This is a genomic window from Mesorhizobium sp. B2-3-6 (assembly GCF_006442305.1).
Taxonomy (GTDB): Bacteria; Pseudomonadota; Alphaproteobacteria; order Rhizobiales; family Rhizobiaceae; genus Mesorhizobium.
This window is the reverse complement of record NZ_VFVW01000007.1, coordinates 222,875-331,267: the sequence shown is the minus strand read 5'-3', so window position 1 is coordinate 331,267 and position 108,393 is coordinate 222,875. Positions and strand designations below refer to the sequence as shown.

Below are 108,393 nucleotides of genomic sequence, written 5' to 3'. Positions count from 1 at the left end.
CGGCCGCACCAGCAGGCCGAGCTCGTGGCAATGCGCGTCGATGCGTTTGCCGACATCCTTGTCGAGCTGCAGCGGGTCCTTGCTTTCGCGGTCGGCGACACATTCGACGCAGCCCATCAATCCCAGCCCGCGCACCTCGCCGACCAACGGCAATTCTTCCAGCGTCTTCAGCTGCGCCTGGAAATAGGGCGCGACCGCTTGCGTATGGGCAAGTACGCCCTGTTCCAGAAGGTCGAGATTCCTGAGCGCCACTGCGCAGCCGACCGGATGGGAGGTGTAGGTCAGGCCATGGCCGAACATCGCGTCGGGATGGTTCGACCGGCGCAGTTCCTCCAGCAGCCGTTCCGATATGATGACGCCGCCGAGCGGGAAATAGCCTGACGTCACACCCTTGGCGAAGGTGATCATGTCGGGATCGATGCCGAACACATCGCCGGAGGCGAAGACATGGCCCAGCCGTCCAAAGCCCGTCACCACCTCGTCGGAGACATAGAGGATGTCGTTGTCGCGGCAGATCTCGCGAATGCGCTTGAGATAGCCGTCCGGCGGCACGATAACGCCGCCGGAGGCCTGCACCGGCTCGCCGACGAAAGCGCCGATCCTGTCGGCGCCGACACGCGCGACGGTGTCGCGGAACTGACCGACGAGGAAGTCGGTGAAATCAGCTATGCTCATGCCCTGCGGACGACGGAACGGATCGGGCGAGGACAGCTTGATCACCAGCTCGTCGGCGCCGTCCATCCAGTCGCGGTCACGCGGGCGGCCATTGAGCGAGGCCGACAGATAGGTCGAGCCGTGATAGGCGCCGCCGCGCGACAGGATCAGCTTCTTCTCCGGCCGGCCCCGCACATTGTTGTAGAACTGCATGAAGCGCAGCGCCGTCTCCACCGCCGAGGAGCCGCCTGTGGTGTAGAAGACGTGGCTGAGATCGCCAGGCGCATGACCTGCTATGCGACCGGCAAGTTCCGCCGACGGCGCGTTCATCGTGTACCAGGGCGTATTGTAGGACAGTGCCATCGCCTGGTCGTACATCACCCTGGCGAGCTCCTCGCGCCGATGGCCGACATTGACGCACCACATGCCGGCCGGCCCGTCGATCAACCGCTTGCCGGTGCCGTCGGTGATGTAGATGCCGTCGCCTTCGCCGATCAGCGCGCGCGCTTCCGCGCCGACCGAACCGGCATACGGCCAGGGCTGGACGAGATGGCGCCTGGCCAACTCGACGGCATCGGCGGCTCCAGCTTCGGCCATTTCGCTCGCCTTCAGGTCCCTCGCAGCCGCCATTGTCATCTCCACATCATTCGTCGAATTCAGGATTTCGAAATTTGGCCGGCAGTGCCGGAAATTTCCGGCATAATCCGCACCATTTTGAATGTCTGTTCAATCAATATCTCAGAAATAGCGCTTGATTTCAATCCGCGGATGCGGGCATGATGAAAGAAAGCCGGCAAGCTCGGAGCGCGATCAGCAAAACTGGTCACCGGTTTTGCGTTCGATCGCGCTCCAAAACAAAATTGGGAACAAACAGCCGGCGCCAGTCCAATGGGATACCGCATGGCGGGACGCTCCAGGCCAGCAACCGAGACCACAGCCGGAGCCCTGCCCCCCGGAGCCTGGCAATGACGGCGGCGGCGGAAGGGTCGCCCCCGTTGCGCATGACGCGGGCCAGACGAAATGCCCTTCTGCAATCCGAACCCGTGCAGGGCTTTGCCCTGATCAGCCCGACCTTTCTCTACGCGCTCATCCTCCTGGTCCTGCCGATCCTGGTGGTCATCGCCCACTCCTTCTGGACGCAGAACTATCTGACCATCGACCGCACCTTCACGCTGGAAAACTACCGCGTCGCCCTGACCGAGCCGATCTATCGCGATCTGTTGTGGCGCTCGCTGTATATCTCGCTGACGGTCAGCTTCTTCACCGTCGTCCTGGCTTATCCGATCGCCTATTTCATTTCCTTCCACGGCGGCCGCCACAAGAGCCTGTGGCTGTTCCTCATCACCATCCCGTTCTGGACCAGCTATCTCCTGCGCGTGATGTCGTGGAAGGTCATTCTCGGCTATAACGGCGTCTTGAACTCCGGGCTGATCGGCCTCGGCATCATCAACGAGCCGTCGACGGCGCTGCTCTACAATTCGAGCGCCGTCATCATCACGCTGACCCACGCCTGGGCGGCCTTCGCCATCCTGCCGATCTTCGTCTCGCTGGAGAAGATCGACCGGACCCTGGTGGAGGCGGCTACGGATCTCGGCGATGGTCCCTTTCGTTCGTTCCTTCGCGTGACTTTGCCGCTGTCGGCGCCAGGCATCATCTCGGCGGCGCTGATCGTGATGATCCCGACGGTCGGCGACTATGTCACCCCCAAGCTCGTCGGCGGCAAGGACGGCGTCATGATCGCCAACGCCATCCAGGCGCAGTTCGGCAAGGCCTCGAACTGGCCGCTGGGCGCCGCCCTTTCCGTCACCACCATGCTGGTCGTGACGTTGATGGCCGGCGCCACGGTGCTGGTCATCCGTGCCGCCCAGAGGCTTGCGCGATGAGCGCGGCGCGACGTCTGCTGCCGGGCGGCTGGCTGTCGGCCTACGCCTTCCTTTATGTCGGCTTCCTTTATCTGCCCGTGATCTTCCTGCCGATCTTTTCGATCAACACTGCGGCCACACCGAAATTCCCGCTGACCGGCTACACCCTCAAATGGTACGAGGACCTGCCCAACACGCCGGCGCTGCTCGACGCCACCTGGAACAGCCTGATCGTCGGCGTCTCGGCGTCCGTCCTTTCGACGGTTCTCGGCATCCTCGCTGCCCGCTCGATCACCCGCTACCGCTATCCCGGCCGGCGGGCCATCAACGGTCTGATCATGGCGCCGCTCGTGCTGCCGGAAGTCATCGTCGCCATCTCGATGCTGCTGGTGATGCTGCAGCTCGGCTTGAGCCTCTCTCTGTTTACCGTCGTGCTCGGCCATGTCCTGGTCTGCATCCCCTATTCGATGACGGTGCTGACCTCCGGCTTCGAGGGTTTCGATCGCAGCCTCGAGGAGGCCTCGGCCGACCTCGGCGAGAGCGCCTTCGGCACCTTCCGGCGGGTGACGCTGCCGATGGTGGCGCCGGCAATCATCTCCAGCCTGCTGGTCTGCTTCACCATTTCGCTGGACGAGTTCATCATCGCCTTCTTCCTGACCGGTACCGAGGCGACGCTGCCGATCTATATCTGGGGCCAGTTGCGCTTCGCGGCGAAACTGCCGGGCGTGCTCGCGCTCGGCACGCTGCTGCTGGTCGCCTCCTTCCTGCTGATGACCGTCGCCGAAATCCTGCGCCGCCGCGCCGCCAGACGCACCCAGAACGAGGGAGGGCTTTATGCCTGAGCAGGCCCCATCCGCACGAACCCTGTCCGAACGGACGATGATCGAGATCAACGGCGTCACCCGCAGCTACGGCGCCTTCAAGGCGCTCGACGATGCGTCCTTGACCATTCGCGAGGGCGAATTCTTCTCGCTGCTCGGCCCGTCCGGCTGCGGCAAGACCACGCTGTTGCGCATGATCGCCGGCTTCGACAACCCGACGAGCGGTTCGATTTCGGTCGGCGGCCAGCCGATGGAAGGCATGGCGCCCAATCGCCGACCGACCAACATGGTGTTCCAGAGCTATGCGATCTTCCCGCATCTCAATGTCGAGCAGAACGTCGCCTATGGCCTGAAGCGGCTGAAATTGCAGGGCGGCGAGGAGAAGCGCCGCGTCGAGGAGGCCTTGGCGCAGGTGTCGCTAACCGGTCTCGGCAAGCGGCTCGCCACCGAACTGTCCGGCGGCCAGCGGCAACGCGTCGCGCTCGCCCGCGCGCTGGTGATGCGGCCCAAGGTGCTGCTGCTCGACGAGCCGCTGTCGGCGCTCGACAAGAAGCTGCGCGAGCAGATGCAGGTCGAACTGCGCCGCCTGCAGCAGGCTGTCGGCATCACCTTTGTGCTGGTCACCCACGACCAGTATGAGGCGCTGGCCATGTCCGACCGCATCGCCGTGATGTTCGGCGGCAGGATCGCGCAGGTCGCCTCGCCCAAGGAGATCTACCAGCGGCCGGTCAACCGCCAGGTCGCCGACTTCCTCGGCGGCATGAATTTCGTCAAGGCCGAGATCGTCGAGGAGAACGGCGCCTCGCTGGTCGTCGACACGCTGGGCTTCGGCCGTGTGAAGACCGACAAGCCGAAGGCCTTCGTGCGCAATGGCGGCGGCGCCACGCTCGGCATCCGCCCGGAGCGCCTGCGCGTCCTGTGGGACAATGCGACGGCCAAGTTCGAGGTTGCCGGAAAGGTGGTCGAACGCCACTATTTTGGCGAGATCACCCATTTGATCGTCGAGATCCCCGGCCTGGAAAAGCCGCTGTCGGTAACCGAGACCAACGATTTCGGCGCCGACGATATTCCGGTCGGCACTTCGATTCGCCTCGCCTACGATCCCGAAGCCCTGGTGGCGGTGGCGGATTGACGGTCCGCGATGATCTTTCGCGCCGCTATGCGACCGGCAACGATCGCCCCTTCGACATAGCCGGGAAATGACGGCGACAGCTCCGACGATGCGAAATGAACAGGCGGCGCGCCGGCCAGGAGCACAGGTTCGGCATCGGTCGCCGCGACGTCGACGATGAGGTCGCTGTAGCCGCCGCCGCTCCAGCGGTCATGCGTCCAGTCGCGCTGGCTGAAACCCGCGATTTCGGCCGCGTCGGGACCGAGGGCTTCCACCAGTTTCCCGGTCACTTCGGCGCGCAGTGCCGTCTCGCCAAGCTCACCCCAGCGCAAGGCGAGCGGGCCGCCGACGAAGACGACCAGCGCCGCGTGGCCTTCATCCGGACTGGCATCGCAAGCGAACAGCCCCGGCGGGTCGCGCCACATCACCATGCCGCTCAAGCCGCGGCGGCGCCAGAAGGCAGCGGGGTAGCGCACTAGCACCTTGATCACGGCGCCGCTTTCCCAAACGCCGAGCGCCTTCGCCAGGGATTCGGGCAGGGCGGGTGCGAAGCCCAGTTTCGCCGCCATGACCGGCGGCACCGCGACAAGTGCCGCCCGCGCTTCAATGACACCCGCCGCCGAGACGATGCGAACGGCTTGCGGTCCATGCTCGATGCATGAAACGGCCGCGTTGAGCCACAGCCGGTCGCCGAGATCGCTGGCCAGGTCCTCGGCCACCGACTGCATCGTCTCGCGCAGGAAATACTGGAGCTCCGGCACCTCATTGGTGATGCGCCGATCGTTGTCGATCAGGTGCCAGAGCGGCAGTTTCTCCAGCGTCAGGCACCACAGGCCTTCGATCATCGAGCGGAAGGCTGCCTTGGCGGCATCGGCATCGTCTTGCCGGTCGAGCCAGGCGGCAACGGTCAGCCCGGCAATCGAGGGATCGTCCGGCGCGATCGCGTTCATCCGATCGCGGATCGCCATCGAACCAGAATAGGTTCGCTTCGCCTCGGCGGCGGAGATTGGCGGCTGGGCGATAAACGCGCCGTCGACATGGGTTTCGACAAGCGTCTTGCCGCGCGCGTCGACAAGCGCCATCAGCTCCGGCATGTCCTCGCACAGGAACTGCCCGCCACTGTCGATGCGCTCGCCGGAACCGATCTCCATCGACTCGACGCGCCCGCCGACACGGTCGCGCGCTTCGAGCAGCACGAAATCGACGCCGGCCTTTTTCAGCTCGAGCGCGGCCGACAGCCCGGTGAAGCCGGCGCCGATGATGACGACATCGGCTCTTGCGGATCCGCTGTTCAATAGCCGGCCTTGATCTTCTCGAACTCGGCGACCATGCGCTGCTTCAGTGCCGGCGGCACCGGCTGCTGGAACAGCGTCTTGTCGAGGAATTTGTCGAGATTGTCGAAGCCGCGGTCGGCCAGCACCTGGTGATCGACCGCGGCCATGCCGGCACCGTTGCCATGGCCGTAGCCGAAGGTCTTGACCATATAGTCCGACACCCCCGGCGCATTGACCGCGCTGAGGAAATCATAGGCCTGGTCGAGCTTGCCCGGCGCGTCCTTCATCAGCACATAGCCGCACACCCAGGTCGAGATGCCTTCCTTGCTGTCGCGGTTCATGGCGATCGGCAGGCCTTGCCCCTTCAGCGTCACATAGGTCTCGTTCCAGCCCCAGACGAGATCGACCTCATTGCCGATGAAGGCCTGGTTGAGATCGGTGTCGTCGGTCCAATAGAAACGGATGTTCTTGTGCACGTCGCGAAGGAAGGCGGACGCCTCCTGGAACTGAGCATCGGTCATCCTGGTCCAGTCTTTCAGCCCGATGACCAGGCTCGCCAGCGCATAGGCGTCGTCGACATTGTCGCCGATGGTGACGCGGCCCTTGAACTTCGGGTCGGCGAAGATCCTGAGCGATTGCGCCTGCTCCGGCGTCACCTTGTCGGTGCGGTAGAGAAGCGAGGTGTTGCCCCAGTCGAATGGCATGAACCACGCTTTGCCGTCGTCGGTGGTGGCGAGATCCTTCATCGCCATGATGCCGGGATTGAGGTCTTTCCAGTCTGCTATCCTCGACGTGTCGAGCGGCTGCAGCAAGCCCGCCTCGCGCCACTTGACCACGCTTTGCGAACAGGGATGCGCGATGTCGGCCTTGAAGCCGGCCCGCATCTTCTCGAAGGCCTCGTCCTCGTCGCCGAAGAAGGCGAAGGTCGGCTCGGCGCCGTATTTGGCGGCATAGGCAGGGTGCAGCAGCGGGTCCTCATAGCCGGACCAGTCGAACACGACGAGGTCGCCGCCACCTTCCGCCCAGGCATAGACGGCGCCGGCGCCGATCACGCAGGCGGCGGCAAGGGCAAGGCTGCGTAGCACTGGCTTCATGGTGCGAATTCCCCCGTCGCGAAAGGCTGCCGCGAGGTTATGAGAATTCGCCTCTCTTGGCGAGCCCACCCACCATCTCCGCAGGCGGGCGGGCGGCCGAACCGGCTCAATATCCGGCTTTGATCTTCTCGAATTCGGCGATCATCTTGAGCTTGAGCTGCGAGGGCACCGGCGACTGGAACAGCGTCTTGTCGACGAATTTCTGCACATCGTCATAGCCTTTTTCCTTCAGCACGGCCTGATCGACGCCGGCCATGCCCTTGGCGTTGGCCTGGCCATAGCCCCAGTCCTTGACCAGCACCTTGGCGGTTTCGGGATCGTTGACGGCGTTCAGATAATCATATGCCTTGTCGACATTGCCGGGCGCATCCTTGAACAGCACATAGCCGCAGACCCAGGTCGAAATGCCTTCGTCCGTGTCCTTCTTGGCCTTGATCGGCACGCCGGCGGCGACCGATTGCACGGTGGCGTCGTTCCATGCCCAGGCAAGATCGACCTCGCCGCCGCTCAAAAGCTGCACCACGTCCGTTGTGTCGGTCCAGTAGGAGCGCACGTTCTTATGCACCTGGCGCAGGAAATCCGACGCCTGCTTGAACTGGTCGTCGGTCATCTTGGTCCAGTCCTTGACGCCGATGGCGAGGCTCGCCAGCGCATAGGCGTCGTCGACATTGTCGCCGATCGAAACCCGGCCCTTGAACTTCGGATCGGCGAACGCCTTCAGCGACTGCACGTCCTTGGCGTCGACCTTTTCGGAATTATAGGTGAGCTGGGTGTTGCCCCAGTCCCAGGGCATGAACCAGGCCTTGCCATCGGCGGTCGTGGCGAGATCCTTCATCGCCATGATTCCGGGATTGAGATCTTTCCAGCCTGTTATCTTCGATGTGTCGAGCGGCCGCAGCAGGCCGGCCTCGCGCCATTTCACCACGCTCTGCGAGCAGGGATGGCCGAGATCGGCCTTGAAACCCGAGCGCACTTTTTCGAACGCCTCGTCCTCGTCGCCAAAGAAGGCGAAGGTCGGCGAATCGCCGTTCTTCTCGACATATTTCGGATGGAAGCTCGGATCCTCATAGCCGGACCAGTCGAACACGACCAGGTCTTTGTCGGCGGCAACCGCCAGGGCTGCGGCCGAGGCCGCCAGCACGCCGGTCAATGCCAGGGTCAATGTCAGGCGTCGGGCCAATGTCAGCCGCTGGATTGATGTCTTCATTGCTGTTCCATCCTCTTTTATTTTATCGATTGCTTCATGCCTTGCGACGGGTGGCGGCTGCTCCCTGGTAATGTTTAGGGAATGCGGCCGACAGGAATTCGTTGGCTGCCTGCAAGGCGCTCTCGCGGGTAGTGTCTTCGGTGCCCATCATCAAGCGCAGCCACAGTCCCTCCAGCATCGCGCTGAGCGCCAGCGCCATGACCTGCGGCTCATAGGCATAGCCGCCGCTTTGCTTGAGCGTCGCGCAAAGCTCGATGAAGATGTTCTGGTAAACGGCATCGCGGGCGCTGCTCAGCGCCTGATAGGTCGGCCGCGACTTGGCCTCGCCCCAGAAGGCGCACCAAGCCGCCAGCTTGCGCTTGTTGCAGATCGAACGGTCGAAATCGGCCGCGACCAGGGTCCGCAACTGGTCGGCGGGATCGTTCCCCGCTTTCTCCAAGGCATTGCGCCAATGCGCCGAGTACTCGTCATACATATGCTGCAAGGTCGCGATCAGCAGTTTTTCCTTGCTCTCGAAATGGAAATTGACGATGCCGCGCGACAGGCCCGCGCCATCGGCGACGTCGGCCATCGTCGTCTCCGAATAGCCGCGCTTGGCCAACGAATCGATCGTCGCCTCGATCAGCTGAAGCTGCCTGACCTCCTTGGAAGCCTTACGCCCGCGTTTCTCGGGTTCGCTCGATGCCTCGGCGGACTGCTCTTGGCGTGCTGCAATTTTCATGGGTGCGGTCATGCTCCACATCGCCGGCTAGCCGACCATCTTCGGTTTTTGCCCGCGAAGATGAGTGGGACGGTGCTCGCCACTGTCAAGCACCTTCTGCATGGCCTCCCAGGTTCGTATGTTCTTGTCGACATAGGCGGCGCCCACTGCCGCCGCGACCGTCGGATAGAGCGGCCCCTTCAGCCTTTCCAGTTCGCCCCGCGCCACCTCGCGGTACCAGGGATTCCGGTCGCGAACCGCGATCTCGGCAAAGCCCGCCTGGCGCATCGCCTGTGCGTAGCGCGCCGGCGAGGCCATCGCGAAGGACAGCCCTTCGGCGGCGACATAGGCCTTCATCTCCGGTGATGGTTCGCCGTCATGCGAGATCATCCAGTTTGATGCCGCAAAGGCGCCGCCGGCCTTGAGCACGCGGAATATCTCCGCAAACAGCGTATCCTTGTCGGCGACATGCAGCAGCGCATCCTTGGAGAAGACGACGTCGAACGACTGATCCTCGAAAGGCAACCGCCCAGGCGGCGCCTGGATGAAGCTGGCGCGGTCGGCAAGCCCGCGGGAGGCTGCCCGGCGCCTGGCCGTTTCGATCACCGGCCGCTCGACATCGAAGCCGGTGACGTGCGCGGCGCCATGCCGTTCGACCAGATGCAGCGTGATGCCTCCGGACCCGCAGCCGATGTCGAGCACGGTCTTGCCTGCGAGCGAAAGTCCCTCGAGCACGCGGTCGACTTCGTCGGGCCCGCCCGGCGACAGGTAGCCGTCGCCCCACAGCGCCTCGAGGAAGCGGATGGCGGCTCCGTCATACTCCGGCTCGGCCTCGGCCGTTTCGATCATCAACCCTCGATCCCCAATCGACGAATGTCCGTCTCGAACGCCTGCAAAGCCTAGCCCATGTCTGGGAAAACGCAACATCATTTGTTGAACATTCATTCAATATGGCTGGACAAAACGACGACTACCGTGCCAAATTTCGCGCATTGAGGGGACGGATTACGCCAAAATGAACAGCGGATCGCATGGAAAGACTGGGCCAAAATGAAAGCTTGGGGTGCGATCGTCATCGGCGGCGGACACAACGGACTGGTCAACGCCTGCTATCTCCAGCGCGCCGGGCTCGACGTGCTGGTGGTGGAGAAGAATCCCTGGGTCGGCGGCGCCGCCACCAGCCGGGAATTGACGTCGGGCTTCCTCTATTCCAACTGTTCCTATGTCTGTTCGCTGTTTCGCCCTGAAATCATGCGCGACCTCGAACTGCCGCGCTTCGGCCTGCAGGTTATCTCCTATGAGGGCGGCGCGGTGTTCACCAGGGATGGCGATTATCTCGCCAATTACCGGGACCATGATGCACACCGGCGCGAATTTGCGCGCTTCTCGAAACGCGATGCCGAAGCCTACGACCGTTATGCGCGCGACGTGACGCGCCAGTGCCGTTTCATCCAGCCGCTGTTGATGCGCACCGCGCCCGACCCGACCAGTCTGCGGCCGCGGGATCTGGGCGAGCTCCTTTATCTGGGCAAGAAATTCGCGGGCCTGTCGGCGGAGGAAATGGCGCTGACGCTGCGCTTCTGGACCATGTCGATCTCAGACTTCCTCGATGAATATTTCGAGACCGATGTCATCAAGGCCAATTTCGCTTTGTCCGGCATCATCGGCACGGCGCTCGGTCCGATGTCGCCCGGCACGGCTTATGTGCTGCTGCACCACTATATGGGCGAGGTCGACGGCTCGGTCGGCGCCTGGGGCTATGCGCGCGGCGGCATGGGCGCGGTGACAAAAGCGCTGGCGGCATCCTTCAAGGCGTCGGGTGGAACCATTCGCACCGGCGCCGAGGTCGACCATGTTCTGGTGAGCCGCGGCAAGGCCAAGGGTGTGGTGCTGGCTGGCGGTGAGGAGATCCGTGGCAAGCTCGTCGTCTCCAACGCCGACGTGAAACGAACCTTCCTGAAACTGGTCGAGGAAAAGGAACTGCCCGAGATTTTCCTGCGCCGGGTCAGGAACTTCAAGATCCGAGGTTCGTCCGGCAAGGTCAACATCGCGCTGGACTCGATGCCCGAATTCCCAGCTCTGCCGAAGGATTCGCCGGTTTATCGCGGCGACATGCATTTCACCGATTCGATGGAGCGGATGGAGCGCGCCTATGACGACTGGAAGGCCGGGCGCTGGTCGGCCGACCCCTTCCTCGACATGGTCATCCCGACGACGCTCGACCCGACGATGGCGCCGCCGGGAAAACACTTCATGAGCTGCTTCGTGCAATACGCGCCGCCCAAGGTGAACGGCCATGAATGGACCGACGCCGATCGCGACGGATTCGCCGAAAGCGTGATTGCGCAGATTGCCGACTACTCGCCCGGCTTTCGCGACCGCATCGTCCACATGGAGGTGCGCACGCCGCGCGAAATCGAGGCCGAGGTCGGGCTCGCCGAAGGCAACATCTTCCAGGGCGAACTGACCTTCGACCAGCTTCTGTTCAACCGCCCGGTGCCGGGCTACGCGCAATACCGCTCGCCGGTCGGCGGGCTTTACATGTGCGGCTCCTCGACCCATCCCGGCGGCGGCGTCATGGGCGCGCCCGGGCGCAATGCCGCGGCCGAGATCCTGCGCGATCTCGCCAAATCGATCTCACATATGAGCCCGGCCCATGACGTCATATGATGCAATCGTCATTGGCGGCGGCCATAATGGCCTCGTCACTGCTGTCACGCTGGCGAAGGCAGGGCGCAAGGTGCTGCTGCTGGAAGCTGGGAACGATCTCGGCGGCGCCGCGCGCACGGAGGAATTCGCGCCGGGTTTTCATGTCTCATCGATCGCCCATCTGCTGAACAGGCTGCACCCCGACGTGGTGAAGACGCTGGAGCTGGAGAAGCATGGCTTGCGGATCACCCCAGACGACTTCGCGCCGTCGGTTGCGCTGTCGATGGACGGCCCCTCGCTGGTCCTGCACGGCGCCTATGGCGAAATGCTGACCGGTGCAAGTTCGTCGGAGCAATCGGCGTGGAAGCAGTTGCGCGCGCAACTGCTGCGCTACGCCGGCGTCCTGGAACCCTTCCTCTCGCGTCGTCCGCCCGATCTGGCCGGCATGTGGCTGCTGGAGACGGCGGCGCTCGGCCAGACCGCTCTGGCGCTGAAAAGGCTCGGCAAGGAAGACATGCGCGATTTCCTGCGCGTGCTCTTGATGAACGTCGCCGACCTGCTCGACGAGCAGCTTGCCGACATCAGGCTGAAAGGGCTGCTTGCCTTCGACGCGACGCTCGGCAGCCATCTCGGTCCGCGCTCGCCCACCTCGCTGCTCGGCCTCTATTACCGGCTGGCCGGCGAGGTCGGCGGTGCGGCCGGCGCGCAGATAGTGCCGAAGGGCGGCATGGGCGCGGTGATCGCCGCCATCCGCGCCTCGGCCGAAAAGGCCGGCGTGAACGTCCGCACATCGGCGCCTGTCGCAAGGATCATTGTCGAGAAAGGCCGTGCCGTCGGTATCGCATTGGACAATGGCGAGGTGCTGCGCGCCAGGACGATCGTCTCCGCGACAAATCCGGCGACGACTTTGCTCGACCTTGTCGGTCCACGCGAACTCGACACCGGCTTCGTGCGCAAGGTGAACAACATCCGCATGAAAGGTGATGTCGCCAAGCTTCACCTGGCGCTCGACAGGCCGCCGCAATTCACAGGTGTCGATGCCGCCGGCCACAGGGGGCGACTGGTTATCGCCCCCTCGCCCGATCATGTCGAGCGCGCCTTCAATCCATCCAAATACGGCGCGTTCTCGCCCGAACCGGTGATGGAGATCACGCTGCCCAGCCTCGCCGATCCATCACTCGCGCCCGACGGCGCCTGCGTGCTGTCGGCGGTGGTGCAATACGCGCCCTATGCTCTGAAAGAGGGATGGGGCGCCGGCAAGGCGAAATTCCTGGAGGCAATCATGGCTCAGCTCGAAGCCTACGCGCCAGGCATCGGCAAGACGGTGCGCCACACCGAGCTCTTGACGCCCGCCGACATCGAAACGCGCTACCGCATGCCGGGCGGCCACTGGCACCACGGCGAGTTGCAGGCCGACCAGATGCTGATCTCGCGCCCGGTCTCGGGCTGGTCCGGCTATGACACACCGCTCGACGGGCTGTTTCTCGCCGGTGCCGGTTCACATCCCGGCGGCGGCGTCTCCGGCGCACCTGGATTGAACGCCGCTCGACGCATCATTGCGATGAAGGGGTAAGGCGATGTTTCAGTTGGCGGCAGTCGCGTTCTACGGCGAAGGATCGCCAGCATGAATCAGCAACCATCATCCGCCCGCATCGCCGCCCAATCCCACTTCCGCACGTTGCGTCTCGGCACGCCTTTCCAGCCGCGCATCGATGCTCTGGCCAAGACCCAGGATTGGTACAACTGGGCGGGCTACCGCGCCCCCCATTCGCTGTGGGACGAGGAGCTCGAATATTTCGCCATTCGCAGCCAGTCGGCGCTCTTCGACATCTCGCCGATGACCAAGTACCGCGTCGAGGGACCGGACGCCCAGGCCTTCCTCGACCGCGTCACGCTGCGCGACGTGACCAGGCTGAAGCCGGGCCGCGTCCATTATACCGCATGGTGCGACGACGAGGGCTTCGTCCTCGATGACGGCACGCTGTTCCGGCTCTCGCCGATGCGGTTCCGGCTGTGCTCGCAGGAGCGGCATTTGCCTTGGCTGCTCGACAGCGCCATTGGATTCGATGTGACGGTGGAGGAAGAGACCGAAGCCGTCGCGGGCCTGGCACTGCAAGGTCCGACCTCTTTCGCCGTGCTGCGTGATGCCGGTTTTGCCGATGTCGGAAAGCTGAAGGCATTCGACCTCGCCGAATTCCCGCATGATGGCGAAACCGTCACCATCTCGCGCACCGGCTTCACCGGCGACCTCGGCTATGAATTGTTCATGCCGGTCGACAAGGCGCTGAGCCTGTGGGACCGGCTGATGGCGGCCGGCGAACTGCGCGGCATCCGCGCCATCGGCTATACCGCGCTCAACCGCGCCCGGATCGAGGCCGGGCTGATCGTCGCCAATGCCGACTTCACGACAGCCGAACACGCCATCCGTGCCGACCGCTTGCGCATGCCCGACGAGATCGGGCTCGGCTTCATGATCGACCTGGAAAAGGCCCATTTCAACGGCCGTCGCGCCATCTTCGAGGGACGCGCCAAGCGCACGCTGCGGCATGTGCTGGTCGGGCTGGAGATCGAAGGCAACATCCCGGCCGAACACGCCATCGTCTATCACAGAAAAAGCCAGGAGGTCGGGCTGGTCAGCGCCGCCATGTGGTCGCCGATGGCCAAGCGCAACATCGCCATCGCTTCGCTGGCGCGACCATATGGTGATACTGTCGTCGACGACCTCTGGGTCGAGATCTACGCCATGCGCGAGCTGCAATACCAAAAGCTGATGAAGCGGGCCAAGGTGGTGCCGCGGCCGTTCATCAAGCTCGATCGTCGCACCGCCAATCCGCCGGCGGATTTCTGACCATGGGCGAGGAAGCCGACAAGCAGCAAGAAGAGGCGGCCGAACAGTGGGAACTGGTCAACACGCCACTCGGCGAAAAATGGTCGGGCCGCACACGCTATGCCGCCGCCATGTTCTTCTACAAGCGCGGCGAGATGAGCGCCGAGACGCTTGAGGTCTACCGCATCTGCGCGCGGCTCGATTCGGAAAACCCGCTGCCGATCATCCGCGACCGCGGCGTCGGCAAGGACTGGCTGAAGCGCATGGGATTCGGCTGAACTTCCTATCCTATGGTTTTCTCCAGCATGGCCAGCCAGTTTCGGTAGGCGATCTTTTCGATCAGCGCGCGGCCGAAGCCGCGTGCGGCGAGCGCATCGATGAGCTTCGGCAGGCCGGCGGCGTCGCCAATGACGGCCGGGATCATAGCTCCGTCGAAATCGGAGCCGAGGCCAACCCCATCCTCACCCAGCGCCTGCAGCAGGGAATCGATGTGGCGCACCATGATGTCGAGGCCGGTATCGGCATTCATCTTTCCGTCCTCGCGCAGGAAGCCGGTGGCGAAGTTCAGCCCGACCATGCCGCCGGTTTCGCGAATCGCGCCGAACTGCCAGTCGGTGAGATTGCGTGAGTGGCCGCAGATCGCATGCACGTTGGAATGGGTCGCGACCAGCGGCGCATCGCTGAGCGCGGCGACATCGCGAAAGCCCTTCTCGTTGAGATGCGACAGGTCGATCATGATCCTGAGTTGGTTGCAGGCCTTGACCAGCGCCTTGCCGGCATCGGTCAAGCCGGGACCGGTATCGGGCGAGGACGGAAAGCGGAACGGCACGCCATGGCCGAAAGCGTTCGGGCGGCTCCAGACGATGCCGAGCGAGCGCAAGCCGGCGGCATGCAGCACGTCGAGCATGGTGAGTTCCGGATCGATCGCCTCGACCCCTTCGATATGGAATACCGCAGCGATCGAGTCGCGCGCCATGGCGCCGCGCACATCTGCGGCATTGCGGCAGACGCTCAGCGCTCCGGCCCGTTCCAGCCTGAACAGGATCGAGGCCATCGCAATCGTCGAGGCCAGCGCATCGCTGTGCGGGAGTTCGGGCGGCAAAGGCTCGGCATCGCTGGGCGTCGACGGGACAGCGCCGCGGCGGCCTCTCTCGACAGGCGGCGGGAAGATCGCGAACATGCCGCCGGCAAACCCGCCGGCCCGTGCGCGCGGCAGGTCGATATGGCCGCCCGATTTCCCTTCCATGAACAGCTTTTCGACGTCCGGGTCTTTCGACTGATAGAGTCTGAGCAGCGTGTCGTTATGGCCGTCGAAGACGGGAACGAGATCGGTTTCGGTCATGAAGGGATCATTCGGTTCGATGTGTCGCACGCCGCCCGCGATATATCATATCTACTTAGGCAAGATGGGCCGAGCGTGCAAATGCCAAAGCCGTGCTGGCCTATCAGACTGTTTTACTCCCGCGGGTCCCGAATGGTAAAGCGCCGGCTGATCCTACCCCTTCAGCACGTCGGCCCACTCCGGATGGCGGCGGAACTGGGCGTTGGCGAAGGGACAGAGCGGGATGATCTTCTTGCCCGCCGCGCGCGCGTCCTCGACGGCGCGGGTGACGAGCCGAAGCCCGGCACCCTGGCCGCGAAACGCGTCGGGCACTTCGGTGTGGTCGATGATGATCTGGTGCTCGCCGATCCTGGTGAAGGTCATCTCCGCCTCGGCGCCGCCCGGACCACGCAGCACGTAGCGGCCCTTGGAACCACGATCTTCGAGTTCGATCTCCGGCCGTTGGTCAGGCATCACTTACTCCTTGGGCCACGCCGGCAAGGAGCTGCCGCGCCGCCTCGATTTCGTTCGGCCGCACTTCGTGCCCGCCTTCATGCCACTCCACTGTGACATCGGCGCCATCGGCGCGCAAATAGGCTTCGAGCCGCGAAGTCAGGTTCGGCGGACAGATCGGATCCCGCCTGCCGGCGGTCACCAGAATGCGGCGCCCGGCAAGACTGCCGTTCACCTCCGGTTCGAACGGGATCAGCGGGTGCATCAGCACCGCCGCGTCGAACAGGTCAGGGGCTTCGAACAGCAGCGACGCCAGGATGTTGGCGCCGTTGGAGTAGCCGAGAGCGTGTATCGCCGACGGCTTCGCCGCTGCTATCTGCGCCTTGACGAAGCCCGCCATCTTCCGAGTCGCGCGCGCCAGGTCCTGCATGTCATAGACGCCCTCGCCGGTGCGACGGAAAAAGCGCGCAGCGCCTTGTTCAGACACATCGCCGCGTGGCGAGATGATGGTTGCCTGGGGCGCGAGATCGCGCCCCAGCGAGACGAGCTGGCCCTCATCGCCTCCGGTGCCATGGAAGACGAAGAGCAGCGGACCGCCCGGCGAACCGGGCAGCACCTTGTGGATGTAGCTGTCTGTGCTCATGACCCGCCCCTCAGTCTTCCAGCTTCTGCAGATGCTGTTCGAGATAGGGCCGCAGGTGTTGATGCTGCGCCGGCAGCTTCAAAGCTTCACCGAGATGGGCGGTGTCCTCGTCGCGGTCGAAGCCCGGCTCGTTGGTGGCGACTTCGAACAGAACGCCGCCCGGCGTGCGGAAATAGATCGCCCAGAAGTAATCGCGGTCGATCACTGGCGTCACCTGGTAGCCGGTATCCATCAGCGCCTTGCGCACTTCGAGCTGCCTGGCTCGATCCTCGACGGCGAAAGCGACGTGATGGACCGAGCCCGCGCCGAGATCGGCAAAGGCGGCACCGGGTAGCGATTCGATGTCGACGACGTCGGCGCCATTGCCGTTCCTGATCGCCAGCCGCCTGACATTGCCGGATTTGTCGAGCTCCTCATAGCCCATGAACTTCAAGAGTTCCTCGGTGGCGCCGCCATCCTTCAGGCGCAGCGACACGGAGTGAAAGCCGCGGATCGCCTCGTCGGCGGGGATGCCGCCCTTCGCCCATGGCGCGCGCGTGTCGGCCCTGTCCTCGACGAGCGCGAAACCGTCGCCGTCCGGTCCGGCGAAGGCCAGACGCTTCTCGCCAAAGGTCTCTTCGCGCGACAGGCCGGCGATACCTTCCTCGGCGAAGCGCCTTTCCCAATAGGCGAGCGTGCCTTCCGGCACCGAATAGGCGGTGGTGCCGACTTCGCCGACGCCGTGACGGCCCTTGCCGATATTGGGAAACGGAAAATAGGTCATCACCGAACCCGGCGTGCCGAGCTCGTCGGCATAGTAGAGGTGGTAGACGTCGGGCGCGTCGAAATTGACCGTTTTCTTGACCCGGCGCAGGCCAAGCTTCCCAGTGAAGAACTCATTGTTCTGGCGGGCATCGCTGGCCATCGAGGTGACGTGATGCAAACCCTTGATCTGATCGAGCATGAGTGCTGCTCCCTTGTTCTGTTGCGGCCCTTGCCGCTGTCCTCGCCAATATGAGCATCGGCCTGTTCCCGTCAAAGGCGACAAAGACGGGATGGACTGTACTCTGGAAGTGAACAATCGAAAGCAGTTTGTTCACCGATCCACCAGCAGCCCAGGCTTGCGCCGGGGCGGGATTTCGGTTCCATGAGCGACGCTCGCACATTAGCCAAGGATTATCGCCAGTGACCGGAAAAGGCAGGCGTCCGAACGTTCTCCTGATCACCTGCGACCAATGGCGCGGCGATTGCCTTTCGGCGGCCGGCCATCCCCTGGTGAAGACGCCGAATGCCGACGCATTGGCAGCGGAAGGCGTATTGTTCAAGCGGCACTATGGCGGCGCGGCACCCTGCTCGCCGGCCCGTGCCTGCCTCTATACCGGGCTCTACCAGATGAATAACCGGGTTTGCCGCAACGGCACGCCGCTCGATGCCCGTCACGGCAATATAGCGCTTTCGGCGCGCGCGCTGGGCTACGATCCGACGCTGTTCGGCTACACCGACGTATCGCTGGATCCGCGCCGGCTCGCTCCGGCTGATCCGCGGCTGCGAAGCTATGAAGGCGTGCTTCCTGGTTTCACGGTGCGCCAATTGCTGCCAGAGCATCAGAAGCAGTGGCTGTCATGGCTGGGAATGCAGGGCATCGATACCGACGCCGGCTCCCCCGCGATCCATCGACCGGCGAACGGGGCAGGCGACGCCGGCTCCGTGACGACTGCGCCGCCCGTCTATTCGAAGGAGCAGACGCCGACGGCTTTTCTTGCCGGCGAATTCATCCGATGGCTGGGCGAACAGGAGCATGCCGCGCCCTGGTTCGCGCATCTCTCTTTCATCAGCCCACATCCGCCCTTCATCGCGCCTGCACCATACGACGCGATGTACGACCCCGCCGCCGGCCCCGGCTTTCGCCGCGCGGCAGGCTGGCAGAAAGAGGCGGACAGCCATCCCTATCTCGCCTACGATTTCGGCAGGCAGAAAAAGCACAAGTTTCGACCTGACGCCGCAGGCAGCGTACATGATTGGAGCGAGGATGATTTCCGCCGCATCCGCGCGATCTATTACGGCATGATCTCGGAAGTCGATGCGCAGCTCGGCCGTATCTGGCAGGCGGTCAAGACGGCGGGCGCGTGGGACGACACGATCGTTGTGCTTACCTCCGACCATGCCGAGATGATGGGCGACCATTTCATGCTGGGCAAAGGCGGCTTCTTCGACGCTAGCTATCATATCCCCCTGGTCATCCGCGACCCGCGTCACGGCCACACCGCAGGCGTGGCCGTCGACCGCTTTACCGAGGCGGTGGACATATTGCCGACCTTGCTCGACCTGCTGGGCGGCGAACCGGCGCCGCATCTCGACGGTCACTCGCTGCGGCCGTTCATCGTCGGCGAGGAGCCGTCGGACTGGCGCGACGCCGCGCATTGGGAATTCGATTTTCGTTCGATCGCGGAAGGCGAAGCCGAACGGCATTTCGGCCATGCCTCGCGCCAGTGCAATCTCGCCGTGATCCGCACGGAAAAATTCAAATATGTGCATTTCGGCGGCGGCCTGCCGCCCTTGCTGTTCGACCTGGAGAAGGATCCCGCCGAGCTCGCCAATCTCGCCGCCGATCCCGCCTATCTCCCGACCAGGCTCGAGTTCGCCGAACGGCTGCTTGCCTGGCGGGCCGAACATCTCGACCAGTCGCTGGCGCTGGCGGAGCTGACCAGGGATGGCGTTGTGGGCTATGTAAGTAGGGCAGTAGGGGAATAGGGAATCCCTACTGCCCTACTGCCCTACTGCCCTACTGCCGTTGTTGCTATCTCACGATCATCCGCTGCTGCTCGCGGTTCTGCGCATAGCTGCCTTTGTCATAGGCGGCCTGGGCCTCGAGCTGCTCCTTGGTGAAGGTCGTGTAGAGATATTTGTTACCGTCCTTGTCGGTCATGAATTTCAGGTTGTCCATGCCGACGGCGACTTCCTTCTCGCCGACGCCGAGGAAACCGCCGACATCCACGATGACCGCGTCGGTCTTGTTGTCGGGCGTCAGCACGACATCGCCGATCTCGCCGACCTTGACGTCGTTGGCGCCATAGACTGTGGTACCCTTGAGATCGTCGCCCCTGACCTCGCCGACAGGCATTTCGGTCAGTTTGGATTTGTCGATCGCTGCGGTCTTCGTCTGGTCGGGAGCGGTCGCATCAGGCGTCGAGGCGGACGGGGCCTGCGCCGTCTTGTCCATCGGAGCCGTATTGGTTGTCGGCGCGACGGCCGGGGTGGACGCAGCAGGGGCGTTGGATGCCGTCGTGACCGGAGCCGGATCATAAGCCTTGCGGTTGAAGTCCGGCAATGCCTGCAGCTCTTCCTTGGTGGTTTGGGCCACCAGCCAGCGGTCGCCGTTTTTCTCGGCCCACTGGGCCTTGCCGAAATCATACGTGACGTTCTTCTCGCCGATGCCGAGGAAGCCGCCGACGCCGATGACCAGTGATTGCGCCTTGCCTTCCTTGGTCAGGACGATGTCGTTGACGTTGCCGATGTTCTGCGCATCGTCGCCGGTCCCGTTATAGACGCTCTCACCGATGATATTGGTGGCGAGATTGCCGTCGGCGCGCTTCACCGGTTCCGCCGGAGCCGCGTTCATGTCGACTGGCGCCTGGGCGGTATCGCTCGGCGCGGATGTGGACGGCGCCTGTGCGGCTGTCGATGCGGCCGGTGCCGGAGCATAGGGCTTGGTGTCGAACTCCGGCTGCGCCGTCAACTGGTCCTTGGTCGTCTGGGCGACCAGCCAGCGGTCGCCGTTTTTCTCGGCCCACTGCAGCTTGTCGTAATCGAACGCGACATTCTTCGTCCCGACGCCCAGAAAGCCCCCGACGCCGATGACTATGGATTTGGCCTGACCGTCCTTGTCGAAGACGATGTCGGTTACTTTGCCGATATTCTCGGCATTGTCGCCGGTGCCGTTATAAACCGATTCACCGATGATGTTGGTGGCGATGCTGCCCTCGGCGTGCACCACAGGAGCGGCGGGTTGCTCCGCGCCAGGCGCAGCCGGTGTCGGAGTTGTCTGCGCATGCGCGCCCGTCGCCACGAACATGGCAAGAGCAGTCGTGGCTAGAAGATTGCGGATCATGATGGTGTCTCCTCGTGCCTGATTTCATGCATGCCGCACCGGCCTCCGCCGTCACCGGCGACGGGCGAACGCGGCATTCGCCTGATCACAACGTCGTGACTGCGCCCATTGTTCCGACAAAAGCCAGGACGCATATTCTCCGCACACGCGGCCCGCAACTTGCGTGCTGCAAAGGGAAATTCGCCGCATCATCCGGAACCTTTTTGCCACTTGCGCCGTTCAGCCGACGGCTGGAGCTTCTCCGGCTCGGAGTTTTTTTGAGAACACGGAGGGGACATGCGGTTTGCGGCGGTGCTGAACCGGGACGGTGGCACCTTGCGCACCCTCGACCTGGATGGCTTTCGCGATCGCATGCGCGACCTGCTGGAGGCAGCAGGCCATTCCATCGATATCGACGTGGTTGCCGGCAAGGACATCGTGCCGGCATTGGACAACGCGGCTTCGCGTCGCGGCATCGACGTGGTTCTCGCCGGCGGCGGCGATGGCACGATATCGGCGGCGGCGGCGCGGCTGATGGGCAAGAAAAAGGCGCTGGCCATATTGCCCGCAGGCACCATGAACCTCTTCGCGCGCGGGCTCGGCATCCCGCAGACGCTCGATGCGGCTTTGCGATCCTTCGCCGATGGCGAGGTGATGGCGGTGGACATCGCCACCGCCAATGGCCGGCCTTTCGTGCATCAGTTCTCGATCGGCATGCACGCCAAGATGGTGCAGCTACGCCAGAACATGGAGTTCGGCTCCCGGCTGGGCAAGATGCGGGCATCCGCGAAAGCGGCTTGGCAGACGATCAAGAATCCGCCGGCGATGACGGTCACCCTGACCATTGGCGAGGCCGAGATCACGGCGCGAACCACCGGCGTCGGCGTCACCAACAACCTGTTTGGAGAGGGTCACCTGCCCTTTGCCGACAATCCGGCGGGCGGCGTGCTCGGCATTTATGTCACGGTCGCGCGGCAGCGCGCCGAACTGGTCAAGTTCTTCTTCAACGTCGCGCGTGGCAAATGGCGTGACAATGAACATGTCGAAATCCATCAGACAGAGCGGGCTGTGCTGAGGATCCGGTCGGCGGCCAGGAAATACCGCGCCGTCCTCGACGGTGAACTTATCAAGCTCGAGGACGAAATTACCATCGAAATCCACCCGGGCGCCTTGAACGTGCTGGTGCCGCGACACGCCGTGCGGGCAAAGGCGGCCTGATGCAGGGGCAGCCGACGAGAAACAGACGACTAGCCGCTCGGAGCGCTGCCTTGTTCGGTGGTCGGCGATTTCGTGTACTCGCCGTAAATCTCGACGATGCCCCAGACGACAAAGGCCAGGAGAAGTCCCGCAATCAGGATCCGCAAGCCGTGCCAGCCCCAGTGTCCCTGACGCGCTTTGTTTTCAGGAATGGTCTTGGGCATAGCCGGCCTCGATGCGATGTGGACGCGTTGAGCGTCTCTGGCAAAACATCTTCGGGTAACGGTTCCTTGCTACGAAGGTTCCGCGTTTGGCCAAGCCCTTCGCCGGCAAGTCGGGAAGGCGAAGTCGGAGGGCTCGCGAAGAGGCGTTGGGGACGCTGGTGAACAAGACGGCGAAAACGGCGTCGAGCCTGCCGGCCGAAGTATTGCACGTCGTCAACGACGCCGGCCGGCTGGCCGTGCTGCACGGCTTGCAGGCGCTGGATACGAAGGCTGACGCCGACTTCGACGGCGTCAGCCGCCTTGCCGCGGCCGCCATGCGCGCACCGATCGCGCTGGTTACGCTCGTCGACGTCGAGCGGCAATGGTTCAAGTCGCGTGTCGGCCTGGACGAGATCGAGACCGCAACCGACATCTCCTTCTCCGCCCATGCGATTGCCGCGGGCGGCGAACTGATGGTGATACCCGACGCGACCTTGGATCCGCGTTTTAAAGCCAACTCACTGGTCACGGGCAAGCATCACATCCGCTTCTTTGCGGGCGCGCCGGTGACCGTCGCCGGCGCCAGGATCGGAACGCTCTGCGTTTTCGACCGCAAGCCCCGTCCCTTTCCATCGCGCGTCAGGCTCGACCAGTTGAAGGCGCTGGCCGGCCTAGCCGCCAGCCTGTTCACGCTGAAGGATGCGACGCGCAGCGGCGCCATCGCCGAGGCGGCGCTGGTTCGCGAAGAAAAACGGCGCGCCATAGCGCTCGACGCGGCATCGCTTGCCAGCTGGGCCTGGGACATCCGCACCGACATGATCGAATGCGATGGTTTGCTGCCGGAATTGTTCAATCTGCCGCGATCGAACCGGTTGCGGGCGCGCGACATCCTGATGGCAATAGATCCACGCGACGTCTATCAAACCGAAACCCGCTTCCGCGACGCCTTGGCCGGCGGCGACGACTATTTCGGCGAGTACCGCGTGAAAGGCTTCCATCCACCCCGCTGGCTGGCGACGCGCGGCCGCGTCATCGAGCGCGATGGCGACGGCAAGCCGACGCTGATCTTCGGGGTCAATTACGACATATCCGAACGCAAGCTTGGGGAGGAAAGGCAAAGGCTGCTGCTTCGCGAACTCAATCATCGCGTCAAGAACACGCTGGCGACCGTTCAGGCGCTGGCGACGCAGACCGTGCGCCATGCCCGGCAGCCGAGCGCTTTCCTGGAAGCCTTCGGCGCCCGGCTCCAGGCACTCGGCATTGCCCATAATCTGCTGTCCGACCGGGAATGGCGCGGCATCGGCATCCATGAACTCGTCCAGATCGAGGTGAGGCCCTTCGACACCGCCGAGCAACTGCGCATGACGATCACCGGTCCCGATCTGTTGCTGTCGCCAGACCAGGCAGTGGGGCTGGGCCTGATCTTGCACGAACTGGCCAGCAACGCCCTACAATATGGGTCGCTGTCGGCAACATCCGGCAAGGTCGATCTGAGCTGGAAGACACAAGGCAGAAAAAGCGACCGGCGCCTTGTCTTGACCTGGCGCGAAAGCGGCGGTCCTGCGGTTGCCCCGCCCGAGCGGCACGGTTTCGGCTCGATCCTGATCCGCCGCAGCCTGGCCAAGGTCATCTCCAGCGAAGTGGCGCACGAGTTCCGGCCGGAAGGCGTCTTTGCCGAAATATCCATGCCGCTGGAGGATCTCTCCAAGTGACCGGCCCAGCTTTAATCCGGGCCTAGCCTTCATCCGGTCAGCCTCAATCAGGATCGCCGCCAGCCGGCCCGCCGGGACCTGGTTTCACGTTCTCGCGGTAGATGGCATAAGCCGCCAACGCCACGGCGGGACCGAGAATGGCCCCGAGGCCGCCCTTTCCCTTGAGCAGCGCCGGCAGAGCGGCCAGTGCGGCGGTGACCCCGATTGCCGTCATGTCCGCCTTGCGCCGTTCTGCCCGGCGCCGTGCGCGCGAGCCGGCCGAGAAGCGATAGATCAGCAAGATCAGGCCCGCGACGATCAGAAAGCCGACGCCGAAGCCCAACGCCGCCGCGAGCGGCCCATAGCGGTCCGCAGCCCATATATAGCCGGCCCCGATCAGGAAGCCGAGACCGCACAGCGCCGCGAGCGCGGCAAGCGCATAGACAATTGCAGCCGTGCGCGCGCGGCGCATGGCTGCAACGGTTTCGCCCGAAGCCAGGCCCGAGACAAGGGAAGCCAGCAATCCCATTTGAGCGGGACTAGCGGCGCGCCAGGAGCGCAAACAGGAAGCCAACGCCGGCGGCGATCGCCAATGAAGTCACCGGCTTCTCACGCACGCTTGCCGCTATCTGCGCCTCTATATCCCTGGTGTTGCTGCGCAGGCTATCAAAGGCTGCCTCGCCTTGGGCGCGCAGATGCTCGACACCTTCGGCAGCGGCACGGCGGGCGGTGCCATATCCATGCTCGCCTGTCTTTGCCAGCTGCTTCGTCAGCTTGTCGATATCGGCCTTCAACTGCCTGATATCGGCTTCGAGGTCCGAGTTCGCCCGCACTTCGCCTGCGTTCTTTCCTGCGGCAGCTGCCATTGCTTAACTCCTTGTGATTGCTCTGGTTTCAACGCGCTGCATGTCTCAAGGTTCCGAGCCCCTCGGATAAACGGGCATGATCCCGCAAAGCGGGTGTCGGTTTGCCGAAAAGATCACGCTCAATCCAATGGATAGAGGTCATCCTGGTTCCATCGATCTGGACCCTAGCTCAAAACGGGTCCTCCTGCATCCGGTCAGATCAGCGGCCGCCGTTCCTTGCCCTGCCCCTCCCAGCCGGCAAGCTGCTTCAACCCTTCATGATCGATGATCTCGCAGCCGCCTTCGCGCCAAGCGATCAGCTTGCGATCCATCAGCTTGCGAATCGTCTTGTTGGTATGGACCAAAGACAGGCCGAGGGTATCGGCGATGTGCTGCTGCGTGAACGCGATCCGGGTGAACCGCCCGCCATTGAGGCCAACGGCCTTGGCCCGGCTGCCGATGAAGGCGATGAGATAGGCGGTGCGCTCGATCGCGCTGCGGCGGCCGACGCTGAGCAGGTTCTCGTTCAGCATCCGCTCCTCGCGCGACGCGATCCAGGTGATGTCATAGGCCAGGCCCGGATGGTTGCGGAAAAGCTCATGCAGGGACTCCCGCTCGAACACGCAAAGCAGCATCGGCGACAAGGCTTCGACGGAATGCTGCATTTCGCCCATCACGCCGCCTTGCAGCCGATGAGATCTCCAGGGACGGCGTAGTTGAGGATTTGACGGCGGCCATCCGACAACAGCTTGTAACGGAAAGCCCAGCCCGACAGCACCGTGTAGAGATGGGCGCTGCGGCGTCCTTCCACCAGCACCGTTGCGCCCTTGTCGACCGCGAGCTCGCCTTTCTTCAATTTGTCGATGAAGGCCAGTTCCGATCTCTCGAATTTGCGGAAACCCGGCAGCGGCCGCAGTGGGCAATTCTCGCAATCGTACCGGCGGCTGGAGGAAGCAAGGCCGTTCTGGATTGACATTTCGACCGCTCCTCGAGAGCCGCGGGCTCAGCCGCTGCGGTGGCATGTCTTTTTTAAATGACAGCGCGTCAAATAGCGATCATGACTCGCTGCGTTTCAAGGAGCCATTGCCTGTGTCGCCTTTGCTTGACGGATTGCGCATTCTTGTCCTGGAAGATGAATTTCTCATCGCCATGGATGTCGAGCAGCTTTGCCGTGATCACGGCGCCGACGACGTGGTGCTTGTCCGTGACCTGGCCGAGATCGATGGCCGACAGGTTGCCACCCAATTCGATGCGGCGATCGTCGACCTCATGCTGGGGGGCACTCCGACTTTCGACTTTGCATCGCGCCTGCGTGAAACGGGCGTGCCCTTCGTCTTTGCCTCCGGTTATTCGGATGCGGACGAGATCAAGGTTGCCTTTCCAGGGATAAGGCTGGTCAGCAAACCTTATTCGGGCGAAGATCTTGTGGAAGCGGTGGCCCGGGCCTGCGGACGAGTCCCGCCCGCCTGACGACGACGCATCGCGTAAGAGTCAGAGCGGATGCGATGGCGATTCTGTCAGCCGTTTCGATGCGACGCTTTAGTGCGCCGCCGTGCCCGTGACCTGTGCTGAGATCGCATCGGGACCGTACTCGTCTTCGCCGGAGATTTTCAGTATCTCCTGCAGGCGCGTGCGGGCTCGGCTGACGCGGCTCTTGATCGTCCCGACCGCGCAACCGCAAATCTCGGCCGCCTCCTCGTAAGAGAAGCCCGAGGCGCCGATGAGGATGATGGCCTCGCGCTGGTCTTCGGGCAGCTGCTCGAGCGCACCGCGGAAATCCTTGAGGTCGAGCTGGCCGTGCTGGGCGGGATGCACCGCAAGCCTGGCTGTCATGATGCCGTCGCTGTCCTGCACCTCGCGGCCGCGTTTGCGCATCTGCGAATAGAACTCGTTGCGCAGGATGGTGAAGAGCCATGCCTTCAGGTTGGTACCGGGCTGAAAGCTCTCATGCTTGTCCCAGGCCTTGACCAGCGTTTCCTGCACGAGGTCGTCGGCCTTGTCGGCATTCTGCGTCAGTGACACTGCGAAGGCACGCAAGCTCGGTATTGCCCCAAGCAGATCGGTCTTGAAGCCTTGTGAGACCGTTGCCATGCCTCAGTCCTTTTTCTGTGCGGGCTCGGCCCGCTCCAGTTGGCTGAGCAACTGCGCGAAACGATCCGGCACATCGTCGGAGACCAGCTCGTCGTAATACTGCTTGAGTTTGCGTCCGATTTCGGAATTCGGCCCGAGCGGGTCGCCCACGCCGTTCCGGCGCCTGATTGAGGCGCCAGTCAAGACATCTTTCGTCATTTCCTTCATTTCGCCCTTTAATCCAGCCCCATAGCCGCTCAACATAACTCAACACAACACAAGCGGCATCCTCGTCTGGTTGCCCATCCCCAATTCAAACGCCGTTCAGGCGTATTAGTTCCCGGGGCCGGAACTTTTTGCGAAAGCCCGCGTTTGTGTCGTTGGGCCTTGCAATGGGCTTGACCTGCATTTTTAGTCAATCACGTCATCTGAGGGAGACGTCCGTCATGAGTTTATCCGCCACCATCGCTCCGCACCTGCCGTTCCTGCGCCGCTTCTCGCGTGCCGTATCGGGATCGCAGGAGAGCGGCGACGCGCTGGTTGCCGCGATGCTCGAGGCCATCATCGCCGATGTCGACATTTTTCCCGAGGCATCCAGCGAGCGAATCGCGCTGTACAAGGTCTTCGCCAAACTGTTCACGTCCGTCGCCATCCGCGTTCCACAAGAACAGGCGCAATCGGCATGGGAACAGCGCGCTGCGGCCAATCTCAATGCGATCGCGCCGCTTCCCCGCCAGGCCTTCCTTCTGGTGGCCGTCGAGGGTTTCAGCGAGGATGAGGCGGCCGAAATTCTTGGCGTCGGCGAACAGGAATTCTCAGAACTGCTTGCCCAGGCGAGCAACGAGATTTCCCGCCAGGTGGCGACCGACGTGCTGATCATCGAGGATGAACCGCTGATCGCCATGGATATAGAGGAGATGGTCGAGAGCCTGGGCCATCGGGTCGTCGGCACCGCCCGCACCCATGCCGAAGCGGTGACGATGTTCGGCAAGACGCGGCCGAAGATGGTGCTCGCGGACATCCAACTCGCCGACGGCAGCTCGGGCATCGAGGCGGTGAACGAGATTCTGTCGTCGACTTCCGTGCCGGTGATCTTCATCACCGCCTTTCCCGAGCGTCTCCTGACCGGCGAGCGGCCCGAACCGGCTTTCCTGGTGACGAAGCCGTTCAACCCGGACATGGTCAAGGCGTTGATCAGCCAGGCTCTGTTCTTCGACCGGCAGGCGAAAGCAGCCGCATAGCCATGCGCAACTGAAGTCGCAAACGCGCGCAAAAGCAGGGCGCGACCAGCCGGAAGGTTCCGCTGGCCGCGCCTTGCTTTTGCGCGCCACGATGGTGCGCGGGGGGATCGTCTTTTTCGGCAAAAAGTGGAACAAACCGCATCCACCCACGTTTTTCTCACATAGTTGGAAGGAGATGGAACCATGCTTTACTGGGCGCTCGTATTTCTTGTCGTGGCAATCATCGCCGGCGCGCTTGGTTTCGGCGGAATTGCCGGTACATCTGCCGGGATAGCGCAGATATTGTTCTTCATCTTTCTCGCTTTCCTCATCATTTCGCTTCTCGCCGGCCTGTTCAGACGGGCCTGAGAGTTATCAGGCGAACACTGGAAGCCGCACCCCTCAAACGGTTTCCAGCCACCGCCGGGTGGTGTCCCACAAGGACGCCGCCCGGCGGACCGCTTTTGGGCGTCTGGTTCCCGTAAAACCTGCCTTGGAACCCATTGGACGGTGAGCCGTTCAGCCTGAGTTGGGTGAACAGGTCGGATGCGTTCCAGGGCTCGAGATACCAAGAAGAACGAGCGGGGCGACGAGGTCATCGCCCTGCATCCCGCCGAAAGCGGCATGCAACTTGGCCGGGCGCTTCTCCACGCACTGCACAATGCCGGCATTTCCGTCCTCTACCAGGACCGCGACATGAAAACCGTCTGGGCGCGGAACATGCGTGCGCCCTGGGCCGCCGACAGCAGCGAGGGCGACGGCATCCTGCCGCCGGCACAGGCCGACCGCATTGGCGCTGCCAAGCGCAACGTCGTCGCAAGCGGCGATCCGCAGCGCCTCGAGATCGGCGTCCCGATGGAGGACGGCATGCGCTGGTTTCAGGTCTGGATCGACGCCGACCATGGCGAGGCCGGCGACGTGCAAGGTGTCGTCACCACCATGGTCGAGACGACCGAGCAGCGACGCCGCGAACAGACGCTGACGACGCTGTTGCGCGAAGTCACGCACCGCTCGAAGAATTTGCTGGCAATCATCCAGAGCATCGCCACCCAGACGGGACGCTATTCCGACAGCATCGGCGATTTCCTGACCCGCTTTCGCGGCCGGCTCCAGTCGCTGGCCTCCTCCCAGGATTTGGTAACCTCCTCCAACTGGCGCGGTGCTGCCCTTCGCGAACTCGTCGCCGGTCAGGTTGGCCGCTACGGGACGGACGCGTCGCACAGCCTTCGCTTCCGGGGCGCAAATCCTTACCTCAACCCCAACGCCGCGCTGCATATCGGCCTTGCGATGCATGAACTGGCCGTCAACTCGGTCAGCTATGGCGCCCTGTCGCGGCCGGAGGGCTTCGTCGAAGTGACCGCCGTCCTCGACACCGCCGCCGATGGCGGCATTGCCCTGTCGCTGACCTGGGCCGAAACCATAGGAACCGACAGCAACCAAGAGGGCAAAAAGCGCTTCGGCAGCGTCGCACTGGAACGCGTAGTGCCCTCTTCCCTGAACGGAACGGCGCGCCTCGAGATCGCGGATGGTCGCCTCGAATACCATCTCGTTGTTCCGCACGGCAATTTCGAGACGGAGTAGGCGACCGCCATTTTTTAACCGGCTGTTCACCATAGAAGCAGATGCTGTTTTTGCCAGATACCGATGGAACTGCCGAGCCGACGAGCATGCTTTCGAGGGCTTTGCCGCAGCATAGTGGGGAGGAGCGCCTTGACGGTCGCCGATATCAACAGACTCGAGCAGGCCGCTCGCATTTCGATGGGCGAATTCCAGGATCCCGAGACATCCACGGCATCGCCGGTTGCTCATGGCATCCTGCTGCCCATCGTCGCTCCGGCGTTGGCCGCGGCAATTGTCCTGATCGCCCTGTCCCAGCTGGCCTGATCCCGCCCCCACGTTCGCGCGCGCACATCGCTCGGGTTTTTCGGCGGCCGAGGCATCGGAAAGCTGCGCCCAGAAAAAGACTCTCTTCACCAACAATAAATTGGAGCAGCAAAGGTCGTTTTTTCATGCTAAGTGACGGCTGGAGCTTATTAAAGTGAGGACACGAAGTGAGGAGTGACCCTATGCGGAAAATTCTTATTGCCATGGCTGCCGTGGTCGCCGTCAGCGGCTGTACCTCGACCGAGCAGGATGTCGTCGGCGGTGGCTTGATCGGCGCCGGCGTGGGCGGCTTGGTCGGCGGCGGCAAGGGCGCGCTGATCGGCGCGGCCGTCGGTGCCGGCTCCGGCCTGCTGGTCCGCAACCTGCGCAATGGATACTGCCAGTATCGCGATCATCGGGGTCGCATCTACACGGCTCGCTGCAACTAAGGTAATTCCGGCGGGAAAAGCGCGGAGCGGTTTTCCCGCCGGAATTGCGAGCAAGGAGCGGATCGGCGATCTATCAGACGCTGAACCGCTCCGAGCAACTTGAATCGCGCGCTGTCGGGCTCATTCGCGAACCCGGCAGCGGTGAGGCAATTTATTGGCCGCCGCGTGAAGCCTCGAGCGATTCCGCCAAGGCCCGATGGCATTCACGCCGGCAGCGGAATCCTGATTTCCACATTCAATCCGTCATCGCGATAATCGCGGTGGATCGTGCCACGCAGCTCACGCGTGACATTGAGGTCGATCAATTTGGTGCCGAAGCCGGTCGTGGCCGGGGCGTCGACCTTCTTCTGCCCGGTTTCCTGCCAGCTCAGAGCCAAGACCCGGCCACGCCCGCGCCCTTCGACCGACCATTCGATCCTGAGGGCGCCGACCGTATTGCCGGCCTCGCCATATTTCAGCGCATTCGTTGCCAGTTCGTGGAAGGTGAGGCCCAGTGCCTGCGTCGTGGTTTCGTCAAGCAGCACCTCCGGCCCGGACAAAAGCTCTTCCGGCAGCTCCTTTCCGAACACTTGGCCAAGCTCGATGCGCAGGAGATCGCCGAGATCCGCCTTCTGCCAGCGCGAGCGCGTCAGCATGTCCTGGGACGCGGCCATTGCCTGCAGCCGGGCCGAGAAAGATGCCGAGAACTCATTGACGTCGCTGGCACGTGACGCGGTCTGGCGCGCGATCGCCAGCACTCGCGTGATCGAATTCTTGATGCGATGCTTCATCTCCTGCAGCATCAAATCCTTTTCGAGCAGGCTCTTTTCCGTCGTCTCATGCAGCAGCGACGCTGCCTCGTAGGCTCGCTCCTGATAGCGCGCGACGAGCGCGATGGCGCCAGCCAGCAGCAGCCCGAACAGGCCGAGCATGACCGGGATGGCCCGCGACGATGGCTGCGAGAAGGCGCTTGTCGGCCTGAACTGCACGGTCCACGGCCGGCCCGCCACGCTGATCTTGCGGGTGACCAGCAGCCTGTCGCCAAAGCCCGAGACGGGCGGTGTCTCCGACCGGAACAGCAGATGATCCGGATCGACCCCGCCATCGTAGATTTCGGTGTTGACCGGCAGCAGCGGCGCGCGGCTGAGCGCGATCTGGAACAGCTCCCTGGCCCGGAAGGCCGCGTAGAGAAAGCCTACCGTCGAGGACCGCGATGCGTTTATGGCATCAGGTGCGGTCTCGACGTTGAGCCGCACGAACACGAGAAAGCCGGTGAAGGTCTGCGCCGCGCCCGTGCCCTGGCCGAGTTGCACCAGCCCGCTCGCGTGCTGCTGGTCATCTGCCATTGCCTTCTCGATTGCCGCGCGCCGCACGGGCTCGGTGAACATGTCATAGCCGATGCTGGCCTTATTGGACGGGTCGAGCGGCTCGAACAGCACAACGGGCGTCCGCCATGGCTGGGTGGTGTCCGGATAGATCGCACGCCTGGTGCCCTGGTCATGCAGCATGTCGCGCTCGACCGTCGCCTCGTCGCCTGCTTTCACCAGCCGGAGAAAGCCGATGCCGCGCAGGCCGGCGAAATTGGTATCGACATTGAGGGCATTGAAGAACGCTTTGAACTCGCTCTGCGAGATGTCGCCATTGCGGGCGTCGAACAAGGCTTGCGACGAGCGCAGCAGCGACAGCTGCAGGTCGATCCGGCTCTCGATACGGTTGAGCGCATCGTCCGCGGTCGCGTCGAACTTGATGCGAGCCGCCTCTTGCGTCGCGAAATAGGCGAACCCCGCCATTGTCATGCTGATCAGCGCAACGGCAACGAAAGCGACGATTGGAAAAAGCTTCTTCAACGGATAATGCGGCCTATCAGCATGTGAGCCCTTTATGGGCAAGTCGCCCGGTCAACACAATGGCAAGGCCAAGCCATCCCGCCGGCTGGCATATCACCTGATCGGCAGATCGGTAACGGGCTCAGGCCAGCAGGCTTCAGGCAGCGATCTTCAACGCGCCTGGTCCGGGAATGGCGCCAGGCGGACATTTGCCCAGGATGATCATGCCCAGCACCTCGTCCTGGGTCACATCGGTGGTGCGGGCAGTGCCGACGACCTGGCCGTTTTTCATGACGCACACCCGGTCGGCCAGTTCGAATACGTCGTGAATGTCATGGCTGATCAGGAAGATGCCGATGCCGTCGGACTTGAGCTGCCTGACCAGTTCCCCGACCTGGGCCGTTTCCTGCGGTCCAAGTGCTGCCGTCGGCTCGTCCATGATCAGGATGCGGGCGTTGAACAGGATCGCGCGTGCGATCGCCACCGACTGCCGCTGTCCGCCCGACAGCTTGATCACCGGCTCCTTGAAGCGCTGGAAGCGGGGATTGAGCCTGCCCATCACCTTGCGCGCCTCGGCCTCCATGGCGACATCATCGAGCGTGCCCCAGGCGGTCCTCAGCTCGCGGCCGAGGAACAGGTTGGCGGCGGCGTCGACATTGTCGGCGAGCGCTAGGGTCTGGTAGATCGTCTCGATGCCGTATTTCTTGGCATCGCGCGGGTTGGAGATCGAAGCCTCTTCGCCGTTGACGAAGATTTGGCCCGCGTCACGCTTGTAGGCGCCCGACAGGATCTTGATCAGTGTCGACTTGCCGGCGCCGTTATGGCCGAGCAGGGCCACGACCTCGCCGGGGAAAAGATCGATCGAGGCATCGTCGACGGCGCGAATGCCGCCGAACGCGATTGAGATGTTGCGCATGTCGACCAGCGGGTTGCCGGCGGGAGCGATCCTGTCAGCCATGATTGTCCTCCTCCCTCAAACGCGTTTGCGATAGACGGTGTCGAGCCACACCGCGATGACCAGCACGGCGCCGACGACGATGCTCTGCAGCGGCGAGTCGACGCCAAGCAGCACCATGCCGGATTGCAGCGACTGCATCAAAAGCGCGCCCAGCATGGCGCCGATGATAGTTCCCGAACCGCCGGCGAGCGATGTGCCGCCGATGACGGCCGCCGCGATCACCAGCAATTCATCGAGCGTTCCGAGCACGTTGGTGGCCGAGTTCTGCCGGGCTGACGAGATCGCGGCGGCGATCGTGGCCAGCACGCCCATGATCATGAACACTTTCATCGTGATCCAGCGCGTGTTGATGCCGGCGAGGTTGGCTGCTTCCGGATTGCCGCCGATGGCAAAGACATAGCGGCCGAAACGGGTGCGTTTGGTGATGAAGGTCATGACCAGCCCGACGGCGATGGCCATCAGCACCGGTATGGCGATGCCGTGGGCGATGAACAGGCCGCCCTCGGGCACGGTTATGTTGTTGGCGGCTGCATATCTGTTCACGATGCCGACTGGCCACGGATAGGAATTGGCCAGCCAAACCGCGCCCATGATGACGGCGCAGGTCACCACGCCGATCAGCGTCTCGGCCCAGATCGGACGCAGCGGGAAACGGAAGCGCTTGCGCTGTACCCGCCCGTTGAACAGCGCAAGCACCACCGCAAGGCAGGCGGCGATACCGACCACCCAGCTCCAGGTCGCGCCGATCGATCCGGCCGGGCCGCCGCCCATCAGCTGGAACGTCGCGTTGAGCGGCGCCACCGTCTGGCCGCTGGTAACCCACCATGCCGCACCGCGCCAGACCAGAAGCCCGCCCAGCGTCACGATAAAGGCCGGCACTTCGAGATAGGCGATGACAAAGCCCTGGAAGGCGCCGATCAACAGACCGAGCACCAGGCCGATGACCAGCGCCAGCACCCAGATCCATGGGTTGCCAAGCTCAAGCCCGACGAAGCGCACTAGGAAATGCACCTGGGCGAAGCCCATGACCATGCCGATCAACCCTTCGGCGGAACCGACGGACAGATCGATATTGCGCATGACGATGACCAGCACCATGCCGCAGGCCATGATGGCGACGGCCGAGGTCTGCACCGACAGGTTCCACAGATTGCGCGGCGTGAGAAAGGTACGGCTGTCGAAATCGAGCGGATTGACGCCGAGACGCAGGCTGGACAAGACATGCAACCCGATCCAGATCAGCAGCAGCGCGCCGATCATGCCGAGCATGCGCGTGTCGATCTCGGTCGCCTTAAGGAACCGGGCGACGGCGCCGAGTTCCGACGCACGCGCGGTGTCGGCCTGCGGGTTGGACGTCGTATCGGTCATGATTTTCTCCCACCGGCCTGCCCGTCCGATGCGGGATGCCGGAAGCCAGCCTAGAAGTTACCCGCCCGGGGCGGAAAAACAAATTTTCTTGAAAAAACGCCGCGGCTTGGCAGCCGCGGCGTTCATCGCATGAAATGGAAGATCAGTTGCAGGCCGCTACGCTGCCCGCCGCGACGCCGGCACAGACCTCGTCTTTCTTGATCCAGCCGGCGTCGATGACGACGTTGAGATTGTCCTTGGTGATCGCAACCGGGGTCAGGAACAGCGATTTGACGGTGTTCCCACCGGGCGTTGTGAAGTCCTTGACGCCGGCGATATCGGTCATCTTCTTGCCGTCGGCCAGCTGCGAGGCGATCTCGGCGGCATTCTTGCCGAGTTCACGCGCGTCCTTCCACACCGACACGGTCTGCGTGCCGAGCGCGATGCGGTTCAGCGCCGCGTGGTCGCCGTCCTGGCCCGAGACCGGAACGGTACCGGCCAGGCCTTGAGCCGTCAGCGCCGCGACGACGCCGCCGGCAGTGCCGTCATTGGCCGCGACGACCGCGTCGACCTTGTTGTCGTTGGCGGTCAGGAACTGCTCCATGTTCTTCTGCGCATTGGCCGGCAGCCAGCCATCCGTATAGGCTTCGCCGACATTCTTGATCTTGCCGCTGTCGATGGCGTCCTTGAGCACTTCCATGGAGCCCGAGAACAGGAAATCGGCATTCGGATCGGCACCCGAGCCCTTGATGAAGACGTAGTTGCCTTCCGGCTTCACCTTGAACACTTCGCGGGCCTGCATGCGGCCGACTTCCTTGTTGTCGAAGGTCAGATAGAAGACGTCCTTGTTCTCGATCAGGCGGTCATAGCCGACGACCGGAATGCCTTCGTCGAGCGCCTTCTGCACCGCCGGGCCGATGGCGGAGGCGTCCTGCGCCAGGATGATCAGCGAATTGGCGCCCTGGGAGATCAGGCTCTCGACGTCGGTGAGCTGCTTGCCGGGATTGGACTGGGCGTCGGCGGAAATATACTTGTCGCCGGCGGCTTCGATCGCCTTCTTCATGGCGGCCTCGTCGGTCTTCCAGCGCTCTTCCTGGAAGTTCGACCAGGAAACGCCGATGACCTTGTCCTTCGCCTGCGCGACCGACGCGAGCGTCAGCGACATGGCGACACCCGCCAGGATGGCGGCTGTGAATCTCTTCATCTTAATCCTCCCTGCGCCGCGTATGGCGCGACCAAACAGGCCCGTAGGCCGGCACAAAGGCTCTATTTTTTCGAGCCTCGAAAAAACACTGGTCCATCGTCGGAACGCTGTCAACGTCGATTCTGATGTATTTTGATGTCCTCGTGAATTTTTTTCGAGCTCCGGAATAAATAATGACAGCCAAGGCCGGTTCTGCCAGTATTTGACGGTCGTCGGGATCCTGGGGAGAGAACGCGGCGACGGGGAGGATGCGAGAAACATGTCGGTCGGAATCCGCCACGACGATTTGCGCCGACGCAACCGGGCGATGGTGATCGCGGCCGTGCGCCGTGCCGGGCAGCCCTCGCGCACCGAGATTGCCGCGACCACCGGGCTCAGCCATTCCACCATATCGGCGATCTCCTCCGACCTGATTGGCGAAGGCATCCTGGCGCAGAGCAAGCCGAGCGAGGCCGGTGCGCTGAAACGCGGCCGGCCGCAGGTCGGCCTCAGCCTCAACCCTGAAGCCGCGGCGGTGATGACCGTGGTGCTGTCGCTGAATTTTCTCTCCGTCGCCGTCATCGACTATGCCGGCCAGGTGATATCTGAAGAGCAGCGCCGGCTGGACACGCTCACCCTGTCGCGCGAGGCGCTGATCGGCGAATGCGTGGTCATCGTCAGGCGGCGGTTCGAGGATCCCGACCTCGACGTCGGCAGCATCGCCCGTATCGCGCTGGCGATCCAGGGCATCACCGACACGGATGCGCGCACCATGCTGTGGTCGCCGATCACGCCGCAGACCGACATCGCCTTCGCCGACATACTGGAGGCCGAGTTCGGCATTCCCGCCACCATGGAGAACGATTGCAACATGATGGCGGTGGCGCTGCGCTGGCGCGATCCCCAGCGCTACCGCGACGACTTCATCGCCATCCTTTTGTCGCACGGCATCGGCATGGGCTTGGTGCTGAAGGGTGAACTGTTCACCGGCACCCATTCATCCGGAGGCGAGTTCGGCCACATGATCCATCGCCCCGGCGGGGCGCTCTGCCGCTGCGGGCGGCGCGGCTGCGTCGAGGCCTATGCCGGCAACTATGCCATCTGGCGCAACGCGAGGCAGCTTGGCGAGGACACCGAGCCCGTCGACGTCAGCGACGCCGACATGCGCACCCTGGCGGCCTCGGCGCGCGAAAAGGACGGGCCGGAGCGCGAAGCCTACCGCAAGGCCGGCGAGGCGCTGGGTTACGGCCTTGGCAGCCTGTTCGCGCTGATCGATCCGGCGCCGGTCGCCATGGTCGGCGTCAGCGCCGCCGCCTTCGACCTGATCGAGCCGGCTCTGCGCGAGGCCATTGCCCAGACCGCCGGCGGCCAGCACTCGAAATCGATTTCCTTCGACACCGAGCCGAACGAACTGCCACTGATCCGCGAGGGCTGCGCCATGCGCGCGCTGACCTTCGTCGACCAGGAGATTTTCGCGCCGGGGGCACAGGCGAAATCAGGCGTGGGCGAGAACGTTGCGTGACATATCCCTAGTCTTCGCGAATCGCATACCCCGCGCCCCGAATGGTGCGGATCACGTCAGGCATGCGGCCATTGTTGACCGCCTTGCGCAGCCGGCCGACATGCACGTCCACGGTGCGCTCGTCGATATAGATCGTTTCGCCCCAGACATTGTCGAGCAGTTGGCTGCGCGAGAACACGCGGCCGGGATGTCGCATCATGAATTCGAGCAGGCGGAACTCGGTCGGCCCGAGCCGGATCTCGCTTTTCTTGCGGTAGACCCGGTGCGATTCACGGTCGAGCACGATGTCGCCGACCTTGAGCACGCTGGACAGAACTTCGGGCTTGGCGCGGCGCAGCAGCGCCTTGACGCGTGCCATGAATTCCGGCGTTGAGAACGGCTTGACCAGATAGTCGTCGGCGCCGGTGGAGAGACCGCGCACCCGGTCGCTTTCCTCGCCGCGCGCCGTCAGCATGATGATCGGCAGCCGCTCGGTCTCGGGCCGCATCCGGAGACGGCGGCAGAGCTCGATGCCGGACACCGCCGGCACCATCCAGTCGAGCACAAGAAGGTCAGGGACATTCTCCTGCAAGCGGATCTCGGCTTCGTCGCCGCGCGTCACCACCTCTACCTGATAACCCTCCGATTCCAGATTGTAACGGAGCAGCACACCCAGCGGCTCCTCGTCCTCCACCACCATGATGCGTGGCGCGATCATCGACTGGTCACCCCTGCCGTCAAGCCGCTGGCGCCGACATCGCCGTCTCGTCCTGCTTCGGGCGATTGGCGGGCAATTGCGTGCCGGTCAGCACATAATAGGCATTTTCGGCAATGTTGGTCACGTGATCGCCGATGCGCTCGAGATTCTTGGCGCAGAACAAAAGATGCGTGCAGGCGGTGATGTTGCGCGGATCCTCCATCATGTAGGTCAGCAGCTCGCGGAAGACCGACGTGTATTTGACGTCGATGCGTTCATCGTCGGCGCGCAGCTTCGCAAGTGCCGCGGCATCGCGCGCCGCATACTCCTCGATCACGCCTTGCACCTGGATCAGCACAAGCTGCGCCATGGCGTCGATGGAGTGCGACAGGTCGCGCGGCGTGGCGGCAAGGCCGACGGTGCCGACGCGCTTGGCGATGTTCTTGGCGAGATCGCCGATGCGTTCGAGATCGCCCGCCATGCGGATCGAGCCGACGACATGGCGCAGATCGTCCGCCATGGGCTGCCGCTTGGCGATCAGGGTGATGGCGCGGTCGTCGAGTTCGCGCTGGCGCGCGTCCATGATGGCGTCGTCGGAGACGACGCGCTGGGCGAGCGCGTTGTCGGAATTCAGGAGCGCCTTGGTGGCGCCGCCGACCATCGATGAGGCGAGATCGCCCATGTCGCGGATCAGCCTGCTGATCTGTCCGAGATCTTCGTCAAAGGCTGCGACTGTGTGTTCGGCCATGATCTTGGTCCTCGTATGCCTGGGATCAGCCGAAGCGGCCGGTGATATAGTCCTGCGTGCGCTTCTCGCGGGGCGATGTGAAGATCTTCTCGGTGCGGTCGAACTCGACCAACTCGCCCAGATACATGAACGCGGTCTGCTTCGACACGCGCGCCGCCTGCTGCATGTTGTGGGTGACGATGACGATCGTATAGTCGGCCTGCAGCTCATCGATCAGCTCCTCGATCTTGGCGGTCGACAGCGGATCGAGCGCCGAGGCAGGCTCGTCGAGCAGGATGACCTCCGGCTTCACCGCCACCGTGCGGGCGATGCAGAGGCGCTGCTGCTGGCCGCCCGAAAGGCTGAGGCCGCTGGCGTTGAGCTTGTCCTTGACCTCGCTCCACAGTGCCGCGCGCTTCAGCGCCTGCTCGACACGGCCGTCCATCTCCGCCTTGCTGAGCTTCTCATAGAGCCTGACGCCGAAGGCGATGTTCTCGTAGATCGACATCGGGAACGGCGTCGGCTTCTGGAACACCATGCCGATCTTGGTCCTGAGCAGGTTGAGGTCCTGCGAGCGGTCGAGGATATTCTGGCCGTCGAGCAGCACCTGGCCCTCGGCGCTCTGCCTCGGGTAGAGCTCGTAGATGCGGTTGAAGACGCGCAGCAGCGTCGACTTCCCGCAGCCCGAAGGCCCGATGAAGGCGGTGACGCTGCGCTCGGGCAGCGACAGGCTGATATCCTTCAGCGCCTTCGACTGGCCATAGTAGAAATTGAGATTCTTGACCTCGATCTTGGCTTTCTCGACCGCGACTTCGGGCGTGTTCAATTCGGTGGACAACATCGGTTTCATCTGTCCTCTCTGCGTCCGGTAAGGCTGCGGGCGAAGATGCTCAGCCCGAGAACCGTAAGGGTGATTATGAGTGCGCCGGTCCACGCCAGCTGCTGCCATTCCTCGTAGGGGCTGAGAGCGAACTGGAAGATGGTGACGGGCAGGCTGGCCATCGGCGCATTGAGATTACTCGACCAGAACTGGTTGTTGAGCGCCGTGAAGAGCAGCGGCGCCGTCTCGCCGGAAATGCGGGCGATGGCCAGCAATATGCCGGTGACGATGCCCGACAGCGCCGCACGGTAGGCGACCGAGCGGATGACCACCCAGCGCGGCGCGCCGATCGCGGCGCCGGCCTCGCGCAGGGCGTTCGGCACGAGGTTGAGCATGTCCTCGGTGGTGCGCACGACGACCGGGATGACCAGGATGGCCAGCGCGACGGCACCGGCGATCGCCGAGAAATGTCCCATCGGCCGCACCAGCAGCTCGTAGACGAACAGGCCGACGATGATCGAGGGTGCCGACAGGAGGATGTCGTTGATGAAGCGCACGACGGTGGTGAGGCGCGAGAAGCGGCCATATTCGGCCATGTAGGTCCCAGCGAGGACACCGATCGGCGTGCCGACGATGACGGCGATGACTGTCATCATGATACTGCCGTAGATGGCATTGAGCAGGCCGCCGGCATCGCCGGGCGGCGGTGTCATTTCGGTGAACACAGAGAGCGAAACACCCGACAGGCCCTTATAGAGCAGTGCGCCGAGGATGAGCGCCAGCCAGGCCAGGCCGATGCCCGCCGCCGTGACGCATAGCGTCATCATCACGGCATTCCTGCGCTTGCGTCGATTGTGAAGCGATGTGGCCGTCGACATCGGTCAGGCTCCCGTGCGGCTGTCCATGCGCAGCAGCATGTAGCGCGCAAGGGCAAGGATCAGGAAAGTGATGACGAACAGGATCAGGCCGAGCGCCACCAGCGAAGACGTATAGAGATCGCCGTCGGCTTCGGTGAACTCGTTGGCGATGGTCGCCGAGATCGTCGTGCCGGGCGCGAACAGCGAGGCGCTGATGCGGTGGGCGTTGCCGATGACGAAGGTTACCGCCATGGTTTCGCCGAGCGCGCGGCCGAGGCCGAGCATGACGCCGCCCATGATGCCGACGCGGGTATAGGGGATGACGACGCGGCGCGTGACCTCCCAGGTCGTGCAGCCGATGCCGTAGGCCGATTCCTTCAGCACCGCCGGCACCGTGTCGAAGACATCCTTGGTGATCGAGGTGATGAAGGGCAGGACCATGATGGCAAGGATCAGCGCCGAGGTCAGAAGGCCGATGCCGTAGGGCGGGCCGGCAAACAGGCTGGAGAGTCCCGGCACGTCGTGGAAAAGCTTGATGATGAAGGGCTGCACCGTCGTCTGCAGGAACGGCGCGAACACGAACAGGCCCCAGATGCCGTAGATGATGGAGGGTATGCCGGCAAGCAGCTCGACGGCGATGCCGATGGGGCGCCGGAGTGGCCGCGGGCAGAGTTCGGTAAGGAAGATGGCGATGCCGATGCCGATGGGAACGGCGATCAGGATGGCGATGGCGGCGGTGACGATGGTTCCGTAGATCGGGGCCAGCGCTCCGAAATTCTCGGTGACCGGGTTCCACGATTCGGTCGTCAGGAAGGAGAACCCGAATTTCGACAGCGCTTCCCACGAGCCGGCAAACAGCGAAATCGCCACGCCGCCGAGGATGAGCAGGACGAGGATGGCGGAAAAGCGTGTCGCCGTCCGGAAAATCGTATCGGTGAGCGCGAAGCGTCGGACCGTCGCTTCCCTGGCCCGCATGGCGGCCGACGATGGCATGGCTTCGGAGACGGCGGTCATCTGGCCCTCGCGTTTCAAGGAAGACAGGGAGGGCGCCGTGAAGCGCCCTCCTCGTTCAGCAGGGATTACATGGCGGAATAGAGCGGCTTGCCGTCTTCGCCGACGATGTCCTTGGCCCACATGTCCTCGACGCTCTTGACGACCGCGTCGGGGATCGGAACGTAGTCCAGCGCTCCGGCCATGTCGTCGCCCTTGGCGTAGGACCAGGCGAAGAACTTGAGCGCTTCACCGGTCGCCGCCACGTCGCCGGGCTTCTTGTAGACCAGGATCCAGGTCGCCGACGTCATCGGCCAGGATTCGGCGCCCGGCTGGTTGGCCAGGATGACGCCGTAACCAGGCTGCGAGCTCCAGTCGGCATTGGCCGCCGCCGCCGAGAACGCCGCCGCCGTCGGCTCGACCTTCTTGCCGTCCTTGTTGATCATGTCGGCATAGGTCAACTTGTTCTGCTTGGCGTAGGCGTATTCGACATAGCCGATCGAGCCACCGGTCTGCGAGACGTTGTTGGCGACGCCTTCATTGCCCTTGGCGCCGATGCCAACCGGCCATTCGAGCGCGGTGTTGACGCCGACCTTCGACTTCCAGTCGGCGCTGACGTCGGCCAGGTAGTAGCTGAAGTTGAACGTGGTGCCCGAACCGTCGGAGCGATGCACGACGGCGATCGCCTGGTCGGGAAGCTTGACGTCGGGATTGAGCTTGGCGATCGCCGCGTCATTCCAGTTGGTGATCTTGCCGACGAAGATATCGGCCAGCGTCGGGCCGTCGAGCACCAGTTCGCCCGGCTTGATGCCTTCGAGATTGACGACCGGAACGATGCCGCCCATCACCATCGGGAACTGTGCAAGTCCGGTGGATTCGAGATCCTCGCCCTTCAGCGGCGCATCGGAAGCGCCGAAGGTGACGGTCTTGGCTTTGATCTGCTTGATGCCGCCGCCCGAGCCGATCGACTGGTAGTTGAGACCGATGCCGGTCTCCTTCTTGTAGGCATCGGCCCACTTCGCATAGATCGGGTAAGGGAAGGTGGCGCCGGCACCGGAGATGTCAGCTGCCATTGCCGCGGAAAGGGTGAGGGTGGACGCCGCAGCCATTGCGATCGCAACGGCCGCCGAGCGGATGAAATGTCTCATATGGCCTGCTCCTGTTCGGAAGATGGTCTCTCGGCGCCATTCCTTGCCAGCGCCCGCTGAGGCCAATAGCGTTCGATTATAACAGTCGCATGACAGTTTCGTGTCAGCCCGGTAACGCGTCGCCGGCGCTTGGAAAGGCGATGGCGATTAGCGGCTGCGGCATGGCGCCGGTTTGCCTTCGGGAATCAGGGACTTGCGCGATCCGGCCACCCAAACAGCCATCGGATTCGGCATGGATCGCTGATCGAAGAAAAGCCGGACGGGAGCGCGTTGCTCGAGGCCAGAGGATGTCTTGGCCGGGCCATCGCCAAAAACAGGTCCGTTGGGGTAGATTGACGCTGCTTCATACTGGCGGTCGCTGCTCCCGCCCGTAACTAGAAGAGAGCGGAAATTCGATGCCGTCATTGTCCCGGCTGGACGCAGGCTTTGATATGGTGCGATCGCACCATAGTCTTGCTCGAAGGGCTGCAGCCGGCCCCGGGTGATTCTCGCCGCAATCCGGCCGAAGGCGCAAAGTCTATCCCGCGTTGCGCCGGGCCTGGCGACCGGCGCCGACCCAGCGCTCGACCTTTTCGAGCAGGGCCCTGGGGCTGATCGGCTTGGGCAGATAGTCATCCATGCCGGCGTCCAGGCAGCGTTCGCGATCGCCCTTGAGCGCATGCGCGGTGACCCCGACGATCGGCACATGCGTGCCGGTTTCCTCTTCCAGCCGGCGGATGGCGGCGGTTGCCTCGAGCCCGTTCATCTCCGGCATCGAGACGTCCATCAGGATCATGCACGGATTGAGCCTGCCGAAAGCGTCCAGCGCCTTGCGGCCATTGCCGACGATCTCGAAACCGTAGCCGGTCTCGCCGAGGATCTGGGTGAAGACCATCTGGTTGACCTCATTGTCCTCGGCCACGAGGATGTCCAGCCGCTGCTCGCCGCCAGTCGCGGCAAGCCGAGGCCTGACCGGCGGCGGCTGCAGCAACGCGCGTTGCCCTGCCGCCGGTGGCGGTGACTGCGGATTGTTCCCGCCGCCTCCCTCGACAGCAAGCGGCCGGGCGACATCCGTGGCGTGGCGATGCCGCTGGATGGTGGCGACCAGCGTTTCCAGGAGCACCGAGGAGCGTGCGGGCTTGATGAGTTGGGCATCAATGCCGAGATCGCGGTAACTGGTGTTGGCCAGCGACTGGTCGACGGAGGTCAGCATGATGATCGGCGTGTCGGCAAGCCCGGCGGTGTTGCGCACGACACCTGCCATCTCGGCGCCGCTCATCTCGGGCATCTGATAATCGAGCACGACGCAATCGACCGGCACGCCGTAGGCGGCGGCCGCGATCAGCACTTTCAGTCCCTCGGCGCCGCTCTCGGCCGCGCAGGAATCGAAGGTCCATGACGTCATCTGCTCGGTCAGGATGGCGCGGTTGACGGCATTGTCGTCGACGATCAGCACCCGCGCGCCGGTCACGTCCACCGGCATGATGCGCTGCGCGTTCTGTTGTCCGGCCCTGGGCAGCGTGACCGTGAACCAGAAGGTCGACCCCTTGCCTTCGGCGCTTTCCACGCCGATGTCGCCGCCCATCAATTCGACCAACCGCGAGGTGATCGCGAGCCCGAGCCCAGTGCCCTCATGCCGCCTCGTCGAGGAGGTGTCGACCTGGCTGAATTTCTCGAACACCTGTTTCAGCTTTTCCTCAGGGATGCCGATCCCGGTGTCGGTGACCGAGATCGTCAGCCTGGTTCCGTCCGGCACACTTTCGCCGGTGACGTCGACGAGCACATGGCCTTCTTCGGTGAACTTCACCGCATTGCCGAGCAGGTTGGTGACGATCTGCCGGATGCGGCCGACATCGCCGATGAACAGGCTTTCGAGCCCAGGCTCGATGCGCACGATGAGCTCGAGGTCCTTTTCCTTGGCCCGCGTCGACACCAGCGTCGCCACGTCCTCGATCGCCTCGGCGAGATTGAAGGGGGCGGGATCGAGCACCAACTGGCCGGCATCGATCTTGGAGAAATCCAGGATATCGTTGATGATGGTGAGCAGCGCGTTGCCCGATTTGACGATGATGTCGGTGAAGGTCTTCTGCTTCGGATCGAGATCGGATTTGGCCAGGAGTTCGGCCATGCCCAGCACGCCGTTCATCGGAGTGCGGATCTCATGGCTCATATTGGCGAGGAATTCCGACTTGGCGCGATCGGCAAGTATGGCGCGTTGGCGCGCCTCGCGCAGTTCCGCCTCGCGCAGCTTCAATTCGGTGATGTCGGTGGTCGACCCGATCAGGTAGAGCGACCCGTCGGACGCGATCATCGCGCCCTTGCGGGCGAACTGGTGGCGCACGCTGCCGTCCGGGAGCATCACCGTCTCCTCGACCTCCTGGGTTTCGCCGCTGCGCAGCACCGCGAGGTCGCCATTGACGAAGGCTTCGCCGTCCGGCCCGAAAATTTCGATGTCGGTCTTGCCGATCGCGTCCTGCTTGCTGAAGCCGGTGAGATCGCACCAGCCCTTGTTGACGTAGAATTGCCTGAGATCGGAGCGCTTGGCGTAGATCGACACCGGCACGTTGTCGATCAGGCTGCGGAACACCTCGTTCTCGCGCATGCTTTCTTCCAGCGCCCGCTCGCGCGCCTTGACCTCGGTGATGTCGGTGCTGGAGCCGACCAGATGCACCGATCCGTCCAGCGCCACCAGCCGGCTCTTGCGCGTCATCAACTGCCGCACCGTGCCGTCGCGATGGGTGACGGGCTCCTCGACCTCCCTGACGCTGCCCGTGAGGGCAACCTCGGTATCGTCCAGGCTGTAGCTTTCTCCATCCCCGTCGCCGAACAGCTGCCGATCGGTGCGGCCGATAACGTCTTCCTTGGCGAGCCCGGTGATCGCGCACCAGGCCTTGTTGACGAACTCGATGCTGAGGTCCTGCGCCTTGATGAAGGCGGCCACGGGCAGTTCGTCCAGCACGTGCCGGAACAGGTCGATCTGCCGCATCGAATCGTGCAGCGCCTTTTCGCGGCTCTTGATCTCGGAGATGTCGACGCGCACGCCGATGAACGTGCCGTCATCGGTGCGCATGTCATAAACCTGATACCAGCGGCCGTCGGGATTGAGACGTTCGAAGGATGAGTATGGCAGGTGGTAACGGGCGAGGATGCTGTCCAGCCAGGGATCGAGATCGCCATCATAGAGCGCATCGACCCGCGGATCGCCGCTCGAGCGGAAATAGCCAGCCGAATGACCGAGTGCCAGCGCGTCGCGGAAGGTGCGGCCGGGCTGCCACGCCGGCTTCAACGCCGGCAGCGTGTCCTGCATCTTGCGGTTGGCGAAAACGAAATTGTCCTCGCGGTCGTAGATGATCACGGCGGCCGGCAGCGATTCCAGCACGCTGGCCAGGTGTTTGCGGGCGTCCTGCGCCTCGGTCTCACGGCCCTTCATGTCCGAGACGTCGAAGAGGAAGCCGGCCACGTAGTTGCGGCCGCTTACCATTCTAACGCGGTTCTTCCTGACGACGCGCGAGCGGTTGACGCCGTCGACCTCGAAGCTTTCCTCCACCTCGTAAGGCCGCCCGGTCGCCAGCACCTCGCGCTCGCTTTTCTCGAACAGCGCAACCTCGGCCGGCGCGAGAAAATTGCCGCCGGGCTTGCCAAGCATGGTTTGCGGCGTCTGGCCGAACAGGCCCGCAAACGCCTCGTTGACGAAGACGAAGCGCAGATCGTCATCCTTGACGAAGATCGGATCCTTGACGCCGTTGATCACCGCTTCCGCCAGTCGCGCCTTTTCCAGCGCGTCGGCCAGCTCGGCCTCGCGATCCTTCATGTCGGTGACATCGACATAGGAGATGAGCCGCTTGCCGCCGGCCAGCGGGGCCAGCGACGCAACCAGGGTACGCCCGTCATTGCGCGGCAATTGTCTCGAGCCGGCGACGCCGGCCCTGATCTCGGCCTCGCGCTCGGCGGTATGACGCTGCCAGGCAACGTCGTCGGCGCCGTAGGAATCGGCGGCGCGGCTGGCCTCCATCAACTCGCGGAAGCCCGAGCCGATCCCGGCGCGCTGGGGATCGATTTTCCACAAATTGTAGAAGGCCTGGTTGATCACTTCGGCGCGCAGGTCGGCGTCGAGGACCATGATCCCGATCGGCATCGAATCGACCATCGTGCGAAGGTCGGGAAGGCCTCCCGAAGACGCCTCTCCTTGCTGCTTCTGCTCCAGTTCTGCGAAGGCGACGGCCAATCCCGTGACATTGCGTCCAATGCCACGATAGCCGGCGAATTTCCCCTCGTCATCGAAGCGTGGAAAGCCTGAGGTCAGCACCCAGCGGCAATCGGCGCGACCTCCCTTCAGTTCGTAGACAAAGTCACGGAACGGCCGATGCGCTTGCAGATCCTCCAGATGCATTGCCGCGCTGCGGTTGCCGTTCAGGACCTGCTTCAGGAAATCGAAACGGAAGCGGCCGAGCACGGCGGCCGGGTCGATGCCCGTGACCGCCTGGTAGTTGTGCGAAAGCCAGGAAAAGCGCAGCTCGGCATCGGTCTCCCAGATCCAGTCCGAGCCCGTCTCGACCAGCTGGCGTAGCATGGCCAAATCCATGCCTGCGGTGAACGAGGCCGCGTCGTTCACTGTCATTTCGCCCGACCCGCGCTCGCCGCGCACGCCGGCTGTCTCGTTCGCTTCAGCCATGCCGTCCCCACCCCGAATCCAAGGCCGAACCCTCCCTCCGCGGTTCGTCGGCGGAATGTGCCCGAGAAGCATTAACGATCCGCTAACCTTAACAAGCCGTTGCGCACCGGACGGGCCCTGGCCTGCGCCATTGCGCCCGGTTGTCGGCCGGATCGAAGCCGCGCTATAAGCCAATACAGGGGTGTTGCTGATGTTTGGACGGATTGTGCCTTGCTTGCTGAGCGCTGCGCTGCTTTTCGGCAGCGGCTGTTCGCGCAGCTATGACGGCACCGTCGTCATTCCGCGCCCGCTCGATGCCCGGCGTTTCTGGGACCGGCCGCCGCCCAATGTGGAATACGGGCCGTCCGGAATGGAAAACGGCGCTTTTCCGGCGCCGCCACAACCGCCAACCCGGTTTTCCGAGCGCAGGCCCGCGCCGCGCGCCGCACCGAGACGTCATCTTTCAAGAGTTTCGAGGCCACCTCCGCCGTCCTCCGATGAGGAAAAGCCCCTGGCATGCAGGAATGTCAGCGAACCCGGAAAGAGGGTTCGCATGGTCTGCGACTGATGGATGCCACCCAAAACTGACATTGGCTGGGAAACCGGCGCCTACCCCCGGGGCGGATAATCATTCGGCTGGGAAGAAGGCCGGGCCGACTATTCTCACCGGCCGCTTGCCGGCCTCTATCGACTGATGCTGGGCCGCCCCGGAGGCTTCGGCGTCCGCCGCGGGAATTGCCGCGACGCTGCCGAGGTCCGGCTTGGCCGACGGCAAGGGGATGATGGCATTGGTCATGTTTGTGGGCGTTACCGTTCGGGCCCTCAATTCGGCGACCCTGCTGTAGTAGCGTTTTAGGTCACATGCCTTGAAATTGACGTCGTCGCGGTAGCGGAATGCGGTCGGCAGATCGGTGTAGGGCTTGCGCGTGTCGAGAGAGACCATCTTTTCGGTTTCGAGGCTGACGTCGCTGAGCGTATAGAGGTCGACGCCCGGCTCGTCGCAGATGTAGCGGCATTGATCGGCCATATCCTTCACATCGTCGCTGCCGGCGAACTGCGACTTGGGTGCTGGGAAGAAATATCCATCCGAAAGGCGCACGCAGAACAGCATCGCGTTGCCGGCGCCCGTTGCCCTCGCCGCTGGCGCCGCCGCAGACACCGATTGGGTCTTCGCCGCCGCGCGCTTTGCCGCTGGCGCGCAGCCAAGCGCGACAAAGCGTGCCCGCAGCCCCGACATGTCCCGGCCTGAATTAGAGGCCGCAGCGATCTGGCGCTGCACCTCGCTCCTGTTCCTGGCAAGATCGGCGCATGCGTTGAAGAAACCACCGAGGGAATTTTTCGCCGTACACTTGCGCTGCCTCTCGATGCCTTGGATCGCGGCAAGCTGGCGGTGCAACTGGGCAAGCTCGGGGCTCGTGCCGCCGCCACGGCCGGCCGAAGACAACTGATTTCTTATTGCACTGCAACTGTCGGCATAAGAACTGGACATGCCGAGCGCGAGCACGGTCAGGGTGACGAACGCGATCATCATGGGGGACCAGAAACGGATCATCGGAAGGACGCGGTCCTTGTTGCTGAGAACCTGGAATGACAACTCTTTCGACTTCGGTAAGCTTTCGCTAAATGAGTTTTATCTAATCTTTCTAGTCTCCATGCATTGAGAGACTTGTCTTTAGTTTAATAGAAGAACCTCTGTGAATTCAATATTGCATTTTTATTTCAAGGTTGAGACGAACTGCAAAACAATGCAGCCGGACCGACGGCTGGCAGGCCTGCCGAATCACTCCGGCGTTATCGGCATCCGGTCCTGAAACCTTTGTCCGACCTTTCGCGTTGAAGCGCGAAGGAGAACGCAGATGTCGATCCAGGTCACGGTATCGGAACTGACAAGAAATCTTTTTCATTCCCTGGGACTTGATCCGAGGCCCCTGAGCGCCGAGCAAAACCTGCTGCTGGAATGCTATCTGGCCGGGCAAATCCCGGAATCGGCTTGGAACGACTACGTCTTCGAGACACCCGACCTGGCGCGGCACGCCGAGGCGCGGCGTACCAGCCACTGACCGGTGAAGGCGGTGCTGGGCGAGATGGTTTGGTGGTAGTCGCTACCTGAGCGGCTGGCTGGCAGACGTTTTCCGTCAGGATTGCGTAAAAAATTGAAGCGGGATCGGCGATCCGAACGCCGAACGGCTCTAGCGCATTAAGCCGCGGCGCGCCCTGCGCGGAGAGTTGCGGAAAACAGCTATTGGCCGATCTTGGGAGATACGAATTGCAAGGTGAACACGTTGCCGGCAATCCCTTGCGCCAGTTGCGGCGAAAGGCTGAGCGGCGTGCAATTCTTCACCGCGGTCATTGCGGCGTCGATGAACGACTTTCGCGCCTTGTCGTCGCCGGCCACCTTGGCGGCGGTCGGCCGTGGCGGACCAAGCAGCGTGCCGTCGCGCTTGAAGCTGAAGCTCAGAGTGACGATGGAATTTCCAGCATCCGCCGGCGGCGTCCAGCATGCCTGGATCGCCGTGCCGACTTCGTCCATCGTGTTGAGCTGGGCGGCAGCCGACGGGCAGGTGGCGCCAATCGCCAATGCGCCGCTAATCAGGAGCATTCCAGCGGTTCTTTTCATTGCAATTCCTCCACCGTCGACCCTTCCGGCCGCCCGCGTGCGATCGTCAGGATTGATGGTAGGGCTGGAGATGGCAAGGGCAATATGCTTTGGCGAAAGCTCTTGCCGAAAGCATTGGAGGCAGCCCTGCCCGCAGCGGCCGGCCAAAAAACAAAAGGCCGGCAGTGGGCCGACCTTTGTTTTCACCGCAGCGCCAGTACATCCGTGGTCGCGGGTGAATTGTCTCCAATAGACAGATTATAGGTAAACGAAACGTTAATCGAAGCCGCCATGCCATAGCTCCGAGCCCGGCTTTTGCCAGCGCTCCATGCGGTCATATGCGCGCATATGACGAAGCTTCCGCGGAGGCCTTGAACATTGTTTGATGCTGGAGGGATCATCAACGGCTGAGCCGTCGCCTTCTTGGTACGCCCAAGGGGAATCGAACCCCTGTTCCCGCCGTGAGAGGGCGGTGTCCTGACCGCTAGACGATGGGCGCGTTCAAGAACCGGCGATATAGGCTGGCGGCGGAGAAAAAGCAACTGGGGTCCGCCGGCTTTCCCGGGATCAAGAAAAAGCTGGCTGCTGCTAGCGTTTTGGCTCGATCAGGTCCCATAGATTGCCGTGGAGATCGGCGAAAACCGCCACCGTGCCGTAGGGCTCCAAGCGCGGTGGCTCGCGAAATTCGACGCCCTTCGCCACCATCGCCGCATGATCGCGGGCAAAGTTGTCGGTTTCCAGGAAGAGAAAAACCCGCCCGCCGGTCTGGTTGCCGATGCTCTTCCTTTGTGCCTCGTCGGAGGCCTCGGCCGGAAGCAGCCGCGCGCCGCGCCCGCTGGCCGGCGCGACCGTCACCCAGCGCTTGCCGCCGCCAAGGTCCACATTCTCCAGGAGCACAAAGCCCATTCGCTCGACATACCAGTCGATTGCTTCGTCATAGCTGTCGACGACCAGCGCAACGGTGGCGATATGACGGTTTTCGGCAAAGCCGGTCATTGCGCGCCGGGCTTCATTTGTTGCGGATTGCGAAGCGGCCGATTATGCGCCGCTCGCCCATATCGTAGACGAAGATCGTGCGGCTGCCATCGACAAGTTCGGCCTCGATCGAGACGCGATTGCCGGATAGCGACTGGCTGACCACCCTGGCGCCGACCGGCAGCACGATGTCTCCGCTGAGCGGTTCGCCGGCGGGCACCTGGATGTCGCCGGCCAGCGGCGGGCTCACCGGCGCTGCCTTGCGTGATTTGTAGACAATCGCCGCGATCACCACCATAAGGGCCAGCAAGAGCAGGCCGAGATTGATGGCCATGAAGCGGATGAGCCTGCCGCGCACCTTTTCGATCTCGGGGTTGAGCGGCTTTTCCCCGCCTTCAACAACGGCGTCTTCGTCGGCGGCGGGGCGGGCCATGGCAAACATTCCGGAACGATTCTCGATGAGCGCTCATAACGAAGAGGCCCCCGGATTGATAGAGGACCAATTCATGCAGGCAGAACCGATCGTGCTCGTGGCCGGCGCCGACGATGCCGGCCAGCGCATCGATCAGTGGCTGGCAGGCAGGCTCGGCCCGGAAATGTCGCGCAGCCGCGTGCAGATGCTGATCAGGCAGGGCGCGGTCTTGGTCGACGGCAAGGCCGTTGTCGAGACCAAGTGCAAGATGTCGCCGGGCGAAACTGTCTCGGTCGCCATGCCGGAGCCGGAACCAGCGGAGCCACAGGGGGAAAACATCGCCCTCGATATCCTCTATGAAGATGACGAACTGATCGTCATCAACAAACCCGCCGGGCTTGTCGTCCATCCCGGCGCCGGCAATTGGACCGGCACGCTGGTCAATGCGCTGATCCATCATTGCGGCGACAGCCTGTCCGGCATCGGCGGCGTGCGCCGGCCGGGCATCGTTCATCGCCTCGACAAGCAAACCAGCGGCGTCATGGTCGTGGCCAAGACCGACCGCGCCCACAAGGCGCTTTCGGAGGCCTTTGCCGATCACGGCCTGACAGGCGATCTCGAGCGCGCCTACCTGGCGCTGGTCTGGGGCATACCGCAGCGGCCGGCCGGAACGGTGGATGCCCCACTCGGCCGCGCCGCCGACCGTGTACGTCGCGCCGTAGTACCCGAAGGACGCGACGATGCCCGCCACGCCGTCACCCATTTTGCGGTGCAGGAGCGCTTCGGCGAAAACCAAAAGGAATTCGCAACCGCAAGTCTGGTTGAATGCCGGCTGGAGACCGGCCGCACCCATCAGATCCGCGTCCACATGGCCCATATCGGTCATCCGGTGCTCGGTGATCCCGATTACGGCCAAGCCTTTCGCACCAAGGCCAACCGGTTGCCCGAACCGCTGAGAAGCCAGGTCAAGGCCTTCTCCCGGCAAGCTTTGCACGCCTGGCTCCTTGAATTTCGCCATCCGACTACCCATCTATCGATGAGGTTCGAGGCACCGATACCGAGGGACATGGAGGAACTCGTCGGCGGCTTTCGCAGTCTTTGAATCCGCCGCCCGGCAAGCTTCAAATCAGCCATCAAAAAACCTGACTGGCGTTGTTCACTTCAGCGTGACACACTGTTTCGTGTTGAACAAATGCCTGTCTTTTCTGGTTTTGTTCCTGTATATATCTGATGTCGCGAGCGAGCCTTTGGTGCTCGCGTCACATGCCCGCCGCGTTTCGGGGGCATCACTCCAATAGAGAGGGGGCGCTATCATGGCCCAGTCACTACCCAGTATCGTTTCCGGCGAAGGCGGCCTCAGCCGCTACCTGGAAGAGATCCGCCGCTTTCCGATGCTTCAGCCGCAGGAAGAGTACATGCTCGCCAAGCGTTATGCCGAGCATGAGGACACTTCCGCAGCGCACAAGCTCGTCACCAGCCATTTGCGGCTCGTCGCCAAGATCGCCATGGGCTATCGCGGCTACGGCCTGCCGATTGGCGAAGTGATCTCGGAAGGCAATGTCGGCCTGATGCAGGCCGTCAAGAAATTCGAGCCAGAGCGTGGCTTCCGCCTCGCGACCTACGCCATGTGGTGGATCAAGGCCTCGATCCAGGAATACATCCTGCGCTCGTGGAGCCTGGTCAAGATGGGCACGACCGCCAACCAGAAGCGTCTGTTCTTCAACCTGCGCAAGGTGAAGGGCAAGATCCAGGCGCTTGACGACGGCGACCTCAAGCCCGACCAGATCGCCGAAATCGCCACGAGGCTGAACGTCTCGGAAGCGGAAGTCGTGTCGATGAACCGCCGCCTGTCGGGCGACGCCTCACTCAACGCGCCGATCCGGGCGACGGAAGGCGAGTCCGGCGAATGGCAGGACTGGCTGGTCGACGACCACGAAAGCCAGGAAGAGATGCTGATCGAGCAGGACGAGCTGGAAAACCGGCGCGGCATGCTGTCGGGTGCTCTTGCGGTGCTCAACGAACGCGAACGGCGCATCTTCGAGGCGCGCCGCCTCGCCGATGAGCCGCTGACCCTGGAAGAACTGTCGGCTGAGTTCGACATCAGCCGCGAGCGCGTGCGCCAGATCGAAGTGCGCGCTTTCGAGAAGGTGCAGGATGCCGTCAAGGCCGCCGCCAAGCGCCAGACCCAGGCGCTGCGCACCATCGAGGCGCAGCCGGCGGCTTAAAGCCGGCATCGGCAACAAGATAAAACGGCGGCGTCAGGAGACTGGCGCCGCCTTTTTGTATACCGCAGCGGGTGCTGTGATTGCTTCAAAGCCCATCCAGCGGAAATTTCAGATACCGTCGGCCATTGGCTTCCGGTTCCGGCAGGCGTCCGCCATTCATGTTGACCTGCAGCGCATGCAGGATCAGCCTCGGCATCGGCAATGTCCGGTCGCGCGCCTCGCGCAGGGCAACGAATTCGGCCTCGCCGCGCGCGGCGGCAAGATGTATGTTGTCGGCTTTCTGCGCGGCAACCGTGCTCTCCCATAACGCCTGGCGCCCGCCGGGCTGATAATCATGGCCGACAAAGACGCGCGTGTCCTCCGGCAGGGCCAGAATGCCCTGGATCGAGTGCCACAGGCGCGCGGCGCTGCCGCCGGGAAAATCCGTCCTTGCCGTGCCGCTGTCGGGCATGAACAGCGTGTCGTGAACAAAGGCTGCATCCCCGATCACATAGGTGATCGACGCCAGCGTGTGCCCGGGCGAGAAAAGCACCCTTGCTGGAAGCGTTCCCACCCGAAAAACCTCGCCGTCGCCGAACAGCCGGTCCCACTGCGAGCCGTCGGCGGGGAAATCCGGCCAGTTGTAGATCGCCTTCCACAATTTCTGGACCTCGACGATCCTCTCGCCGATCGCCGTCGGCGCCGCGGTCCTTTGCTTCAGGTACTGCGCGGCCGAGAAATGATCGGCATGCGGATGGGTGTCGAGAATCCATTCGACGCTCAGTCCCTCCGCCCTGACGAAATCCAGCAGCGCATCGGCATTGGCTGTCGAAACTGCGCCGGACTTCTCGTCGAAGTCGAGGACCGGATCGATTATGGCACACCGCTTCGTCACCCGGTCGGCGACGACATACTGGATGGCGCCGGTCGGCTTGTCGTGGAAACCGGTGACCTCAGGCTTTGCCGAACCTATGTCCAATCCGACGTCCCCTCCGTTAGCCAGACAGGAATGATTTTCCCTGCCAGAGCAACATAAGAGCATGCTTGTCTAGCGGGGCCCTGCCGTCAAGCACGCCTTGCCAGAAAAGCGACGGAAGTCGAAAAATGCCGGCCAGGCAACTGGAGCAATTCCAAGCGGTTTCCCGGGAAAGGCGCGTGGCGCTTTGCCCAAGGAATTGCGCAAAAACAAAGAGATGGTTCGCCGTTTCCGTGAACCGGAGAGCCGCTTTACGCGGAAGGCTGCTTGGTCTTCCTGAGATAGGGCAGGATGGTCTCGTAGGCGCCGAAGCGCTTGATGGCGTCCTCGTTGGAAACGGCCGCGGTGATGATGACGTCCTCGCCCTGTTTCCAGTTCGCCGGCGTCGCCACCTGGTGCTTGGCGGTCAGTTGCATGGAATCGACCGCGCGCAGGATCTCGTCAAAGTTGCGGCCCGTGGTCATCGGATAGGTCAGCACCAGCTTGATCTTCTTGTCGGGCCCAATGACATAGACCGAACGCACGGTGGCATTGTCGGCGGGCGTGCGGCCTTCCGAGGTCTCGCCGGCACCGGCAGGCAGCATGTCGTAAAGCTTGGCGACCTTGAGATCCTTGTCGCCGATCAGCGGATAGTTCACCGAATGGCCGGTCGCCGTCTTGATATCGTCCTGCCATTTGCCGTGGCTTTCGACCGGATCGACCGAAATGCCGATGATCTTGACGTTGCGCTTCTTGAACTCGCCCTCGAGCCCCGCCATCGTGCCCAACTCGGTCGTGCAGACGGGAGTGAAATTCTTCGGGTGGCTGAACAGCACCGCCCAGCCGTCACCGATCCACTGGTGAAAGCTGATCGGTCCTTGCGTGGTCTCGGCGGTGAAATCCGGGGCGATATCGTTGATGCGAAGGCTCATGTTGTTTCCCTACCCTTGAAATGTTGCCGGCAACGGCTGGCGAGCGCTCAAATCTTTTTAACACCTCGGCGGCAACCCACAAATGCCTAAAGCCACAGGCGCCCGTCGCGCCCGCGAAAAAATTTCTCTTCTTGCCGCCAAGTTCGGCAGGAATTTCCGAGGAGACCGCTTATGCCTTGTTGACGGCCAGCGTCGCCGCAAGATCTTCCATGCGCTGCGCCAGCGCGCCAAGCGCGTTGGTCAGCACGCTGTCGCTCTTGTCGGCCTTGGTCAGCGCCTCGTCGCGGGTCTTGCGCAAGGTCAGCACTTCGCTTTCCATGCCCTTGACGCGCTTCTGCAGCTCCGAGAGTTCATCCATGACCATGATGCCGGCCATGACCGTCAGCCGCTGGTCGCCGATCTCGCCGAATGAATCCTTCAGATGCGAGACGTAGCGATCGAAACGCTCGGCGAGATCGATCAGATGCTCTTCCTGGCCTTCGTCGCAGGCCATCCGATACTGCTTGCCGTCGATGGAAACCGTGACCTGTGCCATCAGCCTACCTATCCAACACAGCGCGGATGGTTTCCATGGCGGTCACCAGTCGTCGCGACACTTCCTTGTTGGCATCCTCCAGCCGCTCGGCGCGCGCCTCGGAACTGTCGAGCTCCTGCGCCAGCCGCGAGCGGTCGGCATTCATCCGCTGCACCTCGGCCTCGGCTTCCGAATAATCGCGCTCATGCTCGAGCTTGGCCGCGACGGCGTTTTCCAGGCCTTCCATGGCCTTGCCCAGCCTTGCGATGACTTCCTTGAGTGTCGTTTCCCCGGTCATGGCCTCGTCCTGTGCCCTGCCCATCACCGAATCGCTCGCGTTCAGAACGCGTTATCTCTGAAACATTAGGCACCGGGTGAAGGCGACGTCAACAAAGCTCTCGCGACTGTCCCCTGCTAACGCTAATATAGGCCTGCCCGCGGCATCACAAGGCCGGCAAATGCGCACCGGTTTGTTGACTAAAAGTGCGCGCCTGCTATGTGTCGCGCACGTTTTTCAAGGGCTCTCCCAAGGCCCCGAACCCCACCCCGGAGGAACCATGACGTCGCGTGAACAACATGACCGGATGGCCAATGCGATCCGCTTTCTCTCCATGGACGCGGTCGAGAAGGCGAACTCCGGCCATCCCGGCCTGCCCATGGGCTGCGCCGACATTGCCACGGTGCTGTTCACCCGTTTCCTGAAATTCGACGCCAAGGCGCCGCATTGGGCCGACCGCGACCGCTTCATCCTGTCGGCCGGCCATGGCTCGATGCTGCTCTACTCGCTGCTCTACCTGACCGGCTACGAAGACATGACGATCGACCAGATCAAGCACTTCCGCCAGTTGGGCTCGAAAACCGCCGGCCATCCCGAATATGGCCACGCCGCCGGCATCGAAACGACCACCGGCCCGCTCGGCCAGGGCCTTGCCAATTCTGTCGGGTTCGCGCTCGGCGAGCGCATCATGAACGCCGCCTTCGGCAACGACCTCGTCAGCCACTACACCTATGTGCTGGCCGGCGACGGCTGCCTGATGGAAGGTGTCTCCCAGGAGGCGATCGCGCTTGCCGGGCACCTCAAGCTCAACAAGCTGATCGTGTTCTGGGACAACAACAACATCTCGATCGACGGCCCGGTGTCGCTGGCTGACAATACCGACCAGGTCGCGCGCTTCCAGGCTTCCGGTTGGAACGCCAGCCACATCGACGGCACGGATCCGGAAGCCATCGCCTATGCGATCGAAGCCGCCCGCCATTCCGACAAGCCGACGATGATCGCCTGCAAGACGACCATCGGCTTCGGCGCCCCGACCAAGGCCGGCACCAACAAGGCGCACGGCTCGCCCCTCGGCGCCAACGAGATCGCCGGCGCGCGCAAGTTCTTCAACTGGGAGTCACCCCCCTTCGAGGTTCCAGCCGACATCCTCGATGCCTGGCGCACGGCCGGCACGGCCGGCGCCGAGGCGCGCGCCGACTGGGAAGGTCGCCTCGCCAAGACCGACGCCAAGCTCAGGGCAGAGTTCGAGCGCCGCGTTGCCGGCAAGCTGCCGTCCAACTTCGACGCCGTCATTGCCGACTACAAAAAGAAGCTCTCCGCCGACAAGCCGAAGGTCGCCACCCGCAAATCTTCCGAAATGGCGCTGGAAGTCATCAACGGCGCCGTGCCCGAAACCATCGGCGGCTCGGCCGATCTCACCGGCTCCAACAACACCAAGACCAGCCAGACCAAGAACATCACCCCGGACGACTACGGCCAGCGCTATGTTCACTACGGCATCCGCGAACACGGCATGGCTGCCGCCATCAACGGGCTGACGCTGCATGGCGGCCTGATCGCCTATGGCGGCACTTTCCTGTGCTTCTCAGACTATGCCCGCCCCTCGATGCGACTGGCCTCGCTGATGGGCGTCCGCTCGATCTTCGTCATGACCCATGACTCCATCGGTCTAGGCGAAGACGGCCCGACCCATCAGCCGGTCGAGCATGTGGCGGCACTGCGCGCCATCCCCAACCACAACGTGTTCCGTCCGGCGGACGCGGTCGAGACCGCCGAATGCTGGCAGTTGGCCCTTGAATCGGAAAAGACGCCGTCAACGCTGGCGCTGACCCGACAGAACCTGCCGACCGTGCGCACCGAATTCACAGAGAAGAACCTGAGCAGCCAGGGCGCCTATGAGCTCGCCGCCGCCAGCGGCGAAGCCGCGGTGACGATCTTCGCCACGGGTTCGGAAGTCGAGATCGCGCTCGGCGCCCGTGACCTCCTGGAGAAGCACGGCCATCCGACCCGCGTCGTCTCGGTTCCTTGCTTCGAACTGTTCGATAAGCAGAGCGAGGACTACCGCCGCAAGACGATCGGCAATGCGAAGGTGAAGATGGCGATCGAAGCCGGCATCCGCCAGGGCTGGGATCACCTCATCGGCTCCGATGGCATCTTCATCGGCATGACCGGCTTCGGCGCCTCGGGAACGATCGAGCAGCTCTATCCGCATTTCGGCATCACCGCCGAGGCGGCCGCCAAGGCGGCGGAAGCCCGCCTGCATGGCAAGTAAGGCCGTGCTTGTTGCCCAAAAGTGTATCTCGATTTTGGGACAGCGACATGTATGAAACAAGAACGCTCGGCGAAACCGCGTACAGCGGTTCCGCCGGACTGGCCTGACCTAATCGATTTAAATCCACGTCGCCGCGGCTGGATTCTTTCCGCTTCCGCCGCTATGAAGCTGCGGACCAATCGTCTGCCCTCCAGCTCCCAAGGAGAGAAAAATGACCGTCAGAGTTGCCATCAACGGATTCGGCCGCATCGGCCGCAACATCCTGCGCGCCATCCATGAATCCGGCCGCAAGGACATCGACGTCGTCGCCGTCAACGACCTCGGCCCGGTTGAAACCAACGCCCACCTCCTGCGTTACGACAGCGTACACGGCCGCTTCCCGCACGAAGTATCGGTTTCCGGCGACCAGATCACCGTCGGCAAGGAGACGTTCAAGGTCACCGCGATCAAGGATCCGACCCAGCTGCCGTGGAAGGAGCTCGGCGTCGACATCGCGCTCGAATGCACCGGCATCTTCACCGCCCGCGACAAGGCAGCCGCACACCTGACCGCCGGCGCCAAGCGCGTCCTCGTTTCGGCGCCCGGTGAAGGCGCCGACCTCACCGTCGTCTACGGCATCAATCACGACAAGCTGAACAAGGACCACATCGTCATCTCGAACGCGTCCTGCACCACCAATTGCCTGGCGCCGCTGGCCGCAGTCCTGCACGAGACGGTCGGCATCGAAAAGGGCATGATGACGACGATCCATTCCTACACCGGCGACCAGCCGACGCTGGACACCATGCACAAGGATCTCTACCGCGCCCGCGCCGCGGCACTCTCGCAGATCCCGACCTCGACCGGTGCCGCCAAGGCCATCGGCCTGGTGCTGCCCGAGCTCAAGGGCAAGCTCGACGGCATCTCGATCCGCGTGCCGACGCCGAACGTCTCGCTCGTCGACTTCAAGTTCATCGCCAAGCGCTCGACGTCGGCGCAGGAGATCAACGAGGCTGTGATCGCCGCCTCCAATGGCAAGCTCAAGGGCATCCTGTCGGTTACCCATCATCCGAACGTGTCGATCGACTTCAACCACGACCCGCACTCCTCGATCGTGGCGCTCGACCAGACCAAGGTGATGGACGGCAACTTCGTTTCGGTGCTGTCCTGGTACGACAATGAATGGGGCTTCTCCAATCGCATGGGCGATACCGCGGTCGCCTTCGGCAAGACCATCGCCTGATCGCGGGCCCATCTTCCAGAGACTTGAAACGCCCGGTTTCGTCCGGGCGTTTTCGTCGGAGTGCTCGGCAACGCGTCGCTTCGCTCCTGCTAAGCCCAAGGACGACGAAGTTGTGGGGCTTCGGCCCAAAAAACCGCTCTCCCGCCTTGCGCCGGCCATGCCTTCGCCCCACTCTTCCTTGAATCGAGAGAAGAGGCAGGGGACAAGTCACGGATGGAGCATGCGATCTATCTCGTCACGCTGGTGGGCACCGCGCTTGTCGTCGTCGCCGCGTTTTCGAGCCTGATCGCCTTCCGCTTCGGCGCACCGCTGCTGCTTCTGTTTCTCTGCATCGGGCTCGCCACCGGGACCGATGGCCTCGGCATCGAGTTCGACAACGCCCGCATCGCCTATTTTGCCGGCTCACTGGCGCTGGCGGTGATCCTGTTCGATTCCGGCTTCGGCACGCCTCTCAATGCCTTGCGGCAGGCAGCCGGGCCGGCGCTGTCTCTGGCCACATTCGGCGTGATCCTCACCACTGGCCTGTTCGGCGCCGCCGCCTACTATATGCTCGATCTCACCTGGCTGGAATCCTTCCTGCTCGGTGCCGCCGTCGCCTCCACCGACGCGGCCGCCGTGTTCTTCCTTTTGCGCGCCGGCGAGATCAATCTGCGCGAGCGCGTGCGCTCCACGCTGGAGGTGGAGTCCGGCACCAACGATCCGATCGCCATCTTCCTGACCATCACCCTGGTCGAGATCATAGCCGCCCATGCCGACCCCGAGGCCAATGTCCTGGTCACCAACCTCGTCCTCGGCTTCCTCATTAACATGGGCCTGGGCGCCATTGTCGGCGTGCTGGGGGGCCTCGCCATCGTGCGCCTCGTCGACCGGCTCAATCTCGACCATGGCCTGCTGCCGATCTTCGTGCTGACCCTATCGCTGATGGTCTTCGCCGCCGCCGGCGCCATCGGCGGCTCCGGTTTCCTGGCGGTCTATCTTGCCGGTCTCATCGCGGGTAATTCCGACATCCGCGCCGTCACCATCCTCAAGCGCTTCCAGGACGGCATGTCCTGGCTGGCGCAGATCATCATGTTCCTGATCCTCGGCCTGTTCGCGACGCCCTCGCAATTCCCGGCGATCATGGTGCCGGCGGTGCTGCTTGGCCTGTTCCTGATGTTCGTCGCCCGGCCGATCGCGGTCTGGCTTTGCCTGGTCCCGTTTCGTCTGCCGCGCCCCGAAGTCGCGTTTGTTTCCTGGGTCGGCCTGCGCGGCGCCGTCTCGATCCTGCTTGCCATCACTCCCTTGCTCGGCGGGCTGGAGAATGGCCGCACCATCTTCAACGCCGCCTTCATCATCGTCCTGGTGTCACTCGTCATCCAGGGCTGGACCGTTGGTCCGCTGGCGCGCCGTCTCGGCCTGATCGTGCCGGCGCGGCTCGGACCTCTGGACAAGGTCGAGCTCGAACTGCCGGGCTCGGCCCATCACGAACTCCTCGCCTACCGCGTCGCGCCGGGCAGCCCGGTGGCGCGCGGCGAGCGCATCCCTCGCTGGGCGCGGCCCTCGCTGGTGTTGCGCGACGGACGCTCGATGCGTTTCCAGGACATGGGCAGGCTTGCCGCCGGCGACCAGGTCTACATCTTCGTGCCGGACCGCTATCCACGCCTGCTCGACAAGCTGTTCGCCAGCCGCGCCGTCGTCGACCCCGAGGACGCCGATTTCTTCGGCGCCTTCGCCGTCGATCCGGCGCGTTCCGCTGCCGAACTGGAAGCCGCATACGCGCCGGGCCTGAGCGAGGCGGAACAGAAGCTCACCGTCGGCGCCCTGGTCACGGCGCGGCTCGGCGGCCATGCCGAATATGCCGACCGCGTGCTGATCGGCCCGATCGAGCTGATCGTGCGCGACGTCGACGACAAGGGCAGGATCACAGGCCTGGGCCTCTCCTTCGAACCGACCGCGCCCGTGGCGCGGGTACCGGTCTTCCTCAGCGCCGGCGAGATCGCCGACCGGATCAAAGCCTTCGTCCAGACCTGGCGCAAGCCGGTGGAAACACCGATCACCGCCGCACGCGCAGACGAGAAAACCGAGCCGGCGGTGGAAAAGGCAACGACCGAAAGCTGACACGGCGATCCTTTGCGCCGCACCCATCCGCCTGCCGTGACGCTTCGCGACGTCGACGCCTTCGCCTTCGCCTTCGCCTTGAAAATTTCGCGCCCTCCCCAGCCAAGTCTTGCATCGTCGTCGGTGCGGGGTATGGTCCCGGCGATTTCTCAGCGAAAGGAACCAGCATGGCCAGCTTCAAGACACTGGACGATATCGGCAACATCAATGGCAAGCGCGTGCTGGTGCGCGTCGACCTCAACGTTCCCGTCGCTGACGGCAAGGTCACCGACACGACCCGCATCGAACGCATAGCGCCGACCATCGCTGAATTGTCAGGCAAGGGCGCCAAGGTCATCCTGCTCGCCCATTTCGGCCGGCCCAAGGACGGTCCCTCGCCGGAATTCTCGCTGGAGCCGATCGCCAGGGCGACGGCCGAGGTGCTTGGCCGTCCCGTGGGCTTTGCCGGCGACTGCGTCGGCGACACGGCGGGAAGCGCGGTCGCCGCCATGAACAAGGGCGACGTGCTGCTGCTCGAGAACACCCGCTTCTACAAGGCCGAGGAGAAGAACGACCCGGCCTTCACCGAACGGCTCGCCGCCAATGGCGATATCTTCGTCAACGACGCCTTCTCCGCTGCCCACCGGGCGCATTCCTCGACCGAGGGACTGGCGCATCTGTTGCCAGCCTTTGCCGGCCGCACCATGCAAGCCGAACTGGAAGCGCTGGAGAAGGGCCTTGGAAATCCTGTTCGCCCGGTGGTCGCCATCGTCGGCGGCGCCAAGGTCTCGACCAAGATCGACCTGCTGATGAACCTGGTCAAGAAAGTCGACGCGCTGGTCATCGGCGGCGGCATGGCCAACACCTTTCTCGCCGCACGCGGCACCGATGTCGGCAAGTCGCTGTGCGAGCACGACCTCGCCGCTACCGCCAAGCAGATCATGATCGAGGCGGCCGAGGCCGGCTGCGCCATCATCCTGCCCGTCGACGGCGTCGTGGCGAAGGAATTCAAGGCGGGTGCGGCCAGCGAAACCGTGGCCATCGCCGACGTGCCTGCGGATGGCATGATCCTCGATGTCGGCGAAAAGACCGTGAGGGCCGTTGCCGACTGGATCGACCGCGCCGCGACCTTGGTCTGGAACGGGCCGCTCGGCGCGTTCGAGATCGAACCCTTCGATCGCGCGACGATGGCGGCAGCCAGGCATGCGGCGGCCCGCACCAAGACCGGCAAGCTGGTTTCGGTGGCCGGTGGCGGCGATACCGTGGCGGCGCTCAACCAGGCCGGGGTTGCCGACGATTTCACCTATGTCTCGACTGCCGGCGGCGCCTTCCTCGAATGGATGGAAGGCAAGCCGCTGCCGGGCGTCGACGTGCTCAAGCGTTGAGACGATCAACTCGAGGCGAGCGCGCGGCGTTGCCGGGAGTTTCGATCGATTGGAGCTTTCCGGCGTCATTCCTTTGGCGGTAGTGTTCTGTCAGGCGCAGAACAACACCGTCAAGGAGAAGCACGATGAGCGAACGTCTTGAAGACATTGCCGCCGCGATGGTGGCCAACGGCAAGGGCCTGCTGGCCGCCGACGAAAGCTCGGGCACGATCAAGAAGCGCTTCGACGTCATCGGCGTCGAATCGACCGCGGACAGCCGGCGCGACTACCGCGAGATGATGTTCCGCACTAGCGATGCCATGACCAGGTATATTTCCGGCGTCATCCTTTACGACGAGACCATTCGGCAGAAAGCGGCCGATGGCACGCCGCTGGTCGATATCATCAAGGCTTCAGGCGCCATCCCCGGAATCAAGGTCGATGCCGGCGCCAAGCCCCTGGCCGGCTTTCCCGGCGACACGGTCACCGAGGGCCTCGACGGCCTGCGCGAGCGGCTCGCCGACTATTACAAGCTCGGCGCCCGCTTCGCCAAATGGCGTGCCGTGATCGACATCGACAAGGCCAAGGGCGTGCCGTCGGTCACCTCGATCAGCGCGAACACCCATGCGCTCGCCCGCTATGCGGCCCTTTGCCAGGAAGCCGGCATCGTGCCGATCGTGGAGCCGGAAGTGCTGATGGACGGCGCCCACGACATCGACACGTGCTATGAAATCTCGAGGGCGACGCTGACGAAGCTCTACGACGAGCTCTACGCGGCCCGGGTGGTGCTCGAGGGCACGATCCTGAAGCCCAACATGGTGCTGGCGGGCAGGAAGTCGGGCGCGGTGAGCAGCCCTGAAGAGGTCGCGGAAAAGACCATAAAACTGTTCCGTGAGGCCGTGCCGGCGGCGGTGCCGGGCATCGCCTTCCTCTCCGGCGGCCAGGAGGACGAGGAAGCGACCGCCAACCTCAACGCCATCAACGCCATCGGCCCGCATCCGTGGAAGCTGACCTTCTCCTATGGCCGCGCCCTGCAGGCTGCCCCGCAGAAGGCCTGGAGCGGCAAGGCATCCAATGTTGCCGCGGGTCAGGCCGCCTTCACCCACCGTGCCCACATGAACCATCTGGCGGCGCTTGGACAATGGAAGCCGAGCCTGGAGCAGGCTGCCTGACCACGGTTTTCCGTCTCTATCGGACCCGGGCCATGCGCCCGGGTTTTGCTGCGCTCCGCCGGACTTGGGATGAAGCGCCTCCATCCCTATTTCTCTCCAGCGCAGCCGGCGCGATGTCGGCTCATGCCCGTCCCGAACGTCCTTGGGATGAAGCCAGGGAGAGGTTCATGCATCGCAACAAGGTCGTTTCACGCGAGGATTGGTTCCGGGCACACAAAGCGCATCTGGCGCGCGAGAAGGAATTGACGCGATTTCGCGAGCGCATCGCGGCGGAACGGCGCGAATTGCCCTGGCTGAAGGTGAGAAAGGACTACGTCTTCGAAACCGAGCAGGGTCCAAGATGCCTGGCCGAACTGTTCGCCGGCCGCAGCCAGCTGATCGTCTATCATTTCGTGTTCGGGTCCGGCTCGACCCATCATTGCGAAGGCTGTGCGTTCGTCGCCGACCACATGGACGGTGCCAATCAGCATCTGAGACACCATGACGTGTCACTTGTCGCGGTGTCACGCGCGCCGCTCGCCGAGCTGCTGCCCTACCGAGAGCGCATGGGTTGGAAATTCGACTGGGCCTCATCCTATGCCTCGGACTTCAACTTCGACATGCAGGTGTCGTTCACCGACAAGCAGATCGCATCCGGTGAAGCGATCTACAACTTCGAGACGCCCGTTCTGAAATCGAAAGACCTGCCGGGCACCACCGTGTTCTACCGGGACGAGACCGGCGACATCTTCCTGACCTTCATGTCGCGCGCCCGCGGCAGCGAACAGCTGATCGGCGCCTATCAATATCTCGACCTTGCGCCGAAAGGCCGCGACGAGACCGGGCCTTATAGGACCTTGATGGACTGGGTGCGGCTGCATGACCAGTATGGAAACAGGTCGCAAGCGGACAGGGCTTAGGCATTCAGCGATCCCATCGAACATTGGACGCTTGAAGGCGTCCGCCACCGGTGCAAGGATCGTTCACCTCCGGCGAAACATGCGTTAAATGCTGCTCGATGCGACGCTTTCCGGCTCTCCTCACTTGGCTCGCCTTTCCTGTCTATGTCTGGCAGGGGCTTGGCGTGCGCCGACGCACCTCGCGCATGCTGCCCGCGCAAGGCCCGGTCATGCATGAGATAGCCGGCCGGAAGCCGGCGGTTTGGCTGCTGGTGCTGGGCGATTCCTCCGCCGCCTCGGTCGGCATCGAAAAATCCGAGAATGGCCTGGCCGCGCAGCTGGCCGTCCTGATCTCGCAGCGAACCGGCCGCGCCGTGCGCTGGCGCGCCGCCGGGTTCAATTCGGCGACGTCGGGGCAGATCCGCGACCACGTCCTGCCCAATCTCTCGGCCGATCCGTGGACGCATATCGTGCTCGCCATTGGCACCAACGACACCAAGAATTTCCACTCCGTGCCCCGCTTCAAGAGGGCGTTCGGCGGTCTGCTCTACGCCCTGCGCGCCAAATGGCCTGAGGCCCGCGTGGTGTGGTCTCCTGTGCTGGAGTTCACGCAAGCGCCAGCCATGCCGCCGCTGCTCGGCAAGATCCTGGAAATTCGCGCCGGTGAGATGAACCGGATGGGCAAACGTCTTTGCCTCGAACGCGGTGCGGTGCCGGCGCCGCGCTTGCCGATCACCAATCCCGAAGCCGGCTTCGCCTCGGACGGATTTCATGCATCGGAAGCCGGTTACCGGGCCTGGGCCGAGCACCTCGTCGGCTGCGTGATCGAAGAGTGATTGCCGCCGGCTCGTGCCGGCCCGATATTCCATCCTGCGCATTCCAGGCGGGAAACCGCCAGACACCTTCCTGGAACTGCGCTACGTCCAATGTCCAAGCACGGCCGTTATCGAAATGGCCGCCATGGCCAGGAGCGCCAGCTTCCAGAAGTCGCTGCGCCGTTTCAGCCCCGGCCAGCCGAGCGGCTTGATCAACTGGATGACCATGATGCCAAGGATGACGAGGGCGAGGAGTTTCGACATGCCGCCTTTGACCAGCATCGCGGTCGGCTGTCAAAGCGCGTCGTTCGTCGCTCGAAAAAAATAGGCGCCGCGATCCGGACTGGAACGCGGCGCCAGCCTTTGATCGGAGAACGATCTACTTCAGCGGCTTGAGGCCGGCCTCGATCGAAGCGCGCTTCGATTCCAGGAATGGCGGCAGGGCCAACTTTTCGCCCAGCGTCTCCAGCGGTTCGTCGGCGGTGAACCCCGGCCCGTCAGTGGCGATCTCGAACAGGATGCCATTCGGCTCGCGGAAATAGAGGGAGCGGAAATAATAGCGCTCGACCTCGCCGCTCGACGGCAGACGGAATTCGGCGAGCCGCGCCGTCCATTGATGCAGCGTCTCCTGGTCCGGCGCCCTGAAGGCGACGTGATGAACCGCACCGGCACCTTGCCTTGCCGGCGCCAGTCCCGGCTGCACCAGGACGTGCAATTCCGCCGCCGGCCCACCCTCGCCCATTTCAAAGACCTGAACCTGGCCCTCCGGCGAGGCATAGTCTCGGACCTTGCGCATGTTCATCACTTGCGTCACCACTGCTTCGGTATTGGTGAGGTCGGGAACGCTGATGACGATCGGCCCGAGCCCGCGGATCTGGTGTTCGACCGGCACGCGGCTTTGCGCCCAGGGGCGGCTGTCGCCCTTGCCGTCATCGCTGACGAGGCGCAGACGCTGGCCCTCGGGGTCCTCGAAATCCAGGCTGGCGTAGCCACCGATGTCGGCAATCTCACTCGTGACGATATTTTCGTCAGTCAAGTGTTGCTTCCACCAGGCAAGGCTGTCCTGGCCACCAACCCTGAGGCTGGTCCGGACAATGCTGTGGGTGCCGCGTCGCTCGCGGCCGACCGGCCAGTCGAAGAAAGTAAGGTCGGTGCCCGGCGTCGCTTCGCCATCGGCATAGAAGAGGTGGTAGGCTGAGGTATCGTCCTGGTTCACCGTCTTCTTGACCAGCCGCAAGCCCAGCACCCTTGTATAGAAATGAAGATTTCCACGCACATTGGCGGTGATGGCGGTCAGATGGTGAATTCCTGTCAGTTGAAGGCTCATGGTCGTCTCCCTGTTTTTGGGGAAGAATTTTCTCCTTCCATATCAGAACTTCGGATCCCTGGCTGGAGACCACGTATCCTGACAGTCCGTCGCCAAAGGCTGAACAATGGATCATGACCAGGCATTGCAGTAGTGAACAATCTCGGCCTTCTAAACCTGCTTCGGGCCGCGGTCTGATGCAGTGAAAACGATACCTTCACAGGGATAACCCACCGATCGCAACTATTATCCAAGCCCTGCCATCCTCCTGACAGACTGCTGTCAGGAGGGGTGTGCGATACTGTCTTCATTCACAGAGAGGAGACTAGCCATGACCGGTTCCACCATTCTGCGCGGCATGCAGCACTATGTCGGCAAGATTCGTACGATGCGCAACGAGATCCGCACCCAGCGGTTCATCAACTCGCTGCCGGCGGACATTCGCAAGGATATCGGCTGGCCGGACATGTATGCCGAACGTCGCCTTCGCGACAATTGAGACGAATTTTTCGGCAAAGCGGTTGGATGTAGGCGCCCCAACGCCCAGATGATAAGTCCGGCACGCGAGGGACGGAGCGAGCGTATGCCCAAGCAGAAGACAATTGGCCTTCTTTTCATAGACGGCTTCGCCGACTGGGAATATGGCCTGCTGGCCGCCTCGGCGGTCGAATGGTTCGGCGCCCGCGCGGTTTCGCTGACACCCGATGGCAGGCCGGTGAGCGGGATCAGCGGTTTCCGGCTGACGCCCGACCGCTCGGCCGGCGCCGATGAAAATGCCGATCTCGATGCCATCGCCGTCATTGGCTCCGACCGATGGGCGGGCGAGGCGCCGCCCGAGGTGGCGGAATTGCTCAGGGACGTTGCGATGCGGGATGGTGTCGTCGGCGGTATCTGCGCCGGAACGCTGGCGCTGGCCCGAGCCGGCATGTTCGAGAAGGCGAGGCACACCAGCAATGGCCGTGACTGGATCAATCGCCACATTGCTGGCTATGCTGGCGATCACAATTATCAGGACGTGCCGCATGCCGTGTCCGACGGCAAGATCGTTTCCGCGCCAGGTTCGGCGCCCGGCACCTTCGCGCTGGCCTTCCTGAAGACGCTCTATCCTGAACGAAACGGCGAACTTGCCGAGATGCGGACGCTATTCGCCAGGGAGTATGCTGAACCCTCCTGACAGAATGGTGTCAGGAGCGCCATGCCATAGATGCGAGCGGTGAACAGGACGAGCGATGAAGAGCTGGACCGACAGATTGAACACGCCGGGGGTGAACGGCATCAAACCGGCCCCGCGCACGGTGGCAGATGGAGTCGAAGACCAGACGATGCTGGTGCCGACGGCGCAACAGGTCGACGAATTCATCCGCTCGATTCCCGAAGGCGTCGAGATGGACGTTCGCGTGCTGCGCACGGCGCTTGCCTTTGACCGTGGCGCCGAAGTGACATGCCCGGTCGCGATCGGCTATCATCGGCGTACCGTTGCCGAAGCAGCCATTGAGGATCTCGGGCGCGGCATGACGCTGAGCGATGTCGCGCCCTTCTGGCGCGAGCTCGATGCCCAGGACGCCGACAACGAGGAAATTGTCCTTCGGCGCGGAATTTGTGGCCGCGCAGCGCAAGTGCGAAGGCCTGAAACCATGATGCATGCCGCCGAGTGTTCTGCGGTTTCGGAATAAGGCATGCGCAAGAACACGATGCATGCAGCCCAAAAGTGGGAACCGGTTTTGGGCGACATGCATAGGAACAACATCGAGGGACCATACGATGCGACGCGCCGACAGGCTCTTCCAGATCGTGCAGCATTTGCGCGGTGGCCGTCTGGTCACCGCGCAGAAGCTTGGCACATGGCTCGAGGTTTCCGAGCGAACCATCTATCGCGACATAGCCGACCTTCAGTCGACCGGAGTGCCGATCGACGGGGAAGCGGGCGTCGGCTACATGATGAGGGAGGGTTTCGACCTTCCACCGCTGATGTTCACGCGTGACGAGATCGTGGCGCTGGTCGCCGGCGCCCGCATGGTGCGTGCCTTTGGCGGTGCGGCCATGGCCCGGGCCGCTGATGAGGCTTTGGTCAAGATCGGCGCGGTGCTGCCCGATGCCGAAAAGGACCGTATCGCCCGCACTGAGATCCACACGCCGATGTGGGTGGTGAGCGACGCCGCGCGCGAAGCGATCGACCTGATCGAGCGCGCCATAGAGAAGCGCCAGGTGCTGACCATCGACTATTCGGACGAAGCTGGCCGCGGCACCGCCCGCGACATCAGGCCCTTGGGCCTTTGGTTCTGGGGCAAGGTGTGGACACTGGTCGCCTGGTGCGAGATGCGCGACGATTTCCGCGCCTTCCGCATCGATCGCATCGCCTCGGTGGTCATCGCAGGCCGCGTCTTCAAGCCGGAGCGCGGCAAGCAGCTCGCCGATTTTTACCGGGCGGTGGAACGCAGCGAGAATTACGGCATGGCGCCGGACCGTGCGGCGCGAAGCTGAGATCTCCAACCCGTAAGTAAAAAAGCCCGCTCGAAGCGGGCTTTTCGGTGGAGTTCGCGAGAATTCTACTCCTCGTCGTCGTTATCCTTGTCCTTCGACTTCAGAGCCGAGAGCTTGGCGAACACGGCGTTGGCGTCGAGTTCGGCATCCTCGTCCTTCGGCTTTTCGGGAGCCGGAACCAGGCGCTCGGTCAGCGCCGCCGGCAGCAGTGTGTCGCCGACCGGCTGTGCCTGCTCGCGGCCGCGCGATGCGCGGTTGACTTCCATGTCAAGATCGATCTGCGAGGCGAGACCGAGCGTCACCGGGTCCATCGGCTGCAGGTTGGCAGAGTTCCAGTGCTTGCGCTCGCGGATCTGCTCGATCGTGGACTTGGTGGTGCCGACGAGGCGCGAGATCTGCGCGTCCTTCAATTCGGGATGGTTGCGCACCAACCAGAGAATGGCGTTCGGTCGGTCCTGACGCTTCGACAGCGGGGTATAGCGCGGACCCTTGCGCTTGGATTCCGGCACCCGCACCTTGGGGTCCGAGAGCTTCAGCCGCTGGTTCGGGTCCTTCTCGGCACGCGCGATCTCGTCGCGGGTCAACTGGCCGGTCATGATCGGATCCATGCCCTTGATGCCTTGCGCCGATTCGCCGTCGGCGATCGCCTTGACCTCGAGCGGATGCAGCCCGCAGAACTGTGCTATCTGCTCGAAGGAAAGCGCGGTGTTGTCGACCAGCCAGACAGCGGTCGCCTTTGGCATCAGCAGCGTATTGGCCATTTTAAAAATCCTTCTCGTTCGCCCGCGTTCCCGCGCGGGCGGTGGTTTAGAGCCACCAAAATGGGAAATTCGGGGGTTATATAACCGCTCTCCGGCCGTTCCGCAATGTTTTTGGGAATGCGTTTTTGGAAACGCGCGTCGATCTGGCAGCCACACCGGGGGCAGATCGATCACGGATCGGCACGAAATGGTGCCGCGAATATGTTTGGGTTCAGAAAGACAAAACCCGCCGGACAAGGTCCGGCGGGTTCGGAACCGGCGACGAGCAAGCGTCTGCGGCGGCTCTGCTTTGCGACCCCGCCTTGCGGCGGGGTGGTTCTTGAAGTCAGATCGCCTGGCGGGCGATCTTTTCGATGTCGGCGCGGTTGATGCCGAGATCGCTGAGCTGGCGCGCGTTAAGGCGGTTCAGTTCGCGCACGGTCTCGTTGTACATACGCCAGTTACGGAAAGCGCGGATCGGGTTCATGTCAGTCCTCCAAATGGGGTGTTCGTTTCGATGATGCTCAAATAGTCATCATCGAGCGGCACTTGAATGGCTGATTTTGCATAGCAATGATGCAAATGCTGCATTGCACCATTAAGCTTTTGTTCAGCTTGCAGGCAGGGGCCGGGTCGCGGGTATGAGCCCGCCTCGGCCAGCCGGGCATCGGCAATGTTGCCGTCAGCCGACGTCGAGCACGATCTTGCCGATATGATCGCCTTCCTCCATACGCTCATGCGCCCGCCAGGCATCGGCAAGCGGGAAGATCATGTCCATGACGGGCGCGATCCGGCGCGTGCCGAGCAACGGCCACACCTGCGCTTCGAGCGCGGCTGCCAGCGCCGCCTTGAACTCGACGGTGCGCGGCCTCAGTGTCGAACCGGTATGAACAAGCCGCTTGACCATGATTTTCGAGAAATCGGCGCTCGCCACCGCGCCGCCTTGCAGGGCGATCTGGACGATCCGGCCCTCGACCGCCGCGGCCTCGTAGTTGCGCGCCACATAGTCGCCGCCGACCATGTCGAGGATGACGTCGGCACCCTTGCCGCCCGTCGCTTCCTTGACCGCCGCGACGAAATCCTCCTCGCGGTAGTTGATCGCCCGGTCGGCTCCGAGCTTCAGGCAGGCATCGCATTTCTCCTTGTTGCCGGCCGTAGTGATGACATGGGCACCGAAGGCCGATGCAAGCTGGATCGCCGTTGTGCCGATACCCGAAGAGCCGCCATGAACCAGCAGCGTTTCGCCTTTCTTCAAGCCGCCGCGCTCGAACACATTGTGCCAGACGGTGAAATAGTTTTCCGGCACGGCCGCCGCTTCCGTGTGGGTGAAACCGGCCGGCAGCGGCAGCACGCTGCCGGCATGAACCTTGACATATTCGGCATAGCCGCCGCCGGGGGTGAGCGCGCAGACGCGCTCGCCAAGGCGCCAGCGAGAGATTTCGTCGCCGAGCGCGGCCACTTCGCCCGACGCCTCCAGGCCCGGCAGGTCCGACGCACCGGGCGGCGGCGGATAGGCGCCCTTCCGCTGCTGCACGTCGGGCCTGTTGACGCCGGCGGCGCGCACCTTGATCAATATCTCGCCGGGACCGGGCACAGGCACATCGCGCGTCTCCGGTTTCAGCACCCTGGGCCCACCCGGCTCGGAGATCGCGATGGCCGTCATCCTTGCCGGAATTTTAGATCCGCTCGCCATGAAATCTCCCGTCTTTCCTCGCCGCATTCTTGCCGGCTGTTTGCATCGACGCCCCTGCCCTATGTATGCTCATTGGCAAATCAGGCAAATGGCCAATCGGTATGGCGGAGGAGGAGCACAAATGGCGATCTTCGACGACGACCCCAAGAAGAAGGCGCGTCCGCACGAGATCGGGCAGGACCTGTCGCTGCTCTCCGTCGGCGAGTTGTCGGAACGGATCGGCATCCTGCGTGACGAGATCGCCCGGTTGGAGGCTGAACTCAAGTCGAAGGACAGCACCAAATCCGCGGCCGAGGCGCTGTTCCGCCGCGGATAAGGCCGAAAAGACCCGCCTCCGAAAAGCCCGAATGCGACTGTCTTCAGACTCTGCGCCTCTCCTCGATTCCAGCCGGATCAAAAATGCTCGCAGCCTACAGACCGATCCTTTCGCTGCTTCGCGGCACCGCATTCCTCTTGGCGGCGTCGGGATTGCACGGCTTGCTGTTGCCGCTACGCGGCCAGGTGGAAGGCTTCTCCACCGCATCACTTGGCCTGATGGGCACAGCCTGGGCCGGCGGCTTCGTCACCGGCTGCTTCTTTGCACCACGTATTGTGCGCCGTGCCGGCCACGTGCGCGCCTTCGGCGCCTTCGCCGCGTCCGGCGCCATCGTTGCGCTGCTCACCGGACTGGTCATCGACGAATATGTCTGGATCCTGTTGCGCGCCTTCACCGGCTTCACCATGGCCGGCGCCTTCATGGTCATCGAGAGCTGGCTGAACGAAAAGGCCACCAACGAGAATCGCGGCACCGTCTTCGGCCTCTATATGATGGTTACCTATGCCTCGATCATGGGCGGGCAGATGATCGTCGCCGGCGGCGACGTGAAATCGGCCTCACTCTTCATGATCACCGGCATCCTGTTCTGCCTGTCACTCATCCCGACCGCGGTATCGACCGCCTCGCACCCCAAGCCGCTCCAGGACGTCAAGCTCGACGTCAAGGGGCTCTACGCCAACTCGCCGGTTTCGGCCATCGCTTGCGTCCTCATCGGCATCGCCAACGGCGCATGGGGCACGCTTGGCGCCGTCTATGGCGCCCGCATCGGCATCTCCACCGCCGAGATCGCCTTGATGATGAGCCTGGTGGTGGTGGCGGGTGCCGCCATGCAGCTTCCGGCCGGGCGTTTCTCCGACAAGACCGACCGGCGCTTCGTGCTGGCGGGTGCCGCTTTCGGCGCTGCGCTGTTCGCGCTCTTGATCTTCCTGTTCGAGCCGCGCTCCGGCGTCTTCGTCATCGTCTTCACCGCCGCCTACGGTGCTTTCGCCTATACGCTCTATTCGATCGCCGTGGCGCATGCCAACGACCACGCCAGTGCCGAGGACTTCGTCAAGGTTTCGGGCGGCCTGCTGCTGCTCTATGGCTTCGGCACCATGATCGGACCCTTGCTGGCGGCCGCCCTGATGGGCTGGATGCGTCCGGAGGGCCTGTTTCTGGCGACCGCCTTCGCGCATCTTTCCCTGGCAGGCTACACGCTGCTGCGCATTAGCCGCCGCGCGCCGGTGCCGATCGAGGACCGCGACGCCTTCAAGACGCAGCCCGCCGACCGTTCGGTGACGCCGGAAGCATTGCGGCTTGACCCACGAAGAAAAGCAGAAGCAAACGGTTGAGATTCGAAGAACTTTGCCCCACAAATGGGGCATGATGCTTTCCGACGCCTTCATGGCGATCGCCGATCCCAACCGGCGCCATCTCCTGGAAGAACTTCGACGCGGTCCCAAAACCGTCAATCAACTGGCAGCCGGGCTGCCGGTCTCACGTCCGGCCGTATCGCAGCATCTGAAGGTGTTGCTCGATGCCGGCCTTGTCCACGCCAAGGCCGAAGGCACGCGGCGCGTCTATACGGTGAGCAATGCCGGCTTCCTGAAACTCAACATCTGGCTCGACCAATTTTGGGAGACTTGATCGTTCCTGTTCAAACGACCGGTCACGCACCACGATCAGCCATCATTATAGGGGAAGAGCTTGAAATAGGGCTGCGCCTCCTCAATCACCTGGGCGAAGGCCGGCCGCTGCAACAGCCGGTCATGGTAGCGACTCACGGCAGGATATCTGTCGCCGAATGGCTCGACCTTGTTGGCGTAGAACAGGGCCGGCGAGGCCGCGCAATCGGCCATGGTGAAGGCGTCGCCCACAGCCCAGTTCCTCGACGCCATCTCCTGCTCGATGATCGCGTAGGAATTGCGCAACTGGTCGCGCGCCTGTGCGACGCCGAACGGATCGGTCCTACGTTCCGGGCGCAGCCGGTCCCCGACGATCTTCTGCATCGGTTCCTGCACATAGAGATCGTAAAAGCGATCGGCCTGGCGAACCGCGATTGCGAGGTCGAGATCGGCGGGGACGAGGTCGACCGGTCCGGGATAGTGCGCGGCCAGATACTCGATGACGAGGGTCGACTCCAGCACGGTGCGGTCGCGCGCATCGTCACGCAAAGCGGGCATCTTGCCCCAGGGCGCTATCTTCAGGAAGGCCGCTCGCGACTGCTCGTCGCCGAGATCGACTATGACGGACGCGAACGGCGTGCCGTTCTCGTAGAGCGCGATCAGCGGCTTCCAGCAAAACGAGGCCAGCGGATGATAGTGGAGCGTCAGGGACATTTTTGCTCACCTGTCTCGGGGTTCACGTCGTCTAGTACCGAAATGTTTACTTAACTATCGCCCAAACTTGTGGCGTCAGGACCGCGCTTTGAGTGCCAATCGGCCCGGATATGAGCAACGATGCCGGCGACGATCACATCCCAATCGTCCGGATGCAGTTCGTGGCCGCCGCCTTCAACCCGGAGGAGTTTCGCGCCGGCGACCGCCCCGGCCAGCGCTTCGCCATGCTCGACCGGAGAGATGGGATCGGCCGTACCATGGATGACCAGCAGCGGCGCGTTCATCTCGTGCAGTCGGCCCCTCCATCGGTCACTATCGCCCTTGAGCAGGAAATGATTGGTCGCGCTGAGCAGGCCGGCGGAGCGATCATAGTCCCGCTCGATGAAGGCTTTCATGCGGCCCTCGTCGAAGGGATGTGCTGTGCTGGCGATCGCCTTGGCATCTTTGATCATGAAGTCGATGACCTGGCGGCGATCCGACCAGTCAATGTGCGCGCCTTCAGCCGAATGTTTGATATAGGCATCGCTGGTCTGCGGCAGGTACGAGGTGTCCACCCCCATCGGCGAGCTGCTGATCACGGTCAGCGACGCGACACGGGACGGATGCTTGAGCGCCACGAGCTGCGCGATCATGCCGCCCATCGACATGCCGGCGATATGCGCCTCGTCGAGGCCGTGGCTGTCGAGAACGCCGATCGCATCGTCGGCCATGTCGTCGAACGTGTAGGGCGGCTCTCCCGGCGGGTATTTGGTCGAGCGGCCGGTATCTCGATTATCATAGCGGATTACGAACAGTCCCGCGGCGGCGAGTTTCCGGCAAAACGCCTCCGGCCACCACAGCATTGAGGCCATCGCTCCCATGATCAGCAGCAGAGCGGGGTCGCCAAAGGCTTCGGATATGATAGTGGGGCGTCCGGTCTTCGTCATCGCGTGGCCTCCTCATCTGCTTGCATTTTGCAATCGGTTGCACCATAATAAAACCGATACAATAATGCAACCGGTTTTGGAGAAATCGAATGAACATCGATCGTCGCTCGGGTTGCCCGATCAATCTTTCGCTGGAAGTGTTCGGCGACCGCTGGAGCCTGATCATCCTTCGCGATATGATTTTTGGCGGCAGGCGCCATTTTCGCGAGTTGCTCAACGGGTCGATGGAAGGCATTGCTTCCAACATACTGGCCGACCGGCTGAAGCGGCTGATGGATCTGGGCATGCTGACCAAGGCCGACGATCCTTCGCACAAGCAGAAGGCGATCTACAGCCTGACCGAAATGGCGATCACCCTGGTGCCGATCCTGGCCCATCTCGGCGCCTGGGGCCGCGTCTGGCTGCCGGTCAGCGAGGAATTGTCGATCCGGGCCGAGCTTCTGGAAAAGGGCGGGCCGCCGCTATGGGAGAAATTCATGGATGAGTTGCGCCACGAGCATCTCGGCACGCCCCTCGATGCAGCGTCCGGCCCCTCTGTACGCGCGACCCTGCAGGCCGCCTATGAGGCCGTGCTCGCCAGCAAGGCTCTCGGCGCCAACCCGGCCGCGTGACCAACTATTTTCCCCGTTGAATGGCCGGCTCTGCTACAAGAGGCCGAAAATCACGTCACGAGATTGGAACAGACTCTTGGTTGAGAACTCTAGGGATACTGCCCGCGCGCGCGCCGATCTGCGCTTCAAGAAGCAGGAGGAAGCGGCCACGGTCCGACAGAAGGCGATGGCCGAGTATGTCGCCGAGAGCGATGCCCGCAAGGTCAAGACCGACAAGCTGCGGGCGCTGCGGCTGGCCAAGGAAGCCGAAGACCTTGCCAACGCGCCGGCAGTGCCCGCCAAGAAGCCCGCCCGCGCCAAGAAGAAGTAGCACGCCGCTCCCGGTTGCTTCGTTGCCGGCCCTGAGCCGGTGGCCGTTGATCGCATTTGGTGGATCGCGGCATAGGCGCGATCCGGATCGGCGCGTTCACCCCGCTTTCCACGAAGCAATTTCAACCGGAACCTGGATTGCCTCGTCCGGCTGGCTGCCGATGATTATCCCCGTTCAAACAGGAGATCGCCATGACCGCACTGCCGCTCGACAAAGCCCTCGAGATCATCGATGCCGCCTTCGCCAAGGGCGCGGAGCTCAAGCTCAGGCCGCTCGGCGTCTCGGTGCTCGACGCCGGCGGCCATCTCGTCGCCTTCCAGCGCCAGGACGGCGCCTCGTTCCTGCGCCCGCAAATGTCGGCCGGCAAGGCCTATGGCGCGCTCGCCATCGGCATGGGCTCGCGCCGCGTCGAGGCCTTCGCCAAGGAGCGCCCGCATCTCATGATCGGCATCTCCGACGTCTCGGGCGGACGCGTGTTGCCGGTCGTGGGCGGCGTGCTGATCCGCGACAAGGCAGGCAGCATCATAGGCGCGGTCGGTATTTCGGGCGACAGCTCGGACAATGACGAAGCCGCCGCCATCGCCGGCATCGAGGCCGCCGGCTTCACCGCCGATCCGGGCTAAGGCTAATTCAGGTTGATATCCCTGCTCGCCGACCGCATCGACACCGAGAAGCCGGCGAGCACGTCGAACAGCGCGATGATCATCAGCGTGAAGAAGACCGAATGCGCGGCGCCCTTGACCAGTAGGAACTCGACCAGGAAGGCCACGAAGACCAGCGTCGACAACAGATGGTCCATGATCGAGGCGTTCGTAGTGCGCGCCGATTTCACGATCTCGACGAAGAGGAAAATGAGCCCGATCAGCACCATAAGGTCGCCGAGCGTCATCGAGAACACCCCGCCGGACATCATGCCGACGGAAAAGACCTCGCTTGCCCAGGGATCGTCACCGCTGCCGAATATTCCGAGCAGCCCGAGATTGTAGAGGACAAAGGGCACGATCAGCAGCGGGACGGCACCGAACATCTGGCGTCTCCATTTGGGGCACCCCTTTGTAGAGTGCGCCACCGGCACGCCGTCAAGAATTTTCGCAGCACGCCCCAAACACGCTAGAAGACCGAATGCAACAACGATGTCAGCCGGTTGTCCGGCCGACATCTTTGAAATCGAGCCGCGGGATGCGTGAACGCGCATCCCGCTCGCGATCAGCGCTTGAAGTAGCCGGCGCGCACGGCCGCGCCGATGACGTTGAGGATGATATGGCCGGCCGTCATCGAGGTGATCTCGTTGACGTCGCGCGCCGGCGCGATCTCGACGATATCCATGCCGACCAGCCTTCCTTTGCCGACCAGCCCCTTGATGAGCTCAATCGTCTGCCGGTAGCTGACGCCGCCCGGCTGTGGCCCCTCGACCGCCGGCATCACCGCCGGATCGAGGCCGTCGGCGTCGATGGTGAGATAGTAGCGACCGCGGTCGGGAATTCGCTTCAGGAGCGCGGCGGTGCCGATGTCCTGCCATTCATTGGTGGTGATGATGTTGGCGCCATAGGCGCGGGCGGCCTCGACCTCCTCGGTGCGCGCGCTGCCTTGGCCGCGAACGCCGACCTGAAAAATATCCTTGATATGCGACATTTCCGAGGCCCGCCGGATGGTGCTGGAATAGCCCTCCTTGACCCCGTTGACGTTGTCACGCCAGTCGAGATGGGCGTCGAGCTGAACCAGCGTGATCGGACCCTCGCCATCGAGCGCCCGGAAGATCGGGATCGGAATGCCGTGGTCGCCGCCGATTGTGATCGGCAGTGCGCCCGCGGCGCGGATCTTGCGGATCGCCGCTTCGGCTCTGCCATAGTGCCCGACATGATCGGCCGCCGCGCCGGGAACGTCGCCGACGTCTACCACCTTGATGTCCTTGCCGTCGAAGACTGGCCCACCGATGTCGAAATCATAGCGGTCGAGCGCCTGGCTGATCCGCTGCGAGGCGCGCCGCACCGCGGTCGGCGCATTGGTCTGGTCGTTGATCAGCTCGTCGATCGTGTAGGGATCGCCATAGGGCATGCCGATGATGGCGACATCGGCCTTCAGCGTGTCGAGATCCTCGACCAGCGGAAAGTTCATGAATGTCTGGAAGACATCGCGCGGCGCGGTGGTGAGCTTGGACATGGGGTCTCCTCTGCGTTGAAAGCTTTTTTGGATCAGGCGCCACGGCGGGCTGCGAGATGGGGTTGCAGCCTGTGCTCCAGGCTGCGCGAGATCGCTGCCACGAAGGCCGTCAGCCCCCAGTACAGCAATGCGATGGCGGTGAAGATCTCCACCGGCGAAAAGGTGCGGCCAATGATGTTCTGGGCCATGTAGGTGAGTTCCGGCACGGTGATCGCCGACAGGATCGCCGATTCCTTGATCAGCGTAATGGTGAGATTGGTGGTCGCGGGCAGGATGTAGCCGAGCACCTGCGGAACCAGGATCTTGCGGAAGATAGTCAGGTAGCGCAGCCCCAGCGCGTAGCCGGCCTCGACCTGGCCGTACGAAATCGACTGGATCGCGCCCCTGATGATCTCGGCCGAATAGGCGCTGGCATAGGCTGACAGCGCGCCGATCGAAACGACCACGGGCGAGAGCCTGACACCGAACATCGGCAAGGCGTAGAACAAAAGGAATATCTGGATCAGGAACGGGATATTGCGGAATATTTCGACATAGGCCGAGACGATCGCCGTCGGCACCCGTCCGCCGCGCAGCCGGATAAGCGCCAGCATGGTGCCGAGCGCGAAGCCGAACGGCAATGCGACAGCGCACATCAGCACCGTGTTGCCGAAGCCCTTGGCGAGGATCTGCCAGTTGTCCGCTATGACGGAAAAATCGAAGCTCATGCGCGTGCGCCTCGCGCCTTGAGTTCCAGATGCCTGGTCAGCAGGCTGCATGATAGCAGCACGACGAAATACAGCACCGCCGCGATGCAGAAGGCCTCGACCGGCCGGTAGGTGACGTTCATGATGTTCTGCGCGGTGCGGGTCAGTTCCACCACCGCGATCACCGACAGGATCGAGGATGCCTTCACCAGCATGGTGAACTCGTTGACCATCGGCGGGACAATGGCGCGGAAGAGCTGCGGCAGGATGACCTTGAACCAGGTCACGGCAGGCTTCAGCCCGAGCGCCTTGGCCGCCTCGTACTGGCCGGCGGGAATGCGCGTCAGTCCGGCGCGCAGGATTTCGGCGACGAAGGCCGCGCTGTTGAAGCTGAGCGCCAGCACGCCGGCCAGGAGCGGCGGCAGGTCGATACCGACGAGACCCGGCAGCACGTAGTAGACCATGAAGATCTGCACGATCAGCGGCGTGCCTCGGATGAAGCTGGTGTAGACCGCGCCGATCCAGCGGATCACGCGCCAGCGCGACCTGCCACATGCGAGCAGGCCGAAGCCGATCAATGTGCCCACCAGAAACCCCAGCGCCGAGACGCTCAGCGTGATGCCGGCGCCGGCCAGGAATTCCGGCAGGAAGGTCAGCGTCTTTGAAAAATGGAACATTTTTCAGCTCGAATGATCCCTGGACGTCCGGGCCATCCGAGACCGGCGCGTCCAATGACTGGAACCACCGGTCCGGCAGCGCCGGGCGCCTGGTTGGGGCTTAGAGCGCGCCAGGCGGCAGATAACCCTCGTCGGGCGTCTTCATCTCGAACCCGAACCATTTGAGCTGAAGCTCCTTCAGCTTGCCGCTGTCCTTCAGGTCGCCGATTTTGGCGTTGATGAAGGCGCGCAGATCCTTGTCCTCCGGCCGCACCACCCAGGAGAGATAGGAGAATTCGCCGATCGAGCCGATGACCTTGTAGGTATCGGGAACGTTCTTCATCAGAACGGCCGCCGAAGGCGAGGCGATGACGATGGCGTCGACCTGGCCGGAGGCCAGAGCGACATGGGTCTCGGGGAAGGAGGTGAACAGCTTCATCTCGCCGACACCCTTGCCGCCCTTATCCCTAAGCTCCTTGTCATAGGCCTCGATGATGGGCTGCACGGAGGAGGCGAGTTGCGTGGCCACCACCATGCCGTTGATGTCCTCCGGCTTCTTGATGCGCTCCTCGTCGACGCGCACGACGACGACGTTCTCGAACGAACCGGTTGGCCGCGTGTAGGCGTATTTCGCCGCCCGCTCGGCGTTGATGCCGGTCGAGGTCGCCATCAGGTCGAACTTCTTGGCCAGCAGCCCTGGCAGCAAGCCTTGGAAAGGCAGGTTGAGCTGGTCGAGCTTCACGCCGAGCTGGCTGACCACATAGTCGAGAATGTCCTTGTTGTAGCCGACGATCTGGCCGTCGCGGACGAATTCGAACGGCTCGAACGCGGCCTCGGTTCCGACGAGGATGGTGCCGCGCTGCTTGATTTGGTCGACCAGCCCATCGGCATGGGCGGCGGCAGCGAACGGCAGGAGGAGCGGCGCGGCGGCAAGAAGGGTCAGGACGCGGCGGCGCGAAGCGGAAAGAAACTCACCCATTGTTACCCTCTTTTTTCTTCGGTTTTGCTGTGCTGGTAGGCCCGGCCGCTATGCTTGAAGACGCGACCGATCATGTAGCTCTCGGAATCCTTGATCCCGGGAACGTTGGCCAGTTCACTGACGAGGAAATCGTGCAGGCTGGTCGTGGATGGCAAAGTGAGCTGGATGATGATGTCGAACGGCCCGGTCATGGCGTAAACGCTGTCGACGAACGAGTATTCCGACAGTTTTCGAGCAACGCTGATGATGTGCTCGCGGTCGACGTCGAGCCCGACAATGGCCGCAATGCCGACATCGCTGCGCAAAGGGCGCACGACCGCCTGGATGCAGATATCCGGGTCCTCGAGCACACGGGCCATTTTCCGCCGCACCGTCGCTTCGGTGACGCCGATGCGCTTGGCGATATCCACACTCGACATCCGCCCATCGACCTTGAGTTGGGAAAGGACGGCCTGCTCGGTATCGTCGAGATCACTTGTGCTGACGAAATCCCACATTGAATTCCCAATCTGTGTCGATTTCCGACTATAAATTCAAAAATTACATAAGAAACCGTCTATGGCAATCCCACAGATTGCGAAAAACACCAGCGACGCTGCCTCCAGCGATTGCCGCGCATCGGGCTTACGGTTCGATCATTGGGAAAAGTCGTGTCGAGCGAGTTGAAGGCGATGTCCGGCACGTAATCGGCCATGCCTCGAGGATGCACGATGAGGCGGCGTCCGGGCCGATCGGAGATCAAGGCCTGGAGACGCAGCTACGCTGTCGGTCGTCGGTCCCGACAGACGCAAAAAGACCGGCCAGCGGCCGGTCTTTTTAGCTCAAACATCAGGAAAGCTGGTCTCAGCTTTCCTTGGGCGTCAGCACCTGGCGGCCGCGATACATGCCGGTCTTCAGGTCGATATGGTGCGGGCGGCGCATTTCGCCGGAGTTTTTGTCCTCGACATAGGTCGGGGCCTTGAGGGCGTCTGCCGAGCGGCGCATGCCGCGCTTGGACGGAGAGGTTTTTCGTTTCGGAACGGCCATGGATATGCTCCACTACATGGTCAAAAGCCCCGCCCGCCCTCGTGAAAGGGCCGTGTCAGGGGCCGGAATCTGAGAAAGTCGGGTGCCTATACACGCCCGGTGCCGTTTTGGCCAGCGCTGCCCGCGAATTTTTTTATGTCGGCTACTGGAGGCAGCCGACATAAGCGCCGGATCGGCCGGCGCGCCGCTCGATCAGGTTGGCCAGCCTCCTCAGCCCCGGCCCGGGCTTGGCCGGGTTGCGGGCGATCGGATTTGGCAAGCTGACGGCAAGCAGCGCGGCCTGACGGCGCGACAGCTGTTTTGCCGAAATACCGAAATGGTGCCGCGCCGCCGCCTCGATGCCGTATATGCCAGGCCCCCACTCGGCGATGTTGAGGTAGATTTCCATGATGCGCCGCTTCGACATCACCGCGTCGAGATACACGGCCAGCGGCAACTCGACGACTTTACGAACCGTGCCCAGCGGACGGGACCACAAAAACAGGTTTTTCACCGTCTGCATGGTGATGGTCGAAGCGCCGCGCGTCCCCTCGCCGGCCAGCGCGTCGTCGACGACACCCCGCAATTCGCCGAGGTCGACGCCGCGATGGAAACAGAACTGTCCGTCCTCCGACATGATCACCGAATTGGCCAGCACCGGTGCCACGTCGTCGATCGACACCCAGCGGCGGTCATAGCCGGAGAAGGTGGCAAGATCCTTCAGCATCAGCGTCGACACCGGATGCACGAAAGACGGCAGATAGAGAAAGGTCAGCACCGTAGGGATAAGCGCCAGCACGGCAGCCACGACGACACCGCGCCGGACCCAGCGTTTGAGAGCACGACGGTTCACGCCACGGGATCTCGTCGCCATGTCCAGCTTTTCGGTTTCATGATCGACGATCGGTTCCGCCAAGTCGCCCAACCCGTGTCTCTCCCTCCCCCGGCATAATGGCGCTTGTCTTCTTGCGCAACGTCTGAGTGTCGGCTACCGGTCCGGGCCATGACGAATGACGATGAAATGGCGTTCGAAACGGCGCTCGTTGCACGGGCCGCCGCCGTCGAGACGTTGCTGCGGCGATTGCTCGACGACCGCGCGCTCACGGGCGAGATCGCGCGGCCCGGGCGCCTTATGGCGGCGATGCGGCACGGCGTGCTCAACGGCGGCAAGCGCCTGCGCCCCTTTCTGGTGATGGAAAGCGCGGCCCTGTTTTCCGCCGACGGCGAAGCGGCACTGCGCGTGGCGGCCGCACTGGAATGCGTGCACTGCTATTCGCTGATCCATGACGACCTGCCGGCGATGGACGACGACGATCTGCGCCGCGGCCAGCCTACCGTGCACAGGGCCTTCGACGAGGCGACTGCCATCCTCGCCGGCGACGCCCTGCTGACGCTTGCCTTCGACATCCTCGCCGACGAGACTACGGCGCTGCCGGCGGAGCGGCGGGCCGCCCTTGTGCTGGCGCTCGCCCGCGCCGCCGGGGCCGGCGGCATGGTCGGCGGCCAGACGCTGGACCTCGAGGCCGAGCGCATCGCGCCGGACGAGGCCGGGATCATCCGGCTGCAGGCGATGAAGACCGGTGCGCTGATCCGCTTTGCCTGCGAGGCGGGCGCGGTCGTCGCCGGCGTGCCTGCCGGGGATCGCGAAAGACTGGCCGAGTTCGGCTCGGCGATCGGGCTTGCCTTCCAGCTTGCCGACGATCTTCTCGATTTGACCGCGGATGCCGCACAGATGGGCAAGGCGACGGGCAAGGACGCCGCCGCCGGCAAGGCAACGCTGGTGGCGCTGCACGGGGAGGCATGGGCACGCGCCCAGTTGCATGGCCTTGTCCATCAGGCGCATGCGCTGCTCGAACCCTATGGCGAGCAGGCCGGCCTGCTGAAGGCAGCCGCGACCTTCGTGGCGACGCGCAACAATTGAGATCGGGGCAGACCCCGAGGCTTGGCGTGAAGGTTTCTGTTTAACGGGCCAATCGGGAGGATCAGGTTCGATGTCGACCAAATTGTTCGATCTCAGCGGGCGCACCGCCCTCGTAACCGGCTCCTCGCAAGGCATAGGCTTCGCCTTGGCCAAGGGTTTGGCCGAAGCCGGCGCCAGGGTGATCCTCAACGGCCGTGACGAGGCAAGGCTCGCCACCGCGATCAGGCAGATTCCCGGAGCGGAAAAGCTGGCCTTCGATGCTACCGATCATGAAGCGGTTCGCTCGGCGGTCGACGGTTTCGAACTGGACGGCGGAGCGATCGACATTTTGGTGAACAATGCCGGCATGCAATTCCGCGCGCCGCTCGAGGAGTTTCCCGCCGATGCGTTCGAGCGCCTGCTGCAGACCAACGTCGCCAGCGTCTTCCATGTCGGCCAGGCCGTGGCGCGCCATATGATCAGGCGCGGCCGCGGCAAGATCATCAACATCGCCAGCGTGCAGACCGCGCTCGCCCGTCCGGGCATCGCGCCCTACACGGCGACGAAAGGCGCGGTCGGCAACCTGACCAAGGGCATGGCTACGGATTGGGCCAAACATGGCCTGCAATGCAATGCCGTTGCACCCGGCTATTTCGATACGCCGCTCAACGCTGCCCTTGTCGCCGACCCTGCGTTCAGCACCTGGCTGCAAAAGCGCACGCCAGCCGGCCGCTGGGGAAAGGTCGAGGAACTGGTCGGCGCCTGCGTCTTCCTGGCCAGCGAGGCCTCCTCTTTCGTAAACGGCCATATTCTCTATGTGGACGGCGGCATCACAGCGTCGATCTGATCCGCCGCGCCGAACAGGCAGGCGCGCCAAATGCTGCCCGATCGATAGCCGGTTGACGCGGAGCTGACATCACTCGTGGCAGCATTCCGCTGTTCGAAGATACGCGGCTGCGGTGGCCTCACTCCCGGCCAGAGCGTTTGGGGACCTTGCATTTCGGGAACAATTGCACCCGTCGCGACGTTCGGGACCAGAAGCAGGAGGCAACCCATGAACGATAACAAGCATCGCAAACAGCCGAGGCCAAGCGATCGCGACTTGCGCAACGAACCCGGCATCGGCGCATCCAAAGGCACCATCAAGGGTGGCGACATTCTTGATGACGACGAGGAACTCGATGGCGAAAATACTTTTCGGGGCGATGTCGAGAACGACACCACCCCGCAAGGCGGTGTGAACCCCGACCAGACCGGCCGGACGAACAAATAGAGGGAGATATCCCATGACCGGCAAGAAGACCCACGAACAGCAGGTGCGAATCATCGAGGAGCGGGTGAACACCAAGAATGCGGACAAGAATTTCAACGCCGAGGACGAACTGAAGCGGTCGAAACAGGAAAGAACGGCTCGCCAGCAGGGCCAGTCGCTCAGGGGCGGCGACGTCGATCTGGTCGATGCCGATGACCGTGAAATGCTTCGCGGCTCGAACCAGGAATCCCGGCATCACAAACGGCCCGCGGATTGAAATAATATCCGAAGCTTGACCGTCCCTTGAAGTGGCCGCGGCCCTTCATCTCGGCGCAGCCGGCAGGCTACATGGGAGGCTCGGCGGGAATCCGAAATTCTCGATCGCCAGAACGAAATCTTAATGTAAATCAAGCGTAATCCCGACCGTTAAAATAATGCGTATGTGTTGGGGTTGCGCATGCCGGAATATTCTTCCTTCATACGGTCCATCCGGAGCCGTTATCTCTCAGGATTGCTGATCTTCGCGTTGGCTTCGCTGGCGATCATGCTCGCACTTGATCGCGTCAATTCCTTCCGCCACCAGATCGATGCACTGAGCAGCAACCTTGTCATCTTTACCCGCGATCTGCGCAACGCGACCAGCTTCGCCGAGACGACGGGAACCGCCTGGCGAGCGGAGACGCGCGATGCGCTGACCGCGTCGGCGCGCGGCCATTCGGAACGCCTGACCAGCGAGATTGGGACACTTGCGGCCCAGATCGCCGCATTGCGTCCACGCCTGTCGACAAAGACGATCAACGAGCTCGAATCCGCTTCGGTCAATGGCGACCTTTTCTGGTCTCCGCGCGACATGATTCGAAACTTCAACCTGATGTCGGTGGCGCAGAAGGTCGATGAGTGGAGCTATCGCGAAATCCGCAACCAGAACGACCTGTTTGCCCAGCCGATGCTGGTCCGCGTCCGCACCGCCATGGACGACGAGCGCCATTTGGCCGATGCCTCCAGTGACCGGCTGCTGCTGTGGGCGAGCGGATTGCTGTTCGCGGTGCTCTCCATCGCCGCTTTCTGGATCTTCCGGCCGATGGAGCAAGCCATCCGCCGCGCCTTCGCCGAATCCGCCGAGTCGCTGTTCAAGGCCGAGGCGGCCGACCGCGCCAAATCGGAATTCCTCGCCAATATGAGCCACGAAATCCGCACGCCGATGAACGGCGTGCTCGGCATGGCCGAGCTGCTGGCCAAGACTGAGCTGACCGCGCGCCAGAAGACCTTCACCGACGTCATCGTCAAATCCGGCAATGCGCTGCTCACCATCATCAACGACATCCTCGATTTCTCCAAGATCAATGCCGGCCAGCTCACGCTTGACCCGGCGCCGTTCCGCCTTGCCGAGGCGGTCGAGGATGTGGCCACGCTCGTCTCCGCCCATGTCGCCGAAAAGAACCTCGAACTGATCGTGCGCGTCGACCCGCGCCTGCCGGCCTACGTCGTCGGCGACGCCGGGCGGTTCCGCCAGATTGTCACCAACCTGCTCGGCAACGCGGTGAAGTTCACCGAGAAGGGCCATGTGCTGATCGACGTCGGCGGCGAAACCGTCAATGACGTCGTCCAGCTCAAGTTGCGCGTCGAGGACACCGGCATCGGCATCCCGGCCGAAAAGTTGCAGAACGTGTTCGAAAAATTCGCCCAGGTCGACGGCTCCTCGACCCGCCGTCACGAGGGCACCGGCCTTGGTCTCGCCATCGCCGCCCGCCTCGTCGACCTGATGGCCGGCAAGATTGGCGTCGAGAGCGAGATCGGCCGCGGCTCCGTATTCTGGTTCGCGGTGCCCCTGCCCGTGCATCGTGCCGAGGCTCGCGACGAGATCGTGCCGGTCGACGTCACCGGCGCCCGCGTTCTGGTCATCGACGACAATCCGGTCAACCGCGAGATCCTGCTCGAACAGCTCAGGAGCTGGAGCTTCGACTGCGCCGCCGCCGAAAGCGGTGCGGTCGGCTTGGCTTTCCTCGACCGCGCCTGCCAGCTGGGGGCCGCCGTCGATTGCATCATCCTCGATTACCAGATGCCCGGTATGAACGGCGCCGATGTCGCGAAAGCCATCGCCGCCGACAGCCGGCTGTCGGCCATACCGGTCGTGCTCCTGACCTCGGTCGACCAGGTCGATTTCGGCAAGATGATCATTGATTTCGGCATTGCCGCGCACCTGACCAAGCCGGCGCGCTCCGCGGTCCTGCTCGGCACCGTCATCTCGGTCGTCCAGAAAGCCCGCTCGCAGGTCGGCAGGGCGCAGTTCGTTCGCGAACCTGTACCGGCGCTGCCGCAGGCGGCGCCGCCCGCCTTTACCGTCATCCGCGGCCCGGCAATGCCGGCCGTCCCCGTGCCGGAACCGACGGTCGCGCCGAACGGTCCGATCGACATCCTCATCGCCGAGGACAACGAGGTGAACCAGTTGGTGTTCGGCCAGATTCTCAACGGGTTGGGCTTGAGCTATCGCATAGCCGGCAACGGCCGCACGGCGGTCGAGATGTACCGCTCGTTGCGCCCGAGGCTGATCCTGATGGACGTCTCCATGCCGGAGATGAACGGTTACGAGGCGACCCGCGCCATCCGGGCGACGGAGGCCTCGGATGGCAGCCACATTCCGATCATCGGCGTCACCGCGCATGCGCTGAAGGGCGACCGCGACAAGTGCATCGAAGCCGGCATGGACGACTATCTGCCGAAGCCGGTTTCACCCGACCGCCTCGGCGCCAAGATCGGCACCTGGCTCAGCGAAACGGTGGTGGCGAAGACGGCATAGCTATGCCGTCGACGCCTCGGACGCCGCATCCAGATGATAACGGCGCATCCAGTTGAGGCTTGTCTCGTCGGCAAGCCTTGCGACGCCGGGTCTTATATCCCCAGCATCCGGTGCCTGAACCCCCAAGGCGTCGCAAACGGACGCCAACGTTGCAACCGGATCGCTCGACAGGCGCTCATAGCCGATCCGCAGCGGGATTACCTCTTGCTCCGCGAACCACATGTTCCAGGCAGCGTCATAAGCTCCGAGCTCGGCAACCTCATCCTTGATCCGCCCGAAATCATATTGAGGTTCCCGGGGAGGCCCCACCCTTTCCAGCTCGGTTCCATCAGGAGCGACATGCCAAAGGCCGGTTTGCTGCGCCTTGACCAGCGATACGGCCTGCGCAAGCTTGTCCTCGCGTGACAGATGTATGTAGAGAACACGGCCAAACGCCCTCTCGAAACGAGCTTTATCCGAGACAAGCCTCGGGAAAATCCGGTCGAGTATCGCTGAAAGCTCATCCAGATTCTCTCGCATCAGGCGCAGGCCGAAAATACCGGTCCCATCCTTGCCGGCGGCGATGGCCGCATTGAGATAGGCGGCATTGAATTCGAGTTCGCCCATCGTGTCGCGGCCGGGCAGCCCCCACTCTTCGGCCCATTCGGGCACGTCCTGCCGCCGATAGAACGAATGAGGATCGCCCGCCGCCTTCGTGGAGGCCAGGAGTTTGCACAGCAAAGTGCTTCCGGTCCTGGGCGTGCCGCAGATAATATATGCGCCGACCATCCTGCGGCCCTCATTGCTCGTCGAAGGCAGGGCAATGCCGGCCAATCCAGGGTCGCCTATAGCCGCGGCCGGCATTTTTTATCGCCCCTTCACCCGCAACGACACACCCGCTATCGGTTGCGCACCACCACGCATGCCCCGCCGACACTTTGCAACTTCTGGCAGATAGCGCCGGCGACGGCACGGTCGTCGACCCCGATCCTGACCGCGTAGATGCCGCGCCGGCCGATCGGCGTGCGCACCCGGCTGACCACCGGATCATGCCCGCCTAGCAGGGCCGGGAAGCGGCCCCTCACCCTGAGCCACTGGTTGACCGCGGCGCTGCGGCGGAAATTGCCGGCCACCTGGATTCCCCACGGCTTTATGTTGATGGAAGCCATCGCCACCGTGCGCGACATGATCACCGGGAGCTTACGGCAGGCCGCGACGAAATCGGATTTCGCGTCGAGCGGTCGCACGCTTCCGGCATAGGCGCGGTCGGCGAACTTATCGACCGGCTCGCCCATGATGTCGAAGACATAGCTTTCGGTTTCCATCGGCAGGAAGCCGCCCGAGCCCAGCCAGCGCGAGACCCGGTTTTCGCCGGCATTGTAGGCGGCGGCCGCCAGGCCGAGATTGCCATAGCTGGTCTTCATCTCGGCGAGGTATTTCGCCGAGGCCGGGATCGCCTGGTTGATGTCGAAGGAATTGGCGAGCCCGCGCATCTTGGCGGTCCCCGGCATGAACTGGGCGATTCCTTCGGCGCCGACCGGACTGACGGCGTTGGGATCGAACCGACTTTCCTTCCAGATCAGCCGGGCGAAGAAATCCCTGGGCAGGCCGTTCTGGTCGGCATGGGCCTGGATCAGGTTGCAGACCTTGTCGATCAGCCGCTGCTTGGCCGATTGCGGCGGATCGGCCTGGACCAGGGTAGGCCACCCGCACAGCAGGATCAGCGCAACCGGGAGGAAGCGCAGCATTCGACCTACTCTGCCGCGGCCTTGCCGCGACCAAATCGTTGTTCGATATAGTCGGCGACCATCTTTTCGAAATCCTGCGCGATCGACGGTCCGCGCAGCGTCGCCGCCTTCTTGCCGTCGACGAAAACGGGCGCCGTCGGCGTCTCGCCGGTGCCTGGCAGCGAAATGCCGATATCGGCATGTTTGGACTCGCCCGGGCCGTTGACGATGCAGCCCATCACGGCGACCTTGAGGTTCTCGACCCCTGGGTATTTCTCACGCCACGCCGGCATGTTCTTCCTGAGATCGGCCTGGATGTTCTGGGCCAGTTCCTGGAACACGGTCGAGGTTGTGCGGCCGCAGCCGGGGCAAGCGGCGACGATCGGCACGAATTGCCTGAAGCCCATGGTCTGCAGCAATTCCTGCGACACCTGCACCTCGCGCGTGCGATCGCCGTTCGGCTCCGGCGTCAGCGATATGCGGATGGTGTCGCCGATGCCTTGCTGCAACAGGATGCCCATGGCGGCGGATGAGGCGACGATGCCTTTCGAGCCCATGCCGGCTTCGGTGAGGCCGAGATGCAGCGCATGGTCGGAACGGCTGGCGAGCTCGGTGTAAACGGCTATCAGGTCCTGCACGCCGCTGACCTTGGCCGAGAGGATGATCTTGTCGCGGCCAAGGCCGATCTCCTCGGCCATCTCGGCCGAGAGGATCGCCGACTGCACGATCGCCTCGCGCGTCACTTGCTGTGCGGTCAACGGAAAGCCGCGGGCCTGGTTGTCGTCCATCAGCCGGGTCAGGAGTTCCTGGTCGAGCGAGCCCCAGTTGACGCCGATGCGCACCGGCTTGTCATGTTTGATCGCCATCTCGACGATTGCCGCGAACTGCCGGTCCTTCTTGTCCTTGAAGCCGACATTGCCGGGATTGATGCGGTATTTGGCCAGCGCCTCGGCGCAGGCCGGATGATCGGCCAGGAGCTTGTGACCAATATAGTGGAAGTCGCCGACGATGGGCACGTTGATACCGAGCCGCGCCAGCCGCTCCCGGATGCGCGGCACGGCGGCGGCGCTTTCATCGCGGTCTACGGTGATGCGCACGATCTCGGAGCCGGCGCGATGCAGCGCCGCGACCTGGGCGACCGTCTGGTCGACATCGGCGGTATCCGTATTGGTCATCGACTGCACGACGACGGGAGCACCGCCGCCAACCACCACGCCGCCCACATCGACGCCAACCGAGGTGCGGCGCGGGAAGGGAAAGGAATAATATCCGGTCATGCCGGCAGCCTTTAATCTCTGGAGCGCCGCGCGTCCACTTGGACGCACAAAAGCGCGCTCCGGGCCGATGCGCTGAAGTCCGGGCATGAGGTGGAGGAGCAAAGATGGCTTGTCAATGGCGACAGGTCGCTACTGGCCGCAATCGATGCCGCCGCCGGTTGCTCGGCGCCCGACTTTTATCGCTCGCTTGCGTCGGCCAATCGGCTACCTGGCGATTGGCAGGCCCCATCGCTTTGTCTTTCCCGGAACGAGTCCGTCATTTCGGGGAGGAGCAAGGAGAAGAGCGACGCAGCGCAGTCCCAGAATCCAAGCCCTGACCTCAGAGCGCCGCGGCAAGGCGGAATTCTGCTCCGCTGCACTCTTCGGTCAGTTATGGTAAAGGGGAGCCGCGACGAGCTTCGCCCCTACTCGTCCTGGGACTAGGAAGTCGGAAGGCCTCTGCCTGGTACGAATATCTGTGATGGTCGACCTGAAATCGAAGATCAAAACCACCAGTCCGGCGGCAATTGCCGCCGGCAGGAAAGACCCGAATGGTGAGCGGTTATGTTAGTGGGGCATCAATGCGTCGTGGGTTTGGCCCTCAGTTTTTCAATCTCGTCCTTGATTGCCAGCTTGCGTCGCTTGAGATTCACGATTTCCAGGTCGTCCACCGACGGGTGATTCATCGCGTCATCGAGCTCGCGTTCGATGTCGCCGTGTTTCCGCTGCAACTCATCAAGATGGGATGCAAGAGACATGATTGGTTCTCCCTTTCATGATTTCCTCGATTGCAGCCGCCAAAGGCGCGTCCACCGCAGGCTCGCTCTGTGACGGCACAATGACAGTGTGCCACCTTCGCGCAGCGATGTCGAATGATCCGTGGTAGCATTCCACGACAACGTGAAATGTGATATGGGCTGCGCGCCGGTGGCAGAGAGTGCCACCCCCCGCCCAATCAGGCCCAGCTTTGGGCGCCGCAGACGTGCAGACGGTAGAGAATGTCCGATCAGGAACAGGCCGATATTCGCCTCGAATTTTCCCGGCTGAAGCAGGAACACGCCGATTTCGACGCCGCGATCAATGCGATGATCGCCATGAACTGCGACCCGCTGCAGATCCAGCGCATGAAGAAGAAGAAGCTTGCGCTGAAGGATCGGCTGATGAAGCTGGAAGACAGGATCATCCCGGACATCATCGCCTGACTTCAGGTCCAGGCCGCGATCGAAAGCCGCGCCGCGCGTTCGCGCAACAGGGCCAGGAGTTCGCCTGTCTTCTCCTGCGACGTGTCGATGGGCACCACTAGGCACATCGTCGCCTCGACGGTGCCGGGTGCTGAAAACACCGGCGCGGCGAGGCATTTCGTATAGGCGTCGACGAGCCCCGAAGTGATGCAATAGCCGGTGGCTCGCGCCGTCGCTATGTCGGCGATGAAATCGTCCAGCCGCAATCTGCGGCCATCGGGCAGCATAAGGTCGTCTTCCGATATCATGGCTTCGATCCGGGCCTGTTCGAGGCCGGCGAGCAGCAGCCTGCCTGACGCGGTCCAGGGCAGCGGAATCTGCAATCCGGTGGCGGAGCTGATGCGGAACGGCCGGGTGCCCGGGCTCGAGTGGACGATCGTGTAGCGGCCGCTCTGCAGCATGCACAGTTCGGAGGTCTCACCGGTCTCGCGCGACAGGTTGTCGACCTCCTGGCGTCCTCGCCTCAAGAGGTCGTTGCCGCGCACATAATCCATTCCATAGAGATAGAGCTTCTTACCGAAATAGACGCGGTTGCCGTCGCCGGCCATCTCCAGGAGGCCCGCATCGACCAGCGATCGCACCAGTGTGTAGGTGGTCGAACGCGGCGCGTTGACCCCCTTGGCGAGGTCGCCGATACCGATGGCGCGCTGCGTCGAATGAAGGAACTCCAGAATCTCGAGCACCCGGTTGAGGCCCTTCTCCCGAGAGACCGAAATCTTTGCGTCCGCTGAGACCGCCAAGGCGCTGCCATCTTGCATTGTCGATTCCTGATGTTAGTATCTGTCTTGTACAGGATACACTCGTCCCTTGTAAGAGACAATTTCTGTAACGATCCGGGTGCGCGTATTGCCTGTGCGTAGGGGAACACAACACGAAAGGAGGTCGCTGTGGACGACACATCCAAAAGGCGTGATTTTCTGAAACTGGGTATGGCCGGACTGGCAACGGCCGGCGTCATGAGCGCGGCGGCAACGGTCGACGTCCAGAAGGCGGCGGCGCAGGCTGCGCCCGATAGCCTGCTACGCACCGTGCTGGAGCGCGGCAAATTGATTGTCGGCACCGGAAGCACCAATGCGCCATGGCATTTCGAGAACGATGCCGGCGAACTCGTCGGCATGGACATCACCATGGGGCGCATCCTGGCAAAGGGCTTGTTCGATGACCCGGCCAAGGTCGAGTTCGTCATGCAGGACCCGGCGCAGCGCATTCCGAACGTGACGACGAACAAGGTCGACATCACCATCCAGTTCATGACCATGACCGCGCAGCGCTCGCAGCTGATCAACTTCTCCAGGCCTTACTACGTCGAGGGCGTCGCCTTGCTGACTTTGCCCGGCGCTGAGAACAAGACCTTCGACAAGCTGCTTGCCGCAGGCTCCGCGACGCGCGTTTCCATCCTGCAGAATGTCGACGCCGAATCTTCGGTGCATTTTGCCTTGCCGGAGGCGCAGGTGATGCAGATCGATACACAGGCCAACGTGCTGCAGGCATTGGAATCCAAGCGTGCCGATGCCGCTGCCGTCGACCTCTCCACCGTGCGCTGGCTCGCCTCGCGCAATCCGGACAAATACTTCGATGCCGGCAAGAGCTGGTACTCGATGCTTTATGGCGCGGCGCTCCGGCAAGGCGATCTCGATTGGCTGACCTTCGTCAATCAGACCTTCACCATCGCCATGTTCGGCCATGAAACGGCGCTCTATGACGCCGCGTTCAAGGACTATTTCGGGCAGGAGCCGCCGGCGCGCCACCCCGGCTTCCCGGTTATCTGACGTCATCGGCGGAAGGGCGCCGACCCTTCCGCCTTTTTTCCTGGCGACGCGGCCAGCTTTGCGTCACATCGGGAGCACTGAGGCCGACGCATGGGTTATGCGCTCAATTTCAACCTGATCTGGCGGCATTTCGACAAGCTGTGGGGCGGTCTGCTGCTCAGCCTGGAGCTCGCCGTCATCTCGATCGCCATCGGCATCGTCATCGGCCTGGTCCTGGCGGTCTGGTACGTGTCGGCCGGACGCATGGTGCGCGGCATCATTGCCGCCTATGTCGAATTCATCCGAAACGTGCCGCTGATCCTGCTCGTCTATCTCGTCTTCTACGGTCTGCCGACCGTGGTCGACATCGCCTACAGCGCGCAAACCTCGTTCGTCGCCACGCTGGCGCTCTACAGCGGCGCCTATCTGGTCGAGGTGTTCCGCTCCGGTCTCGAAGCGGTGCCGCGCGGCCAGCTAGACGCCGGCAAGGCGATCGGCCTGACGCCCTGGCAAAGGCTGCTCCATGTGCGCCTGCCGACCATGCTGCGCATCACGCTGCCGGCGCTTTCCAACACTTTCATATCGCTGTTCAAGGACACCTCCGTCGCTTCGGTCATCTCGGTGCCCGAACTGACCTTCGGCGCGCAATGGATCAACTTCAACACCTTCCGCATCGTCGAGGTCTATCTCGTCGTGACGGCGATGTATCTGCTGACCGGCTACGCCCTGCTTTACGCGCTCCGGCTCGTCGAACGCTGGTTCAAGGTGGTGCACTAGCATGCTTGGCCAGATCGCCTACGCCTTGCCTTTCCTGGCTCAGGGTTTTGCGCTGACGCTTTGGGTGTCGCTGCTGGTCGTGACGTTCTCGCTCGTCGCCGGTGTCGTCCTTGGCGTCGGCCTGGTCTATGGCCCGGCGCCGGCGCGCTGGGCGGTGCGCATCTTCAGCGACACTATTCGCGGCATACCGATCCTGGTGCTCATCTTCTTCGTCTACTACGGGATGCCGGCCGTCGGGCTTCACCTGCCGTCCTTCTGGGCTGCCGTGCTGGCGCTGACCTTGTTCAAGACAGCCCAGGTCGTCGAATATCTCCGGGGCGCCGTCGGCTCCATCCCGAAGGGACAATCGGAGGCGGCAATGGCGATCGGCCTGACCTTCCGCCAGCGGCTGGCCCATGTCATCTTTCCGCAAGCGTTCAGGCGTTTCCTGCCGCCCTGGATCAATGGCGTCACCGACGCGGTCAAGGGCAGCGCGCTGGTCTCGCTGCTCGGCATCACCGATCTCATGCAGGCCATCAACCAGGTCATCGGCCGCACCTATGAGGCCATGCCGCTCTACATCCTTGGCGCCCTCATCTACTTCGCCGTCAACTATGCGCTTTCGCTTGCCAGCAGGCGGCTGGAGCGGCGTTTCTCCTTCATCCGGGAATAGCAATGTCCACAAGCTCGAACGATGCCCCGGCCCTTCTCGACATCCGCGATGTGTCCAAATCCTTTGGCGCCGTCCAGGTCCTGCGCTCGGTCAGCCTGCGCGTGGCGCGCGGCGAGGTGGTGACGGTCATCGGGCCCTCGGGCAGCGGCAAGACCACGCTGCTGCGCTGCGTCAACTTCCTGGAGAGCTATGACAGCGGGTCCATCCGCATCGACGGCAAGGAGGTCGGCTTCCGAGAAACCGGAGCCCGCCAGCGCCGCAGCGAACGCGACCTTGCCGCGATGCGCGCCGAGACCGGCATGGTGTTCCAGAGCTTCAACCTGTTTCCGCATCTCACCGCCGCCGGCAACATCATGCTCGGCCTCACCAAGGTGCGCGGCAAAAGCACAGCGGAGGCGCGCACGATTGCCGAACACTGGCTCGGCCGCGTCGGTCTTGCCCATAAGGCCGACAGCCTGCCGGCGGAGCTCTCCGGCGGCCAGCAGCAGCGCGTCGGAATTGCGCGCGCCGTGGCCATGGGGCCGAAAATCCTGCTGCTCGACGAGATAACCTCCGCCCTCGATCCGGAACTCGTCGGCGAGGTGCTTGAAGTGGTGCGCAGCCTCGCCGAGGACGGCATGACGATGGTGATGGTCACGCATGAGATGGCCTTTGCCCGCGACGCCTCGAGCCGCATCGTCTTCATGGCCGATGGCGGCGTCGGCGCCGTCGGCCCGCCGAAGGAGATCCTTGCTGCGGACGCCGACAATGAGCGTCTGCGCAATTTCCTGGCGCGCTTCCGCGCCTCGCACTTCTGACATCGGATGGTTGACGCCATCCCAAGGAGCCTTCTTCCATGACGCCTTACACCAGGCTCGCCGAACTCGGCCTCACATTGCCCGAGCCGCCGACGCCCATCGCCAACTTCGTTACCCATGCCGAGAGCGGCCGGCTGATCTTCCTGTCCGGCCAGGGACCGCTGCGGGCCGACGGCTCGCTCTGCACCGGGAAGGTGGGCGAGGATGTGACGGTGGAGGAGGCTTATCAGCATGCCCGCCTCACCGGCCTCAACCTGCTTGCCGTCATGCATGCTGCCGCCGGCGATCTCGGCCGCATCGTGCGCGTCGTCAAGCTGCTCGGCTTCGTCAACGCCACGCCGACCTTCAGCGACCACCCCAAAGTGGTGAATGGCTGCTCCGATCTTTTCGCCGACGTTTTCGCCACGATCGGCGGGCATGCCCGCTCGGCGATCGGCGTCGGCTCCTTGCCGGGAAACATCACCGTCGAAATCGAAGCGGTCGTCGAGATCGCTGCCTGATCTGTCATCCACGGGATTGCTCACATGAAAACATATTCAGACACCGGCTCCAACACGACGATCCGCGAACGGCTCGGCCTTCGTCCGATCATCAACGTCTCCGGCACGATGACGGCGCTCGGTGCGTCGATCATTGTGCCTGAAGCGATCAGCGCCATGTCGGAAATGGCATCGCAATGGGTGGAGATGGACGATCTGCAGCGCGCCGCAAGCGCCGTCGTCGCGCGCCTCACCGGCGGCGAGGCCGGCTTCATCACCGCCTGCTGCGCCAGCGGCATCACCATGGCGATCGCCGGCGCGATGACGGGAACCAACCTGCTCGCCATCGAACGCCTGCCGGACGACACCGGCGACCTCAAGTCAGAGGTGATCATCCAGCTTGGCCACATCGTCAACTACGGCGCCCCGATCGACCAGTCGGTCCGCGTCGCCGGCGCCAAGGTGGTGCCCGCCGGCACGGTCAGCGTCACGCAGGACTATCATGTCCGCGACGCGATCAACGACCGCACGGCGGCAGGGCTCTATGTCGTCGCGCATCACACGGTGCAATACGGCATGCTGTCGCTGGAGGAGTTCTGTGAAATCTGCCACGCCAGGGGCGTGCCGGTGATCGTCGACGCGGCTTCCGAATATGACCTGCGCGGCTTCCTGGCGCGTGGTGCCGACATCGTCATCTACAGCGGCCATAAATTCCTGAGCGGCCCGACCAGCGGCATCGTCACCGGACGCAAGGATCTGGTGCGCGGCGCCTATCTGCAGAACCGCGGCGTCGCCCGCGCCATGAAGGTCGGCAAGGAAAGCATCGCCGGCACCATGGCCGCGCTCGAGGCATGGGAGAAGCGCGACCACGCCGGCATCCGCCGGCGCGAAGAGGCCGCCCTCAACCTTTGGAAGGATGCTCTGCAGGGTATCCCGGGCATTGGCGCGGAGATCATTCCCGACCCGACCTCCAACCCGCTCGACCGCCTGCAGGTCTTCGTGCTGCCGGAAAGCCGCTTCACCGCCGCCGGCCTTGCCTCGGCGCTTGCCGGTGGATCGCCGCCCATCATCGTGCGCAATCACGAGGTCGAACGCGGCCATTTCTTCCTCGACCCCTGCAATCTTCATCCCGGAGAGGCGGAAATCGTCGCCGAACGGCTGCGCGCCCTGTTGACCGCGAAGGACCGGCCCGCCGACGCCATGAAGATTGCTCGCAAGGTCTCTTCCGGCGCCTTGCGCTGGCCGGATTGAGCGCCAAGCGGACCAACGAACCCAAAGCACCGGCTGATCACGTAACCGTGAACAGCCGGATGCGTACGCGGCGGGAATAAATCTCGGCCGCAACGGGTCTCCTCGACATAGGCCGCTACAGGCGTTGAGGAGATCCGCATGTCCGTCATCATGAACACGACAGCGAACATGGCCGCGGCGTCGGCGGCCGCCATGTGCTGGAGCGCATGACCTCAACCGGCCTCTCTCCCATGATGCACGGCTTTCCCATTGCGCTTGACACTGGTGACGCAGATGAATTCACTTTCGCCACGGCAGGCGGCTTTGCCTGTTGCCGAGGGTTTCGCCCGCACGGGCGGGGCGAGACCGCCGGTATTGCTTGAAAGCGCACGGCCTGTTCCTCGTGGAGTATCGGATGGTGCTGCTTTGAGCGAGAAGGCCCGAGCCGAGCGCTTCAGCGAAGTGGTGCTGCCTCATCTCGGTGACGCGCTGGCGCTTGCCCGCTGGTTGACCGGCAATGGCGCCGATGCCGAGGACGTCGTGCAGGACGCCTGCATAAAGGCGCATGCGGGCATATCAGGCTATGCCGGCGGCAATGCCCGCGCCTGGCTGCTGACCATCGTGCGCAACACCGCCTATACCTGGATGTCGCGCAACCGGCCGCGCGGCATGTTGGCCGTCGGTGATCTCGGCGATCTCGACGAGATGGCGGCGGCACACGGCATCAGCGTGCCGGACGAATATGGTCCGGAGGCAAGCCTGATCGCCAAGGCCGACACGGTGGCGCTTGAAACGGCGATAGCAGCCCTGCCGCAGCCGTTTCGCGAGACGCTTGTGCTGCGCGACATCAGCGGCCTCAGCTATCGCGAGATAGCGGCCATGCTCGGCGTGCCGATGGGCACGGTGATGTCCAGGCTGGCCCGCGCGCGGAGCCTGCTTATGTCTGACCTGGGGAGAGCGCCATGACCATGCATGACGATGGACTGCCCAATGATCCGGAAGGCATCAGGCTGATGATCCACGCCCTAGTCGATGGCGAACTTGATGCAGCGGCCGCGCTTGCGGTGGAGCGGCGCATTGCGGCCGATCCGCGGCTTGCCTCAGAGCATGCCCGCATCGTGGCCTTGCGGGGCGCGGTCAGCCGCCTGCCGCGCCCAGATGTCGGCGACGCCTTTCGCGCGCGCATCGCGGCCATTGGCACTGCGGCCACCGCGCAGCCGGAGTCAGGCGAAACGGCCAAGCCGCAGCAGGGCCGGCCGGCGCTCCCGGGGGTGCTTGCCCCGGGCGGGAGAGGCCAGAGGCGAAACGCCGATACGCGGCTGTCGCCAAGTCGAGCGCGCCGCTTCGGTTCGTTCGACTGGCGCGCTCTTGCCGCCTCGATCATGATCAGCGCGGTGCTGGCCAGCGGGGCAACGCAATGGGTGATGGTCAACGGCGCGTCCGACAGCTTCGCCGCGGCGGTCGCCAGCGGCCATCGCCGCAGCCTGCTTGCCGCCAGCCCGATCGATATCGTCTCGTCGGACCGCCACACGGTAAAGCCCTGGCTCGACGCCCGGATCGGCGTGTCGCCGCCGGCACCGGATCTTGCCAAGGACGGTTTTGCGCTGATCGGCGGCCGGGTCGAGGTGATTTCCGGCCGACCGGTGCCGGCACTTGTCTACCGCCACCGCGAGCATCTGATCACGCTGGTCGCCGAACCGCAGCAGGGCGGCAAGGCCAGCGAGCCTGACGATCTTTCCTCGGGCGGCTTTTCGCTGGTGCAGTGGAGCGACGGCGCCTTCTCCTACTGGGCGATCTCCGACATGGAGCGGCCCGAACTCGACGATTTCGTTGCCCGCTTCCGCAAGGCTGCGGCATAGGCTGATTTCCCGGCCGGACCCCGGCAATGCCCCGCATCCTTGCCGCCGCCGCCGAATTCCGCTAAGGCGCGCCTTTGTCGCCGGGAGCAGAAGCTTGGACGATCAACGCGTCGACGTCGCCATCATCATGGGCAGCCAGTCCGACTGGGCGACCATGCGCCATGCCGCCGAGACACTGGAGGCGCTTGGCATCCCGCACAAACGGCTGATCGTCTCGGCGCACCGCACCCCCGACCGGCTCTATGCCTTCGCCAAGGGCGCCAAGGCCGCCGGCTACAAGGTCATCATCGCCGGTGCGGGCGGTGCGGCGCACCTGCCCGGCATGACGGCGGCGATGACACCGCTGCCGGTGTTCGGCGTGCCGGTGGAATCCAAAGCCCTGTCGGGACAGGATTCGCTGCTGTCCATCGTCCAGATGCCGGCCGGCATTCCGGTGGGGACGCTGGCCATCGGCAAGGCCGGTGCTGCCAATGCAGCCCTATTGGCTGCCGCCGTTCTGGCGCTCAACGACGACAAGCTTGCCGGGCGGCTCGATGCCTGGCGCGCCTCGCAGACCGCCAAGGTCGCGGCCGAACCCACGGACACGCCGTGAGCCTGCCCGCCGGATCGACCATTGGCATCATCGGCGGCGGCCAGCTCGGCCGCGTGCTGGCAATGGCGGCCGCTCGCCTCGGCTACCGCACCGTGGTGCTGGAGCCGCAGCCGGATTGCCCCGCGGCACAGGTCGCCAACCGTCAGGTCACGGCCGCCTACGATGACCCCGCCGCGCTTGCCGAATTGGCCGAGGCAAGTGCCGTCGTCACCTATGAATTCGAGAACGTTCCGGTTGCCGCCGCCGAGGCGCTCGCCGCAAAGGTGGCGGTCTATCCGCCTGCGCGCGCGCTTGATGTGGCGCAGGACCGGGTGACCGAGAAGACATTTCTCAACGGCATCGGCATTGCCACGGCGGATTTCCGCGCGGTCGACAATGACGGCGAGCTGACCGCAGCGCTGAAATCCTTTGGCGGCAGCGGCATATTGAAGACGCGGCGCATGGGCTATGACGGCAAGGGCCAGCGCGTCTTCCGCGACATGCAAGCCGGCAGCTTCGCCGGCACCTGCGAGGCCATGGGCAACGTGCCGCTGGTCCTCGAGGCCTTCGTTTCCTTTGAGCGCGAAGTCTCCGTCATCGCCGCGCGCGGCATCGATGGCGTCGTCGCCGCTTACGATCCGGCCGAGAACGTCCACCGCAACGGCATTCTCCACACATCGACCGTGCCGGCCGCGATCGCGCCCCGGACAGCCGAGGCGGCCCGGACGGCGGCGGTGAAGATCCTGTCGGCGCTCGACTATGTCGGCGTCATCGGCGTCGAGTTCTTCGTGCTGGCCGATGGCTCGCTGCTGGCCAACGAGATCGCACCCCGCGTCCACAATTCAGGCCACTGGACGGAAGCCGCCTGCACCGTTTCGCAGTTCGAGCAGCATATCCGCGCCGTGGCCGGCCTGCCGCTCGGCGACCCGCGACGCCATTCCGACTGCGTGATGGAGAACCTGATCGGCGACGATATCTTGCGCGTTCCGGAATTGCTGGCGGAGCCCGACCTGATGCTGCATCTCTACGGCAAGGCCGCAGCGCGGCCCGGCCGCAAGATGGGCCATTTCACCCGGATCAGCCGCCGCGCCTGACAGCAATCTCGACGCCGCGAGCTACCGGGCAGGAAAACTCGGCGCATGGCGTTCTCAAGTCACGTGGCGACCACCACATCATACCAGCCGGCGCCGAGCCATTGGCCGATTGCGGATATTTGACGACACCGGGCATTCATCTCCGCTACCGGGCATGCTTGCGGTTGACACGGACAAGGCTCCTCGTTTATGAGCCACCCACAGTTCAAAGGCGCGTCTTCTGGCGCGCCTTAAAATTTCGACCCGGACCGGGTCCACACCGACAGGCAAGACCATGAAGATCAAGAATTCGCTCAAGGCGCTGAAGGCGCGTCATCGCGACAACCGTCTGGTTCGCCGCAAGGGCCGCGTCTACATCATCAACAAGACCGCCCCCCGCTATAAGGCGCGCCAGGGCTGAGCTTCGTCGCGAGGCTTTTGCCTCCGCAGTTGGTGTTTATCGTCGGTCCGCCGGCCGTTCACGCTAAAATCAGTTTGACGTTCCGCCGCCCGGGACTAGATTCGGGCGATGCGGATTTTTTTTGCATTTTTGACGGTCCTTCTCTTTTGCAGCGCCGTCTCGTTGCCGGCTCGGGCCGATGATCGGGCGGCCGTGCAAGCGGCCCCGGAGCCGGCGCCTCCGGATGCCCAGCCAGTGCCGCAAGCCCCGCCTCCCGCAATGAACAGGGAAGCCCGCCTCGACAAGCTGTTTGCCGATCTCAAGCGCGAGCGCAACGAAAAGGCGGCAGAGCGTATCGCCGGCATCATCTGGAGCGAATGGTCCCAGTCGGGCAGCGCCTCGATCGACCTGATGATGCAATGGTCGCAGAAGGCGCTCGAGAACCAGAAATTCGACGTAGCGCTCGATTTCCTCGACCAGGTGGTCACCTTGCAGCCGGCCTATGCCGAGGGCTGGAACCGGCGCGCCACGGTGCATTTCATGATGAAGAACTACGGCAAGTCGATGTCCGACATCGACCATACGTTGCAACTCGAACCACGCCATTTCGGCGCGCTGTCGGGCCTGGCACAGATCATGACCGTGACCGGACGCAAGCAATCGGCGCTCGAGGCTTGGCAGAAGGTCCTTGCCATCTATCCGATGCTGCGCAGCGCCCAGGATCAAGTCGGTACGCTTTCGGAAGAACTCGCCGGCGAAGGCATTTGATATTTAAGGCAGTAGGGGAATAAGGCAGTAAGGCAGTAGGAAAGAGATCGCCCGGAAATACTCCCCTATTCCCCTATTCCCCTATTCCCCTATTCCCCTATTCCCCTATTCCCCTATTCCTTCTCGTATATCCCACATGAACCTGCTCTATGCCGTCTTCGCCTTCCTTCTGGCGCTCGTCTTTGGCCTTGTCGGCATCACCCGCGTCGGCTCCTGGCTGATCGAGCGCCGCAACCCGGCCGTCGGCGAATTCATCGACATCGATGGCGCGCGCATCCATTATGTCCACGTTCCTGGCCACGCCAAGGCCGACCTGCCGCCTGTTGTCTTCATCCACGGCGCCAGCGCCAATCTCAGGGATCAGATGCTGCCGCTCAGGCCGTTGCTCGAAGGGCGCGCCGAATTGCTGTTCTTCGACCGGCCGGGATTCGGTTGGTCGGGACGCGGGCCCGGCAACAACAAGGATCCGTGGTCGCAGGCCGACACCGTCGCCGCGCTGATGGACCATCTCGGCATGAAGCAGGCTATCATCGTCGGCCATTCCTTCGGTGGCGCGGTGACGACCGCCTTCGGCCGCGAGCATGCCGACAAGACGCTCGGACTGGTATTCCTGGCACCGGCAACCCATCCGTGGCCCGGCGGCGCAACCGCCTGGTACTACGACCTGACCACCATTCCGGTGATCGGCCGGCTGTTCTCCGAAACGCTGAGCTATCCGGCAGGAATGCTGCGGATCGCCGACGCTACGACCTGCGTCTTCTCGCCCAACAAAGTGCCGGACAATTATGTCGCCGAGGCCTCGATCCCGCTGGTGCTGAGACCGTCGGCCTTCCGCGCAAATGCCAGCGATGTCGCCGGCCTCTACCGCTATGCGCTTGGGGCCGCGCCGCGCTACGCCGAGATCAAGGCGCCGACCGTGGTCATCTCGGGCGATCGAGACAAGGTCGTCTACGCCCATATCCATTCGGTCGGCCTCGAGCGCAACATTGCCAGCGCCGAACTGGTCTGGGTGCGCAATCTCGGCCACAAGCCGGACTGGATCGCGTCTGATCTGGTCGTTGGCGCCATCGAGAAGGCCGCCGGCAGGAGTGTGGATCTGGAGGCGATGGCAAGGGCGGTGGAAGCGCGGATCGCCGGCGATGCCTATGGCGTCGGCAAATGCGCCGACCTCAAGGAACCCGAAGCGGAGTTGGCGCCGACCTGATGTGCGTCTTCCGAAAATGGTCGTCGAAAAAGGGTATCGGGGCCAGAGCGGCATGTACGTCCTCAAACACGGCATAAAGAAAAATCCCGAAAAATTCTGGGCGCTGCCGGACCGCATCTTCTTCGGTTACGGCGCCTGCCCCATCCTTGCGGGCGTCTTTCTCAGCTATCCTCCCCTGGACGGATTTTACGGCGAGCGGATCATTCCAAGCGGGAACGATTCCGGAAACCATATCTATGTGACCAACGGCGTGATCGCCTTCGACTACCATGGCTATTCCAGCCGCGAACGGCTTCTGGAACACCACAAACGAGGAAGGGCTTCGCACAGCGCCGACTGGCACTGCACGCTGGAAAAGGTCGATTTCGATCTGCTCGACACTGCCGAACTTAATCGGCGAAAGATGCGGGGACCGGATCAATACCTGCAAGATCCCATACCCCGCGCGCGTCGCTTCCTTCAGCGCATTGACCACGCCGCAGCGGCAACAAGAGCTCTCAAGATCGCAACGCGGTGAAGCCCTGGGGCGGGCTTATCGGGTGCCCAAGTCCGAACCGACATAGGCGATGCGCAGCATATTGGTCGAACCGGGCGTCCTTAGCGGCACGCCGGCGGTGATGATGACGCGGTCGCCGGGCTTGCCGAATTCCTCTTCAAGCGCGATGCGGCAGGCGCGATCGACCATGTCGTCGAGATCGGTGGCATCGGGGGAGACGACGCAGTGCGTGCCCCACAGCAGCGACAGCCGCCGCGCCGTGTTGACGATCGGCGACAGGGCCACGATCGGCACCTGCGGGCGCTCGCGCGCGGCGCGCAGGCCCGTGGTGCCGGAAGCCGTGTAGGTGATGATCGCCGACAGTTTCAGCGTCTCGGCGATTTCGCGGGCCGCCAGCGAGATCGCATCGGCGCCGGTTGCTTCAGGCTCGGAACGCTGGGCGTTGATGATGCCTGCATAGGTCGGATCGGTTTCCACCTTGGTGGCGATGCGGTTCATCATCGCCACCGCTTCCACCGGATAGGCGCCCGCGGCCGATTCGGCCGAAAGCATGATGGCGTCGGCGCCTTCGAAGACGGCGATCGAAACGTCGGAGACTTCCGCGCGGGTCGGCACGGGCGCGGTGATCATCGATTCCAGCATCTGCGTGGCGACCACCACCGGCTTGCCGGCGCGGCGCGCTGCGCGCGTGATCTGCTTCTGGATCCCGGGCACGGCTTCCAGCGGCATCTCGACGCCGAGATCGCCGCGCGCGACCATCAGCGCGTCTGAGAGTTCAATGATTTCGGCCAGACGGGCAACCGCCTGCGGCTTCTCGATCTTGGCCATGATCAGCGCCCGGCCGCGTGCGATCTTGCGCGCTTCGGCCAGGTCCTCCGGCCGCTGCACGAAGGACAGCGCTATCCAGTCGACGCCGGTGGCGAGCACCGCGTCGAGATCCCTGCGGTCCTTCTCGGTCAGCGCGCCGACCGGCAGGTCGGTATCGGGCAGGCTGACGCCCTTTCTGTCGGAAATCGTGGTGCCGGCAACGACGGTGCAGACGATCGCCTTGCCATTGGCCTTCACCGCTTTCAGCTCCAGCTTTCCGTCGTCGATCAGCAGCCGGTGGCCGGCCTCGACCGAACTCAGGATTTCGGGATGCGGCAGATAGACCCTGGCCGCGGTGCCGGGCTCGGGATTGTCGTCGAGCGTGAAGGTCTGGCCGACGGTCAGCACCTCCTTGCCGTTGGCGAACTTGCCGACGCGCAGCTTGGGTCCTTGCAGGTCGGCAAGGATGCCGATCGGCCTTCCGACCGTCTCCTCGACGGCGCGGATGCGTCCGACCAGCGTGCGCATCAACTCGTGATCGGTATGGCTCATGTTGATGCGGAACACATCGGCGCCCGCTTCGAACAGCTTCTTCAGCATTTCCTCGGAAGAGGAGGCCGGACCGATGGTGGCTAGGATCTTGACCTTGCGGCTGCGTCTCATTGACTGTTTGTTCCCGGGGCGGCTGGCGCGCCTCCCGTTGCGGGGTCGTCGGTTAGCTGGACCATCCAGCTTGCCTGCTCGCCCGTGTCGTATTCCTGGAATCCGGCGCGCTGGAAGCCCCGGGCGACGCAATCGGTGACGCCGGCGATCTTGAACTCTTTTTCAGCCACGCACATGTTGATCGGGCCGTCCCAGCGTCCGCCGCGTTCGGCGTCTTCTGCATAAAGATAGTAAAACCTTGATGACAGCGGCCCTTCGATCAGCGTCTTGCAACTCGATCCTTCGATGTGCCACCAGCCCTCGGTGATCCAGCCGGCCTTGGCACGATAGCCGATGCCGACGCCGACCAGGTTTTGCGTCGCGTTGCAGACGCGGAAATCAGCGCGGGCGGGCGAGGCCGCAACCATCGCGGACAAACCCACGGCGAGCGTCAGGAGCGGCATGGCGAAGGCGAAGCGCACGCGCCGCCCGCCGGCGGAACTCATCCTGAAACCCCTCAAGAACCACATCAGCATCTCTCTGCGCCCCTTTTCGGAAAAGTCCGGGCGCATGTCAACGCGCCGTTTTGTCCAATTCCAATCGATTTAAGAAGGCTCCCGGCGCGCGATCCGTCGCCCCTTGCCAGATTTCAGCGGAAACCTTGGCCAAACAACGGCATTGCGCCCGCGTCGTCTTCGTGGAAAGACGATAGCATCCTCCCCGGAAGCCAGCGAACAGACCATTTCCCGCCAATGACCCGATCCACAGTTTTCGCGCCTTTCGATGTCGTCGAGGGCGACCGCAAGCGGGGCATGGTGCTGTTGGCCGACCATGCCCGCCGCGACCTGCCTGAAGACTATGGCAGCCTTGGCCTGCCGGCGGCGGCGTTCGACCGCCACATCGCCTATGACATCGGCGTCGAGGCGGTGACGCGCGAACTCGCTGCGTTGCTCGACGTGCCAGCGGTGCTCGCCAATTTTTCGCGGCTGCTGATCGATCCCAATCGCGGCGAGGATGATCCGACGCTGATCCGTCAGCTCTATGACGGCACGGTCGTGACGGGAAACTATCCCCTCGCCCCGGAGGAGCGCGAAAGGCGGCTTGACCGCTTCTACCGGCCCTATCACGACGCCGTCGGCGCCATGATCGCCTCGGTCGCGCAGGCTTCCGGCAAGGCACCCTTCATCTTCTCCGTGCATTCCTTCACGCCGGTCATGCAGGGCAGGCAGCGGCCGTGGCATGTCGGCGTGCTGTGGGACCGCGACGACCGCGTGGCGCGGCCGCTGATCGACATGTTGGCCGCTGACAAAAACCTCGTTGTCGGCGACAACGAGCCCTATGACGGCGCGCTGCGGGGCGACACCATGTTCAGGCACGCCATCGTCAACGGCTATGCCCACGCGCTGATCGAAATCCGCCAGGACCTGATCGCGACCGGCGGGGATGCGCTTTCGTGGGCTGAGCGTCTGGCGCCGATCGTTGACGCGATCGATCGCCGTCCCGATATACACCAAGTGAAGATGTTCGGCTCGCGCACCGGGCCGTTATGAGGAGGTTTCGATGACCGAACTCAGCGACGAACAGAAACGCGACTTCGAGGCCGCCGCCTTTCGCCGGCTGGTGGCGCATCTGCGTGAGCGTGGCGACGTGCAGAACATCGATTTGATGAACCTCGCCGGCTTCTGCCGCAACTGCCTGTCGAACTGGTATCGCGAGGCCGCGGAAGCCGAAGGCGTCGATCTCAGCAAGGACCAGTCGCGCGAGATCGTCTACGGCATGCCTTACGCGCAATGGCAGGCGCTGCACCAGACCGAAACCTCCGACGCCAAGAAGGCCGAATTCGAGGCCAGGCGACCCAGAGACCACTAGGTGGTCTCTCACGTCCTCGATTACCCTAGGCGTTCGTTTGGCCCAAATGCTTCCCGAGCGCAGCGCTTGACTGAAAATTGAATCGATCTAATTTGCCGCGCAAAGCCACTTTCTGACCGGATTCGCCTATGAACGCGTCGAATGCAATGCAGACCGCCATTCGCGGCCGCTGGGCCGTGGCGGCCATCTTCCTCGCCAACGGCTTCCTGACCGGCAGCTGGGCGCCGCAGATCCCGGTGTTCCTGACCCGCCTGGACATTTCCAAGTTCACTCTGGGGCTTTTGATCCTGCTGTTCGGCGCCGGCGCCGTCACCGCCATGACCTGGTGCGGTCACCTGATTTCGAAACACGGCTCGCGCACCGTGCTGCGCTGGTTTGGCCTCTGCGGCAGCCTCGGTCTGCTGGTCGTGGCGCTGGCGCCCAACGTGCCGCTGGCTGCCGTCGCCATGTTCATCTTTGGCGGCTCCATCGGCGGCATGGATGTCGCCATGAACGCCAATGCGGTGGTGGTCGAGCGGCGGCTGTCGCGCGCGATCATGTCCTCCTCGCATGGCTTCTGGAGCCTCGGCGGTTTCGCCGGCGGTGCCCTTGGCGGCTTTGCCATCCAGAATTACGGCCACCTCGCCCACGCCGCGGTGGTGACGGCGCTTGCCTTAGCGGCGATCGCGGCGGCGGTGCCCTATATCGTCGCCGAGGGCAGGCCGCAGGCTGCGGAGCATCATAAATTCACCTTGCCGGGAAACCCGCTGGTCTACTTCGTCGGCCTGATGGCGCTGCTGACGATGGTCTCCGAAGGCGCCGTACTCGACTGGGCAGCGCTTTATCTCAGGCAGGAACTCGGCGCCGATCTCGCCATTGCCGGTCTCGCCTACGCCGCCTTTTCCGGTGTCATGGCGATCATGCGTTTCTTCGGCGACGGCGTGCGCAATCGTTTCGGGGCCGTGACGACGTTGCGCGGTTCGGCGATCATCGCTGCCGCCGGCATGCTGATCGCAGGCCTGTCGCCCTCACCCTGGCTTGCCATCTCCGCCTTCGCTCTGTGCGGCTTCGGCATCGCCAATATGGTGCCGATCATCTTTTCGGCCGGCGGCAACCAGGAAGGCATGTCATCGGGCACCGGCATGAGCGTCGTCAC

Annotated in this window: 118 protein-coding genes, 1 tRNA gene and 1 pseudogene (2 of these 120 only partly in view); 60 read left to right on the top strand and 60 right to left on the bottom strand. The window is 63.4% G+C overall.

Annotation, left to right across the window (positions count from 1 at the left end; genetic code table 11):
- Together FJ953_RS21795 and FJ953_RS21790 are read right to left on the bottom strand one after the other, a co-directional pair.
- A protein-coding gene (locus tag FJ953_RS21795) for an aminotransferase (protein ID WP_140625038.1) crosses the window boundary here: on the bottom strand, positions 1-1,284 show its 5' portion. Its footprint begins 135 nt before the window's first position; the window shows 1,284 of its 1,419 coding nt (coding positions 1-1,284); it begins with the start codon at positions 1,282-1,284; the stop codon falls past the left edge of the window.
- A gap of 26 nt (positions 1,285-1,310) precedes the next feature.
- Positions 1,311-1,556 carry a hypothetical protein gene (locus FJ953_RS21790; protein ID WP_140625037.1) on the bottom strand — a complete coding sequence of 82 codons (246 nt, stop codon included), beginning with the start codon at positions 1,554-1,556 and terminating at the stop codon, positions 1,311-1,313.
- Between the two features lie 63 nt (positions 1,557-1,619).
- Between FJ953_RS21790 and FJ953_RS21785 the strand changes: the two genes are divergently transcribed.
- The 3 genes from FJ953_RS21785 to FJ953_RS21775 are packed head-to-tail and all read left to right on the top strand — an operon-like array spanning position 1,620 to position 4,469.
- Positions 1,620-2,537, top strand: a complete 918-nt coding sequence (locus FJ953_RS21785) for an ABC transporter permease (RefSeq protein ID WP_140625036.1) — start codon at positions 1,620-1,622, stop codon at positions 2,535-2,537.
- Positions 2,534-3,358, top strand: coding sequence for an ABC transporter permease (locus tag FJ953_RS21780; protein WP_140525484.1), 825 nt, complete (start codon positions 2,534-2,536; stop codon positions 3,356-3,358). Before FJ953_RS21785 ends, FJ953_RS21780 begins: the two co-directional genes overlap by 4 nt.
- Positions 3,359-3,395: 37 nt before the next feature.
- Positions 3,396-4,469, top strand: coding sequence for an ABC transporter ATP-binding protein (locus FJ953_RS21775; RefSeq protein WP_140625057.1), 1,074 nt, complete (start codon positions 3,396-3,398; stop codon positions 4,467-4,469).
- Here FJ953_RS21775 and FJ953_RS21770 read toward each other — a convergent pair.
- The 5 genes from FJ953_RS21770 to FJ953_RS21750 form a co-directional block, all read right to left on the bottom strand.
- Complete coding sequence (locus tag FJ953_RS21770) at positions 4,433-5,743, bottom strand: flavin monoamine oxidase family protein (RefSeq protein WP_181171661.1); 1,311 nt, start codon at positions 5,741-5,743, stop codon at positions 4,433-4,435. The two genes, FJ953_RS21775 and FJ953_RS21770, sit on opposite strands and share 37 nt — an antisense overlap.
- The gene (locus FJ953_RS21765; protein WP_140625035.1) at positions 5,740-6,816 is read right to left on the bottom strand and encodes an extracellular solute-binding protein; all 1,077 of its coding nucleotides are present in this window, start codon (positions 6,814-6,816) and stop codon (positions 5,740-5,742) included. Before FJ953_RS21765 ends, FJ953_RS21770 begins: the two co-directional genes overlap by 4 nt.
- A 106-nt stretch (positions 6,817-6,922) precedes the next feature.
- Positions 6,923-8,023 (bottom strand): ABC transporter substrate-binding protein, encoded by a 1,101-nt coding sequence (locus FJ953_RS21760; protein ID WP_140525481.1) that lies wholly within the window; start codon positions 8,021-8,023, stop codon positions 6,923-6,925.
- Positions 8,024-8,057: 34 nt separating this feature from the next.
- Positions 8,058-8,744, bottom strand: a complete 687-nt coding sequence (betI, locus tag FJ953_RS21755; RefSeq protein ID WP_140525480.1) for a transcriptional regulator BetI — start codon at positions 8,742-8,744, stop codon at positions 8,058-8,060.
- A gap of 27 nt (positions 8,745-8,771) precedes the next feature.
- Positions 8,772-9,572: a class I SAM-dependent methyltransferase gene (locus FJ953_RS21750; RefSeq protein WP_140625034.1), complete on the bottom strand. Its 801-nt coding sequence runs from the start codon at positions 9,570-9,572 to the stop codon at positions 8,772-8,774.
- A 201-nt stretch (positions 9,573-9,773) separates the two neighbouring features.
- Between FJ953_RS21750 and FJ953_RS21745 the strand changes: the two genes are divergently transcribed.
- The 4 genes from FJ953_RS21745 to FJ953_RS21730 are packed head-to-tail and all read left to right on the top strand — an operon-like array spanning position 9,774 to position 14,477.
- Positions 9,774-11,393, top strand: coding sequence for an NAD(P)/FAD-dependent oxidoreductase (locus FJ953_RS21745; protein WP_140625033.1), 1,620 nt, complete (start codon positions 9,774-9,776; stop codon positions 11,391-11,393).
- Positions 11,380-12,945 (top strand): NAD(P)/FAD-dependent oxidoreductase, encoded by a 1,566-nt coding sequence (locus FJ953_RS21740; RefSeq protein ID WP_140625032.1) that lies wholly within the window; start codon positions 11,380-11,382, stop codon positions 12,943-12,945. The genes FJ953_RS21745 and FJ953_RS21740 overlap by 14 nt, the downstream gene beginning before the upstream one ends.
- A gap of 51 nt (positions 12,946-12,996) precedes the next feature.
- Positions 12,997-14,220 (top strand): aminomethyltransferase family protein, encoded by a 1,224-nt coding sequence (locus tag FJ953_RS21735; protein ID WP_140625031.1) that lies wholly within the window; start codon positions 12,997-12,999, stop codon positions 14,218-14,220.
- A 2-nt stretch (positions 14,221-14,222) separates the two neighbouring features.
- Complete coding sequence (locus FJ953_RS21730) at positions 14,223-14,477, top strand: hypothetical protein (RefSeq protein WP_140517897.1); 255 nt, start codon at positions 14,223-14,225, stop codon at positions 14,475-14,477.
- A gap of 5 nt (positions 14,478-14,482) precedes the next feature.
- On the opposite strand, the gene FJ953_RS21725 is transcribed toward FJ953_RS21730, so the two are convergent.
- From FJ953_RS21725 to FJ953_RS21710, 4 genes are all read right to left on the bottom strand, one after another.
- On the bottom strand, positions 14,483-15,541 hold the full coding sequence (locus tag FJ953_RS21725; protein ID WP_140625030.1) for a dipeptidase: 1,059 nt from the start codon (positions 15,539-15,541) through the stop codon (positions 14,483-14,485).
- Positions 15,542-15,694: 153 nt separating this feature from the next.
- Positions 15,695-15,994, bottom strand: a complete 300-nt coding sequence (locus FJ953_RS21720) for a GNAT family N-acetyltransferase (protein ID WP_140625029.1) — start codon at positions 15,992-15,994, stop codon at positions 15,695-15,697.
- On the bottom strand, positions 15,987-16,616 hold the full coding sequence (locus tag FJ953_RS21715; protein ID WP_140525475.1) for an alpha/beta hydrolase: 630 nt from the start codon (positions 16,614-16,616) through the stop codon (positions 15,987-15,989). Before FJ953_RS21715 ends, FJ953_RS21720 begins: the two co-directional genes overlap by 8 nt.
- A 10-nt stretch (positions 16,617-16,626) precedes the next feature.
- Positions 16,627-17,559: a VOC family protein gene (locus tag FJ953_RS21710; protein WP_140558435.1), complete on the bottom strand. Its 933-nt coding sequence runs from the start codon at positions 17,557-17,559 to the stop codon at positions 16,627-16,629.
- A 221-nt stretch (positions 17,560-17,780) separates the two neighbouring features.
- Here FJ953_RS21710 and FJ953_RS21705 point away from each other — a divergent pair, with 221 nt between their 5' ends.
- A complete protein-coding gene (locus FJ953_RS21705) occupies positions 17,781-19,346 on the top strand; it encodes an alkaline phosphatase family protein (protein ID WP_140666454.1) in 1,566 nt (521 codons plus the stop codon).
- A gap of 46 nt (positions 19,347-19,392) precedes the next feature.
- Here the strand turns inward: FJ953_RS21705 and FJ953_RS21700 are convergent, their stop codons facing one another.
- Complete coding sequence (locus FJ953_RS21700) at positions 19,393-20,703, bottom strand: PRC-barrel domain-containing protein (protein WP_140517892.1); 1,311 nt, start codon at positions 20,701-20,703, stop codon at positions 19,393-19,395.
- A 276-nt stretch (positions 20,704-20,979) separates the two neighbouring features.
- On the opposite strand from FJ953_RS21700, the gene FJ953_RS21695 reads away from it, so the two are divergent.
- Positions 20,980-21,900 (top strand): diacylglycerol kinase family protein, encoded by a 921-nt coding sequence (locus FJ953_RS21695; protein WP_140625028.1) that lies wholly within the window; start codon positions 20,980-20,982, stop codon positions 21,898-21,900.
- Positions 21,901-21,929: 29 nt separating this feature from the next.
- Here FJ953_RS21695 and FJ953_RS30595 read toward each other — a convergent pair whose 3' ends face one another.
- Positions 21,930-22,103, bottom strand: coding sequence for a hypothetical protein (locus tag FJ953_RS30595; RefSeq protein WP_181165417.1), 174 nt, complete (start codon positions 22,101-22,103; stop codon positions 21,930-21,932).
- 158 nt (positions 22,104-22,261) lie between these two features.
- On the opposite strand from FJ953_RS30595, the gene FJ953_RS21690 reads away from it, so the two are divergent.
- Complete coding sequence (locus FJ953_RS21690) at positions 22,262-23,794, top strand: HWE histidine kinase domain-containing protein (protein ID WP_181171660.1); 1,533 nt, start codon at positions 22,262-22,264, stop codon at positions 23,792-23,794.
- Between the two features lie 43 nt (positions 23,795-23,837).
- On the opposite strand, the gene FJ953_RS21685 is transcribed toward FJ953_RS21690, so the two are convergent.
- The 3 genes and pseudogenes from FJ953_RS21685 to FJ953_RS21675 all read right to left on the bottom strand — a co-directional run bounded on the left by FJ953_RS21685 (position 23,838) and on the right by FJ953_RS21675 (position 25,594).
- Positions 23,838-24,302 (bottom strand): hypothetical protein, encoded by a 465-nt coding sequence (locus tag FJ953_RS21685; RefSeq protein ID WP_140500594.1) that lies wholly within the window; start codon positions 24,300-24,302, stop codon positions 23,838-23,840.
- Between the two features lie 10 nt (positions 24,303-24,312).
- Positions 24,313-24,639, bottom strand: a complete 327-nt coding sequence (locus tag FJ953_RS21680; protein ID WP_140625027.1) for a DUF883 family protein — start codon at positions 24,637-24,639, stop codon at positions 24,313-24,315.
- A 194-nt stretch (positions 24,640-24,833) separates the two neighbouring features.
- A pseudogene (locus tag FJ953_RS21675) lies at positions 24,834-25,594 on the bottom strand (Crp/Fnr family transcriptional regulator).
- Positions 25,595-25,638: 44 nt separating this feature from the next.
- On the opposite strand from FJ953_RS21675, the gene FJ953_RS21670 reads away from it, so the two are divergent.
- Positions 25,639-26,088 (top strand): response regulator, encoded by a 450-nt coding sequence (locus FJ953_RS21670; protein ID WP_140500637.1) that lies wholly within the window; start codon positions 25,639-25,641, stop codon positions 26,086-26,088.
- A 69-nt stretch (positions 26,089-26,157) separates the two neighbouring features.
- Here the strand turns inward: FJ953_RS21670 and FJ953_RS21665 are convergent, their stop codons facing one another.
- Positions 26,158-26,709: an RNA polymerase sigma factor gene (locus FJ953_RS21665; protein ID WP_140500591.1), complete on the bottom strand. Its 552-nt coding sequence runs from the start codon at positions 26,707-26,709 to the stop codon at positions 26,158-26,160.
- Positions 26,710-26,712: 3 nt separating this feature from the next.
- The gene (locus FJ953_RS21660) at positions 26,713-26,916 is read right to left on the bottom strand and encodes a NepR family anti-sigma factor (protein WP_181165418.1); all 204 of its coding nucleotides are present in this window, start codon (positions 26,914-26,916) and stop codon (positions 26,713-26,715) included.
- A gap of 218 nt (positions 26,917-27,134) precedes the next feature.
- Between FJ953_RS21660 and FJ953_RS21655 the strand changes: the two genes are divergently transcribed.
- From FJ953_RS21655 to FJ953_RS21640, 5 genes are all read left to right on the top strand, one after another.
- A complete protein-coding gene (locus FJ953_RS21655) occupies positions 27,135-27,929 on the top strand; it encodes a response regulator (protein WP_140558431.1) in 795 nt (264 codons plus the stop codon).
- Positions 27,930-28,112: 183 nt separating this feature from the next.
- The gene (locus tag FJ953_RS21650) at positions 28,113-28,277 is read left to right on the top strand and encodes a DUF1328 domain-containing protein (protein WP_006203859.1); all 165 of its coding nucleotides are present in this window, start codon (positions 28,113-28,115) and stop codon (positions 28,275-28,277) included.
- 177 nt (positions 28,278-28,454) lie between these two features.
- Complete coding sequence (locus FJ953_RS21645; RefSeq protein ID WP_140500587.1) at positions 28,455-29,489, top strand: PAS domain-containing sensor histidine kinase; 1,035 nt, start codon at positions 28,455-28,457, stop codon at positions 29,487-29,489.
- A 129-nt stretch (positions 29,490-29,618) separates the two neighbouring features.
- Positions 29,619-29,792: a hypothetical protein gene (locus FJ953_RS30590; RefSeq protein WP_181168633.1), complete on the top strand. Its 174-nt coding sequence runs from the start codon at positions 29,619-29,621 to the stop codon at positions 29,790-29,792.
- A gap of 182 nt (positions 29,793-29,974) precedes the next feature.
- On the top strand, positions 29,975-30,220 hold the full coding sequence (locus FJ953_RS21640) for a YMGG-like glycine zipper-containing protein (protein ID WP_140500585.1): 246 nt from the start codon (positions 29,975-29,977) through the stop codon (positions 30,218-30,220).
- A gap of 203 nt (positions 30,221-30,423) precedes the next feature.
- Here FJ953_RS21640 and FJ953_RS21635 read toward each other — a convergent pair whose 3' ends face one another.
- The 4 genes from FJ953_RS21635 to xylF form a co-directional block, all read right to left on the bottom strand.
- Positions 30,424-32,046: a CHASE domain-containing protein gene (locus tag FJ953_RS21635; protein WP_140625026.1), complete on the bottom strand. Its 1,623-nt coding sequence runs from the start codon at positions 32,044-32,046 to the stop codon at positions 30,424-30,426.
- A gap of 136 nt (positions 32,047-32,182) precedes the next feature.
- A complete protein-coding gene (locus tag FJ953_RS21630) occupies positions 32,183-32,983 on the bottom strand; it encodes an ATP-binding cassette domain-containing protein (protein WP_140500582.1) in 801 nt (266 codons plus the stop codon).
- Between the two features lie 15 nt (positions 32,984-32,998).
- Positions 32,999-34,351: a sugar ABC transporter permease gene (locus tag FJ953_RS21625; RefSeq protein ID WP_140561572.1), complete on the bottom strand. Its 1,353-nt coding sequence runs from the start codon at positions 34,349-34,351 to the stop codon at positions 32,999-33,001.
- Positions 34,352-34,493: 142 nt separating this feature from the next.
- Positions 34,494-35,534 carry a D-xylose ABC transporter substrate-binding protein gene (gene xylF, locus FJ953_RS21620; RefSeq protein ID WP_140500579.1) on the bottom strand — a complete coding sequence of 347 codons (1,041 nt, stop codon included), beginning with the start codon at positions 35,532-35,534 and terminating at the stop codon, positions 34,494-34,496.
- Positions 35,535-35,793: 259 nt separating this feature from the next.
- On the opposite strand from xylF, the gene FJ953_RS21615 reads away from it, so the two are divergent.
- Positions 35,794-37,035, top strand: a complete 1,242-nt coding sequence (locus FJ953_RS21615; RefSeq protein ID WP_140625025.1) for an ROK family protein — start codon at positions 35,794-35,796, stop codon at positions 37,033-37,035.
- Positions 37,036-37,042: 7 nt separating this feature from the next.
- On the opposite strand, the gene phoB is transcribed toward FJ953_RS21615, so the two are convergent.
- From phoB to FJ953_RS21570, 8 genes are all read right to left on the bottom strand, one after another.
- The gene (phoB, locus tag FJ953_RS21610; RefSeq protein ID WP_010911896.1) at positions 37,043-37,732 is read right to left on the bottom strand and encodes a phosphate regulon transcriptional regulator PhoB; all 690 of its coding nucleotides are present in this window, start codon (positions 37,730-37,732) and stop codon (positions 37,043-37,045) included.
- A gap of 19 nt (positions 37,733-37,751) precedes the next feature.
- Entirely contained in the window at positions 37,752-38,459 is a 708-nt protein-coding gene (gene phoU, locus FJ953_RS21605) for a phosphate signaling complex protein PhoU (protein WP_140500575.1), read from the bottom strand.
- 25 nt (positions 38,460-38,484) lie between these two features.
- Positions 38,485-39,288 carry a phosphate ABC transporter ATP-binding protein PstB gene (pstB, locus tag FJ953_RS21600; protein ID WP_140561568.1) on the bottom strand — a complete coding sequence of 268 codons (804 nt, stop codon included), beginning with the start codon at positions 39,286-39,288 and terminating at the stop codon, positions 38,485-38,487.
- On the bottom strand, positions 39,285-40,136 hold the full coding sequence (pstA, locus tag FJ953_RS21595; protein ID WP_140500572.1) for a phosphate ABC transporter permease PstA: 852 nt from the start codon (positions 40,134-40,136) through the stop codon (positions 39,285-39,287). Before pstA ends, pstB begins: the two co-directional genes overlap by 4 nt.
- Positions 40,137-40,139: 3 nt before the next feature.
- Positions 40,140-41,129 (bottom strand): phosphate ABC transporter permease subunit PstC, encoded by a 990-nt coding sequence (pstC, locus tag FJ953_RS21590; protein ID WP_140517886.1) that lies wholly within the window; start codon positions 41,127-41,129, stop codon positions 40,140-40,142.
- A gap of 65 nt (positions 41,130-41,194) precedes the next feature.
- Entirely contained in the window at positions 41,195-42,253 is a 1,059-nt protein-coding gene (gene pstS / locus FJ953_RS21585) for a phosphate ABC transporter substrate-binding protein PstS (protein WP_140517885.1), read from the bottom strand.
- Between the two features lie 517 nt (positions 42,254-42,770).
- Entirely contained in the window at positions 42,771-46,904 is a 4,134-nt protein-coding gene (locus FJ953_RS21580; RefSeq protein WP_181175038.1) for a PAS domain-containing protein, read from the bottom strand.
- A gap of 607 nt (positions 46,905-47,511) precedes the next feature.
- Positions 47,512-48,435 (bottom strand): DUF2865 domain-containing protein, encoded by a 924-nt coding sequence (locus tag FJ953_RS21570; protein ID WP_140525468.1) that lies wholly within the window; start codon positions 48,433-48,435, stop codon positions 47,512-47,514.
- A 304-nt stretch (positions 48,436-48,739) separates the two neighbouring features.
- On the opposite strand from FJ953_RS21570, the gene FJ953_RS21565 reads away from it, so the two are divergent.
- Entirely contained in the window at positions 48,740-48,943 is a 204-nt protein-coding gene (locus tag FJ953_RS21565) for a hypothetical protein (protein WP_140500562.1), read from the top strand.
- Between the two features lie 179 nt (positions 48,944-49,122).
- Here the strand turns inward: FJ953_RS21565 and FJ953_RS21560 are convergent, their stop codons facing one another.
- The 4 genes from FJ953_RS21560 to FJ953_RS21545 all read right to left on the bottom strand — a co-directional run bounded on the left by FJ953_RS21560 (position 49,123) and on the right by FJ953_RS21545 (position 50,887).
- The gene (locus tag FJ953_RS21560) at positions 49,123-49,482 is read right to left on the bottom strand and encodes a hypothetical protein (RefSeq protein ID WP_224519158.1); all 360 of its coding nucleotides are present in this window, start codon (positions 49,480-49,482) and stop codon (positions 49,123-49,125) included.
- A gap of 421 nt (positions 49,483-49,903) precedes the next feature.
- Positions 49,904-49,978 (bottom strand) — tRNA-Glu (locus FJ953_RS21555).
- 89 nt (positions 49,979-50,067) lie between these two features.
- On the bottom strand, positions 50,068-50,475 hold the full coding sequence (locus FJ953_RS21550; RefSeq protein WP_140625023.1) for a VOC family protein: 408 nt from the start codon (positions 50,473-50,475) through the stop codon (positions 50,068-50,070).
- Between the two features lie 13 nt (positions 50,476-50,488).
- Positions 50,489-50,887, bottom strand: a complete 399-nt coding sequence (locus FJ953_RS21545) for a fimbrial protein (RefSeq protein WP_140517879.1) — start codon at positions 50,885-50,887, stop codon at positions 50,489-50,491.
- 25 nt (positions 50,888-50,912) lie between these two features.
- Here FJ953_RS21545 and FJ953_RS21540 point away from each other — a divergent pair, with 25 nt between their 5' ends.
- Both FJ953_RS21540 and rpoH read left to right on the top strand, forming a co-directional pair.
- A complete protein-coding gene (locus FJ953_RS21540; protein WP_140517878.1) occupies positions 50,913-51,968 on the top strand; it encodes an RluA family pseudouridine synthase in 1,056 nt (351 codons plus the stop codon).
- A gap of 211 nt (positions 51,969-52,179) precedes the next feature.
- Positions 52,180-53,091, top strand: a complete 912-nt coding sequence (gene rpoH / locus FJ953_RS21535; protein WP_027023478.1) for an RNA polymerase sigma factor RpoH — start codon at positions 52,180-52,182, stop codon at positions 53,089-53,091.
- 85 nt (positions 53,092-53,176) lie between these two features.
- Here the strand turns inward: rpoH and FJ953_RS21530 are convergent, their stop codons facing one another.
- The 4 genes from FJ953_RS21530 to FJ953_RS21515 form a co-directional block, all read right to left on the bottom strand.
- Positions 53,177-54,049, bottom strand: a complete 873-nt coding sequence (locus FJ953_RS21530; protein WP_140500555.1) for an MBL fold metallo-hydrolase — start codon at positions 54,047-54,049, stop codon at positions 53,177-53,179.
- 248 nt (positions 54,050-54,297) lie between these two features.
- Positions 54,298-54,957, bottom strand: coding sequence for a peroxiredoxin (locus FJ953_RS21525; protein ID WP_140500553.1), 660 nt, complete (start codon positions 54,955-54,957; stop codon positions 54,298-54,300).
- Between the two features lie 169 nt (positions 54,958-55,126).
- Entirely contained in the window at positions 55,127-55,492 is a 366-nt protein-coding gene (locus FJ953_RS21520) for a cell division protein ZapA (protein ID WP_140500552.1), read from the bottom strand.
- A gap of 4 nt (positions 55,493-55,496) precedes the next feature.
- Complete coding sequence (locus tag FJ953_RS21515) at positions 55,497-55,769, bottom strand: DUF4164 domain-containing protein (protein WP_140500550.1); 273 nt, start codon at positions 55,767-55,769, stop codon at positions 55,497-55,499.
- Positions 55,770-56,028: 259 nt separating this feature from the next.
- Here FJ953_RS21515 and tkt point away from each other — a divergent pair, with 259 nt between their 5' ends.
- The 7 genes from tkt (at position 56,029) to FJ953_RS21480 (ending at position 65,568) form a co-directional block, all read left to right on the top strand.
- The gene (gene tkt, locus FJ953_RS21510) at positions 56,029-58,020 is read left to right on the top strand and encodes a transketolase (protein WP_140625022.1); all 1,992 of its coding nucleotides are present in this window, start codon (positions 56,029-56,031) and stop codon (positions 58,018-58,020) included.
- A gap of 211 nt (positions 58,021-58,231) precedes the next feature.
- The gene (gap, locus tag FJ953_RS21505) at positions 58,232-59,242 is read left to right on the top strand and encodes a type I glyceraldehyde-3-phosphate dehydrogenase (protein WP_140500546.1); all 1,011 of its coding nucleotides are present in this window, start codon (positions 58,232-58,234) and stop codon (positions 59,240-59,242) included.
- Positions 59,243-59,455: 213 nt separating this feature from the next.
- Positions 59,456-61,339, top strand: coding sequence for a potassium/proton antiporter (locus FJ953_RS21500; protein ID WP_140517876.1), 1,884 nt, complete (start codon positions 59,456-59,458; stop codon positions 61,337-61,339).
- A 167-nt stretch (positions 61,340-61,506) separates the two neighbouring features.
- The gene (locus FJ953_RS21495; RefSeq protein WP_140561553.1) at positions 61,507-62,703 is read left to right on the top strand and encodes a phosphoglycerate kinase; all 1,197 of its coding nucleotides are present in this window, start codon (positions 61,507-61,509) and stop codon (positions 62,701-62,703) included.
- 125 nt (positions 62,704-62,828) lie between these two features.
- On the top strand, positions 62,829-63,854 hold the full coding sequence (locus tag FJ953_RS21490; protein ID WP_140558417.1) for a class I fructose-bisphosphate aldolase: 1,026 nt from the start codon (positions 62,829-62,831) through the stop codon (positions 63,852-63,854).
- A gap of 167 nt (positions 63,855-64,021) precedes the next feature.
- Complete coding sequence (locus tag FJ953_RS21485; protein WP_140625021.1) at positions 64,022-64,753, top strand: thioredoxin family protein; 732 nt, start codon at positions 64,022-64,024, stop codon at positions 64,751-64,753.
- Positions 64,754-64,851: 98 nt separating this feature from the next.
- The gene (locus FJ953_RS21480; RefSeq protein ID WP_140584726.1) at positions 64,852-65,568 is read left to right on the top strand and encodes an SGNH/GDSL hydrolase family protein; all 717 of its coding nucleotides are present in this window, start codon (positions 64,852-64,854) and stop codon (positions 65,566-65,568) included.
- A gap of 81 nt (positions 65,569-65,649) precedes the next feature.
- On the opposite strand, the gene FJ953_RS21475 is transcribed toward FJ953_RS21480, so the two are convergent.
- Positions 65,650-65,829 (bottom strand): hypothetical protein, encoded by a 180-nt coding sequence (locus tag FJ953_RS21475; RefSeq protein WP_181165425.1) that lies wholly within the window; start codon positions 65,827-65,829, stop codon positions 65,650-65,652.
- 97 nt (positions 65,830-65,926) lie between these two features.
- Positions 65,927-66,874: a ring-cleaving dioxygenase gene (locus tag FJ953_RS21470; RefSeq protein WP_140584728.1), complete on the bottom strand. Its 948-nt coding sequence runs from the start codon at positions 66,872-66,874 to the stop codon at positions 65,927-65,929.
- A 310-nt stretch (positions 66,875-67,184) separates the two neighbouring features.
- Between FJ953_RS21470 and FJ953_RS21465 the strand changes: the two genes are divergently transcribed.
- The 4 genes from FJ953_RS21465 (at position 67,185) to FJ953_RS21450 (ending at position 69,334) form a co-directional block, all read left to right on the top strand.
- Positions 67,185-67,352 (top strand): hypothetical protein, encoded by a 168-nt coding sequence (locus FJ953_RS21465; RefSeq protein WP_140500534.1) that lies wholly within the window; start codon positions 67,185-67,187, stop codon positions 67,350-67,352.
- Positions 67,353-67,436: 84 nt separating this feature from the next.
- Positions 67,437-68,027 carry a DJ-1/PfpI family protein gene (locus FJ953_RS21460; RefSeq protein WP_140517872.1) on the top strand — a complete coding sequence of 197 codons (591 nt, stop codon included), beginning with the start codon at positions 67,437-67,439 and terminating at the stop codon, positions 68,025-68,027.
- A 55-nt stretch (positions 68,028-68,082) separates the two neighbouring features.
- Positions 68,083-68,526 carry a hypothetical protein gene (locus FJ953_RS21455; protein WP_224680332.1) on the top strand — a complete coding sequence of 148 codons (444 nt, stop codon included), beginning with the start codon at positions 68,083-68,085 and terminating at the stop codon, positions 68,524-68,526.
- Between the two features lie 88 nt (positions 68,527-68,614).
- Positions 68,615-69,334: a YafY family protein gene (locus tag FJ953_RS21450; RefSeq protein WP_140625020.1), complete on the top strand. Its 720-nt coding sequence runs from the start codon at positions 68,615-68,617 to the stop codon at positions 69,332-69,334.
- Positions 69,335-69,399: 65 nt separating this feature from the next.
- On the opposite strand, the gene FJ953_RS21445 is transcribed toward FJ953_RS21450, so the two are convergent.
- From FJ953_RS21445 to FJ953_RS21435, 3 genes are all read right to left on the bottom strand, one after another.
- Positions 69,400-70,095 carry a DUF1013 domain-containing protein gene (locus FJ953_RS21445; RefSeq protein WP_140550924.1) on the bottom strand — a complete coding sequence of 232 codons (696 nt, stop codon included), beginning with the start codon at positions 70,093-70,095 and terminating at the stop codon, positions 69,400-69,402.
- A gap of 325 nt (positions 70,096-70,420) precedes the next feature.
- Positions 70,421-70,561 (bottom strand): DUF1127 domain-containing protein, encoded by a 141-nt coding sequence (locus FJ953_RS21440; protein WP_140500528.1) that lies wholly within the window; start codon positions 70,559-70,561, stop codon positions 70,421-70,423.
- Between the two features lie 195 nt (positions 70,562-70,756).
- Positions 70,757-71,767, bottom strand: coding sequence for an NAD(P)H-quinone oxidoreductase (locus FJ953_RS21435; RefSeq protein WP_140500527.1), 1,011 nt, complete (start codon positions 71,765-71,767; stop codon positions 70,757-70,759).
- Positions 71,768-71,888: 121 nt separating this feature from the next.
- Here FJ953_RS21435 and FJ953_RS21430 point away from each other — a divergent pair, with 121 nt between their 5' ends.
- The 3 genes from FJ953_RS21430 (at position 71,889) to FJ953_RS21420 (ending at position 73,709) form a co-directional block, all read left to right on the top strand.
- A complete protein-coding gene (locus tag FJ953_RS21430) occupies positions 71,889-72,083 on the top strand; it encodes a DUF1192 domain-containing protein (protein ID WP_140625019.1) in 195 nt (64 codons plus the stop codon).
- An 83-nt stretch (positions 72,084-72,166) separates the two neighbouring features.
- A complete protein-coding gene (locus FJ953_RS21425; protein ID WP_140500523.1) occupies positions 72,167-73,414 on the top strand; it encodes an MFS transporter in 1,248 nt (415 codons plus the stop codon).
- A gap of 31 nt (positions 73,415-73,445) precedes the next feature.
- The gene (locus tag FJ953_RS21420; protein WP_140500522.1) at positions 73,446-73,709 is read left to right on the top strand and encodes a metalloregulator ArsR/SmtB family transcription factor; all 264 of its coding nucleotides are present in this window, start codon (positions 73,446-73,448) and stop codon (positions 73,707-73,709) included.
- Positions 73,710-73,744: 35 nt separating this feature from the next.
- On the opposite strand, the gene FJ953_RS21415 is transcribed toward FJ953_RS21420, so the two are convergent.
- Both FJ953_RS21415 and FJ953_RS21410 read right to left on the bottom strand, forming a co-directional pair.
- Complete coding sequence (locus FJ953_RS21415) at positions 73,745-74,401, bottom strand: glutathione S-transferase family protein (RefSeq protein ID WP_140625018.1); 657 nt, start codon at positions 74,399-74,401, stop codon at positions 73,745-73,747.
- A gap of 50 nt (positions 74,402-74,451) precedes the next feature.
- Positions 74,452-75,327, bottom strand: coding sequence for an alpha/beta hydrolase (locus tag FJ953_RS21410; RefSeq protein WP_140625017.1), 876 nt, complete (start codon positions 75,325-75,327; stop codon positions 74,452-74,454).
- A gap of 89 nt (positions 75,328-75,416) precedes the next feature.
- Here FJ953_RS21410 and FJ953_RS21405 point away from each other — a divergent pair, with 89 nt between their 5' ends.
- The 3 genes from FJ953_RS21405 (at position 75,417) to FJ953_RS21395 (ending at position 76,871) form a co-directional block, all read left to right on the top strand.
- On the top strand, positions 75,417-75,938 hold the full coding sequence (locus FJ953_RS21405) for a helix-turn-helix domain-containing protein (protein WP_140500517.1): 522 nt from the start codon (positions 75,417-75,419) through the stop codon (positions 75,936-75,938).
- 76 nt (positions 75,939-76,014) lie between these two features.
- The gene (locus FJ953_RS21400; RefSeq protein ID WP_140500515.1) at positions 76,015-76,248 is read left to right on the top strand and encodes a hypothetical protein; all 234 of its coding nucleotides are present in this window, start codon (positions 76,015-76,017) and stop codon (positions 76,246-76,248) included.
- 191 nt (positions 76,249-76,439) lie between these two features.
- Positions 76,440-76,871, top strand: a complete 432-nt coding sequence (locus FJ953_RS21395) for a heme-binding protein (protein WP_140625016.1) — start codon at positions 76,440-76,442, stop codon at positions 76,869-76,871.
- 2 nt (positions 76,872-76,873) lie between these two features.
- Here FJ953_RS21395 and FJ953_RS21390 read toward each other — a convergent pair whose 3' ends face one another.
- From FJ953_RS21390 to FJ953_RS21355, 8 genes are all read right to left on the bottom strand, one after another.
- A complete protein-coding gene (locus tag FJ953_RS21390; protein ID WP_140500511.1) occupies positions 76,874-77,275 on the bottom strand; it encodes a hypothetical protein in 402 nt (133 codons plus the stop codon).
- A gap of 179 nt (positions 77,276-77,454) precedes the next feature.
- A complete protein-coding gene (locus FJ953_RS21385) occupies positions 77,455-78,408 on the bottom strand; it encodes an agmatinase (protein ID WP_140625015.1) in 954 nt (317 codons plus the stop codon).
- A 32-nt stretch (positions 78,409-78,440) separates the two neighbouring features.
- Complete coding sequence (locus tag FJ953_RS21380; RefSeq protein WP_181171628.1) at positions 78,441-79,115, bottom strand: amino acid ABC transporter permease; 675 nt, start codon at positions 79,113-79,115, stop codon at positions 78,441-78,443.
- Complete coding sequence (locus tag FJ953_RS21375; protein WP_140525757.1) at positions 79,112-79,771, bottom strand: amino acid ABC transporter permease; 660 nt, start codon at positions 79,769-79,771, stop codon at positions 79,112-79,114. The genes FJ953_RS21380 and FJ953_RS21375 overlap by 4 nt, the downstream gene beginning before the upstream one ends.
- Positions 79,772-79,871: 100 nt before the next feature.
- Positions 79,872-80,729, bottom strand: coding sequence for a transporter substrate-binding domain-containing protein (locus FJ953_RS21370; RefSeq protein WP_140625013.1), 858 nt, complete (start codon positions 80,727-80,729; stop codon positions 79,872-79,874).
- 2 nt (positions 80,730-80,731) lie between these two features.
- Positions 80,732-81,226, bottom strand: a complete 495-nt coding sequence (locus tag FJ953_RS21365) for an Lrp/AsnC family transcriptional regulator (RefSeq protein WP_140500504.1) — start codon at positions 81,224-81,226, stop codon at positions 80,732-80,734.
- A 346-nt stretch (positions 81,227-81,572) separates the two neighbouring features.
- Positions 81,573-81,755 (bottom strand): 50S ribosomal protein L32, encoded by a 183-nt coding sequence (gene rpmF / locus FJ953_RS21360; protein ID WP_008834724.1) that lies wholly within the window; start codon positions 81,753-81,755, stop codon positions 81,573-81,575.
- Positions 81,756-81,897: 142 nt separating this feature from the next.
- Positions 81,898-82,659: a transglycosylase domain-containing protein gene (locus FJ953_RS21355; protein ID WP_140625012.1), complete on the bottom strand. Its 762-nt coding sequence runs from the start codon at positions 82,657-82,659 to the stop codon at positions 81,898-81,900.
- Between the two features lie 78 nt (positions 82,660-82,737).
- On the opposite strand from FJ953_RS21355, the gene FJ953_RS21350 reads away from it, so the two are divergent.
- The 5 genes from FJ953_RS21350 (at position 82,738) to FJ953_RS21330 (ending at position 87,683) form a co-directional block, all read left to right on the top strand.
- Positions 82,738-83,655: a polyprenyl synthetase family protein gene (locus FJ953_RS21350; protein ID WP_140625011.1), complete on the top strand. Its 918-nt coding sequence runs from the start codon at positions 82,738-82,740 to the stop codon at positions 83,653-83,655.
- Positions 83,656-83,725: 70 nt separating this feature from the next.
- Complete coding sequence (locus tag FJ953_RS21345) at positions 83,726-84,481, top strand: SDR family oxidoreductase (protein ID WP_140525755.1); 756 nt, start codon at positions 83,726-83,728, stop codon at positions 84,479-84,481.
- 207 nt (positions 84,482-84,688) lie between these two features.
- Positions 84,689-84,907, top strand: a complete 219-nt coding sequence (locus FJ953_RS21340) for a hypothetical protein (protein WP_140625010.1) — start codon at positions 84,689-84,691, stop codon at positions 84,905-84,907.
- A 13-nt stretch (positions 84,908-84,920) separates the two neighbouring features.
- The gene (locus FJ953_RS21335) at positions 84,921-85,163 is read left to right on the top strand and encodes a hypothetical protein (RefSeq protein WP_140580068.1); all 243 of its coding nucleotides are present in this window, start codon (positions 84,921-84,923) and stop codon (positions 85,161-85,163) included.
- Positions 85,164-85,343: 180 nt separating this feature from the next.
- Positions 85,344-87,683, top strand: a complete 2,340-nt coding sequence (locus FJ953_RS21330) for a response regulator (protein WP_140625009.1) — start codon at positions 85,344-85,346, stop codon at positions 87,681-87,683.
- Here the strand turns inward: FJ953_RS21330 and FJ953_RS21325 are convergent, their stop codons facing one another.
- From FJ953_RS21325 to FJ953_RS21310, 4 genes are all read right to left on the bottom strand, one after another.
- Entirely contained in the window at positions 87,684-88,496 is an 813-nt protein-coding gene (locus tag FJ953_RS21325) for a Stf0 family sulfotransferase (protein WP_246674864.1), read from the bottom strand.
- Between the two features lie 65 nt (positions 88,497-88,561).
- Positions 88,562-89,410 (bottom strand): lytic transglycosylase domain-containing protein, encoded by an 849-nt coding sequence (locus FJ953_RS21320; protein ID WP_140625008.1) that lies wholly within the window; start codon positions 89,408-89,410, stop codon positions 88,562-88,564.
- Positions 89,411-89,415: 5 nt separating this feature from the next.
- Positions 89,416-90,666 (bottom strand): flavodoxin-dependent (E)-4-hydroxy-3-methylbut-2-enyl-diphosphate synthase, encoded by a 1,251-nt coding sequence (gene ispG, locus FJ953_RS21315; protein ID WP_140517596.1) that lies wholly within the window; start codon positions 90,664-90,666, stop codon positions 89,416-89,418.
- A gap of 557 nt (positions 90,667-91,223) precedes the next feature.
- Positions 91,224-91,403, bottom strand: coding sequence for a YdcH family protein (locus FJ953_RS21310; protein ID WP_097571999.1), 180 nt, complete (start codon positions 91,401-91,403; stop codon positions 91,224-91,226).
- A gap of 240 nt (positions 91,404-91,643) precedes the next feature.
- On the opposite strand from FJ953_RS21310, the gene FJ953_RS21305 reads away from it, so the two are divergent.
- Positions 91,644-91,847 (top strand): YdcH family protein, encoded by a 204-nt coding sequence (locus FJ953_RS21305; protein ID WP_140500489.1) that lies wholly within the window; start codon positions 91,644-91,646, stop codon positions 91,845-91,847.
- A gap of 2 nt (positions 91,848-91,849) precedes the next feature.
- Here the strand turns inward: FJ953_RS21305 and FJ953_RS21300 are convergent, their stop codons facing one another.
- Positions 91,850-92,644, bottom strand: a complete 795-nt coding sequence (locus FJ953_RS21300; RefSeq protein ID WP_140500488.1) for an IclR family transcriptional regulator — start codon at positions 92,642-92,644, stop codon at positions 91,850-91,852.
- 129 nt (positions 92,645-92,773) lie between these two features.
- On the opposite strand from FJ953_RS21300, the gene FJ953_RS21295 reads away from it, so the two are divergent.
- From FJ953_RS21295 to FJ953_RS21230, 14 genes are all read left to right on the top strand, one after another.
- The gene (locus FJ953_RS21295; protein WP_140500486.1) at positions 92,774-93,655 is read left to right on the top strand and encodes a transporter substrate-binding domain-containing protein; all 882 of its coding nucleotides are present in this window, start codon (positions 92,774-92,776) and stop codon (positions 93,653-93,655) included.
- 90 nt (positions 93,656-93,745) lie between these two features.
- Positions 93,746-94,411: an amino acid ABC transporter permease gene (locus FJ953_RS21290; protein ID WP_140500485.1), complete on the top strand. Its 666-nt coding sequence runs from the start codon at positions 93,746-93,748 to the stop codon at positions 94,409-94,411.
- Position 94,412: 1 nt separating this feature from the next.
- Positions 94,413-95,063: an amino acid ABC transporter permease gene (locus FJ953_RS21285; RefSeq protein WP_140500483.1), complete on the top strand. Its 651-nt coding sequence runs from the start codon at positions 94,413-94,415 to the stop codon at positions 95,061-95,063.
- A gap of 2 nt (positions 95,064-95,065) precedes the next feature.
- On the top strand, positions 95,066-95,860 hold the full coding sequence (locus tag FJ953_RS21280; RefSeq protein ID WP_140625007.1) for an amino acid ABC transporter ATP-binding protein: 795 nt from the start codon (positions 95,066-95,068) through the stop codon (positions 95,858-95,860).
- A 38-nt stretch (positions 95,861-95,898) separates the two neighbouring features.
- Positions 95,899-96,360 (top strand): RidA family protein, encoded by a 462-nt coding sequence (locus FJ953_RS21275; protein ID WP_140525749.1) that lies wholly within the window; start codon positions 95,899-95,901, stop codon positions 96,358-96,360.
- 24 nt (positions 96,361-96,384) lie between these two features.
- Positions 96,385-97,590: an aminotransferase class V-fold PLP-dependent enzyme gene (locus FJ953_RS21270; protein WP_140625006.1), complete on the top strand. Its 1,206-nt coding sequence runs from the start codon at positions 96,385-96,387 to the stop codon at positions 97,588-97,590.
- A 405-nt stretch (positions 97,591-97,995) separates the two neighbouring features.
- A complete protein-coding gene (locus FJ953_RS21265; protein WP_140625005.1) occupies positions 97,996-98,535 on the top strand; it encodes a sigma-70 family RNA polymerase sigma factor in 540 nt (179 codons plus the stop codon).
- On the top strand, positions 98,532-99,428 hold the full coding sequence (locus tag FJ953_RS21260; protein ID WP_140625004.1) for an anti-sigma factor: 897 nt from the start codon (positions 98,532-98,534) through the stop codon (positions 99,426-99,428). The genes FJ953_RS21265 and FJ953_RS21260 overlap by 4 nt, the downstream gene beginning before the upstream one ends.
- A 94-nt stretch (positions 99,429-99,522) precedes the next feature.
- The gene (gene purE / locus FJ953_RS21255) at positions 99,523-100,020 is read left to right on the top strand and encodes a 5-(carboxyamino)imidazole ribonucleotide mutase (RefSeq protein WP_140625003.1); all 498 of its coding nucleotides are present in this window, start codon (positions 99,523-99,525) and stop codon (positions 100,018-100,020) included.
- Positions 100,017-101,093, top strand: coding sequence for a 5-(carboxyamino)imidazole ribonucleotide synthase (locus FJ953_RS21250; protein WP_140625002.1), 1,077 nt, complete (start codon positions 100,017-100,019; stop codon positions 101,091-101,093). The genes purE and FJ953_RS21250 overlap by 4 nt, the downstream gene beginning before the upstream one ends.
- Positions 101,094-101,367: 274 nt before the next feature.
- A complete protein-coding gene (gene ykgO / locus FJ953_RS21245; protein ID WP_125004464.1) occupies positions 101,368-101,493 on the top strand; it encodes a type B 50S ribosomal protein L36 in 126 nt (41 codons plus the stop codon).
- Between the two features lie 108 nt (positions 101,494-101,601).
- On the top strand, positions 101,602-102,240 hold the full coding sequence (locus tag FJ953_RS21240; RefSeq protein WP_140625001.1) for a hypothetical protein: 639 nt from the start codon (positions 101,602-101,604) through the stop codon (positions 102,238-102,240).
- 136 nt (positions 102,241-102,376) lie between these two features.
- Positions 102,377-103,444 carry an alpha/beta hydrolase gene (locus FJ953_RS21235; protein ID WP_140493394.1) on the top strand — a complete coding sequence of 356 codons (1,068 nt, stop codon included), beginning with the start codon at positions 102,377-102,379 and terminating at the stop codon, positions 103,442-103,444.
- Positions 103,445-103,496: 52 nt separating this feature from the next.
- Positions 103,497-103,961, top strand: a complete 465-nt coding sequence (locus FJ953_RS21230) for a hypothetical protein (RefSeq protein ID WP_140625054.1) — start codon at positions 103,497-103,499, stop codon at positions 103,959-103,961.
- A 15-nt stretch (positions 103,962-103,976) separates the two neighbouring features.
- Here FJ953_RS21230 and pyk read toward each other — a convergent pair whose 3' ends face one another.
- Both pyk and FJ953_RS21220 read right to left on the bottom strand, forming a co-directional pair.
- Positions 103,977-105,410, bottom strand: a complete 1,434-nt coding sequence (gene pyk, locus FJ953_RS21225; protein ID WP_140493391.1) for a pyruvate kinase — start codon at positions 105,408-105,410, stop codon at positions 103,977-103,979.
- Complete coding sequence (locus FJ953_RS21220; RefSeq protein WP_140493388.1) at positions 105,407-105,895, bottom strand: DUF1036 domain-containing protein; 489 nt, start codon at positions 105,893-105,895, stop codon at positions 105,407-105,409. Before FJ953_RS21220 ends, pyk begins: the two co-directional genes overlap by 4 nt.
- A 246-nt stretch (positions 105,896-106,141) precedes the next feature.
- Between FJ953_RS21220 and FJ953_RS21215 the strand changes: the two genes are divergently transcribed.
- The 3 genes from FJ953_RS21215 to FJ953_RS21205 all read left to right on the top strand — a co-directional run.
- Positions 106,142-106,939 (top strand): N-formylglutamate amidohydrolase, encoded by a 798-nt coding sequence (locus FJ953_RS21215; RefSeq protein ID WP_140493385.1) that lies wholly within the window; start codon positions 106,142-106,144, stop codon positions 106,937-106,939.
- A gap of 10 nt (positions 106,940-106,949) precedes the next feature.
- A complete protein-coding gene (locus FJ953_RS21210; RefSeq protein WP_140493382.1) occupies positions 106,950-107,258 on the top strand; it encodes a DUF1244 domain-containing protein in 309 nt (102 codons plus the stop codon).
- Positions 107,259-107,386: 128 nt separating this feature from the next.
- Positions 107,387-108,393 carry the 5' portion of an MFS transporter gene (locus FJ953_RS21205; protein ID WP_140625000.1) on the top strand. Its footprint extends 175 nt past the window's final position, so only the first 1,007 of its 1,182 coding nucleotides appear in the window; the start codon lies at positions 107,387-107,389; the stop codon falls past the right edge of the window.

What these genes read in the sequence shown, in the direction of transcription:
- FJ953_RS21695 (WP_140625028.1), top strand. Translation starts at nt 20,980, where the DNA reads ATGCGGTTTGCGGCGGTGCTGAACCGGGACGGTGGCACCTTGCGCACC.
- FJ953_RS21785 (WP_140625036.1), top strand. Translation starts at nt 1,620, where the DNA reads ATGACGGCGGCGGCGGAAGGGTCGCCCCCGTTGCGCATGACGCGGGCC.
- rpoH (WP_027023478.1), top strand. Translation starts at nt 52,180, where the DNA reads ATGGCCCAGTCACTACCCAGTATCGTTTCCGGCGAAGGCGGCCTCAGC.
- FJ953_RS21370 (WP_140625013.1), bottom strand. Translation starts at nt 80,729, where the DNA reads ATGGGTGAGTTTCTTTCCGCTTCGCGCCGCCGCGTCCTGACCCTTCTT.
- FJ953_RS21660 (WP_181165418.1), bottom strand. Translation starts at nt 26,916, where the DNA reads ATGAAGGAAATGACGAAAGATGTCTTGACTGGCGCCTCAATCAGGCGC.
- FJ953_RS21310 (WP_097571999.1), bottom strand. Translation starts at nt 91,403, where the DNA reads ATGTCTCTTGCATCCCATCTTGATGAGTTGCAGCGGAAACACGGCGAC.
- FJ953_RS21580 (WP_181175038.1), bottom strand. Translation starts at nt 46,904, where the DNA reads ATGGCTGAAGCGAACGAGACAGCCGGCGTGCGCGGCGAGCGCGGGTCG.
- FJ953_RS21435 (WP_140500527.1), bottom strand. Translation starts at nt 71,767, where the DNA reads ATGGCGAGCGGATCTAAAATTCCGGCAAGGATGACGGCCATCGCGATC.
- FJ953_RS21235 (WP_140493394.1), top strand. Translation starts at nt 102,377, where the DNA reads ATGAACCTGCTCTATGCCGTCTTCGCCTTCCTTCTGGCGCTCGTCTTT.
- FJ953_RS21500 (WP_140517876.1), top strand. Translation starts at nt 59,456, where the DNA reads ATGGAGCATGCGATCTATCTCGTCACGCTGGTGGGCACCGCGCTTGTC.
- FJ953_RS21340 (WP_140625010.1), top strand. Translation starts at nt 84,689, where the DNA reads ATGAACGATAACAAGCATCGCAAACAGCCGAGGCCAAGCGATCGCGAC.
- FJ953_RS21330 (WP_140625009.1), top strand. Translation starts at nt 85,344, where the DNA reads ATGCCGGAATATTCTTCCTTCATACGGTCCATCCGGAGCCGTTATCTC.
- FJ953_RS21455 (WP_224680332.1), top strand. Translation starts at nt 68,083, where the DNA reads ATGAAGAGCTGGACCGACAGATTGAACACGCCGGGGGTGAACGGCATC.
- FJ953_RS21415 (WP_140625018.1), bottom strand. Translation starts at nt 74,401, where the DNA reads ATGTCCCTGACGCTCCACTATCATCCGCTGGCCTCGTTTTGCTGGAAG.
- gap (WP_140500546.1), top strand. Translation starts at nt 58,232, where the DNA reads ATGACCGTCAGAGTTGCCATCAACGGATTCGGCCGCATCGGCCGCAAC.
- FJ953_RS21460 (WP_140517872.1), top strand. Translation starts at nt 67,437, where the DNA reads ATGCCCAAGCAGAAGACAATTGGCCTTCTTTTCATAGACGGCTTCGCC.
- pstA (WP_140500572.1), bottom strand. Translation starts at nt 40,136, where the DNA reads ATGTCGACGGCCACATCGCTTCACAATCGACGCAAGCGCAGGAATGCC.
- FJ953_RS21760 (WP_140525481.1), bottom strand. Translation starts at nt 8,023, where the DNA reads ATGAAGACATCAATCCAGCGGCTGACATTGGCCCGACGCCTGACATTG.
- FJ953_RS21625 (WP_140561572.1), bottom strand. Translation starts at nt 34,351, where the DNA reads ATGACCGATACGACGTCCAACCCGCAGGCCGACACCGCGCGTGCGTCG.
- pstB (WP_140561568.1), bottom strand. Translation starts at nt 39,288, where the DNA reads ATGAAACCGATGTTGTCCACCGAATTGAACACGCCCGAAGTCGCGGTC.
- FJ953_RS21725 (WP_140625030.1), bottom strand. Translation starts at nt 15,541, where the DNA reads ATGACCGAAACCGATCTCGTTCCCGTCTTCGACGGCCATAACGACACG.
- tkt (WP_140625022.1), top strand. Translation starts at nt 56,029, where the DNA reads ATGACGTCGCGTGAACAACATGACCGGATGGCCAATGCGATCCGCTTT.
- betI (WP_140525480.1), bottom strand. Translation starts at nt 8,744, where the DNA reads ATGAAAATTGCAGCACGCCAAGAGCAGTCCGCCGAGGCATCGAGCGAA.
- FJ953_RS21685 (WP_140500594.1), bottom strand. Translation starts at nt 24,302, where the DNA reads ATGGGATTGCTGGCTTCCCTTGTCTCGGGCCTGGCTTCGGGCGAAACC.
- FJ953_RS21465 (WP_140500534.1), top strand. Translation starts at nt 67,185, where the DNA reads ATGACCGGTTCCACCATTCTGCGCGGCATGCAGCACTATGTCGGCAAG.
- FJ953_RS21545 (WP_140517879.1), bottom strand. Translation starts at nt 50,887, where the DNA reads ATGGCCCGCCCCGCCGCCGACGAAGACGCCGTTGTTGAAGGCGGGGAA.
- FJ953_RS21445 (WP_140550924.1), bottom strand. Translation starts at nt 70,095, where the DNA reads ATGGCCAATACGCTGCTGATGCCAAAGGCGACCGCTGTCTGGCTGGTC.
- FJ953_RS21270 (WP_140625006.1), top strand. Translation starts at nt 96,385, where the DNA reads ATGAAAACATATTCAGACACCGGCTCCAACACGACGATCCGCGAACGG.
- FJ953_RS21630 (WP_140500582.1), bottom strand. Translation starts at nt 32,983, where the DNA reads ATGGCTGACAGGATCGCTCCCGCCGGCAACCCGCTGGTCGACATGCGC.
- FJ953_RS21560 (WP_224519158.1), bottom strand. Translation starts at nt 49,482, where the DNA reads ATGCTCCTGATTAGCGGCGCATTGGCGATTGGCGCCACCTGCCCGTCG.
- FJ953_RS21670 (WP_140500637.1), top strand. Translation starts at nt 25,639, where the DNA reads ATGTCTTTTTTAAATGACAGCGCGTCAAATAGCGATCATGACTCGCTG.
- phoB (WP_010911896.1), bottom strand. Translation starts at nt 37,732, where the DNA reads ATGATCGCGCCACGCATCATGGTGGTGGAGGACGAGGAGCCGCTGGGT.
- FJ953_RS21525 (WP_140500553.1), bottom strand. Translation starts at nt 54,957, where the DNA reads ATGAGCCTTCGCATCAACGATATCGCCCCGGATTTCACCGCCGAGACC.
- FJ953_RS21210 (WP_140493382.1), top strand. Translation starts at nt 106,950, where the DNA reads ATGACCGAACTCAGCGACGAACAGAAACGCGACTTCGAGGCCGCCGCC.
- FJ953_RS21395 (WP_140625016.1), top strand. Translation starts at nt 76,440, where the DNA reads ATGACCGCACTGCCGCTCGACAAAGCCCTCGAGATCATCGATGCCGCC.
- FJ953_RS21550 (WP_140625023.1), bottom strand. Translation starts at nt 50,475, where the DNA reads ATGACCGGCTTTGCCGAAAACCGTCATATCGCCACCGTTGCGCTGGTC.
- FJ953_RS21735 (WP_140625031.1), top strand. Translation starts at nt 12,997, where the DNA reads ATGAATCAGCAACCATCATCCGCCCGCATCGCCGCCCAATCCCACTTC.
- FJ953_RS21410 (WP_140625017.1), bottom strand. Translation starts at nt 75,327, where the DNA reads ATGACGAAGACCGGACGCCCCACTATCATATCCGAAGCCTTTGGCGAC.
- FJ953_RS21745 (WP_140625033.1), top strand. Translation starts at nt 9,774, where the DNA reads ATGAAAGCTTGGGGTGCGATCGTCATCGGCGGCGGACACAACGGACTG.
- ispG (WP_140517596.1), bottom strand. Translation starts at nt 90,666, where the DNA reads ATGACCGGATATTATTCCTTTCCCTTCCCGCGCCGCACCTCGGTTGGC.
- FJ953_RS21420 (WP_140500522.1), top strand. Translation starts at nt 73,446, where the DNA reads ATGATGCTTTCCGACGCCTTCATGGCGATCGCCGATCCCAACCGGCGC.
- FJ953_RS21640 (WP_140500585.1), top strand. Translation starts at nt 29,975, where the DNA reads ATGCGGAAAATTCTTATTGCCATGGCTGCCGTGGTCGCCGTCAGCGGC.
- FJ953_RS21565 (WP_140500562.1), top strand. Translation starts at nt 48,740, where the DNA reads ATGTCGATCCAGGTCACGGTATCGGAACTGACAAGAAATCTTTTTCAT.
- FJ953_RS21240 (WP_140625001.1), top strand. Translation starts at nt 101,602, where the DNA reads ATGCGGATTTTTTTTGCATTTTTGACGGTCCTTCTCTTTTGCAGCGCC.
- FJ953_RS21425 (WP_140500523.1), top strand. Translation starts at nt 72,167, where the DNA reads ATGCTCGCAGCCTACAGACCGATCCTTTCGCTGCTTCGCGGCACCGCA.
- FJ953_RS21475 (WP_181165425.1), bottom strand. Translation starts at nt 65,829, where the DNA reads ATGCTGGTCAAAGGCGGCATGTCGAAACTCCTCGCCCTCGTCATCCTT.
- pstS (WP_140517885.1), bottom strand. Translation starts at nt 42,253, where the DNA reads ATGAGACATTTCATCCGCTCGGCGGCCGTTGCGATCGCAATGGCTGCG.
- FJ953_RS21335 (WP_140580068.1), top strand. Translation starts at nt 84,921, where the DNA reads ATGACCGGCAAGAAGACCCACGAACAGCAGGTGCGAATCATCGAGGAG.
- FJ953_RS21350 (WP_140625011.1), top strand. Translation starts at nt 82,738, where the DNA reads ATGACGAATGACGATGAAATGGCGTTCGAAACGGCGCTCGTTGCACGG.
- FJ953_RS21645 (WP_140500587.1), top strand. Translation starts at nt 28,455, where the DNA reads ATGCGTTCCAGGGCTCGAGATACCAAGAAGAACGAGCGGGGCGACGAG.
- FJ953_RS21470 (WP_140584728.1), bottom strand. Translation starts at nt 66,874, where the DNA reads ATGAGCCTTCAACTGACAGGAATTCACCATCTGACCGCCATCACCGCC.
- FJ953_RS21665 (WP_140500591.1), bottom strand. Translation starts at nt 26,709, where the DNA reads ATGGCAACGGTCTCACAAGGCTTCAAGACCGATCTGCTTGGGGCAATA.
- FJ953_RS21515 (WP_140500550.1), bottom strand. Translation starts at nt 55,769, where the DNA reads ATGACCGGGGAAACGACACTCAAGGAAGTCATCGCAAGGCTGGGCAAG.
- FJ953_RS21615 (WP_140625025.1), top strand. Translation starts at nt 35,794, where the DNA reads ATGTCGGTCGGAATCCGCCACGACGATTTGCGCCGACGCAACCGGGCG.
- FJ953_RS21440 (WP_140500528.1), bottom strand. Translation starts at nt 70,561, where the DNA reads ATGAACCCGATCCGCGCTTTCCGTAACTGGCGTATGTACAACGAGACC.
- FJ953_RS21305 (WP_140500489.1), top strand. Translation starts at nt 91,644, where the DNA reads ATGTCCGATCAGGAACAGGCCGATATTCGCCTCGAATTTTCCCGGCTG.
- FJ953_RS21480 (WP_140584726.1), top strand. Translation starts at nt 64,852, where the DNA reads ATGCGACGCTTTCCGGCTCTCCTCACTTGGCTCGCCTTTCCTGTCTAT.
- FJ953_RS21570 (WP_140525468.1), bottom strand. Translation starts at nt 48,435, where the DNA reads ATGATCCGTTTCTGGTCCCCCATGATGATCGCGTTCGTCACCCTGACC.
- FJ953_RS21775 (WP_140625057.1), top strand. Translation starts at nt 3,396, where the DNA reads ATGATCGAGATCAACGGCGTCACCCGCAGCTACGGCGCCTTCAAGGCG.
- FJ953_RS21780 (WP_140525484.1), top strand. Translation starts at nt 2,534, where the DNA reads ATGAGCGCGGCGCGACGTCTGCTGCCGGGCGGCTGGCTGTCGGCCTAC.
- FJ953_RS21390 (WP_140500511.1), bottom strand. Translation starts at nt 77,275, where the DNA reads ATGTTCGGTGCCGTCCCGCTGCTGATCGTGCCCTTTGTCCTCTACAAT.
- FJ953_RS21450 (WP_140625020.1), top strand. Translation starts at nt 68,615, where the DNA reads ATGCGACGCGCCGACAGGCTCTTCCAGATCGTGCAGCATTTGCGCGGT.
- FJ953_RS21345 (WP_140525755.1), top strand. Translation starts at nt 83,726, where the DNA reads ATGTCGACCAAATTGTTCGATCTCAGCGGGCGCACCGCCCTCGTAACC.
- FJ953_RS21740 (WP_140625032.1), top strand. Translation starts at nt 11,380, where the DNA reads ATGACGTCATATGATGCAATCGTCATTGGCGGCGGCCATAATGGCCTC.
- FJ953_RS21290 (WP_140500485.1), top strand. Translation starts at nt 93,746, where the DNA reads ATGGGTTATGCGCTCAATTTCAACCTGATCTGGCGGCATTTCGACAAG.
- FJ953_RS21430 (WP_140625019.1), top strand. Translation starts at nt 71,889, where the DNA reads ATGGCGATCTTCGACGACGACCCCAAGAAGAAGGCGCGTCCGCACGAG.
- FJ953_RS21655 (WP_140558431.1), top strand. Translation starts at nt 27,135, where the DNA reads ATGAGTTTATCCGCCACCATCGCTCCGCACCTGCCGTTCCTGCGCCGC.
- FJ953_RS21495 (WP_140561553.1), top strand. Translation starts at nt 61,507, where the DNA reads ATGGCCAGCTTCAAGACACTGGACGATATCGGCAACATCAATGGCAAG.
- FJ953_RS21385 (WP_140625015.1), bottom strand. Translation starts at nt 78,408, where the DNA reads ATGTCCAAGCTCACCACCGCGCCGCGCGATGTCTTCCAGACATTCATG.
- phoU (WP_140500575.1), bottom strand. Translation starts at nt 38,459, where the DNA reads ATGGCCGAACACACAGTCGCAGCCTTTGACGAAGATCTCGGACAGATC.
- FJ953_RS21275 (WP_140525749.1), top strand. Translation starts at nt 95,899, where the DNA reads ATGACGCCTTACACCAGGCTCGCCGAACTCGGCCTCACATTGCCCGAG.
- FJ953_RS21485 (WP_140625021.1), top strand. Translation starts at nt 64,022, where the DNA reads ATGCATCGCAACAAGGTCGTTTCACGCGAGGATTGGTTCCGGGCACAC.
- FJ953_RS21375 (WP_140525757.1), bottom strand. Translation starts at nt 79,771, where the DNA reads ATGTTCCATTTTTCAAAGACGCTGACCTTCCTGCCGGAATTCCTGGCC.
- rpmF (WP_008834724.1), bottom strand. Translation starts at nt 81,755, where the DNA reads ATGGCCGTTCCGAAACGAAAAACCTCTCCGTCCAAGCGCGGCATGCGC.
- FJ953_RS21300 (WP_140500488.1), bottom strand. Translation starts at nt 92,644, where the DNA reads ATGCAAGATGGCAGCGCCTTGGCGGTCTCAGCGGACGCAAAGATTTCG.
- FJ953_RS21790 (WP_140625037.1), bottom strand. Translation starts at nt 1,556, where the DNA reads ATGCGGTATCCCATTGGACTGGCGCCGGCTGTTTGTTCCCAATTTTGT.
- FJ953_RS21750 (WP_140625034.1), bottom strand. Translation starts at nt 9,572, where the DNA reads ATGATCGAAACGGCCGAGGCCGAGCCGGAGTATGACGGAGCCGCCATC.
- FJ953_RS21730 (WP_140517897.1), top strand. Translation starts at nt 14,223, where the DNA reads ATGGGCGAGGAAGCCGACAAGCAGCAAGAAGAGGCGGCCGAACAGTGG.
- FJ953_RS21700 (WP_140517892.1), bottom strand. Translation starts at nt 20,703, where the DNA reads ATGATCCGCAATCTTCTAGCCACGACTGCTCTTGCCATGTTCGTGGCG.
- FJ953_RS21220 (WP_140493388.1), bottom strand. Translation starts at nt 105,895, where the DNA reads ATGAGTTCCGCCGGCGGGCGGCGCGTGCGCTTCGCCTTCGCCATGCCG.
- FJ953_RS21405 (WP_140500517.1), top strand. Translation starts at nt 75,417, where the DNA reads ATGAACATCGATCGTCGCTCGGGTTGCCCGATCAATCTTTCGCTGGAA.
- FJ953_RS21520 (WP_140500552.1), bottom strand. Translation starts at nt 55,492, where the DNA reads ATGGCACAGGTCACGGTTTCCATCGACGGCAAGCAGTATCGGATGGCC.
- FJ953_RS21650 (WP_006203859.1), top strand. Translation starts at nt 28,113, where the DNA reads ATGCTTTACTGGGCGCTCGTATTTCTTGTCGTGGCAATCATCGCCGGC.
- FJ953_RS21765 (WP_140625035.1), bottom strand. Translation starts at nt 6,816, where the DNA reads ATGAAGCCAGTGCTACGCAGCCTTGCCCTTGCCGCCGCCTGCGTGATC.
- pstC (WP_140517886.1), bottom strand. Translation starts at nt 41,129, where the DNA reads ATGACCGCCGTCTCCGAAGCCATGCCATCGTCGGCCGCCATGCGGGCC.
- pyk (WP_140493391.1), bottom strand. Translation starts at nt 105,410, where the DNA reads ATGAGACGCAGCCGCAAGGTCAAGATCCTAGCCACCATCGGTCCGGCC.
- FJ953_RS21285 (WP_140500483.1), top strand. Translation starts at nt 94,413, where the DNA reads ATGCTTGGCCAGATCGCCTACGCCTTGCCTTTCCTGGCTCAGGGTTTT.
- FJ953_RS21715 (WP_140525475.1), bottom strand. Translation starts at nt 16,616, where the DNA reads ATGAGCACAGACAGCTACATCCACAAGGTGCTGCCCGGTTCGCCGGGC.
- FJ953_RS30595 (WP_181165417.1), bottom strand. Translation starts at nt 22,103, where the DNA reads ATGCCCAAGACCATTCCTGAAAACAAAGCGCGTCAGGGACACTGGGGC.
- ykgO (WP_125004464.1), top strand. Translation starts at nt 101,368, where the DNA reads ATGAAGATCAAGAATTCGCTCAAGGCGCTGAAGGCGCGTCATCGCGAC.
- FJ953_RS21260 (WP_140625004.1), top strand. Translation starts at nt 98,532, where the DNA reads ATGACCATGCATGACGATGGACTGCCCAATGATCCGGAAGGCATCAGG.
- FJ953_RS21490 (WP_140558417.1), top strand. Translation starts at nt 62,829, where the DNA reads ATGAGCGAACGTCTTGAAGACATTGCCGCCGCGATGGTGGCCAACGGC.
- FJ953_RS21720 (WP_140625029.1), bottom strand. Translation starts at nt 15,994, where the DNA reads ATGCCTGACCAACGGCCGGAGATCGAACTCGAAGATCGTGGTTCCAAG.
- FJ953_RS21280 (WP_140625007.1), top strand. Translation starts at nt 95,066, where the DNA reads ATGTCCACAAGCTCGAACGATGCCCCGGCCCTTCTCGACATCCGCGAT.
- FJ953_RS21380 (WP_181171628.1), bottom strand. Translation starts at nt 79,115, where the DNA reads ATGAGCTTCGATTTTTCCGTCATAGCGGACAACTGGCAGATCCTCGCC.
- FJ953_RS21320 (WP_140625008.1), bottom strand. Translation starts at nt 89,410, where the DNA reads ATGCTGCGCTTCCTCCCGGTTGCGCTGATCCTGCTGTGCGGGTGGCCT.
- FJ953_RS21540 (WP_140517878.1), top strand. Translation starts at nt 50,913, where the DNA reads ATGAGCGCTCATAACGAAGAGGCCCCCGGATTGATAGAGGACCAATTC.
- FJ953_RS21230 (WP_140625054.1), top strand. Translation starts at nt 103,497, where the DNA reads ATGTACGTCCTCAAACACGGCATAAAGAAAAATCCCGAAAAATTCTGG.
- FJ953_RS21365 (WP_140500504.1), bottom strand. Translation starts at nt 81,226, where the DNA reads ATGTGGGATTTCGTCAGCACAAGTGATCTCGACGATACCGAGCAGGCC.
- xylF (WP_140500579.1), bottom strand. Translation starts at nt 35,534, where the DNA reads ATGAAGAGATTCACAGCCGCCATCCTGGCGGGTGTCGCCATGTCGCTG.
- FJ953_RS21710 (WP_140558435.1), bottom strand. Translation starts at nt 17,559, where the DNA reads ATGCTCGATCAGATCAAGGGTTTGCATCACGTCACCTCGATGGCCAGC.
- FJ953_RS21215 (WP_140493385.1), top strand. Translation starts at nt 106,142, where the DNA reads ATGACCCGATCCACAGTTTTCGCGCCTTTCGATGTCGTCGAGGGCGAC.
- FJ953_RS21680 (WP_140625027.1), bottom strand. Translation starts at nt 24,639, where the DNA reads ATGGCAGCTGCCGCAGGAAAGAACGCAGGCGAAGTGCGGGCGAACTCG.